Genomic DNA, 115,343 nt, shown 5'->3' on the forward strand with positions numbered 1-115,343 from the left:
GGCCGCGTCGTAAAGAATGTCGCCGGGTACGATGTGCCCAAACTGATGGTCGGTTCGCTCGGCACTTTGGCCATCATCACCGAGGTGACGTTCCGGCTATACGCTCTTCCCCGGCATCAACAGGACTTCCTTGTGACCGCAGAGAGTAGCGAGAAGCTTTCTCCTCTAATGCGGGCTATCCGTGAGAGCCACCTTGCAACTCAGGCGTTGCAGCTCCATGGAAATGTTAGTTTCCTCGAAACTGTCAATGGTTCCGCGCTTTACATCGAACTCAATGCCCATCCGGAAGCGCTACAGAACGAAATGCTCGACCAGATGTGTCTCCGTGAGGGACTGACACTCGGTTTTTTGGGATCTGCCATCCCATTTAACCGGGAAGCTCTGTTCCGTCCAGACGCTGTTGTTATTAGGGGAACAATGCTCCCTCAGTACGTCGCGGCCTTTGCGGACTACGTTCAGCGTGAAGGCGGCGCTTCCGTAATTCAATCCTTCGGAGTGATGTATGCGAACTTCCCATACCAGGAGAGAAATGGCGTCCCGGTCCTTCGCGTTGTAAAGGATCTGTGGATCGATCTCCAGGCTGCTGGCGGTTCACTTACTGTTCTCCACGTGCCTGACGCACTTGCTGCCGAATATGCAGCCTGGCCAGCCCGCATGGATACTTCCTCCTCTACACCCAAAACCGGGGAAGCAGTCTTGCTTGCAAACGCAATCAAACAGCAGTTCGATCCCAATCAGACACTCAACCCGCTGGCCAATGAGTCAGCCGCGCAACCGGTCCGCTAGCCATCATGTCCCATCTGCACCAGATCGAAGCTTCTCCCAAGCCCTCGGCCTTTGACCCGCATCATCCGCCATCAAAGGAACTGCTCTCCGACTGCGTTCACTGCGGCTTCTGCCTCCCCGCATGTCCCACCTATGTACTGTGGGGCGAAGAGATGGATTCACCTCGCGGGCGCATCTACATGATGGCGAAGGCCACGCAGGGTGAAGCCGGTCTGGACCAGACCTTCCGCACGCACATCGACAACTGCCTGGGCTGCATGGCCTGTATGACCGCCTGCCCCTCCGGCGTGCAGTACAACAAGCTCATCGAGGACACGCGCTCCCAGATCGAACGTCATATCCCGCGCTCGACGGATGACTCTCTCTTCCGCAAGCTGCTCTTCGCCACCTTCCCTCATCCAGCACGGCTGCGCCTGATGGCCTATCCCATGCTGGCCTATCAGCGGCTTGGACTGCAGAAGCTGGTCCGTGCCACCGGGCTTCTGAAACTGCTTCCCAAACGCCTGCAGGCGATGGAAGCCCTGCTGCCTCGCGTGCCTGACTCGCTCTTTCGGAGCCATATCACACTCGCCAATAAGGCCAGGACGAACGACCGTCCGCGCGTTGGGCTTCTGACCGGCTGTGTACAACAGGTCTTCTTCCAGCATGTGAACGAGGCTACCGCGCGAGTGCTGGAGGCCGAGGGCTGCCAGGTCGTCGTGCCTGAAAACCAGCAGTGCTGCGGCGCACTGATGGTGCACACCGGGGTCGAAGACGAAGCCCTGCGGATGGCCAAACAGACCATCGCCCAGTTCGAGGCAGCCAATGTCGACTACATCGCCATCAACGCTGCGGGATGCGGTTCCACGATGAAGGAGTATGGCTTTCTGCTCCGCGACGACCCGCAATGGGCCGAACGCGCTGCGGCTTTCAGCGCGAAGTGCCGCGATATCTCGGAGCTGCTGAGCGTCCTCGAACCTCGCAGCCCGCGCCATCCGCTGCCCTTGCGGGTCGCTTACCAGGATGCCTGCCACCTGCGCCATGCCCAGGGTATCTATGCCGAACCACGCACCCTGCTGAAGACCATTCCCGGCCTCGATCTCCGCGAGGTGCCCGAGGCCAATCTCTGCTGCGGTTCGGCGGGTATCTATAACCTGGTTCAGCCCGAACCGGCCGCCGAGCTTGGTGACCGTAAGGTCGACAACCTGCTCTCGACCGAGGCGGAGGCGCTGATCTCCGCCAATCCCGGCTGCCTGCTACAGCTCCAGGCCGGTCTGCGCCGGCGTGGCCATGCGGAGATCCCCACCTTCCACATGGTGGAGCTGCTGGACGCCAGCATCCGCAATCTGTCCGCAGAGGAGCTGCTGCATCGCCGCTCCTGATGTGGGACTCTGATCTCTCCCCAGGGCAAGTTTCGGGTCGCCGGGAAAACGGATAAGGCTACAATCCGTGTAGATATCAGCCGTCCCTTTCATCCGCATGAACCGATCGGTCTCCGGCACGCTGAGCATTCCCGCACTGCTGATGACGCTCGTCGCCACATTTCTGGCGGCGTGGCTGACTCTCGGCGTCTTTGGACGCAGCGATCAGCTGATTTATCTCTGGCCTCTGACAGGACTGCAGCTTGGCCTGCTGCTGCCCCTATGGCAGCGGGACTGGGCCTCGGTTCTGGCTCGCCAGGCAGCCGGGGCAGCCGGCCTCATTGCTGGCGCTACCGTCGCGGGTCTGCCGCCCGGCATCGCTGTCATGCTTGGCCTCATCAACGCCTGTGAAGTGTTCCTCTGTGGCTGGATCGTAAGTCCGGCAGTTGTGACCTTCGACGACCTTAAGGAACGCACGCATGTTCTACGCTTCGGTATCGCCGCCATCGTTGCTCCAGTCATAATGGGCAGCATCGCCGCCATCCCGGTAGCCCCTGTCACCCACCAGAGCTTCCTACACGTGGCCACGACCTCCGTCCTTTCGGATGCACTTGGCATCGTCATCATCATGCCGGTCGTTCTGTTTCTTACCAGCGGAGAATACAGGACCTTCAAGAAACTGCGGCCTTACCTTCTGCGAGCGATCCTCACCGGAATAGCCTTTGTCGTCACAGCGGTTTACGTATTCTGGCAGAATCAAAATCCGCTTCTTTATATCGTTTTCCCACCCATGGTGATCATGGTGCTGGCGATGGGCCTTGAAGGCGCCGTGTTCTCCGGCGTGGTGCTCACGATCGTGGGCGGCACCGCAACTAGTCTGCATCACGGCCCACTCTGGCTGGCGGTCAATGCCAGCGCCGAGCATCGCATGGTTCTATTACAGCTCTTCCTTATCGTGAGCGTGGTAACAGCGCTTCCGGTAGGCGCGCTGCTGGACGAGCGCCGCCGCGAAGCCCGGTCCGCAGATGAAGCGCGTTCCATCTACCAGACGCTGCTGCAGAACGCCGAGGACACCATCATCCTGTCCTCCTTCGATGGAACACGGCGATACATCTCTCCGGCGATCAAGACGCTCACCGGCTGGACCCCGGCCGAGTTTCTCGCGATGGATCGCATGCAGACCTTCCATCCGGACGACCGTGATATGGCCCGCCTGGTGATGGAGAGCATGGCCAGCGGAAAGCGTCAGCATGTCATCCGTTATCGCATCGCACAGAAAGAGGGGGGTTACCGATGGGTAGAGGCTGTCGCCCGCGCCTACTTCGATGAGACATCAGATACAGTTCTCGGATATGTCGGCACCATCCGCGATATCTCCTCTCTGAAACAGACCGAAGAGATCTGGCAGATGGAGCGCGAGACTCTGACGCGCGAAAAACTGGCCATGGCCAGACTGGCCAATACGGATGCTCTGACCGTTCTGCCCAATCGCCGGGCCTTCGACGATGCTCTGCTGCGTCAATTGAGCCGTGCGGCGGCTGTCTCCGTCATGATGATCGATGTGGATTTTTTCAAGGCCTACAACGATCTATACGGTCATCAGGCCGGCGATGACTGTCTGCGACAGATTGCACAGGCGCTGCAGAGCAAGGTTGGACGTGGAGGCGACGTCGTCGCCCGCCTGGGCGGCGAGGAGTTCGGCGTATTGCTTCCAGGCGCCGATGCAGACGGCGCTCGCCGCGTTGCGGAATCCATGCGGAACGCGATCTGGGAGCTGGATATCCCTCACCAGAGCTCTCCGCTCGGGCGCATCACCATCAGCATCGGCATCGCAAATTGGGCTGATATCCGCGAACATGACACGGCGCTTCTGATTCAACAGGCGGACCGCGCCCTCTATGTCAGCAAGCGCGCTGGTAAAAACCGAGTGACCATCGCCGGTGCCATGCCGGTTGCGGTTTAGGGGCGAATAGGGTGGGAGCTGTGGGCTTTCAGCCCACGGTTTTTCCGGCTCCGTAGATATTGGGCTTCAGCCCTGGGCCTTTGCTCTATCAAGAGCTGAAAAGCTCAGGGCTGAAAGCCCAATTCGCTGTAAGCTCAAGTCAGCGGGCTGAAGCCCGCTGCTCCCACCCTTTATTCCTCATGGCCTACGCAAACGTCTCTTCCCGCAGCACCTGCGTATACGCCGGCAGCGTGAGGAACTCCGGGAACTTCTCTGCCCGGACCAGGTCCCGCATCAGCACTGCAGCTTTGGCATAGGACTCGCTCCGCTCCGTATCCAGCGTCGGCTTCAGCTTCTCCAACTCCTCATCGATGGTCTGCTCGACGAGCTCCGCCGTCACGGCACGGTCGTCGGTCAGCTTTGCGTGATGGTGGATCCACTGCCAGAGCTGCGCGCGGGAGATCTCGGCAGTCGCCGCATCTTCCATCAGGTTGAAGAGCGGCACGCAGCCGATGCCGCGCAGCCAAGCTTCCACGTATCCCAGACCGACGGCTACGTTCTGGCGCAGACCCGCTTCTGTGATCTCTCCTGTCGGAATTTCGAGCAGATCGGCAGCGGTAGCGGTGTACTCCGGCAACTGCTTCGCAATCTGATTCGGCTGCGGCATGATCCGGTTGAAGACCTCAAGCGCAACCGGCACCAGGCCAGGATGCGCCACCCAGGTACCGTCGTGTCCGTCGGTCGCCTCGCGCTCCTTGTCGGCGCGCACCTGCGTCAGGGCCTTCTCGTTCGCGACTGGGTCTGACTTGATCGGAATATAGGCCGACATACCGCCCATGGCATGAATCTGGCGGCGGTGGCAGGTCTTGATGCATAGCTTCGAGTAGCTGCGCATGAAGTGCGTCGTCATCGTCACCTGACCGCGGTCCGGCAACACCACGCTGGTGTCGGCGGCGAGCTTCTTGATGAACGAGAAGATGTAGTCCCAGCGGCCGCAGTTCAGGCCGGCCGAGTGGTCGCGCAGCTCATAGAGAATCTCGTCCATCTCGAAGCTCGCGAGAATGGTCTCGATCAGAACCGTCGCACGGATGGTGCCCTGCGGGACTCCCAGCAGGTCCTGCGCCTTCACGAAGATCTCGTTCCAGAGCCGCGCCTCCAGATGCGACTCCATCTTCGGCAGGTAGAAGTACGGCCCGCTGCCGCGCGCAACCAGCTCCTTGGCATTGTGGAAGAAGTACAGACCGAAGTCGAAGATGGAGCCTGACATCGGCTCACCGTCCACGACGATATGCCGTTCCTCCATATGCCATCCACGCGCGCGGACGAACAGCACTGCTGTCTGCTCATTGAGCTTGTAGCTCTTGCCTGTCTTCGCATCCTCGAAGGTGATGGTACGGCGGATCGCGTCCCGCAGATTAGCCTGGCCATCGAGCAGGTTGTTCCACAGCGGTGTGGACGAGTCCTCAAAATCGGCCATGAAGACCTTCGCGCCGGAGTTCAGCGCGTTGATGATCATCTTCCGGTCAACCGGACCGGTGATCTCGACACGCCGGTCCTGGATATCGGCCGGGATCGGAGCGCAGCGCCAGTCTCCCACGCGAATATGCGCGGTCTCGTGCAGAAAGTCGGGCTTCTCTCCCGCGTCCAGACGAGCCTGGCGCGCAACACGTGCCGCCAGCAGCTCCTTACGGCGCGGATTGAAGGCGCGGTGCAGCTCAACCACGAAGGCAAGTGCCTCAGGAGTGAGGATTTCGGCGTGAGCGGCAGAGACGGGGGCGTTGATCGTGACACCGGCGATGTTCAGACTCATGACTTGGATATAGTACTGCCCCACGAAATATCATGCAGAGCGACGGTATGTGGTCCAACTTCCCGTCACTCAGAAGTTGGGCCACATGCCCAGGGAGACTCGATGGATCGGCGTGAGTTTGTGACAGGTGCAGGACTGGCTCTGGCAGCCGGTATGGCGCGCGGAGAGAAGACAGGAGCAGCCCAACCCACCACCGGAGTCCGGCAGGAGTGGATCGCGATGGTGGAAAAGACCGCCGGTCCCGTACTCACAGCCCTGAGCCAACGCCGCCTGAAACAGGTGATGCCGGTCGAATGCAAGCCGGGCCAGGAGGAGTCGCGCCGCCTTTGCACCTACCTTGAGGCGCTGGGACGCACGCTCTGCGGCATCAGCCCATGGCTCGAGAGCGGCACCTCCGGAAAGTATGCCGAGTTGGCGCGGGAAGCTATCGCTGCCGGCGCCAACTCCGCATCCCCCGACTACATGCCCTTCGGCTCCATCGCACAGACGCTGGTGGATGCCGCGTTCCTCGGCCTGGGCATTCTGCGCGCTCCAAAAGAGCTGAACCAGAAGCTCCCCGAGAAGACGAAGCAACTGCTGATCAAGGGATTGCAACAGACCCGCACCCAGAAAGCGGGCATGAGCAACTGGCTGCTCTTCGCAGCGACTGTTGAAGCCGCGATTGAGGCCTTGGGCGGCTCATGGGAGAAGGCACCGGTGGAGCTGGCGCTCGCAAAACACAAGGAGTGGTACCTCGGTGACGGCGTCTATGGCGACGGCCCCCACTTCCACGCCGACTACTACGACAGCTTCGTCATTCATCCCTTCATGCTGGCTGTCCTGGAAAGCCCTGTCGGCAAGGTCGGTGTCGGGCCAGAGCTCGTCGAGGTCGAGCCCAAGCGCGCCATCCGCTACGCCGCCATTCAGGAACGGATGATCGCCCGTGATGGCACCTGGCCGGTTGTGGGCCGGTCCATCGCGTATCGCTGCGGAGCCTTTCATCTTCTTGCCGACATGGCGCTGAGGCAGCAGCTCCCGGAGCATGTAGTTCCCGCCCAGGTGCGCGGCGCGCTCACGGCCGCCATGCAGGCCTCTCTGGGTGCTCGCGGCACTTACGACTCCAACGGCTGGCTCACGATCGGCCTGGCGGGGCATCAGCCATCACTGGGAGAGCCCTATATCTCCACCGGCAGCCTCTATCTATGCCTGGAGGCCTTTCTGCCGCTTGGCCTGCCCGCAGATGCGCCGTTCTGGAAGGACGCTCCCGCGGACTGGACGGCACGGAGAGTGTGGGCCGGGCAGGATCTGCCGAATGATCATGCGGTGGATATCTAAAGGAGACGATTGCAGGACTGTCTCCGGACATCCTTTACAGATCGTCTCCATACATCCTTTACAGATCGAAACAGGAAGACAATGCCAAGAGCCTCACGACTGTAAACCCCGCCGGTGCGGCGCATCCCGTTTCGCACCATAGGTGCGAACGTCTTGCTTAAGGGGACGGCTTCAGCCGTCCCGCATACAACGCCCAGAGGACAAACGGCTTTCAGCCGCTGAGGTTAGATTTGTCTATCATTTCGGCGCGCACTGGCAGGGCAAAACATAGCCCTCAGCGGCTGAAGCCGCTTTCTCATCAGGGCCGGTACGGGACGGCTTTCAGCCGTCCCCTTAAGCAGAGCATTCGCGCTTACAGCGCGAAATGGTTGTGCTACGCACAACGCTTGAGGTCAGCGTTGTACGAATCATCTTCTTGTCATCCTGAGCATAGCGAAGGACCTGCTTGCGCTTTTTGTCTCTACCTTGCAATCGGCTTCGACACAGCCTCTTCCGCCGCGGCGGGAAGCGGTTTATCCGCCTTGGAGAGCAGTAACGAAACCTGCCAGAGCTGAGTATCGTTCAATAGCTTCTGATAGGAGGGCATTCCCGTCAGCCTGATACCGTTCTTCACCCGCCAGTAGGTCATGCCCGGCTCGTCATCGCTGACGCCCACTACGCCGTTTTTGTGCTTCTGCCAAAGCTGCGGTGTCTGCGGATACATCGATGCCCCAAATGCCGATGGATGCCCCTTCATACCGTGGCACGAGGCGCACTGCTCGCGATAGATATTTGCTCCGGCTACCAGGTTCTCATCGCTTGCAGGAATTGGCGGCTGCTTAGGCATCTCTGCTTCGATACGAGCATGAAGCGGCACACGGACGACCTGCTTTTCGAAGGGAAAGGCGTCATCGGCAACCGCCACCGGAGGACGTCCGAAAACGAAGTATACGTAGGCGATTGCAGGCAGCACGAGAAGGCCGGCTGCGATTCCGAGAATGAAAACGATGGCGGAGCGCATATAGGAAGCTAGCTTGCGAAAGAAAGCTTAACTGATCCTGAACTCGTAAATCGAACCGCCGCCTCTGCTCCTGGCGTTGTGGGCGTATTTCCGGTCCATGATCCGGTCGTGATCCACTGCCCGGCACGGATGCCGCCGGTGCGCTTCGCTCCTTCATTCACCACCCACGAGAGCAGACGCATCAGGTCCGTGCCGCCAGGGTTCGATCCCGTACGCTCGACGCGGATCACCCCATCCACTACCAGTTCGACCGATTCCTGCGCCCAGTCGACGCTCTGCCAGTTCTCGATCGCCGGCCCGTGTACAAAGGCGCCGTGGAACTGCATGTCCGCAGAGACGGCCAGCCGGGGGTGCTTCCCAGGCTCGGTATACGCCGACTCCAGCACCTCGATGATGACGTGCGCGGACGAGATCGCCGCAGCAATCTCTTCGTTCGTGTAACGCTCCGCGCGCGCCGGAAGATCCTTGGCGAAGTGGAAGGCGATCTCGCCCTCGAGGATCCGCAGGCGATGCATCGGATTGATCAGGGTCGATCCGGACGCAGCCATCCAGATGAGCGGCATGGGAGCAAAGAACGGCTCGGCATCCGGGGAAGCCGCGCCTACCTTGTAGCCGCCTACATCACCGTAGGCCGCCATCATCTCGTCCTGCACAAAGTATGCCTCCTCCATGGAAGACGGGACAAGATGATCCGGCAGTGCATCGATCGTCTTGCCTGTGCGGCGGGCGTCCAGCAACAGGTCGGCCAGTGAACGAAGGTGCGACTCGCGCTCCGCGGTGAGGGTGTTCTGCGACATAGCGTCTCTTTCTCCTTAACTACTGCTTCGCGCTCCTTAACTACTGCTTCGCGCTCCTGAACTACTGTTTTTCGGGAGGCTTCAGCCCCAACTCCCGCATCACCATCTGCAAATCCTTCCAGGCCTCACCCTTCATCCGGGGATCGCGCAACAGAAAGGCTGGATGGTAGGTCACAGCCACCTTGGCTCCGCGCGCCTGGTGCCAGGTACCGCGCAGACCGGCAAGCGCCTGCTTCCGGCCCAGCAGATATGTTGCCGCTGTAGAGCCGAGAGCCACAATCACCTTAGGCTGTACGACATCGATCTGTTTGATCAGGAACTGCGAACAGGTGGTGGCTTCCACGTACTCCGGAGTACGGTTTGCCGGCGGACGGCACTTCACGATATTGGCGATGTAAACCTGCTCACGCTTTATACCCATCGCCGTGATCATGTTGTTGAGCAACTGCCCGGCCTTGCCCACAAAGGGCAGCCCCTGTGCATCTTCATCAGCTCCGGGACCTTCCCCGACAAACATGAGCGTGGCGTTCGGGTCACCGTCGGCAAAGACGATCTTGCGGCGTCCGCCATAGGCAAGTGGACAGCGGGTGCAGTCGCCGATCTCATCCTGGATCAGCTTCATCGCAGCCGGGCGATCGGCGGCGGGAACCGTCGTCGTCGGCAAAGGAACAAGTTCATCAAAGGAATACAGCTTAGGAATGGGAGGCTCTCTCAGCTCCGGCGGCAGCATCTGCGCCGGTTGTGGCTCGCGGTCATCGATCTCCGGCGCAGTCACAGCCGTCACCGGGACCGGTGTTGGTACGGGAGCGGGAGGCATAAGCTGCTCGATAACCGCAGAGGCATGTTGCGTCTGCGGAGCCGGCTCGCTCCAACGATAGAACTCGTGTACGCCAAGGTCGCGGAAGTACGCGACATAGGCCCGCAGCCGCGCGGCGGCCTCAGGCGTGTAAGTCATACAACGATCTTAGAGCGTTTTCCCTGTTGCTGGGTATCCCGTCAGGGGCATGCAGCGGCGTTTTCATTGCGGAAAACGCCATGGATGCGGAAGCCCTAGACCTACAGAGAAAATGCTCTAAAGCACAGACTCGATGTCGGGCTTCAACTCGGTTTTGGGAACGACAAACTTTACCTGCCCGGAGAGAATCTCGTCCTGGGCAACACGGCATGCCTTCATCGATTTAGACGCGATCAGAGGGGCTGCACCCGACTGCAGTTGACGCGCACGGCGCGCCGCTCCCTTAACCAGGCTGTACTTATTGACGAGCTTTGGATCCATTGCTTGCCTCCGTATGCAAGCAATGTACCCGCTCGCATCGGAGTCGCCAAGCATGAATTTACGCTGTGGATTTTCGAGGTCGAATTCGGGAATGAAAGTACGAGAGGCGAACTAATCCCTGGCAAAGCTGTGGAGCGAATGGCTCAGCCGCTCCGACATCGCCGAGGTGCGGCACGACTGTGCCAGCTCACGCAGATAGCGTCCTTCTTCCCCACGCTCGGTCATGACGACCGCCTTCAGCTCCGTCACCGCCTGGTCCAGCACGTCATTCACCACGGCGTATTTGTACTTCTCCAGAAACTGCAGTTCGTTCCGTGCCTCAGTCAGCCGCCGCTGAATCACCGTCTCGTCGCTCATGTTTTCGGCCAGCGACCGGTTACGCAGCCGCATCTCAAGCACCTGCGGGCTCGGCGGCAGGATGAAGATGGAGATTGCGTCCGGCATCTTCTGCATCACCTGCATCGCTCCCTGCACGTCGATATCAAGCAGCAGGTCGTGGTTGTGCTGCCGTGCCTGATCCAGCGCCGAACGCGCCGTGCCGTAGTAGTTGCCGAAGACCTCGGCCCACTCCAGGAATTCATCACGGGCGATCATCGCCTCAAAGTTTTCACGCGTGGTGAAGTGATACGCCTCGCCATCCACCTCAGAACCGCGCGGCGCGCGGGTGGTGTAGGAGACCGAAAATTCAAGCCCGGCCACAAGCGAGCGGACACCGGCCACAAGAGTCGACTTACCCGAGCCGGAAGGCGCGGAGATGATGAAGAGAATGCCTGCCATCAGAAGAAATGTTTCTTTTGGAAAGTGTACATAACACGGTGCCTTCTATGTTTCGCAAGGAAACGAGCTGGTAGAAAAGCAGATTTCTCCGTTCCCTGCGGTCGCTCCGAAATGACAAAAAGGGAGTACCGGCTATCCCAACTAGCAACTAGCAACCAGCAACCAGGAACTAGCAACTGGGCGGCACAGCCGCCCTTATTCCAGGTTCTGTACCTGTTCCCTTGCCTTTTCGATCACCGTCTTGAGCTCCAGGCCAAGCTCGGTGATCCTGAGGCCATTTGCCGTGTTGGCTCCGCTGGTCTTGGAGAGCAGCGTATTTGATTCCCGGTTCAGTTCCTGCAGCAGGAAGTCGAGTTTCTTCCCCAATTCTCCACCGGCGGCGAGCAGGCCACGGAAGTGGTCGACGTGGGTCTTCAGCCGGACGATCTCCTCTTCCACGTCACTGCGTTCGGCCATGATCGCGGCCTCGGAGAGCAGACGCTCTTCGCTGATACTGACGCCTTCGGTCAGCTCCGCAATCCGGGTCCGGATACGCTCGTAGTAGCTGGCGCGCACGTCGACCCGCAGCGTGTTCACTTCGTCTGCAACAGCCCCGATACGCACCATGCAGGTATCGAGCTCGGCCACGAGCGCCGCACCCTCCTGGGCCCGCATTGACCGCAGCGAGGCAATCAGCGGTTCCACCTCCTGCAGCACAGCCGCCTCAATCTGCTCCGGCCTCAGCTCAGAATCTTCGCCATCCGAGCTGAACACTCCGGGCATGCGCAGAATGCTGGAGAGGTCCGGTTCGCCGGACAGGCTATTCTCCTCCGCCGCCCGACGATACGCGTCGACATACGCGGCCACAGCGGTACGGTCATACTGCAGTGTGCGCTGCCGCTGGCGATCGAGCTGCAGTGTTACCTCGACATGGCCGCGGCGCAACTGCTCCTTGAGCAGCTTGCGAAGCTGCATCTCCAGCGCATCGCAACCGGCGGGAAGGCGCATATGCAGATCGAGGAAACGGTGGTTGACACTCTTCAGCGAGAGCGTAAATCCAACGCCCTCAGCCACACTGCCTTGAATACGGGCAAACCCCGTCATCGAATATGCAAGACTCATGCGGTCCCTTCCGCAACAGTTTCAACAGCCCGGTCATTGACGAACTGCAGGTCATACAGCCGCTTGTACGTGCCGGAGAGCTGTAGCAGCTCCTCGTGCGACCCAATCTCGGTAATCTGCCCTTGCTCGATCACTGCGATGCGGTCGGCGCGGCGAACCGTGCTCAACCGATGCGCAATCACAAATACTGTACGTCCCTGCATCAGGTTGGCCAGGGCGGCCTGCACCAGGGACTCGCTCTCCGTATCCAGCGCCGAGGTCGCCTCGTCCAGAATCAGGATCGGCGCATTCTTGAGCAGAGCTCGCGCAATCGCCAGACGCTGGCGTTCCCCACCGGAGAGACGCGCGCCCTTTTCGCCGATCATGGTGTCGTAACCGTTCGGCAACCGCTCAATGAAATCGTGCGCCAGAGCCGCCTTCGCAGCCTCCTGTACCCGGGCTAACGGCACATCGGGCTGGCCATACGCGATGTTGTTGCGCACCGTGTCATTGAACAGAACGATTTCCTGCGTCACCTTGCCGATCAGCTTGCGCAACGATGCGATGGTGACGTCGCGCAGATCGTGACCATCGACTGAGATCGCCCCTTCGGTCACATCGAAGAAGCGCGGGATCAGATTCACCAGTGTCGACTTGCCGGCGCCGCTGGGGCCGACAAAGGCGATCACCTCGCCACGCCTCACATCCAGATTGATGTCCCGCAGCACCTGCTTCTGCTCATGATCAACCTCATACGCAAAGCCGACGTGTTCAAACCGGATTTCGTTCTGGAAGCCCTGTAGGGGAAGTGCCTTCTTCTTCTCGATCACATCATCCTGAGCGTCCATGAATCGGAATATCTCATCACTGGCGCCGAGTGCCTGCTGAAAGCTGTTGTAGAACAGGGCAAACTTGCGCACCGGGTCATACAACGTGAATACGGCCACCAGAAACGAGATGAATGATCCGGCCGTCATCTCATGCCTCAGAATGCGATCACGCCCAAATAACAACAGCAGCGCAATAGCGACCGACCCAATGGCGTCCATTAGCGGGGAGCTAATCGCCTGCACGCTCACGCTCTTCAGATTGGCGCTGAAGAGACGGCGCGCCGCCTTGCGGAAGCGGTTCATCTCCCATAGCTCCATGCCGAAGGCCTTCACGATGCGGTTGCCGGTGATGGTCTCGTGCAGGATGTTCTGAATCTCGGCCAGCTTGTCCTGGCCCTTCCGAGTAGTGCTCCGAACACTGCGACCAATGCGCCGCGCCGACGAGATCACCACCGGCACAAACAACAGGAGCACCCAGCTCAGCCTGCCACCCATCAGAACCACGACCACCGCCGTCCACAATAATGTGAAGAACTGCTGCAGCAGTTCACTCAACACCGACGACATCGCAACCTGAACTTTTTCGATGTCGTTGATCAGCGTCGAAAGCAGCGTACCCGTCGTGTGCCGCTGAAAGAACGCGACCGAGCGGCGAAGGACGGCGTTATAGAGGTCGTTGCGCAGATCGGTGATCATGCCGAAGCCGGCGTAGTTCACCAGATAGGTCCCGAAGTAATCGCAGATGCTCTTCACGAGCGCCGAACACACCAGAGCATAGGCCACCACCGTCCAGGCATGGTGAAAGTGATTCGGTACAAACCATTGCAGATTGAGCGTCAGGTTCCAGAACGGAATGTGGAAGACCAGAACGTCCCGCGAGAGCGCATCCGGTCGCAACACATTGTCGAAGATCGGCTTGACCAGAAGAATGCGGAAGGCCGCCATTGCCCCGACGATCGCCATCAGCACGACCGAGGCCAGCGAGTAAAGCATGTATGGCCGCGCGTATAGCAGCAACCTCCAGATGCGCCTCAAATGCGCACCCCCAGACCGAAGTTGGTGATGGGAGACATCGGTCTTATTCTAATCAGCCCCAAAAGGACTTGCTCTTGGCCGGTCAACGCGGCATGTCCCTGTGTCCGGTCTTGACCCGATAGCCCGCAGCCTCCAGCCGCTTTTTCATCTCTTCGGCGATTGCGACCGACCGATGCTGGCCACCGGTACATCCAAAGGCGATGGTCAGGTAGCTCTTGCCTTCCTTGACGTAGAACGGCAGCAGAAACTTCATCAGATCGGTGGTCTTGTCCAGGAACTCCTTCGTCTGCGGGAAGCGCTTCACGTAGCGCGCCACCTTCGGGTTCAGCCCGGTTTCCTTGCGGAACTCGGGGATGAAGTGCGGATTCGGCAGGAAACGCACATCGAAGACGAGGTCAGCCTCCGGCGGTACACCATTCTTGAAGCCGAAGCTGATGGAGCTTACCAGCAGGTTCTGATCGGTATCTCCACGGTCGAACTGCTGGTTAATATGGGTTCGCAGCTCGTGGACATTGAACTTGGTGGTGTCCAGAATGACATCGGCCACATTCCGGATGGGATCGAGCCGCTTCCGCTCCCGCTGGATCGACTGCAACACCGTATCGTTCCGTCCCAGCGGATGCGGCCGGCGCGTCTCGCTGAACCGGCGCAACAGTACCTCGTCGGTCGCCTCCAGGAAGACAACTCTGGTATCCAGTACTTTGCGGACTTCTTTCAGGATTGCGGGAAATGCGTCGAGCTTCATGCCCTCGCGCACATCCACCACGAGAGCGGCACGATCGATCTCGTGCGACTGCCGCACCAGGTCGGCAAACCTGGGGACCAGTTCCAGCGGCAGGTTGTCGACCGAGTAGAACCCAAGGTCCTCAAATGCCTTCAGAGCACTGAGTTTGCCGGAACCGGACAAGCCCGTCAGAATGACGAGCCTGTCCTTTCCATCCGATTTCTTCTTTGGGGATGCCGCCCGCGTCGTACCCTTCTTTGGCATGCAGAGATGCTACTACGCCGGCGTCTCAATCAGCTCCATCTTGCCGTCACGCATACGATGCAGCACCAACAACTGCCCCGTCCGGTTACGGAAGATAAAGATGTCCTTATCGCGGTAGTGTGCTTCCTTCAGCGCCTCCTCCAGGGTCATAGGGCGCATCGCCACCGAATCCAGCGAGCGAATGATGTGTGGCTCCGGCAGGCTGGCCATCTGCGGGAAGCTATGCGCTATCACGGCCACCTTGCCGTTGGCGTGGCCGTTCAGCTTCGACTTTCGGGCGGCCGGCATTGCGGAGACCTTGTCCGTCGCGGCGCGGGCTTCGTCACCGCTCAGCCGGACGGTGCCCGCCGTCAGCTTATCTCCCTGGGGGTGGCGTTTCCGTGTCACGATAGTCTTCTTCTGCTTCAAGACCTGCTTCTCGATCTTGTCCAGAGCGTCGCGCAACGCGATCTCCGCTTCCGGTGAGATGCACAAGGCTGCGATGTCTTTCAGCTTGGTCTTCAAGGTGATTTCCACGCTGCAGCGGTACTTTTCGCAGTTTAAAAAGATGTGGACTTTGGCTGTATCGTCGACCAGCTTTTCAATCCGCTTCAAACCCTCTTCAGCCAGGGCCTTCAGCTTCTTGGTAACAACGACCTTTCGTGCGGTGTATTCCACGTGCATATTGGGCACCTCTTTCTAAGGTCTGGTTAGACGCGATTAGCGTACTCTGCGTTTATGGGTACTGGGAATCTGCATTTCTTCCCGGTACTTTGCAACGGTGCGACGAGTAATCTGAATTCCCTGGCGCTGCAGTTCGGCGGCCAGGTAGTCGTCCGTATAAGGTTGGCGCGGGTCCTCATCTTCAATCAGCTTCTTTACCTTCCGTTTGAGCAGTACGAGTGGAAGGTCGCCACCTTCAGGCCCATTCACTCCTTCCGAGAAAAAGAAACGAAGCTCGTATACGCCCTGCGGCGTATGGACATATTTATTCGACACCGCACGGCTGACCGTAGAGGGATGTACGCCGATCTCCTCGGCAACCTCCTTGATCATCATCGGCCGCAGACCGTCGATGCCCTTCTCAAGAAAATCATGCTGCCGGCGCACGATTGCCTCGCAGGTACGCACGATCGTATTCTTCCGCTGTTCGATATTCCGCAATAGCTGGATCGCCGAACGATACCGCTCCTTCACGTACTCCTTCAGGTCACGGTCGGCATCCTTCTGGTGCATCATGCGGCGATAGCCCGCATTCAACCGCAGCGCCGGCATATCCTCCTCATTCATCACCACCACGTACTCATCGCCGCGCTTTACGAAAGCGACATCGGGTTCAATCAGCCGCGTCTCCGCATTGTTGTAGCGCTGGCCTGGACGAGGATCGAGCGAGCGGATAACGTCCACCGCCTCCTGCACCGTCTCCGGCGACTGCGCGCACTCCTTCACCAGCTCGCGCATATCCTTCTTCTGCAGCAGAGCCAGATGTTGCTGCACGATCGCATCGGCGATCCGCATGACACAACTACGGTGCTCTGCCGCCAGCTTCTCGACATCCTCGACCCGACGATCGATCTCGACGGAGAAGTCGTCCTCATGCTCTTTCTGAGCCCGGTACGAGGCACGCCGCTCGGCAGCCGCCTCGGCCTCGCGTTCGCGCGCGGCGAGCTGCATCAGCAGGCATTCCTTAAGATCACGCGCTCCCACACCGGCTGGGTCAAGTGTCCCGATCACCTTGTGGGCTTCTTCCAGCGCCGCCTCTGGATGCTCAATCCCCTGCTCTCGTAAAGCCGTGGCGAGCTCTTCGTCGGTGGCGACTAAATACCCGTTCTCATCCAGATTGCCGATCATCAGCTCCGCGGCCGACCGCACCTCGTCTGGCAGATGGACGGAGCCGAGCTGCCACAGCAGATGGTCCGTCAGTGTGCTTGGCTTGGAAAGGAAGTTCTCGAAGGAAGGCTTGTCCAGCTCCTCACCGCCCAGATTGCCCGTTCGGAAACCAGGGTCCAGATACTCCTGGAAGTAGCTGCCGAAATCAATCTCTTCGAAGGGGTCCTTCTCCTCCTTGACGGCAGTTTCTTCGGCGGTCCGCTCGCGGTCGCCCTCGCGTCCGGCGAGCTCTTCGAAGGAGGGGTCGTTGCTCTCGATCTCCTCAAGAACAGGGTTCTCGACGATCTCAGTGTTGATCATCTCCCTGAGCTCAAGCTTGTTCAGCGCCAATACGCTGACCATCTGCATCAGGCCAGGCGTCAACACCTGGCGTTGGGAGATCTTTACGTTGAGCTTGGGTTGGAGGAGCACTCTTTGTTACTGGATCCCTTCTTTATCTCCGCGGCAGGGTCTCTCCGACCGTGTGCCGTAGTCTACACCCGCATGCAGGCTTGTAAAGTGGGGGTTGTACTACAACGAAAACCCCTCTCCCAAATAGATGCGCTTGACCTCCGGATCGCGTCCAAGTTCACCTGGAGTTCCCTCCCGGAAGATTTTGCCCTCATTAATGATGTAAGCGCGGTCGGTGACACTCAGCGTCTCCCGGACGTTATGGTCGGTGATCAAAACTCCGATCCCGCTGGTCTTCAGGTCAAAGATGATCTCCTGCAGATCCAGCACCGCGATCGGATCGATTCCCGAAAACGGCTCATCCAGAAGGATGAAAGCCGGCTGGATACACAGGCAGCGGGCGATCTCCACGCGGCGGCGCAGACCGCCGGAGAGCGCATACCCCTGGGTCTTACGGACTGGGCCCAGATTGAGCTGCTCGATCAGCTTTTCCTGACGCGTCCGCCGTGTCTCGGGCGAGAGCTGTTGCGCCTCCAGAACCGCCATGATGTTCTCTTCGACCGAGAGCTTGCGGAAGACCGAAGGTTCCTGTGGCAGATAGCTGATGCCGAACTTCCGGGCCCGCATATACATGGGAACCCGGCTGATATCGACGCCATCTGAGAGCACCCGGCCGATATCGGGCCGCACCAGGCCCACCATCATGTAGAAACTTGTCGTCTTGCCCGCCCCATTGGGGCCCAATAGGCCGACGACCTCGCCCTGGCTGACGTGCAGGCTGACCCCGCGTACTACTGGCCGGCCGCCATAGCTCTTTCCGATCTCATCTGTTGACAGCCTGCGCATTACTTCACCTGCGTTTCGGTACGCACACGCCGGTCGCTCGCGCCCGATACAACCACGCTACCATCCGCTGCGTGGAAGCTCAATTCCGTCCCGGTGATCGTCCCCTGTTGCGGATCCACCACTTTAGGAGATCCGGTAAGAACGGCCAGTCCATCGGCCGCCGTATAGACCAACTGGCCGCCCGTACCCCGGCGCTGTCCCTGGTCGATCACAACCTCTTCTTTGGCGACTACCCGCTCCACGTTGCCGCTGAAATCAGCCGTTTTTGCTTTGGAGGCAGAAAGAAAGACTGTCGCCTGCCGCGCGCTGACAGTGCCGTCGGCGCTCTCCATCCGAACAGGTCCGGCAAACTCCACCTGGTGTTGGGCTTCGCTGAAGCTCATCTGACGGGCTGTAATGCGATAGACCGCCGAGGGACGCTTCGGAGTAGCCGCCGAGACCAGTACCGCTCGCACCATGCCATTGCCTGCCGCGGCCAAAGCCGTATGCTTCCCACGGTCGAGCGTGATCGCGGGTGCCTCGACCTGGGAGTTCGACTGCCACAGACGGGCCGGGCGGGCTCCACCGGTGAAGATCGCCAGTTCGTCCTGAGGTCTCCACTCAGCGCGGTCCGCGATTACGTGCATGGGGTCGTTGCCGCGGGCATAGGTCGCTTTCACATTGCCAATGGCCCAGGATTGCTGCGTCTGACGCTGCATCTGGATCCGTTCCGCCTCTACACTTCCGTCTCCGTCACTGACACGGGGATGCCCTGTCAGCTCAACCAGGCCGTCCTGCTTCAACACCGCCTGATCGCCCGTCGCCCTGCTCTGACGAGGCTGTCCCTTCACCACGCTGGCCTGCGTCACGGTTACGCCGCCGGACATCGTGCCCGATTCCACCTCATTGGCGGCATTCAGTGCAACATCGATGCGATCGGAAGCACCGGTCTGGGTGACACCCTTCGCTGAGGCCGATTCCATGCGGGCATGCCCCTCACCATGGACCTGCGACGCACGAGGCCGCCGGTCGCCGACAAACTGCGCCGTCAGCAGATCCGCCTGGAAGTGGCTGCGCGCTCCATCGGCAACGCTCAACACATTGGCATCTCCCTCAGCCACCGCTGAGCGCAGCACGGGATTCTTCTCCACCTGCTCGAAGTGGAGGTCAACCTTGGCGGCACGCAGGTCCCGCGAGGTCCGCTTCCCCTCCGCATCTGTCAGGTGCACGCCTCCAGTCAGGTGGGCTACCTTTGCCACGCCACCTGCTCCGAACTCCACCAGAGCCTCGGACGCATCGCCGCGCGAAATCCGTTCGGCAGTGTTCTGCTCCGTGTGCACTGCCCCCTGAAGCCGAACCCGTTCCGGTTCACTGCGGGCACTCAGCCATGTCTCGCTGCGCTGCGCCGTCAGCAGGCGCCCATCGTCGGAGGTGACCTTTAGCCCTCCGGAGGTTTCAATCCGCTCGGCCGAACCATCCCGGCGAAGATGCACGGTTGCCTCAGCGGCTTCTCCGACGGAGCCGCCCTGCACCATCCGAGTCTGCTTCAGTTGCGCAACCTGTCCCTTGCGGTCAAGCTGAGCCCAACCGGCGAACATCTGGATCTGGCGGCCCTTCGCCTCGGTTGTAGCCTCCACGGCGGAGTGCAAGACCAACAGTCCGGTATCGGTGCTGTAGTCGGCGCCCGTGGCGTGACCGCTTACTCCCTTGGCGGCAAATTCGATTGGTTTCTCAGTGGCGGCAAGGCCCAGCTTCTGCAGAAAGACCAGACCGCTGGTCTTCACATGTACGGCCGCCTGCTCTTCCTTCCCTTCCGGAGTGTCCAGGTCGAGATGAACTTCGCCGTCTGCCTGGATGACGCCGTTGGTCTGGTCGTAGATGAACTCGTTGCTGCTGATGCGGTCGATCCGGGAGCCGTCATGCACGATAATTTTGACGTCGTGCAGCGTCACCTTGCCGTCGGTGCGCTGAATCATCTTCGACGCATGTACGGTAAAGAGTGTTCGGCCCTTGACGCTCTGGGAGTAGGTGAACCCATTCGTCGACTGCTTGATATCGACACCGAGCTTCGCCGGTAGCCTCTTCAAAAAACTTCCCGTCCGATACCGCGCATAGCCAATGAAGCCGGCCACCAGCAAGAGCAGCGCGCCCGCACCGATCAGCAGCCACATCCGCAATCGCTCAACCGTTATCCGCATTCCGTGCCACATCTATTCTCTCACCGGCCTACAATGAAGCCTGCATGAGCGATCAACTCTACCTTTCCCTCTGGTTTCCCAACTTCCGGCTGGAAGCGTTGCCCGCCGCTCTGATCAGCGTCTTGCAGCAGTTCGCCCGCATCTCCGGCGACAGCCGTGTCTCCGCGGCATCCGCTATTCCCATTGACTGGACCGAGGCACCCGTCTATCAGCGCATCTATGTCAATGACGAGGAGGCGCAGGAGAGCGATGACTCCAAGATCGAAAATGCCGTCCGAGAGGCCACCGAACAGCTCCACGACGACACCGCCTACGAGTTCGAGATGAAGTGGCAGCTCTGGCTGCCGGAGTCCGTCGAGGGGTTCGACACCACCTGGCGGCTACAGCCTCATACCGTCAAGGTCATCGGCCTCGGTCCGGAGTTCGACTCCGGCGCCTACGACCAGAACGGCCATATCCGCATCGACTTCGGCCTCGACACACCCTGGGTCCTCGAAGACGAGGAACTGGACAAGACCGCCGGGCAAAAGATCCAGCAGAACGTGGAGAAGCTTCTGGCCTTCACTCTGTCGGTTGAGAAACATAGCGGCATCTCCAGCCGCCTGCTCTGGACCGAATCCGGAGAGCCGCTGGCCGAAAAGCTGGTCGCCAGCCTGCAACGGCTGAACTAAGGCGTCCTCAGTTCCCCGGCTTTCCCTCCAAGCCCCATGGACATCAGGCGACCTGCTAAGTTAGTGCATAACAACGTCTCCGTACCGTAGTCACCCTTCCCTAAGGAGCGACATGGCTACCCCTCCGGCCAAATTGGCCAGTACGCCTGTTTCGCGGCGCACCACGGTCACCTACGTCACCGCCCTGCTACTCATTGCGGCTCTGTCGATCAGTTCCCACCTGCTGACCAACACCATCATCCAGCGCCAGTCTGCAACGGCCGGCACCGTGAATATGGCGGGAAGGCAACGCATGCTGGCTCAACGCATCTTCCGCATCTCCCTGCAGATGGCCGATGGATCGGAAGACTTTGTTCAAGCGCGGGTTGAGCTGATTAATGCCATTACCCAGATGGAACGGGAACGTGACAATCTGCTGCACGGATCCGTCTCTCCGCGAATTCTCCCTCCTGCCACTCCGCGGCTGCAGACCATCTACTTCGACGGGCAAGACTCTCTCGAACATCTCGGCGACCAGTTCCTCGACCACGCCAAGCATTTCGCTGCAACCAGGCATGAAGGAGTTAGCCTCGGCAACGAAGACCTTAACGCAATTGGTTTCCTGTTGCAGCAGAAACTTTTGCCCGCGCTGGAGATGGCGGTTACCGCCTATCAGGCGGACAGCGAAGAGGCCATCCAGCGGCTGAACCACACCATGCTGCTTCTGCTCTGCTTCATGTTGCTCTTGCTACTCACTGAGGCGCTTTTCATCTATCAGCCGCTCTTCCACCGGCTTAAAGTTTCCTACGATGCCCTTATCACCGCCGCACGCACTGACCCGCTGACTGGCTCGCTGAACCGTCGTGCCTTTCTGGAGGAGTGCGCCAAGATCTTTCAACGGTTCCGGCGCACCGGTTCTCCCATTGCCATGCTGGCGCTGGATCTTGACCACTTCAAATCCATCAACGACACCTGGGGCCATGCCACCGGAGACCGCGTCATCCTCGAATTCGTCGGAGCCACCCTGAGCTGCCTTCGTCCGCACGATCGTATGGGCCGACTCGGAGGAGAAGAGTTTTCCATTCTTCTTCCCAACACTCATCCCGAGACCGCCCTCGAACTCGCCGAGTCCATCCGCTCCACCGTAGCCTCTCTCCCGATCACCGCCGAGACTGGAGAAGAGCTTCATTTTTCCGTTTCTATCGGCATTGCAGCTTCCCTGCCGGGAGACGGCGACATCTTTGCCGTGCTCGCTCGCGCCGACCGTAACCTATACATAGCCAAGGAACAAGGCCGCAATCGCACTGCCATGGCATAGGTAAGGGCGGGGCACCAAGCACACCCGTTTTGCACAACTGCACTACAATCTCAAGAACATGATCGCTTCACCCGTACCTGAGGCACTTACCTTCGATGACGTCCTGCTTGTTCCTGCGTACTCCGACGTTGTCCCCACGCAGGTTTCCACGCAGACCCGGCTTACCGCCAACATCACGCTGAATATTCCGCTGATGTCGGCCGCAATGGACACCGTCACCGAGTCCCGTCTGGCCATTGCCATGGCCCAGCAGGGCGGCATGGGCGTTGTCCACCGCAATCTAACCATTGACGCCCAGGCAAGCGAGATCGATAAGGTCAAGCGCTCCGAGTCCGGCATGATCGTTGACCCGGTAACCATCGGACCCGATCAGCCGATTGCGGACGCCCTTGATGTGATGCGGCGTTACAAGATCTCCGGCGTTCCGGTCACGCGCAACCGCAAGCTGGTCGGCATCCTGACCAACCGCGACCTCCGCTTCGTCTCCCGTACCGATCTCCGCATCGACGAGGTGATGACCAAGAACAACCTCATCACCGTCCCGGTCGGCACTACCCTGGAGCAGGCTGAACAGATCCTCCATCAACATCGCGTGGAGAAGCTTCTGGTGGTCAACGACGCCTATGAGCTAAAAGGCCTGATCACCGTCAAAGACATCCAGAAGAAGTTGAAGTATCCCAACGCCTGCAAGGACGACCAGGGCCGTCTACGTGTCGCCGGAGCCATCGGCGCCACGGGTGACTTTCTGGAGCGTGCGGCTGAGCTGATCAAGGCCCGCGTCGACGCTCTCGCCATCGACTCTGCCCACGGCCACTCCAGCCGCGTTCTGGAAGCTGTCGCTGAGTGCAAGAAGCGCTTCCCCAACGTTGATCTCATCGCCGGCAACATTGCCACCTACGAAGGCTGCGCTGCTCTCATCGAAGCCGGCGCCGACGCCGTCAAAGTCGGCATTGGACCTGGCTCCATCTGCACCACCCGCATGGTAACCGGCGCAGGTATGCCCCAGATCACCGCAATCTCGGAGGCCTACCGCGCCGCCGATGAGCGCGGCATCTCCGTCATCGCTGACGGCGGCATCAAGTACTCCGGTGATATCACCAAGGCCATCGCCGCCGGCGCCTCCATCGTCATGATGGGTTCGCTCTTCGCCGGCGTGGACGAGTCCCCGGGTGAGACCATCCTTTACCAAGGCCGCAGCTTCAAGGCCTACCGCGGCATGGGCTCGCTCTCTGCGATGGCGCAGGGATCGGGCGAACGTTACTTCCAAGGCAAAGACGACATGAAGGACGGGTCGGCGGCAGAACGGCAGTCGATCACCGCTCCGGAGCCGACAAACTCTAACCGCCTGGCCAAGTTCGTTCCGGAAGGCATCGAAGGCCGCGTACCGCATCGCGGACCGCTGGAGAACATGGTTTACCAGCTCGTCGGCGGCCTGCGCTCGGGCATGGGCTACCTGGGCTGCGGCACGATTCCGGATCTGCAGAAGAACGGCCGCTTCATTCGCATCTCCGGCGCCGGTTTGCGCGAGTCGCACGTTCACGATGTCATCATCACGCGCGAAGCGCCCAACTATCACGTCGAATAAATGGGCGTCTTCCGCAAAAGACCTTCCAACCTGGAATCACGCACCGGTGTGCGCTGGCTCCTCTATGCCTGGCTTCCGGCCATCATCATGGTCGCTGCCATCATCACGGAGTCCACGCACACGTTCTCGGCCGCCAACACCGATGGCATGTTCAGGCCGGTCTGGGAAGCCATCTTCGGTAAAGTGGATAACCTCCGCTGGCAGGAGATTCACCACTACATCCGCAAGACCGGTCACTTTACCGGATATGGCCTGCTCTGCATCACCAGCCTGCGTGCCTGGCTGCTGACCTTTGCCCGCACTCTGCGGCACATGCCTATCGGCGCTTGGCGTGCGCGCTCCGCACTCATGGCGATCTGCACGACAGTCTTTGTCGCATCCAGCGATGAGTTACACCAGTACTTCATGCCAGATCGAACCGGAACTATCGTCGATGTCGGCCTCGACACGTTTGGCGGCCTGTGTTTCCTCGGCGTGATTGCGCTGTTGTTCTGGCGCAGGGGTTCTGCTCGCTCCAGCAACTAGGCTTATCATTTCTAAGGCAGGTTGGAGAACCCGTGGGAGCGGCGGGCTTCAGCCGGCCTCAGCCCGCCGATAAAAGGATAAAAGTCGATATACCGTAGGCTAAAAGCCCACGCCTTTACCCCAGCCAGCGAGCTGGCCAGGGCCCCCTATGTTCCCACCTCATTCGAGCTGCGCTCGAACATCCCACCCATCGCGATGCGATGGATGGGGCACCCAGAGTATGGGCTAGCCATTTTCCCTGTGGCTGGGTATCCCGGAAGAGGAGTGCACCGGCGTTTTCATTTCGGAAAACGCCCATAGATGCGGAAGCCCCACTCTACACCTACAGGGAAAATGGGCTAACGTTTGTGACAGTTCTACACGCCCTCTAGCGAAAGTAATCAACTTCACATCTTTGGACATAGGTCATTTGCCTGTGGCGCGGCCACTGCCGTAAAGCGCACACTCAGCGCAAAATTCAACGCACCAATATGCGTGCGGAAAGTACTTGATTTGTCTGTCACATACAGTCATTCCGGATCAAATCATCGGCTTGAGCACGTTGGCCAGATGGTTGTTGGAGGTGCAACGAAACTACCTGGCCTTTGAAAGCAATTTCTCCGAGGTCAAAGACGATGAAAAAACTAATCAAAACAGTTCAGCTTGCCTGTTCGATTTTGTTGTTTTCCTGCGGTGCCCTGCTAGCACAGACGATCACAGCCAGCGTAAATGGAACAGTAACCGATCCAACCGGAGCAGTCGTTGTCAATGCCACAGTAATGGCCGTCAACGTCGACACCGGTGTGACAACACCCACCACCACGAACCACGAAGGAATCTACGCCATTCGCTTTCTGCAGATTGGGAACTATCAGATAAAGGTCGAATCTGCCGGCTTCGCGACTACCACATTCGGTCCATTCGTCCTTGAAACCGGACAGAACGCCAAAGTTGATATGAAATTGCTGCTGGCCAGCCAGGCACAAAACGTCGAGGTCACCTCAGAGGTTGTGCCGCTGATTAATACGGAGACTCCCACGCTTGCTACAACTCTCGACACGCGAGCCATTGAGAATATCCCGCTGGTAAGCCGCAATCTTGTTGCTCTCACCATGTTTCTACCGGGCGCCGTCAGCACAAATCCAAATGGCTTCGTAAACCAGGCCGGAGTCTCCGGTCCTATCAGCTCGAACCAAAGCGTATCGGTGAATGGAAACCGGCAGCAGACGAATCAATATCTGCTGGATGGCATGAATATCAACCAGACGCTGGACGATATTCCCGGCTATAACCCGAGCGTCGACGCCATCGGCCAGGTGCAAGTGATCTCTGCCAACGCACCCGCCGAGTATGGCAATGTGCTTGGCGGCGACATCCTGTATCAAACCAAGAGCGGCACCAATCAATGGCATGGAAGCGCGTTCTACTACTTGTCGAACTTCAACCTGAACGCGAACACATGGGCCAACAAACACGGCACGACAATCATTCCCAAGACGTCCTTTACCCGCAATATCTTCGGTGGGACATTCGGCGGCCCAATCTTCCATGACAGGCTCTTCTTCTTCGCGGACTACCAGGGCGGACGGTACCACTCCGGCGGTATTGGAACGGCAACGGTCCTTACCACGAAGATGAGACAGGGTGACTTCTCCGAGCTTCTGGATCGCAGCCTTATGTGTTCCGGCGACACCGGCGGCGTGTGCACTTCCAACGCTCGTTTGATTCAGCTCTACGATGCGACCGCGAGCGGCTCCCCCGCATACGCGAACAACAAGGTCTCCATCCTGAACCCGGCTGCCGTCTATCTGTTCGCGCATCCGGAGGTATATCCGCTGCCTAATCGCACGCCGGATAGAAGCAATACGCCGGCACGCAATAACTATCAGGGCCCAACCAAGAACCGGAACTATGGCAATCAATTCGATATCAAAGTCGACTGGAAGGCCACGGAGAAAGACACTCTCTCCGTACGGTTCAGCAAAGCCGAGCAGGGACAGACCACAACCAATGTTCTGCCGGTCAGCTTCGCCAGCGCTCCGACCTTCCCAGTCCGCGGCGTTGCGATCAATGAGGTCCATACCCTCAATTCCTCGATGGTGAACGAGTTCCGCGCTGGTTATACCCGCATTCAAAACAACGGCGCTGTGCTGCTGGACCCGACCGGAGTCTTCGGACTCAATGGCGACAAGATCCTCAGCATCGGATCGAATAATGCCGTCTCTCAGGCGTTCGCCGGTTTCTCTGCGCTCGCTATGAGCGATTCGGCCAGCCCACAAGGCTTCCGGGCCTCCAACGGTACGGAGTACACCACTCTCGGTAACGCAAATCTCGGCACCAATTACACGCTGAACACGTTTCTCTATGGCGACAACTTCACCTTGCTCAAGAACCGCCACACCATCAAATTCGGTGTGCAGTTCCTTCGTCAGCAGCAGAACAACTTCTATCCGGGCAACGATGGTTCTCTGGGCGGATTTTACTATCTCGGCCCCGGTACAGCCAGTCCGAATGGCAACCCCAATGGATACAGCACCGGATATACAGCGGCTGATTTTGTGCTGAACCGCGCCGGCTTCATCAGCAAAGGCGGAGTCGCCGGCCCAGTCGGAATGCGCTCGTGGCGCGACGCCTATTTCGCTCAGGATGACTGGAAGGTCACTCCAAGGCTCACACTGAACCTGGGCGTACGGTACGAGTATGTTCAACCAATCTATGAAGTCCATCACAAGATGTCGACGATCGATCCGGGGAATCCAGCGGTCATTCTGATCGACGGCAGCGCACAGGCCAGGGCAGCAGGCTATGGCCGTGGACTTGTCGATCCTTACTACGGCAGCATCATGCCCCGCATCGGTTTTGCGTATTCAGCGACTCCGAAGCTCGTCCTCCGCGGTGGATATGGGTTGCAGAACTACATGGAAGGCACCGGTGCGAACCTGCGTATGACGACAAACCTTCCCTTCCAGGCGACCTATCAGGCCACCGGCGTACAGGCAAGCCCCAGTGGGACTGGCAGCTTCTTCCTTGTACAAAATGGATTCGGCAGCGGCACGGCCAGCTCCAACGTTTACAACGTCTGGAACAAGAAGATAAAGCCGGCATTCATTGGCATCTACAACCTGACCCTGGAGTATCAGCTCAACAACACGGCTTCGGTCCAGGTTGGCTATGTTGGTGAAGCCGGACAGCACCTGGTGACGGCCAATCAGCGGAACCAGCTTCACAATCCCTGCGTTATCAACGGAATTGTTCAAGCCGTGACCGCTACTCCATCGGCAACCTGCCTGGCGCAAGCGCCGGCTCCGTTCTATGCGACACCCGGTGTGGGCTACAACGGTGTGATCCGCTACACCGACTCCAACGCCATGATGAACTACAACGCCATGCAGACCAGCTTCCGCCAGCGTGAATGGCATGGCCTGCAATACACGGTCAACTACACCTGGAGCCATGGCAATACCAACAGCACCGGCTTCTATGGTGTTCCCAGCATCACCGCAGCCAGCGCGTATGCACAGAACGTCTACGATCTCCATTCGGAATACGGCCCCATCGGGCAGGACGTCCGCCATGCAGTCAACTGGAACATGGTCTACGATCTTCCCCTGGGACGTAAGCGCCTGTTCGGCGCCAACATGCCGTTGATCGTAGACGAACTGATCGGCGGCTGGAAGATCGGCATGACGGGTGTTACCTACAGCGGCTTTCCCGTCAACATAAATACCTCGAACAACACTTCCGGCGTGAACGGAAACTCGTTACGTGCAAATCACTATCGAGCGCTCAAGATCGTCAACCGCTCCATCAACAACTGGTTTGGCACCGATCCTTCCGCAAAGCCTTGTGGCACCAAGACGGACTCGGTAACAAAGATCGTTACCATCGACGACAACGGCTTATGCGCATATGGCCAGCCGGCGCCTGGCCTCTTCGGCACCGCTCGTCCCACCTCAGAACGCGCACCCGGCTTCCAGACTTACGGCGCTTCCGTCACTAAGGACTTCACGATCTGGCGTGAGCAACAGGTTAACTTCCGCGCCGATGCGGATAACGTCTTCAACAGCGCGTACCTCAGTAATCCCACCAGCAACGTGACATCTTCCACCTTCGGTCAGATCACCGCAGTACGTTCCGGCCCGAGACAACTGCAACTCTCCGTCAAGTACCACTTCTAGAACGCAGGCGACCTGCCTCATCCGAGGCAGGTCGCTTTCAACCAAAAACGATGCAAAGGGAGGATCTCTTTCAGTGATCGAGAATTTCGTGGAGACCAGCTCACGGCGCAGCTTCTTTGGAAAGCTGGCAGCGATGGCAACTATCCTCACGGGAGCGTCCAGGCTCCCAGCTCAACAATCTACCCCGGCACAGCAATCAGCTCCATCTGCCACCGCGCCTTCGTCCCCGGAAGGCAACAGGCCCCGCCCCACCGGCAACCACACCTATAACGGCATCTATTACTTTTCGGGAACCGGATCGAATGACGGGTATCCCAAAGAGGATCACGTTACCGTGACCGATCCCTTCGAGAAGCATGTCACCCGAACCATGGATGCTCTGAAGAAATCTCTTGATCGGAATGGTTGCAGCATGGACAGCATCCTCAATCTGCAAGTCTTTCTCTGCCTGCCGCTTGCGGACAGTAATCCCACGCCTACAGGAAAAGCCAGATTTGACGCCCACAAGGCGCAGTATGACGCGTTAAATAAGATCTATGCGACATACTTCACCCCGGGAAAAACCCCGTCCCGTGCCTGCATGGCGGTGGAATGGATTCCCGGCGATTCCCTCATTGAAATTGTCGGCAGCGCACGAGTGATTGCCTGACCGATTCATCCACGAACGAAGAAACACACAAAGAATCTGAAGGAGTAAAGAATGAATCTCGGATCCGGCTGGAATCGCCGTTCTTTTCTATCGATGCTTGCGGCGGCAACCGGCAATCTACTCAGCCCTTCCAGGCTTAATGCCGAAGGGATGTTTTCAAAAAAAGGCAAACAGACCATTCCCCCTGTCGATGGCCATCCCATTGTGCCGATTACAAGTGGCCTCGGTTCTACCGGCGATATCTATGCCGAGCTTGGGGTCACACCCCTCATCAATATCAATGGAACAGTAACAGTGATCGGCGGCTCGGTGATGAGACCCGAGGTCATGGAACTGATGCGCCAGGGCAACCAGCATTTTGTCCTGATTAATGAGCTGGAAGTCGCAGCCGGGAAGTTTATTGCGAAGCTATGCAAGTCGCCTGAAGGCTACACCGGCCTGGTGACGGCCGGCGCGGCCGCTGCCATGGTTGTCGGCTATGCGGGCATGATGACCGAAGACCTGGAACCTCGCATCACTTCCTGCCCTGACGTCAGCGGCTTTCCTCGGACGGAGGTCATCATTCAAAAGAGTCACCGTTATCCCTTCGACCATCAGATTCGCCAGACAGGCGCAAAGCTGGTCGAGGTGGAGACTCGCGAGGAGATGATCGCCGCCATCAACCCGAAGACGCTGGCGATCCACTTCACGAATATCCTGTCAGACCGTGGCAAGGTCAGCGGCCCTGAGACCGTTGCCATCGCCAAAGCCCACAACATCTATACCTTCAACGATGCCTCTGCCGATGTTCCTCCCAAAGAACGCCTGTGGGAGTATCCCGCGCTTGGCTTCGACATGGTGACCTTCAGCGGCGGCAAGGATATCTGCGGCCCCCAGGCCTCCGGTGTTCTTATCGGCAAGGAAGAGCTGATCCGCTGGTCGATGCTCAACATGAGTCCGCAGGAAGATCGTATCGGCCGCCCCTGCAAAGTCGGCAAAGAAACCATCTTCGCGCTGCTGAAAGCCCTGGAGCTGTTTGTGAACCAGGACTACGATTCAGTGCTGAAGATGTACGATGCCCGTGCGCAGGTGATTACCGATGCCATCAAGAAGTTCGGTGTAACGGCCCTTCCACGGGAGTTCAACCCTCAGGCTCTGGGCAATGTGACGCCGCACTATAGCTGGCATATCGATCCGGCAAAGCTGAAGATTACCGGACCGGAGGTCATGCAGAAGCTCGCCGATACAAAGCCTGTCGGTATTGGAAGCATGGGAGCGGGAGCAAGCGGACTTCGCGGACGCAATCCAGACGCTCCCGCAGGACCGCCCCCTGAACGCCGCCGTCGTCCCTCAGACCCGAGTGTCTTCGGCTTCGCTCTTTGGCAGATCAAAGATGGCGAGGACAAGATCATTGCGGACCGGCTCGTGCAGATCTTCAGCGAAGCACCGAAGGCTTGACCGCAACAGCGTTCTGTTTCTCGCTGGAGGTACAACCAGCTTGTTTCCTTCCGATATCCGGGCGCCGGCTACGTGCCGATGCGCCCGGGAATCGAAAGATCGAAGCAATTGCGGTCTATTTCATCTGATCTGCGATCTTCTGGTGAACTGCAGCAAGTTGGTCCGCCTCCGCAGCCCCATGCGCGAAGAAATCGGCAAACTGCTTACAGTGCTGCGCCGCTCCCGTCTTCGACGGCTCGTAAAGATCGCCTTTCGTATACACCGTTGCGAGGTCCTGATGCTCTTCGGCTTCTTTCCGCAGCCGGCTCGCCTCAGCACGATAGTAGTCGGCAAGCCTGAGGTGGTCTTCCCGGGTCTTCGCATTTGCGATGAGAGCTTTCAGTTCTTTATGCGAGAGTTTTCGATGTGCATTCGATGCGGGCGGTGAGCTTGATCCGGTCTGCCCGAACGCCGTTATGGAGATAACCATCCCCATCATCGAACTCATCAGGGTTCTACGGCTCCATGATCGCTGGAATGCATCCTTATCCATTTGTATTCTCCTCGCCGGCGAACGCGCTCCGCTTATTTTGATTTGGCTCCAGACATATCCATTCCATTCATCTCACCATGCATCCCCTTCATATCGCCCGTTCCTTGCATGGTCCCAACTTTGATTTCGGCAGCGATCAGTTGCTCTCCTTTTTTTGAAGCGTGTACTGCAACATGATCCCCGACCTTGATGTCTTTTTGCGCGATCGCAGATGTACCTTTGGAATACTTCGTCTGCGTATTCAGAACAACCGTCTGCGTTGTTCCATTTATAGCCTTGACCGTTATGCTGTCCGCGGTGACGGCCGTCACCGTACCCATCACATGCTGCATCCCTTCATGGGCATACGCCAGGCCGGCAAACAAAATAACGACAATGAATGCAATCAAACGTTTCATGAAATCTCCTATCTGTTAGCGGTGCGTTGTAGACGTCTCCGGTGACGCAGAAGCTCCGCCACCGTTCAAAAATTGCTGTTCCTCACGTTCTTCCTGAAGCTCTTCCGATGTCTTCGGGTTCAACTGCTCCATCTGCAGCTCTTCCTGCTCCGTCAGCTTTGGAAGATGGCGAATGAAAGCGACGAGCTTCCAACTGTCGATATCATCGTCTCCCGGCTCTCCGAAGGCGGGCATTCCGCTCAACCTCACGCCGTTTTTGATGGTGTAGTAGAGCTCCCCATCTGAGAGTTCCTGCGTCGGTGCGCGCCGCATGTCCGGAGGACGCGGATACATCGTTTTCCCATACATGGTCTCGCTGCTGCCATTATTCCCGTGACAGGACGCGCAGTGGTCTGCCCAGTGCGCCATGCCTTCACGAAGGACATCTGGCGTAGCCTGCATGGGGTTCTTCAACTCCATTTCGCCGGAAGGAATGGCCGCCTGGCGAAACGTTGTCGCCAGCATCGCTTCAATCTTGCCGGGTTGATTCCGTGTACTGAAACCGCGATGCACGAAACGCCATGTCAGAAAGCCGGCGCAAGCCAGCAGCAGAACAGTCAACGAAACGATGGACAGAACGAACCGGTACCGCATCGCGCTCACTCCTGCGCTCCAGTTGCGTTAGGAAGATTGATCGTGGTGCTCGGCGTATCGCTTGAGACCGGAGCCTGAAGACCTCCGCTCAAGGTGTAGTTCTGGAGAGCAATCGCGTTACGCCAGACTTCACGTAGCGCTTTCACATAGCTCACGCGCAGTTGAAAGAGTGTTCGTTGCGAGACGAGCACCTGCGGATAGGCCTGAGCCATGTTCTGATACTTATTCAGATAGAGCTGATAGGCGCGCTCGGCACGAGGAATGAGCTGGGTTTTATAGCGGTCTGCTTCGAATCGAGCCGACTCATAAGACTGTGCAAGCGGTGCTGAGTGCTGACGCAGCGATAACTGTTCGCGGCGAAGCGACTGTTCGGCGCGCTCGATATCCGCTTTGGCCGCCTGCACATTTCCCTGGTTCCTATTCCACAGCGGAATATTCACACCGGCGCTGGCAAAGCTCTGTGGACCGGTCGCCTTGTTGGGCGAGCCATCGATCCTCTCGAAGTTGTACTGCTCCCCTGCCTTCAACTGCAGGTCCGGTATCGCTTCCCGTTTGGCGTCTTTAAGGCGTGCCTGTGCAACAACGATCTCCTGCTGCGCCCGCTTCACCGTAGGACTTTCGGAGACAACACTCTCTGTCATCTGTTCTGCATTGAGATCAGGAGTCTTTTCCAACTCTCCCTGCAAGGGACTGACAGGAAGCTCTCCTTTGCCTGCGAGAGCAGAGAGGACACGAAAGGTTTCAAGGTAGTGCCTCTGCGCAACGGTGTAGTCCACCTTCGCCTGTTCCGACTCAACCTCCGTTTGCAGTATGTCTGGAGCATCTGCCTGGCCTACATTCGCAAGTTGATGCACGGTCTCAACCGCATCGAGCGCGATTCCCAGTAACTGTTGCCGCAGGCGAACCGTCTCCTGCGCTGTCAGTGCATCGAAGAATGCCTGCTGGATATCGGCATGGACGCGATATGTCTGCTCCTGCACGCCAATCTGCTCCGAGCGGCTCTCTTGCGCATGGATATCGCGCCGCAGCCCCAGCTTTCCTCCAAGGACTATGGTCTGCTGGACAAAGGCACCTTGTTCGCCGCCGCCATAAGAACCTCCGCGGATTTGTTCTCCCTGATAGCCGACCGTGGGATTGGGATACAAACCCGCCTGCCGTGCTTTTTCCTGGGATCTACGGACAAAGGCGCCTGCTTCCTTGATCGTGGGATTGTTCGCATCCGCCAGTTTTATGAAGTCATCCAAATTCATGGGAGGCCGTGCAGCAACCTCCTTCAACAGCTCCGGCGCAGGCAGACTCGACCCTGTCTTGTGTTCCGGGTTCTCGGGCTCCTGCAGCGTCATGGTGGCGTGTGAGCTCTGCCCACTTTGCGGAGAGGAGGTCTGCGCGGGGGGATGTTGATGCTGCATTCCCGGCATGCTGTGTTCCTGATGCTCTTCGTGTTGCGCGGCGCCTTGCGGTTGTTGCTTCGACTGCGTGTTGGATGGCGTTTTTGCCGGTGTGCAACCAGGCATATCCATACCTTCCATGCACGGCATTGCATTGTGTTCCTGGCCCTGCGCAATGGAGATGCTACCGAAGAGAGCGATCATCGCAAAGGGAATATAGAGTTTCATCGTCATGACAGGGCTCCTCATCTCAGGCGCGCTCCAGAATGGTTTTGTAGGGATCGTTGGGCCGGTTCGCCTGCTTCATACGCGAGATGACTTCGTCATATTTTTCCGGAGGCAACACTCGCACAAAGGTCATCATGCCCTGCATGAAGCCGCTCCATCCGGCATTGAGGCCGTAGTTCTCCGGCCGCTCCACCGCCTCATCCATCACCATCATTGGCCCTTCCATGTAGGCGTCCTGCGGGAAGTTGGGAACGTCGTTCGCATTCTGGGCCACATCGCTCGCCATATCCGCCATCTGCTTCTCACTCATGTTGTGCTGCATACCGGGCATGGCATCCATCGCCTTTTGCTGAGAGAGAGGACCGTTAGTGGATGGCGTCTCGTTCGCGTTGCCAACGCCACCGAGACCGCGGCCGAGAGCGGGGCCGTAGCCCTCTCCCATCGGAGCGCCAGGCTCACCCGTCAGCATGCCCATTCCGGTATTCATGGCGCCGCCTGCCGGCATTCCGGCGGCGCGCGTCATCTTTCCAGCAACGGAGGACATCTGGTTCATCATGTGATGTGGGAGGTGGCAATGAATCATCCAGTCGCCTGGATTATTCGCAACAAACTCCACCGTGCGGGCCTGAGCGACACCTACCAGCACCGTGTTGCCCGGCCACCAACCTGCCTCGGGGATACGTCCGCCTTCGGTTCCTGTGGTGTAGAACGTGTGGCCATGCAGATGCATCGGATGATGATCCATCCCAAGATTGACAAAGCGGATACGCACACGGTCGCCGAGCCGCACGATCAGCGGAGTCGATGCCGGAGCGGCCTTCCCGTTGAAGACCAGCCAGTTGAACTCCATGTTCATGGTGTTGGGGACGGTGTTATTCGGAAGGACGGCATACTCCTGCAGATGAATCAGGAAGTCCTTGTCGCAGTGGGGGCGATACGGCTCCTTCGGATGCATGATGAAGGCGCCAAGCATGCCGGCCATCTCCTGCATGGCCATGTGGGAGTGATAGAAGTACGTGCCCTCCTGGTGAATGTCGAACTCATAAACGAATCGTCCGCCAGGTTTCACCGGAGGCTGGCTGATCGCCGGCTGGCCGTCGTTCTGGATGGTGTCTTCAAATCCATGCCAGTGGATGGAGGTTGGCTCCGGCAGATGGTTATCGAAGATAACGCGGACGTGGTCGCCCTGATTCACCTGGATGCTAGGACCAGGTGCGCTGCCGTTGAATCCCCAGAGATCGAGCGTCTTATCCGGGTGAATCTGTCGCTTCACGACCTCAGCCACAAGGTGGAAGACCTTGGTATTGCCGTCCATCGTGTAGGCAAGATCGCCAACGTCCGTCGTAACGACCGGGACATTGAAGGCCGCACCGCGGTCGCGGGTACGCTTGCGCTTCAACTGTTCGGCGGCGGATTGAGGTGTGGACGCGCATAGCTTGTTCGCCGAAAGAAAAGCGGCTCCCAGGCCAAATGCGCTCTGCAGAAACGAGCGGCGGTTCGCCATAAAAACTCCATTGAATAAGGACAGAGAGTTGGAGTCACCGGCGCGGAACGCTGTACAGCTTCAAGAAGATAGAAGCAAAATGGCGCACTCCGGCCAGCGACAGAGGATATGTCGCTGGAAAAGAACTACGCCTAGACGCGCTGTATGGAGGTCAGTTCGAAAGCGGTAAGAGGGCCTGGCGGCGGCTCTTCCGTAGAAAGCGATGTATGAGAAGCCTGAAGAACAGGCTGCGCTGTGACGATCGCAACAACGACTGCAATGACAGTCCAGTTCGGCTGCCAGTCGCGCGTCGATTCGGCAATGGCAGCATCGTCATGTCCGCAGAGGTGATGCCCGGAGCTTACGATGTAGCATCCCGCATCGCTTTGGGACTCCGTCATATGCATAGCTCCGCAATCGGGCATGTCGCCCATCTCACTCGCTTGGGCTTTGGAGACGACCTGCGTTTGCGTGGATCTGTCTGAACCCGCTGTGCCGGAAGCTTTCACCTGTCCCAGATCGCAGAGCGCTTCACAACGAGCGGAGACGCAGGAAAAAACCAGGGCCAGGACGACCGCAACTGTTCCGACGATGGTTCGAACCCTGTGCATTTTCCTTTTTTGACCTTCTGCATTCTTTAACGCAGAAGATCGTTCTCCGTTTCAGTTGTACCACCTTCCGCTGGAGATTTCCTGCCGGCTACCCTTCAGCGGCTGGGAACAGTAGCAGCTGCAGTATCTGGAACCTTTGTGCTGAATGACCTTGCAAGGAATGCGAGTATGCGAGGTGCGGCATCCAGACCCGAATTTGCATTGCCGTCTGGAGTCCCACCAAGCTCTTCCGGCTGGCCGGAAACGGGATGCCGCAATGCCCCGGTCCAGGCCGGAGCAATCTCAGGAGCACCGGCGCGATGTCCGGCCTTTGGATAATCAAGCCGTTCCACCTCATACCTGAAATGTGCCTCTTTCAGGCGTGACTCAATCCTAGCGGTCATCTGCGACGAAGGCCACACTCCGTCATCCTTGCCTGAGATCATCAGGATCGGGCCGCGAGTATTCTCAACAGCAATCTCAGCGGGCAGGTCCGGAGACTTACCGTATCCCTGTACGCCGGCATATGCCAAAGGCCGTCCATGCCATGTCCAGGCGGCGCCACCGCCGCCGTCGCAACAAGCCGGCACACGCACATCTGCCGGAACGAACGCCACAACCGCGTGCAGAATTGGATAAAGTGAGCCCAACTCAAGCGCCAGTTCTCCACCTCGCGATGCTCCCACAACGCCTATCCGTTCTGGATCGACTTCGTGACGATCGGCGAGCCAGTGCAGGGCGCTGCCAAAATATTCGAGCGGGATATCTCGCAATTGATCCGGGAGTCCTGGCGCATGGAAGTAGGCAAGAGCGAGAGTTACATAACCATGGTTCGCCAGCCAGGCTGCCCGGCGCACCGGCGTGCCACCTTCTGATCCACCGACCACCAGAAGTGCAGGACGCTTCGCACTCGCGGACGTCCCGTCGGAAACCTCTCCGGCTGGCATTGGAATACTCTCCGACGGCAAAAACAATACGCCGTGAAGCAATCCATTTACCTGGACCATGTGCACTCCGTTATCCAGACTGCGCTGCTCCAGTTGTGCGGTCGCGTCTCCCGTCTTGCTATGCAGGGTGAAATGGATATTCTGCGACCCCAGATTGTGTGGAGCCTGATAGATATGCGCCTCGCCATTGGATCGCATCGCCCAAACCAGCCCCATCGCAGAGACTCCACGGTAACTACCCTTCAGCGCCGGCGACTTCGACAGATCCAGTGAGCCGGTTTCATCCGCAATAAACTGTGCGTCCGCCCGCCAGGTATGACCGGCGGCATCTTCCAGTTCCGAACGAATCGAAACCGCCTCTCCAGGCGTGAGCCCTCCTGCACGAATGACCACCGGGTGATCGACAAGAGTACTCGCGGGCTCGATGGTTAGAGTTTGCCCACGGCTATTCGTACCGCACAGCAGGACAGTGGCAAGCGCAAGCTGAAACCATACGCTGTGTCGGCCTACGCTGCCCGGAGATGCACGTACTGACAAGAAAGAGGACGTGCGCACAGTGCGGAACATTCACGAACCCGAAGTCGATTTCGACCTGCACAAGCAGTCTGAAGCACCGTAACGAAATACACAAGCTCGAAAGAGCCTGCCTGCACGGTTCCCGCTGAAGGCATAAGCGGTCAGATCTCATCTCGAAGTAACGTGATGTTAATCATGAGGAGACGCCATCTGCAGACGAGGGCCTACCCGGCTCGATCAGCAGCCACGCCGTAAGCGAACTCAACACCGCAAGTGCCGACGCGATCCAGATCACCGAACGGTAGCCGCTTAGAAACGATTCGGTGATCGCATACTGAACTGCGGGTGCTGGATTGTGCGCTGCCGCCAACTGCGGCCGGGCGGCGTCGACCTGCGCACGAACATCGGGACTCATGGTCAATTGGGAGAGATGTTGATCGAGAGCATGGTTGAACACCGTTGCTAAAACCGCGCCAAAGGCCGCCACAGCAAGCAGAGCGGCCAAACGCGAGACCGCATTATTGACTCCTGAGCCAAGTCCGGACTCGGAATCTGGAACGGCGTTCATGACCGTCGTCGTCAAAGGAGCGACGCTGATCACCATGCCCAGCCCCATAACTACGATGGGCGGGAAGAATGCGGCCCAGTAACTCCCATTCTGCGGAACGATCGCGAAGAGGGCGATGCCACCGGCTGCCACCAGAGGTCCAACTGTCAGCGGAAGTCGAGAGCCGTAGTGTGCTACCAGACCGCCAGCCCAGCGGGAAAGACCGAACATGATTGCCACAAAGGGAAGAAATGCTGCTCCTGCCTGCGTTGCTGTGTAGTGCTGGATCTGGATCAGGTCCATGGGGAAGAAGAACATCAGCCCGCCGAGGGCTGCATACAGGAATAGAGTCAGCAGATTCGCACCCGTGAAGTTTCGCGAGCGAAACAGCGTGAGCGAAACCATGGGAGCCCTAGAGTAATATTCAACCGCGACAAACGCCACCAGGAGAAGGACTCCCAGGATGATGGCCGCTGCAATCATCCTGGGGTTAGGGAGCGCCCGACTGGGCAACTCGATTAAGCCATAGGTAATGCCGCCAAGCCCCAGCGTGACCAGGAGAGCGCCTAACCAGTCGACACGACGCGAGATCTCAACGTTGCGGCTTTCCGGAACTCTGGCGGACAACAGAATCACTGCCAGCGCAAGTGGAAGATTCAGAAAGAAGACCCAGCGCCACGTGGAGTGCTCAATCAACCAGCCGCCGATGACAGGACCAATGGCGGAGGTGATCGCGGAAAATCCGGACCATGTACCAATAGCCTGCCCTCTCGTACTCGGCGGAAAAGAAGCTGTGATTAGCGCCAGACTTCCCGGCACCAACAGCGCCGCGCCAAAACCCTGCAGGGAACGTGCCCAGATCAGCATGTGGATGTCCTGGGCCAGGCCGCACCATGCAGAAGCGGCGGCGAACACAACAACTCCGCAGATATAGATCTTGCGACGGCCGAAAATGTCTCCCAGAGAACCGCCGACAAGAAGCAGCGCTGCCAGCAAAAGAGCGTACGCTTCTACGACCCACTGCACGTCTGCGAGCGATGCGTGGAAGGCATTCTGCAGCGCAGGAAGCGCAACATTGACCACCGTCCCGTCAAGAAACGCCATGCTCGACCCCAGGATGGTGGCCGCAAGGACGACGCGTCCGCTCGCCTGCGAATTGGCGCTATCGCTTCTCATGGATGGAATCTCGACGGTCCTCCCACCTGGATTATCCATCCTTACATGCATTGATTGATAAAGAGGCAATATCCCCGGAAGGCCGGCGATGGGTCTGGCCGGCCTGCCGCAGTTGGAAAGGTTCAGGCTGCTCTGCGAGCCTTACGGACCGGCTTCAGGAACTCGAGAAGGTCGGTATTGACCTGCTCTGCATTTGTAGCTGTAAGGCCATGCGGCAGGCCAGGATAGTAGATTTCCTTCGCACCTTTGATGAGCTTGGCTGACTTCCGCCCGGTATCGTTGATTGGCACGATCTGGTCGTCCTCGCCGTGAATAATCAGCGTCGGCACATCGAACTTCTTGAGGTCTTCGGTAAAGTCGGTCTCAGAGAATGCCTTGATGCAATCGTAGATATTCTTAAGACCGCCCTGCATGCTCCACAACCAGAACTGATCCAGCGTGCCCTGAGAGACGTTTGCTCCTGGCCGGTTGGCTCCATAGAACGGTAAAGCAAAGTCTTGGTAAAACTGCGAACGATCTTTCTTGAGGCTGCTGCGTAACTGGTCGAAGACCTCGATCGGAATGCCTTCGGGATTAGTAGCAGACTTCACCATGATCGGCGGCACAGCGGCGATCAGGACCGCGGCGGCAACCCTCTTTGTGCCGTGCCGGCCGATGTAGCGTGCAACTTCTCCTCCTCCCGTCGAGTGGCCGACCAGAGTGGCATCCTTCAGATCAAGTGCCTCAATCACAGCCGCCAGATCGTCGGCATATCCGTTCATGTCATTCCCAGACCATGCCTGGCTGGACCGCCCGTGACCGCGCCGGTCATGCGCCACCACGCGGAATCCATTCTCTGCGAGGAAGTACAGTTGCGCATCCCATGCATCGGAGTTCAGCGGCCATCCATGGGAAAACGTGACAACCGGGCCGCTGCCCCAGTCCTTGTAGTAAATGGTTGTGCCGTCTTTTACCTTGATCGTGCTCATGTGAATCTCCCTCCTTGAGGTCTGTGCAGCGAGCATGTGTCGTCTGCATTTTAGTTCACAGGTGTCAGTACCGGAGCGCCCTTCTCTTTCACGAGGAAGACCACGAACTTTGCCGGTTTGGTCTTGCTGGCGTTGCGGCCGACGGAGTGAATGTCATCCGGACCTTCATAGAAGGTCTGCCCAGGCGTCAGAGTTACTTCTTTGCCGCCCTTGACCTGCATGATGATCGAGCCTTCCAGCACATAGACAAACGCATGCGCATAGTGGCGGTGTGCAGGATCCGAACTTCCCGGCGGGTACACCACTGTGATCATCAGACCTTCTTTGTTAATGTCTTTCAGATCCCTCGACATCAGCTCCGAGACCTGGGCTTGCTGTGCCACCAGTAAGCCCGGTGTGAACCACGCCAGGCACAAGATCAGCTTTGCGAACGTCATACTTAACCTCCTCGCGTATTGCTTCCTGTTTTTGTTTCGGGCATGGAAGCCGGGTTCAAATCCGGCTTCCATTTCGACGGGACGCGACTACTGTTCTGTGCGAACTAAGCGGCTGCGTGCGCGGCCGGCTTCGCGGACTCTTTAAGCCAGGTATCGAAGCGAATTTCGCCAAGCCGGGCGTTGTTGGCGGGAACCAACGCGCGCTCATCGACTTCCACTCCGAAATAACCGGCGGCGGGATCGGCGACGACTGTGCGTGAATCGTTACGAGCGCTGAGACCCTGCCGGACAAACTCGTCGAGACGGAACTGTTGTGGGCCTCCGACTTCGACAATGCCGTTTATCGCGGGGCCAACGGCAACTCTGCCGACGGCACTTGCAACATCGTCGGCCGCCATGGGCTGAATGAGCACCGGCGCTACACGAACGGTCGTTCCGACGGTAGAAGCGTCGGCGATGCTCTTGACGAACTCAAAGAACTGGGTCGCGTGAACGATGGAATATGGAATCGAAGATTCGGCGATGAGCTTCTCCTGCATCAGCTTCGCACGGAAGTATCCGCGAATCGTCTTCTCCGCGTCGGACGGCTTTTTCTGAGCGATGCGATCGGTTCCGACAACTGACAACGCAACATGATGCCGAACGCCCGCGTCCTTCTCATACCGAATGAGGTTGTTGGTAGCAGTGGTAAAGAACTTCATCGCCTCCGCCTCCTCGAAGGAAGGAGAGTTCGATACATCAACGACCACCGAAGCGCCCTTCAGAACCTCAGCGAGCCCCTCGCCGGTGAGCGTGTTGACACCTGAATTGGGTGATGCTGGTACGGCCTCGTGCCCGTGCTCACGAAGCTTGCTGACAAGCTTGGATCCGATAAGGCCGGTTCCGCCAATCACTACGATTTTCATAATGGTTCCCCTTCGTTTCCCGAATAGCCATTTCAGTTTGGCCTTTTCGTGTCAGCTAAGACCGAACAGGACTGCATTTTGTGACAGGCGGCTTGCTATTAGCCGACAAGTAGTTCGATAAGCGTTTTTGAAGGCAGCCACTCCGGGAAGCTGCGGCGAAACGAGGTCTCGTCGGCATCGATGAGTCCAACCAATACTTCGGATACGATCAAGCCGCCGACTGGGCCCAGTCGATTTCCGCCAGTTCGGATATCGGCTTCGCGAAGTATGTAGTACCAGAGAGGTGTCTCGCCGCGCCAACCGGTAGAGGCGATGCCCGCGTCCTCCGGGGTAAGCGGAGTTAGTCCAAGATGCCGCGCAACGGCTTCGCCTGATGGCAACCCGACGCCTTGCCCTCGTTGCAGATCGCGGACAGCAAGAGAGTGATAGTCGTCGATTTCGACGTCTCCGGTAAGATCTACCGGCAACCTGATAAGAGATGAAACGAGCTTCCCATCGATCCTCTTGCAGCGCTGAGGGGATATCGCATCCGGTCCGTCGAAAAAAACTGTTCGTCCGCCCGGAAAGACGGAAGCTCCGGAAACATTCGGGCGTAGTTTGCAGGTGCAAGTGGCGCATCGATTGCCACGCGTGCTCGCGCAGGTGATAGGCAGTGGCTTGGAACGAATGCTGCGCTTTGACTCATACACACCTCTTCATACGGTGAGACGCTTTTCGATGCGCCGGTCCGGAATCAGCCAGATCAGAGCCGCAATCACAAAGATCGCCTGGGCAATCCATGAGGAATAGAGCGTTGTCAGAACGGCCAGCGGATACAGCAGTAGCGACAGCTTCCCTTTCCAATCACTCCCGATGGCCTGCCGTAAAAGTGAATCCTGCCCTTGCGAGCGAATGATTGCCTGCTGGAGAACGTAATAGGCGACCGCAGCCATAGATAGTACTCCGCCGTAGAGCGCTGTGGGCACGTTGGTGAAGTGGTTCTCGCCCATCCATCCGGTAGCAAACGGAAGCAAGGAGAGCCAGAACAGGAGGTGCAAGTTGGCCCAGAGGACACCACCTGTCACTGCCCTGCACAGGTGAAACAGATGATGATGGTTGTTCCAGTAAATGCCGACGTAGATAAAGCTCAGGACGTAGCTCAGAAACACAGGCAGCAGCGGCCTCAGATTCTCAAGACCGCCCCCATGCGGCACCTTCAACTCCAGCACCATGATCGTGATAATGATTGCGATGACTCCATCGCTGAATGCTTCCAGCCTTCCTGCGGTCATTTCTCCGTGCCCTTTCTCGCACTTGAGCATTTTCTCCTAAGGGGTGCATCAGAAGGATTGCTCTAAACAGCCTCCACCCGTCCGATCTCGCCTTCCACAACCACGACGCTATATGTCTTAAGTGCATCTACAGCAGGGCCGCGCAAGACTGCTCCGGAGCAGACATTGAACTGGGAACCATGCCACGGGCATGTCACGGTTGATCCATCGAAGCTGCCTTCGTTCAGAGGCCCCTGCTTGTGTGGGCATTTCGCCTGCGTCGCGCAGAAACTCCCTGCAGCGTTAAACACAACGGCATCGCCAACCAGCAGGGACGAACCCGCGGGCACGTCTTTGACATGGAACTGGTTCCCTTTCAGGGCTTCGGTTTGCGTGGAAGAGCTTGTGGTGTCCGCCAACTGCGATTTGATCTCCATGGCATGCCTTTCAGGATTTGAAGTATGGGTGACGCAGCGCAACCGCACCTTGTCGTCACCTATGACAAGACAGCTCCTGTAAATGTGACAGCGGTCTCTTCACGCCTGAATCGCAGCTGTGTCACAAATCAAAGCTTTATCCGGTCATTGCTGCGAGGTTGAGTACTGCCATGAAACCATCTGATTCAACATCCGCCACGGAGACAGCATCCAGCACTGGAGCCATCACAACCCTGGAGAGTCTTCGGGAACACCTGCAGTGGGCCCTTGAGCTGGAGCACTCGACCATTCCGCCGTATCTCTGCGCGCTGTATTCCATTAAGGCCGGACACAACACCGAAGCCATCGAGGTGCTAAACAGCATTCTTGTCGAGGAGATGCTGCACCTTACCCTTACGGCTAATCTTCTGAATGCGGTAGGTGGGCAGCCGAGGCTGGACACGCCGCAGATGCTGCAAAGCTATCCCCGACCATTGCCGCACAGCGCCGATTCCTTCGAGGTCTCTTTACTCCGTTTTGGCCCGGATGCGCTTGAGACATTCCTCAAGATTGAACAACCGTCGCCAGCGACCGGACCGGCCGAGGGTAACCACTACGAAACGATTGGCCAGTTCTATGAAGCAATCGAACAGGGATTTCACGACCTGTCGGCCAGCCTGGGCGAGAGGAATGTCTTCTGCGGTGATCCGGCTCGGCAGATCACGAACCATCCCTTTTATAGCGGTGGCGGCCACATTGTGGCGGTGAACGATCTTGCTTCCGCATTGGCGGCAATGGCAGAGATCGTTGAACAAGGCGAAGGTGCCAGCCACTCACAAATATGGGACGGAGACACTGACGTCTTCCATCCGGAACGTAATCAGGTCGCCCATTATTACCGGTTCCAGGAGCTGAAGCTCGGCAGACGATACCGCCGCGGCGACACGCCGCGATCAGGCCCTACGGGCGATCCGGTCGCGGTCGACTGGAGCGCTGTACACCGCATGCGTGCGAATCCGAGATCTACAGATCACTTTGCCGGCACTCCAGTTCGACTGGCTCAGGACGAGTTCAACCCTTCCTATTGCGCTCTCCTGCAGCTTCTCGAACAGGTATTCAATGGAGCGCCGCAGATGCTTGGAAGCGCGTTTGGAGGAATGTACACGTTGAAGAGTCAGGCCCAGAACCTGATGAAGATGGCCAACGAAGACGGAGATACGACGGCCGGTCCGGCTTTCGAATACGTTCCGCCGGAGCTACGAACAGTGGACCGCAATCATCCACAATAGGCGGTATCGACAACTTTACTCGGACCGCAAGAGTGGGACATTCGAGCGAAGCTCGAACCGCCCTTTTTGTCATTTCGTAGCGACCAACGGGAGCGAAGAAATCTGCTTCTCCACCGATGCAAACTGGAAAAGCCGATCCCTTCGGGATCGGCTCGATAACAGCTAGGAGCAGAGCAGCCGCGCTCACACGCCAATCGTCTCGGGAGTTCTCTAAAATCACGTGCGATATCGGTCGACAATTTACGTCTTGCTTCCCTCCACGGCAACGTGTTACATCTTTCATCAATCTATTTTTTGCGACGTTGACAAAGGGATTCATATGAGCGGTAACTTCCCGACTGTAAATTCTCGCCCCTTATTTCGGCCCGGCACCTTTCGTAAACGGCCGAACGGCACGCAGGGGCATCTTCTGAAAATAGCGCAGCTACCTCCTTATTTTCGCTACTGTTTAACGCTACTTGTCTTTGTGCTGGCAGCAGTAGCGATTCAGTTCGCTCTTTAGCGATCTTCTTACGCTCCTGGGGAGGGGCATTGCGATGAGACAGCGATTACCGCTGATCATGCAAGCGGAAACCAGTGAATGTGGCGTCGTATGCCTTGCGATGATCGCAGGCTTTTATGGACGCGCGACTACTCTCTCCTCATTGCGGCGAGAGTGCTCCACCTCTCTCAGAGGATTGACCTTAGAACACCTGATTACCGCCGCACAACGGCTGCATCTTGCCTCACGGCCTCTTCGAGTCGAACTCAGCGAACTACAAGAGGTATCTCTTCCATGCATCCTCCATTGGGAGATGTCTCATTTTGTGGTCTTGCGGTCAGTCTCGCGAAGCCACCTCACAATTCACGATCCTGCCATCGGCGTAAGACGCATTTCGCTTGAAAATGCCGATCAGTCTTTTACAGGAGTCGTGCTTGAACTGTGGCCAACCGAAGACTTTACCAGAAAGTCCGATTCAGTTCCTGTTACGATCACAGAACTCTTGGGAAGCGTTTCCGGCGTCCGCCGTCTAGGCGCTAAGACGCTGTTCTTGTCCGCTCTCACTGAACTTCTCGTTATTTGCACGCCGCTTCTTCTTCAGTTCACGGTCGATCGTGCTACTGCAGGCCAAGGCAACATTCTTTACATGGGCGTAGTTGCATTGACGGTGTGTTGCCTTTTGGAAGCGCTGGCAACGCTCAGCCGCGACTTGTCAATCATCAACCTCGGTAATCGAATCAGCCTTGCCTGGCAATCGAACCTGCTTTCTCATCTTTTGCAGTTGTCTTTACCATTTTTCGAAAAGCGCTCCACAGGCGACCTCCTCTCACGATTTGATGCGGCCGAAAGCGTTCGGCTCATGCTCGTGGGCTCGTATGCCAATATCCTGGTCAGCGGTCTGGTCACTGCCTTCACCTTAGTGGCGATGTTCTTTTACAGCCCTGTTCTCGCATCTATAGTGATTGCCGGTGCGATTGTATTCCTCGGAATCCGGCAAGGCACCCTGCGGAAGATTCGCGAAGCATCGGCGAGCCAGAACATGCACGAAGTAGCACTTCGGTCGCATCTCCTGGAGACCTTGCAAGGCATTCGGCCTATAAAACTTTTTAAGAAAACCGGCTGGCGGAATTCTCATTGGCTGAATGTCTTAGTGGATCTCATGAACGCGCGTTCCACTACTGAAACAACCCGAAGCTGGATCAACGGCAGCAACACAGCCATCCTCGGGGTGGAATTAGCCCTCGTGATTGGTATTGGTGGACATCTTCTCCTTCTGCATAAATTTAGCGTTGGGGCGTTCCTTGCGTTTCTTGTGTATCGAGATCACTTCAATGTACGTGCCTTTGCACTCATCAACGGTACTTATGACCTGAGTGCGATGTCGACGCAATTGAGTCGTGTCGGAGACATCGTCAGAGAATCCCCCGATAGCGCGGCTGCCGCCAAGTTGGAGGCTGAAAGCATGCCCCCCTCTCCTTACAGCATGGAAATTAACGACGTTTCGTTTCGGTATTCCGATCATGATCCGTGGATCATTCAGAATCTATGCCTCCGCATCCAGCAGGGCGAGTGCGTGTCGATTACGGGGCGTTCGGGTATTGGAAAGTCGACTTTGGTGAAGTTGATGTGCGGATTGTTGCGCCCAAATGAAGGTGAGATCTACGCCAACGGCAAACCGCTGAATGAAGAGCACTCACTGGGTGTCGTTCTCCAGGAGGACATGGTTTTCGCTGGGACGATTGCTGAGAACATCCATTTTTTTGCTGAAACGCCGGACGGTTCACTGATTGAACACTGTGCACGCCTCGCCGCTTTGGCCGAAGATATCGACGCGATGCCAATGCGGTATCAAACTCAGGTAGGCACAGGAGGGGCGGGATTGTCAGGAGGGCAGAAGCAACGGCTCCTCATAGCACGCGCACTCTATACCAAGCCATCCATCCTGATTTTTGACGAATCGACGAGTCATCTAGACCTGCTGACGGAGCGCACCATCTCACAATCGCTCTCCGCTCTTTCGATTACCAGGATTCTCATTGCACATCGCCCTGAAACTATCGCGATCGCTGATAGAGTAGTGGCCTTTAGAGATCGCAAGCTTATCGACATTACTGACAAGTTTCGGGCTTTGCCCCCGAAAACGAGTGGCCAAACCGCTCGGGACTATACGCAAAGGAGCAGTACGCACTATGTCTACAGCAATGAACAATGGTAAACGGGTTTTCGCGCGTGCGAATGCACGCATCCTAACTGCCGATGAGTTGAAGCTGGTCAGCGGAGGCGACGATGGCGACTCCACCTCGAATGGGACGACCAAAGGTGGGGCAGACAGCGTTGTCGTCGTAGACGACATCACCGTTCCGGGCGCTTAACCAAGTAAATCATGAGGCTCCATGCTGCTCACATAGGGCAATGGAGCCTCATCGGCAATAGGTGTTTGCGAAAGGGCAATGTGGCTATCATCATAATTTCGGATCTTGTGGACTATCATGCGGCCGCTGTGGCTTGGGCTCTTGCCGCCACAGGCGTTCCCTACGTCCAGTGGGAGGGCATTGGGTATGAAGAACCCCGGCAAGCGTCAATTGAACTCGGCTCGTATACACGAGTACGCTTAGGTGGCCATCTGGTGAGCAAAAACGACGTGATATGGTTTCGTCGACCTCGGCAGCTCTCTTACCATCCAGACATGGCCGTCCTTGATCGGCGGTTTGCGATGCTAGAGTCCTTGCGCTTTTCAGAATGCCTAGGAGCTGCTCTCGACGAGATCGGCTGTCGCTGTGTCAATTCTCCTACGGCTGTCTATGACATTAACCGTAAGGCAGCGCAGATTATCCTGGCGCACAAAGTTGGATTGTTAGTTCCCCATACGCTTATGGGGAATCAGCCTCCGGAGATCGAAGATTTTTTCCGGTCGGTCGAGAACGATGCTGTTTATAAGGCTTTCTTACCGCATCTCTGGTTCGATCCTGACACCGAATCGCAGGCAATATTGGAAACAAAAAATATCTCTTCATTAGCAAACGACGTGATTGAAGTTGCCACGTATACTCCGGGAATCTATCAAAAGCGCGTTCGCAAAGTTGCCGATATTCGTGTTCTCGTAATGGGCGAGCTAATGCGCGCGTTTGTTCTCCATTCAGAGGCTCTGGATTGGAGATATACGCAGGACTATGCAGATCTAAAAATTAAGGAAAGAGCGATACCTGCGCCCATTCGTAGCCTCATTGAGCAATTCATGTCCGCGGCAGGAATTGTCACCGGCTCATTGGACTTCGGGCTGGATGAACATGGTCAGTGGTGGTTCTTCGAGATCAACGAATCCGGTCAATTCTTATGGATCGATCACTCTATGGAGGGCGCCGGTGTATTCCAAGACTTTCTGGCATTTCTTAGCGGAAAGCCCCGAGAGCTCTTCCCCTGTCTAAAAGATTATCGGCATGATGACTCGATCCTCGACTCACGCCCGAAAGAGATGGCTCCAATAGTCACGGTGGAACATCTCGGAGTTTGTTAGCGGAAAGGATATGTTGACCGATGTGGAGTTTTAAGATGAACATCGTGGGCCCGATGCTGTTGAGCGGAGTGCTGCTAGTGACGGAGTTGGTCTGCGTTGCCAAAACTCCTCCTGTGGAGCAGCCGAAGCAACAACCGGGCACATGTTGTGCGCAAGGTTTTGATGTCGTTTCGATCAAGCAAACGAAGGAGAATTCGGACAATGTTCTGATGTTCTCAAGGGAGGATGGTTTCAATGCCCAGAATGTGCATGTCGCGGCACTTTTGAACTACGCTTTCGATGCGCATGAATATCAGATTATCGGTTTACCGGATTGGGCCCGGTCTACAACGTTCGACGTTGTTGGAAAATTTTCCGATCCGAATGAAGTGGCCCTAAAGAAAGCTACCCTGGAGGAGCGGGAAGAATGGGTGGCCAAAATCTTGGTAGAAAGATTCCATCTTGTGTCTCATAAAGAGAAGCGGGTCATGCCGGTCTATGATTTGACCGTGAGCAAGGATGGCTTTAAGGCCAAGCAATCTCAGCCCGCAACCGTCGATCAAGGCCACCTAGCCGATTCCGTCAATCCACAGCAGGGCATGCTGTATGCGACCAATCGAAGTATCTTTGGAAAGAGCGCGCCATTTTCAGATCTTGCACCACTTCTTTCCGGAATCGTTAACAGATCCGTTATAGACAAGACTGGTGTCACAGGAAGCTACGACATTAAATTGGTCTGGACCCCGGAACAGGCTATGCTATCGAATGCTCCACAAAGTAGCCAAGGCCCACCGGATATCTATACAGCTCTCCAGCAACAACTTGGCCTACGACTTAGCAGCAGCAAAGCGCCAGTCGATGTTCTTGTGATCGATTCCATCAGTTTTCCTATTGCGAACTGATGGAATTGAGACAAATTCTTAGGCTATCGGCTATACCAGAAAATATGTATTCGGTCTTCAAATACGCTTCGTTGAGATTCCTGACTGTGCTTGCCGGCCTCATGCTGGCCTCTACTATGCATTTGTATGCATCGGCACCCTGTCGCTCAATTCCCGGTGCAGCTCAGCTCTGGTCTGATTTTAAGACTCGCTGGGTTTGGATCGGCGAAACCCACGGAACCTCCGAGATTCCTGCGGCTTTCGGCGACTTGGTCTGTGACGCTCTTGCTCAAGGACGCGTCGTCACGGTGGTTCTTGAACGGCCTGCCACAGAGCAGACAGCAATTGACGGGCTCATTAGCTCCAGCGATCCTAGCTGGAGCGAAAACCAACTTCTCAACCAGCCCGATTGGCAGAATGTCTTCGATGGGAGAACTAGCAAGGCCATGCTAAAGCTTCTTCTCCGGCTTCGAGAGCTGAAGAAGGAATATCCGGCGATGCGTGTATCCGCAATCGTCAACTTCGCATCGGCCTCATCAGATAGTCAGATCAAGGATGATGACGTAGATAAAGCTATCGGCCGCGCTGTTTTGGCGCTAGAGAGGAAGGAACCCAGAAATATTGTGTTGGTTCTCACCGGAAACGTCCATGGTATGAAGAGTCCCGTACTGGGTTACAAGACTGCGGCGATGTACCTTCCGTCCGAAGGTCTTGTTTCACTGGAAGTGACGGGTCTAGGTGGAGATGCCTGGACAATGCATCGTGGCGCTTGTGGCCCTGGCCCCGCCGGAGTCCGCGACAAGGATACAAATCGCTCATTGGGAATCTATCTCCATGGCGATTTAGCACCAGTAGGGAAAGTAGATGGCATTTTAGCTTTAGGCGAACCGACTTCGGCGTCATCTCCTGCAAACTCAACGATGCTGGAAGGCGCTCCTTGTCGAGAAGTGTTTTCCTCTCGACAGAGGGAAGAATCGTCTCCCAACTGAAGAATTGATTTCCCGAAGTTGTTCTGCCTGTGAGAAGGGGGCGTTTCACTCCTTCCCGCTCCGGCCGCCTTGCGTCATGCGTCACCCACAACAGCGGGACATTCCTTTCCGCAACGCCCTTCCTCTAAGTCTTGTGCGCTAACACGCACGAATGCGGTTGACAGGCTTTGCTAAGGGGCTCCGCCAATCGCGCGGCGCTAGGCATCCTGAATCTCCGCACCTGGCTTGTGCAGACCTCCTGTACGTTCCGTCCTTTCCGCGCCAGCTTAGCCATCGATAAAGCCCCGCTTGATTGCAATAGTTACCGCATGCGTGCGGTCGTTCGCGCCAAGTTTGGAGAGGATACTTTTCATGTGCCCTTTGATGGTGGCTTCGGAGACGGACAACTGAGCTCCGATGATCTTGTTTGAGTTTCCGTCTGCGACACGCCGTAGTACTTCAATCTCGCGATCGCTGAGCGCATCCTCGGTCATATGCTCCGCGAGCTCAGCTGCTATTTCCGGCGGAATCCTTCTCTTGCCGGCGTTCACAGCGCGGATCGTCTCCAGCAAGTCTTTCCGCAGCATGCTTTTAAGAAGATATCCGGAGGCCCCTGCCTTCAAGGCACGAAACGCCTGCACGTCACCCTGGTAGGTCGTAAGCACAACGAATCGAGCATCTGGAAACTCCGACCGGATGGCAACGATCGTCTCGATACCGTTCATCCCCGGCATCTGCAGATCCATCAGGGTTACATCGGGTCGGTGGCGACGAAAGAGTTCAATCGCCTCCTGCCCATTCGCCGCTTCGGCGACAAGCTCGACGTCCTGCTCACCTTCCAGTACAGCGGCGATTCCTTCACGCAGCAGGGGGTGGTCGTCTACAGTGAGAACCTTGATGATCTTTGTCACGGCTTATACCTCCACTCTGCTTCAGAAAATCCTGACATCTAACGATACGCCGGGTGCGGCGCCGACTCATTCTCCCAACGGATAGCGAACGCCCCCTACTTTCGAGATTGCCTGGCAGCCCTGCCGTCTTTAGCCTTCGGATGTGCAGCGACTCTTCTCAATGTTTCCTACCGGACTGGTGGGGGTGGCGCTCCTGGTATTGCGAGTCTCGATAGCCACCTCCTTACTCATCCATGCAGCCGACCGCTGCTCTCAGCTGACCTCCTGCTGGATGACGATCGGATTCGCTCTGACGGCATTGCCTTTGTGCCTTGGCTTGTTCACGCCATATGTCGCTGTGTTTTCGGGAGTGTTGCAGTTCCTGGCGCTTATGTCTGATGGAGGCAATCGCCCTCAGCTCATTACATCAATCGTCGACAGCGGAGTACTCTCAGTTCTGGGCCCAGGCGCCTACTCGATCGATTCCCGGCTCTTCGGTCGAAAACTTCTCGAGCTTCCTCCTAAAAAGTAGTGCGCCAGTGACAGAACACTGCCAAAGCAGGTAGACGCGGTCCCCCTATGTTGCTTCGCGGTAGGACGAGTGGCGCTCTCCCAGTATCCGAAAGAGGTGAATTCGCCAGCACGAAAGGGGATGTTGGGTAAGCCGCGATGAGCCGGATACTCCAATCAAAAGCAGCCTAGAGAGGAGATCCCCCAATGACTCAGCTTGAGAAAGTCCAGTACACAGCAGACGGCTTTCTATCTCCGACCGATCCACATCTCAAATGGAATACACAAACCAGTGAATACGATGACGGTCTCTCGGCGTTTCTCGATTTGCGGCGCAACCTATTTGGCGTCGCCTATCGCATGCTGAGAAGCGCCGCCGAGGCAGAGGATATTCTTCAGGACGTCTGGCTGCGATGGCAGACCACGGATCGTAGCCTGGTGCTCGATCCTTCGGCATTCCTGATGACGATCACGACCCGTATGTGCATCAACTTGTGCAAGTCCGCCCGTTCGCGCCGCGAGACCTATGTCGGGACTTGGTTTTCAGAGCCGGTTGATCCAACCATCGATCCCTGCCTGGGAGCAGAACGCAAAGATGCATTGAAGACTGCTGTCCTGGTTCTCCTGGCGAAGCTCCGTCCGACAGAACGTGCCGTGTATGTCCTTCGCGAGGCCTTCGACTACTCCTATTGCCAGATCGCAGAGATCCTTCAGATGAAGGAAACCAACGTTCGCCAACTGCTTACCCGTGCTCGCAGACATATCGCGGCGCGGCAGCCTGCAGCGGTGAGTTCGGCGGAGCGGAGGCGTTTTCTGGCGGCCTTTACCGCTGCCGCCCAGAACGGAGATCTGGTTAAACTGGAGGGTCTCTTCTCCCCTGGCGCCGTTCCAGACGAGCGAGGAAATACCGCGACCGATCTGGAGCCTCCGCCTGTGGAACAAAATCTGACAGCCTGTCACAAAACGGCGGGGTACGCGGTCTTAACCAGCGCAACCATCCGCAGTGAGGCTGATCGGAATGAAGGTCTCAATCACATGGAAGTGGAGGCCAGCAGCATTGGTCTGCTGGCAACACATGGGATGGTTCGTACTGTAAGTTTCGTCTGCAAATAAAACGAATACTGCTTGTTTCGTAGAGCATTTTTGCTGTGAGTGTGATGCAGGGCTTCCGCATCTATGGGCGTTTTCCGCAATGAAAACGCCACTGCACGCCCCTTCCGGATACCCGGCAACAGGGAAAATGCTCGATGGCATGCGCACGCAGGGGAGCTGGGTTTTCGCGATTTCTCCAGCTTGTTCCCGGTGAAGGAGAATCGCAGGCAACCGGGGAACTCTGCGTGCTGCATTAAAAAATGATCAGTCAATTTTGCTCTTGTCTTAACTCTTGTCCGGGATGTGTATCTCGTGGTTCAATTACCGACCCAATACGCGGCGCACGCAAGAAGGAGGAATGACGGATGGATATCTACGTACGTACCGATGAAACCATTCTGATCCAGACGGATGCTTACTACGAGGAGCAGGCCAGCCAGGAAGAGGTATACCTCGAAGAGACGGAGGAAGGACTACGCATGATCCTATGCGCGGACGATCCGCCCTCACCTCAAAGCGAGTGTGTCAACAAGGAACAGGGTGAGGCGGTGGAAGAGCTTATCACCGGCGATGCCGATGATCCTCCCCTCAGTGAGGAGACGGTCAGGGAGATGCTTCACATATGCCCCGAGTAACAGGAGCTTACGGCTTACACAGCTCCTGTTCCGTCATCGCCTTCAACAGTGGCCTGGTCGGAAAACTCCAGCTCGTATCGCGATCCTTGAAGACCGTCATCGTGGTCGTCGATCCCATGAACTTTAGATAGAAGTCCACCGGTTCCATATTGCCGGAGTGCGCGCCCGGGCGGTTGTACAGGAACTGGTTGTTACGCACTTCCACCCACTCCCGCCGCATCGGCTTGTAAGCATCGAAGGTAAATGTCAGCCTGGTCAGCGGCAGAGGCGGTTCCGTGGCCTGCCGCTCATACGGCATCCAGAAGGCGGGCGTCTGCCCGACCTCAAAGAAGATATCCGCCTGCTTCACGCCCTCTACCGTCTTGATGCACTGCAATGTCAGCCAGGCATCTTCAGGTTCACCGCGTACGCTGATACGCGTCCATGCGGCCCGGCTGGTAGCGGCCACGCCGCTGGTCACAGAAAGATTGGGCGCCTGTGCCAAGGCGGCACAGGTGAACAGCATCCAGACAAAGCGGCGCATATGGCCACTTTAGAGCATCTTCCCCGTTGCTGGGTATCAGGAAGAGGTGTGCAGCGGCGTTTTCATCTCAGAAAACGCCCATAGATGCGGAAACCCTACACGGAAGGTGCTCTACCGCGAAGGCTCGCCGACATAGTAGCCGTCGCGCGTCTGCACGAAGAGTTTGTTGTCCTTTGTCGTCAGGTCGATCTGGTGGTAACCGTCGCTTCCTGTCGCCTGGTCCGGGGTGAACTCGATGCGGTACTGGCTGCGAAGCTCACGGGCAATTTCTTTATAGATTTCGTCGACCGGATGCTTCTTGCTGACCTCGAAGACCTGACCGCCGGTCTCCTGTGTCATACGCTCCAGCACCTTCTTACCGTCTCCATTGCGGTTTCCCGAGCCGGAGCCGCCACCCGGGCCAGGCCAGCTGCCCCGAGGTCCGCCGCCGAAGCCGCGCTGTCCGCCGCTCTCTTCGCCCTTGTAGTAGATCGCGTAAATGATGGTGTCGGAGCGCTGTGCGGCTTCCAGAGAGCGGGCCAGTGTTACCTTGCTGCCGCGGTCCTCACCGTCGGTCAGCAGGATCAGTGCCTTGCGGCCGGTTTGCTTCTTCATCAACTCATCGCTGCCCAGGAACACAGCGTCGTACAGCACCGTTCCGCCACCGCCGAAGCCACCACGCCCGCCGCCCTGGCCGCCTCCCTGCCCACCACGACGGCCGCTGCGGCCACCGCCACCGGGAAACTGAAAGAAGTTCTGCGATCCACGGCGATCGTCATCGGGCGGAGCTCCGCCATTCCGATCACCGCCACCACCGCTGCCAGGACGGTCCCCCTCGAGCTGCTTCAACCCTTCCTGCAGCTTGCCCCGTTCATGCGTCAGATCCGCCAGCAGGTCAGCCTTATGGCCGAACTGAATGACGAACGCCCGGTCATCGTTCGAGGTGAGCATATCGTCCAGAAACGCCGAACTTGCGCGCCGCTCATCATCCAAACGGCTGGAGACGCTACCGCTGACGTCCACCAGAAGCCCCAACGTCAACGGCAGATTGGCGTCACTGGTGAAATAACGAATCTCCTGGGGCTTGCCGTCGACTTTGAGGTTGAAATCTTCCTTTTTCAGGGTCAGGACAAGTGCGCCCTTCTTGTCATGTACGACTGTGGGTACATGGACAAGTTTTGCGCCGACACCCTGAATTGGCTTCGGCGCCTCCTGGGCGCTTAATACATGAGCAAACAATACACACGAAGAACCGAGGACGAAGGAAAGGAGCAGTCTGCGCTTCATGGCATCTTTCTTAGACGGCCCCGCGCAGAAGTGGACTACAGGCCATCTCTGCGCGGAGGCCTCCCTCGTCCTAAACTCTTACGAACCGGACGGCCATATAGGGCTTGCCGGTCAGCTTCACCCGGCTCTTCCCGCTAAACTCTCCGGCGACCGGCGTTAAGGTCATTGCCCAGGGATCGATCAACTCCGCGCGGTACTTGCCTTTGTCCGGCAGGGGAAAGTCGTAGTAAAGCGGCCCATGGAAGTCGAAGTAGAACAGGAATGATTCATCCTGATTCCGCTTCGCGCTCGGATAGTAAGGCGGCTCGATCTGGGTAAATCCGATCTGATTCCCACCCACGGCGGCGGTCTCCTCCACCATCTTTCGCAGAAAGCCGATGCGGGCGGGACTCGTGCCCTTCAGCGTGCCACCGTGCGACCACCACAGCACGGCCTTGTCGTTCTCGATATCGCTCTCGGTCACGTAGGTCTCGCCGTGCCCGGGGTAGACTCCCGCGACGATGCACAGCCAGAAACGCCGTGTCATCTCCTCGCCTGACAGGTTGCCCCACCGCGAATTGATATTGCCTTCATACATGCACTCGTCGAAGATGACCGGTTTACGCCACGACGAGCGCCAACTCGCCGCCTTGTCGAAGGCGTAGTCCTGCACGCCGGCGTGTGTGCACCAGACGCGGCTGTAGTCATACGGAGCCTTGCTGTAGTGGATCGACCGCAGATGTCCATACGGATCGCTCTCGGTGACAATCTCCGCATAGCGGTCCCAGTCGCCGGTGTTCTTCTTCTTCATCAGATCGAACTCGTTGGCCAGCGACCACCACACGTTGCGATACGCCGCAAAGCGCGCGATCACATACCGCAGATAACGATCGTCGACCTCCGCCGGCATCTCCTGGAAGCCCCAGTGATCGTAGGGATGAAAGAGGATCAGGTCCGCCTCGACGTTCATCGCTCGCAGGTCCAGAATGCGCTGCTCGATATGGCGGAAATACTCCGGATTGAAGCGGGAGTAATCATTCGTCTCACCCTGGCGCGGGAACGGGAAGCGCGGCGGAACTCCGTGGTTGTACTGGTACCACTTGGGGAAGATGCACATGCGCATCTTGTTGAATGGCCCTGTCTTCAAGGCTGCCAGCGTCTCACGCTCGCGCTCTTCCGTTTGGTGCACCCAGGCATAGCAGGTGGTGCCAAACGGAAAGTACGGTGTGCCGTCGGCGTAGCCGAAGTGGAAGGTGTCACGCACGCTTACAGGACCATGGTTGCCGCCGGCGGCAGGCGTCACCTCCACGGCTCCTGTCTTCCCTTTCAGCACCGGTGCGTTGCTGTCGGTGGTGTAGTTCCAGGCGCCGACCGAGTCCGGCATGAAGCGCACCTTATACACACCATCGCCGTCGTAGAAGCCGTCGATCGTCATCTCCCGGCCTCCTTTGCGGAAGATGGCTTTCACCCAGATGTCCAGGAACGGATTGCCTTCCTTCGGGCCATTCAGGGTGATTTCAAAGACATCCCAGCGTTCGACCTTCGTTGCCGGTTGTGCTGGTGCAGCCATACCGTTTGTCGATATCCCGGCAACCATGGCGGCGCCGCCGGCCTTCAGCATCTCTCTGCGATTCATGCCGACAAGTTTACTTGCATATGCATAAAGATGCATAGAGGTTGGGGAGTGAAAAATTCCCTCCTGAGAGATACCGGAAGAGAAGCGGATTTCTCCGCTCCCGTTGGTCGCTGCGAAATGACAAATAAAAGCGGTTCGAGCACAGCTCGAACCGCTCTCCGGCCCCTTCGTTCGTGGATCCCGAAGCCCCCGTCGCGAGGGTGGGTTAGCCGTTTATAGCCAGCCTTTGGAGCGCGCGAGTCGAGCTGCCTCGATACGGTTGGACACGCCGAGTTTTGCGATCGATTCCGAGAGGTAATTCCGCACCGTGCCTTCGCTCAGGCCCAATTCCCGCGCCACATCTGCTGTCGACATACCGTCGCCGGCTCGTTGCAGAATCTGCCGTTCGCGGTCGGTCAGCGGATCGGGATCGGCTGTCCACGCCTCGGCTGCCAAATCCGGATCTACCACACGCAGACCGCGATGCACCCGTCGGATTGCCTCGGCGAGCTCGGCCGCGGGACGGTCCTTTAGTAGATAGCCCTGGGCTCCGGAATCGAGCGCGCGGCGCAGGTAGCCGGGACGGGCAAATGTCGTCAGAATCACCACGCGTGTCTTTGGGAAGCGCTCTTTCACTACCGCCGCCAGCTCGAGGCCAGTCATCTGCGGCATCTCGATATCGGTGACCAGCACTTGCGGGGGCTTCTTCGTCATGAGATCTAACGCTGCGCGCCCGTTACTGGCTGTGCCTGCCACGGTAATATCGGGCTCTGTATTCAATAGCGCCGCCAGGGCGCCCAGAACCATGCCCTGGTCTTCGACCAACAGAACCTCAATCTTCGTCATACCGTGGCTGCACCCTGCGGCAGATCGATCGTCAGTTGAGTACCAACCTCAGACTGGATCGACAACCGCCCACCCAGTGCTTCCACGCGTTCACGCATACCGCGCAATCCTGACCCCTCTTCCTTGACCCCGCCTTTGCCATTATCCGCAACCGTAACGTGCAGCCTTCCATCGCGGAAGCGGAACTGCATCCAGACCTCGGTCGCCTCAGAATGGCGCATGATATTGGTCACACTCTCCCGCACCGCCAGGCATAGCACTGTCTCTTCTGCGATCGGCAATTCGTTCGGCAGGCCATCGCAGACCAGCTTGATGCCGGCCGTTGCGAGCGTTTTGCGTGCACGGTCTACCTCTGCGCTCAGGCCCTGTGAGCGGTATCCCAGAACAGCCTCACGGACCTCCGCCAGAGCCTTACGTGATGTCTGCTGGATCTCAGCTATCTCAGATGCAGCCGCATTGGGATCGCTGGCGATCAGCTTGCCTGCCAACTCGCTCTTCAGCGCAATGACTGTCAGCGTATGTCCCAGCAGGTCATGCAGGTCGCGTGCAATGCGCTCCCGCTCGGCAACCGTCGCCAGATGTTCGATCTCTTCGTTGGCAAGTTTCAGCTTCGCATTGGAGCGTTCCTGCTCCGCGTAGTACATGTTTGTCAGCGTGATTACCACCACGAAGAAGACACCAATGAAGACCGACCAGTGGTTCAACTGGAAGATCGCCATCTCGACGAACATACCGGAGACTTGCGCTCCCATCGCGATCAGCGCTTTTCGCGGATTCTTCAGGATGAACGGCAGCATGGCTACCGGATAGACAAATAGCCCGGATGCGCCGGCATTGAACGGCAGGTACGCATAGCCGACCGCAAACAGTACGGTGTATGCGACCCAACGGGTGCGCCCCCTGGTTTCGGCCGCTGCGATAAACGAGATCAGAAAGATGGGATATGCGATCGCCAGCGCGATCCACGCATCACGTTCGTGCCGGAGAATGGGCTCGATCAGGAAAAACACGGTGTAGGTCAGCGAGATATAGCGAAAGAAGCGCCTTGCCTTCCGTTCCGCCCACTTCTTTTCCCGAAGTACCCGCTCCAGTTTTTCGTTCTCGTTGTTTTCGTTGCAGTCGACCACCGCACCCTCTCCTGACATCACCTTAGCTCTTTGCCGCGTTCCGCCGGAAGAGCACCATCGCCAATCCCAACATCAATACGGTAAATCCTGCGAGTGCAGCTACGTGGCCGGCCACCGAACCCTGCCTATCAAACCCGATGCCTCCAAGCGCAATCTGCGCCAGATGGTACGTCGGCCATACCGGCGCCACCTTCTGCAGCCAGTGCGGCAGCACGGATAGCGGCATCCACAACCCGGAGCAGAAGCTCATCGGCAGATAGATCAGGTTCAGAATGCCCGGCGCAGCCTGCGGCGGCACCACCATCGCCAACATCAGTCCCATGGAGGCAAAGGGCAGCACCCCGCCAAGAATCGTGAGCGCCAGGTTTCGGATTTCCGCACCCGTAATCACCACATGCCCCATCGTCAGACCAAGGGTCAACAGCAGCCCGAAGATTATCGTCGCGAAGGCAAAGGCCGTCAGCAGCTTTGCCACCAGATATGCCCCAGCCGGCATGGGGCTGGCCTGCTTGACCTCCAGCCATCCCAGGTTGCGCTCATTCGACAGCGTCACGCTGATACCAAAGAGTGAACAGCCCACCAGGCCGAAGATCGAATAGGTCGCCATCAGGTACTTGCTCGCCGACAGCACCTCATGTCCCCTGCTGTTCACAACACCGAAAAGCAGATAGAACATCAGCGGGAAGCCGATCGTCGCCAGGGTAAAAGTGCGGGCGCGCAGAAGGCGCAGAAACTCGTACTTTGCCTCTTTGCGGTACAACGGGAAACGGGGTGCAATAGTCATCGTCGTCATCGCTACTCTCCTTTGGTCAATGCGAGGAAGGCATCTTCAAGTGCCGGGCTGCTGATCTCAAGGCTGTGCAGGCCGGTATCGAGCGCCAGCATCTGGCGCACGTTATCTTCGACCTCCGCGGAACGCACCACGGTGGTTCCGTGTTTTACCTCAACCGACGTAACGCCGGGCAGGCGGCGCAACAAATCTTCATCTAACGAGGTCACGCACTTGATCGTCCTTCCAGAGACCCTCGACTTGATCTGTGCCGGTGTGCCTTCGGCGATTACTGTTCCCTTGTTGATCACCACAATGCGGTTCGCCAGGCTATCCGCTTCTTCCAGATAGTGCGTCGTCAAGAGCACCGTCTTCCCCCGGCTGGCAAGGTCGCGCACCTGCTGCCACAGCCCATGGCGCGATTCGATATCCATACCAAGCGTGGGCTCATCCAGAAAGACAAGATCAGGATCCCCACAGATCGCCAGGGCAAACAGCAGACGCTGCTTCTGACCACCACTTAATTGGCTGAACAGGCGATCCTCAATCCCGGCCAGACCGGCAACGCGCACGACATGCTCTACGGGTAACGGAGTGGGGTAATAGCTGCGGAAGAGGTCGAGGTACTCCTTGACCTTCAGCGTCTCCGGAACGCGAGCCACCTGCAGCATGGCGCCGATTCGGGTCCGTGTCGCCGCATCGCGGGGATTCCCGCCGAAGACCCGGGCCTCACCGGCATCCGGTCCAAGTAGTCCCAGCAACAGTTTGATCGCGGTTGTCTTTCCTGCGCCGTTCGGCCCCAGCAGGGCAACCACCTCCCCGGCGCGCAGGGATAAAGAAACCTCATCCAGCGCGCGATGCGCTCCATAGTTCTTCGTAGCTCCGCGCAGATATGCCACCTCAACTGCCGCCGGTGTTGAGATTGCGCTTCTCTCTTCCACTGCCACCATCGCTGCACCTCCAGAAGATCGTCTTCAAACTCCTCAAGCATCGCGTTGATGCTCTGCCGGCAACAGTGCCGGATGTCATTCTTCGCGCATGACATTTGTCATGCTGACAAATGTCATGGCTTCGCCCTGACAACTCACACTGTTTTCCCCCTGCGCGCTCCGCGATGCTTGAGTTCGTCAAGGAGAAACCGCGATGCACTTCAAGCTCTCTGCTCTCTGCCTTCTGTTCGCCGGCACACTCGCCGCTCAGCAGTGCTCTCCCGTCACGGGCACTGTACGCGATACCACGGGAGCGGTGATTCCAGACGCGACGCTGACGGTGGACACCAACCCAGCGATCGTCTCCGACGCGCAGGGCCATTTCTCTCTAGGCTGCATCAGTGGAAAGCACACGCTTCTGGTCGAGGCCATCAGCTTCGCATCGCAGACGATCTCCCTGCCGGGCGCCGCAACGCTCAATATTACGTTGAAGCCGGAAACCGTCACGATGGCTGTCGATGCACAGATCGACGGCTCGGGCCTGGATACCAGCGCCGGTGACGCCGCCGGATCACGCACCCTGAACCGCCAGGACCTGGCACAGATGGCCGACGATCCCGACGACCTGCAGCGCCAGTTGCAGGCCCTCGCCGCTGTCTCCGGCGGTGCTCCAGGTGCAGCCACCATCACCGTAGACGGCTTCCAGAACGGCAGCCGTATGCCCCCCAAGTCGTCCATCGCCTTCGTCCGCGTGAATCCTGATCTCTTCTCTGCCGAATACGAACGGCCTCCTTATGAGGGCGGACGGATCGAGATCATAACCCGACCTGGTCAGGACAAATATCACGGCTCGCTCTTTCTCACCGACTCCGATACGCTGTTCAACGCACGCGATCCCTTCGCCACCAGCCGCGCCGCGATCGGCAAGCGCCGTTATGGCTTCGATCTCTCTGGCCCGCTGCTCTCCAAGAAACGCGACTTCACGCTCTCGCTCGAGAAACGTGATATCGACGACTTTGCAGTCGTCAATGCCGTGACACTCGACGCTACGGGCAACCAGCAGAGTGTCAATCAGAACGTCCCCACACCGCAGCGCCTGTGGATCGCGAACGCTCGCGTCGGCATGATGCTCTCACCGAAGAACAACTTCACGCTCAGCTACACCGCCAACGTGAACTCTCTGCAGAACCTCGCCGTAGGAGGCACGATACTCCCGGAGGCCGGCTATGACAGCCAGCAAGCCGAACATATTATCCGCGCCACCAACGTCACGACCATCTCTCCGCGCATTGTGCACGAAGCCCGTGCGAGCTTTATGTGGCGCAATCGAGATGACACGCCGCACTCCACCGCGGCGGCCCTGCAGGTTTCTGGCGCCTTCACCGCCGGTGGATACACCGGTGGGTACTTCGCCAGCCACGAAAAGGTCACCGAAGTGGATGACGACGTCCTGCTCAGCAGTAAAAAGCACGCACTCAAGCTTGGCCTGCAGATGATCGACAATCTTGAGCACCTCAACCAACCCGACACCTTCAATGGAAGCTATACCTTCAGCGGCGCAACCGTCGGAGGAACGACGATCGGTGGTCTTGAACAGTACCGTCGCGCCATGCTCCGCCTCGCGGGCGGCACAGCGACGACCTACACCGTCAACCAGGGCTCGCCGACCGTCGACTTCAACCAGCTTCGCCTTGTGCTCTTCGCGCAGGACCAGTGGAAGCTGACGCCGCACGTTCAGATTGCGCTCGGCATGCGCTATGCACTGCAGACCTCGCCTTCCACCTTCTCCAACCTTGGACCTCGTGCCGGAATCTCCTGGTCACCGGATAAGAAGCAGAAGCTGATCCTGCGTGCACGCGCCGGTCTCTTCTTCTCGCCCATCGATACCAACACTGCGGGAGTCACGCTCCGTCTGAACGGCATCACCCAGCAGCAGAGCATCATCTACTCCGCCAACTACGGCACGCCGCTCACTGGAGCCACGCCTATCCACACGCTCCGCAACTTCGCGGGTTCCGTCATGCAGACACCTTCGTTGCAGACTCACCTGGGTGCAGAGTATGAACTTCCCGCTCACTGGCACATCCAGAGCAACCTCTACATCGTGCGTGCCTGGGATACCATGCGCTCGCGAAATATCAATGCTCCGCTCAACAACCAACCCACCGGACCTCGCCCCACGGTAGCCAACACCAACATCCTCGAATACCAGCAGACCGGTCATCTGCACGGCAACGTCATGTTCGTCGGTGTGGATCAACACAGCCTGCGCCGCTTCCAGATCTTCCTGGGTTATGTACGCATGGATCTTCGCGGCGACGCCGACGGTCCCAACACCTTCCAGCAATCAAACCTCAGCAAAGCGGGCGAGCTTGCGCGTCCTACATGGACGAACACGCACCGCATCATCAGCATCAGCCAGGTCAATCTGCCGAAGAAGTTCACGGTCAGCAATGTCTTCAACGCGACTTCAGGTACGCCACTCAACCTCACCACCGGCCTCGACACCAACGGTGACGGCGTCTTCAATGAACGCCCGCAGTACGCCACTTCGACGGCAAATGCCTACCAGACTCCTTTCGGTCTGTTGACCGCTGTGGGTGGAACCGGCGCCTTTCCACGCAACGCCGCCACTCTTCCCTGGACGGTACAGCTCGATACCAACCTCAGCCGCAGCTTTGCTCTCTCGAAGAAGGACGCCGCTCGCACCATTACGTTCAACGCACGCGCAGCGAACCTGATGAACCACACGAACGTAACCGCGGTCGGCAGCGTGCTTGGCTCGCCGCTCTTCCTCAAGCCCTACGCCTCAGACGCCGGCCGGCGCATTGAGCTCGGCTTCCGGTACAACTTCTAAACGATCATTGCAAGGAGACCTCGCATGAACCGCATCGCATCTCTGATTACCTCCGCCGTCGTCGCTGCAACTTCCGCCGCTGGTTACGCACAGCAGGCCGCCATCGCTCCTCCAGTCTCCGGCCTGATGATCAGCTATCGTTACTGGCCCGAACAGTTCGTGCAGTGGACAGGGCCGGAGGTTCCCTACACTATGGTTGAGCTCGATTACGACGAGAACAACGGCAAACCCCTCTACGACTTCATCGTGACCAGCCGCGCCACTGGAAAGCGTGTCCACTTCGCCAATCAACCGCAGCTCGTGGCCATCGCCAAGGCGCAGGACGGTGAAGCATATCTTACCCAGATCGAGTTCACGAGGCCCGACAGCGAGGTGAACGGCGCGACCTTCGATCTTCGTCTTCGCCTCAATGACGGGACGCCTGTTGAGTGGCGATTTATTCAGGGCTCGGACGTCGTGCAGCAGGGTGGCGGCCTGACCGCTGTCGCTGAGGCCAAGGTTCCGGTCTTTCCCTATCGGGAAGAGTCCGCAGTCGCCGGCGAAGGCTCGGCCATCGTCGTGGGTGACAAGACCTCCATCGCTGAGATGTGGAAGGAGATCTCCAGGCCTCCTTACTTCGTCGCCTGGCACGGAGCGCTGACGCACTCGGCCACCACGGCCGTGCTCGCGGCCGGCAGTGAGAGCTTCAAGGTCACCTCCGCTCCAAGCGAGCTGAAACAGGGCGCTACCTGGCAGCTCACCCAGGAAAGCGGACGTTCGATCACTCTCAAGATCGAGAAGGCTGCCGCTCCGCATTACACCATCTCGGTCGAGAACAACCCAATGGTGAAGCAGACCATGGAAGCCACCTACGATGGCACAAACTGGGCCATCGAGAAGATCCGTTACGCTCCGGTCCGCGCCGAAGACCACGGTCTGACCCTGCAGTTCACACCTGCTTTTGGCCAGACCGAGACCTCGACCGTTGACCTCATCATCGGTAAGAAGACAAAGATTGCGACGGCTACCCTCAGCGGCACTCCGGTGAAGTACCAGCTCGCCATGAAGTCGCCTGAGTGGGCTAAAGGTAAGACGCTGACCGGCGCCAACAACATCACGCCGGAGAGTGTCACGCTTGCGGTTCATCCTTAACGTGACGCGCCTCACGACCGTACTTACGGTCGTGGGGCATGATCCTCGGATCCGTTTCAGAGATAGCCGAGCCGCTTCATCACAGTTCCGTGAGCCGTCTCGATGCGCACAAGCTGCTCCGGTGTAAGCCGTAGCTTCCCTTCTCCAGCTTTGCCCGAACGAAAGAATTTGTCCTTCGCATGCGGATTCTCGCGGAAGCCCTGCTGCTGCTCCTGCCTGGCCAACTGATCGAAATGGGTCGCCGCAACCGCGGCTTCAATATGCTCCGCCGGCATGCGCAGGAACTCCACAATCTTTCGAAGGCTAGCCGCCGGATCGTGCAGCAGGTCCTCATAGCGGACGAGCAGGAGTGGAAAATCCCCATCCAACCAGCTTGTGACGTGGGTGCTCCATCCCCCCAGAAGCTGAGGCAGCTGTCGCGCAGGACCGCCCGGACTATTGGCCAGAACATACCTCTCGGCCGCGAGGATATCGACTGCCGCATCGAGAGTTGTCCCGAAGAACGCCGCCGCGGAAACGGCGACATCTCGCGGGTCGCGGACGATATAGACGACACCACGTGTCCTGTCTTTGGGAAACACGGGCTCTCCTGCTTCGTTCCGCCAGAGCCGATCATGCACTTTATGGATCAATACGTCTCGGCGGCAGTCCAATGCAAGCCGGCGATAGAGCTCGGGCCGGACCATGGCGATCTCACTGAATGTAAGCTCCGTAGCCTCGACGCCAAACTGCTCCTGCAGATTGGTATAGGAGACAATCGGCACTTTCAACTCCAGATCGTTGATGTCAGGGACGGCTCCGCCCAGCGCCAGGCTATTCAACATCATCCTCACCCAGGTGTTCCCGGATTTCGGATAAGAGGCCAGCCAGATGTATTCGGTCTCTTTCACCAGTACGCCTCCACGTGTTGGAGCAACGACGAGGCGATCTCCCGCAACCGTTGCATCTGGTGGGGATGCCCCATACGGATTACGGGAACTTCAGCCGCCAATGCACTTAACGCGGTAAGCATGGGCTTCTGCCGTTGCAGCAGCCCGGCGAACCGGTGCTGATAGACCAACGAATGCGGTGGCATAACGCTATGCATTCCCCGTAGCCGCTCAAAATGAACTGAGCGGTGATGTGCATCTTCCACTCGCACCAGGAGGCCGGCTCGCACAGGCAACGCAGCCTGAGTTACAAGCGTGAACTTGCGCAAACCGGGCCGCAACGCGCAACGTGCCTCTTCCGGAAATCCAAGATAATCTCCGACATCGGGCCAGAGACGAATCCGTGACGGTCCTGCAGAGACCATTGCCCCTTCGCGACTCACATCGACAAGGCAAAGGTCGTCGCTTAGAAACTCCGCACCCTGCTCCATCAGTGCCGCCGCGAGTGCCGACTTACCCACCGTGGCCCAACCCGATAGCAGGATCGCCCTGCCTCGCACCACGACAGCACTCGCATGCAACACCAAACGGCTGTTCTGATGAAAGAGCAGGCCGGCAACGGTCCCCGTCAAAAAGCTCTGAAAGGGCTCGCTCTGCGGACTTTCGTAGGGAGATACAAGGATCTCCCGGCCATCTCGCAGCAGAAAACGGCCTGCGTGTTTCATGTTGAGCAGGACCTCACCCTCGCGGTCAATCTCAATAAATGGGCCTCGCTCAATAGAATCCGGAAGCGATTCTGGAACTTCCGTCTCCAGAAGGGTCACCTCACCCGAAGCGATCTCAGACCCCTGCCAGGGAGATAACCAGCTAAGATCCCATGGGCTCGATAGCCGGTAGCCGTAGAAGTTGAACTGCCGCATCTCCCGCATGGCTATCGCAAGGACTCCGCAATGGCCCTGAGGACACGCTGCGAGCTTTCTTCGATGCTCTCGCTGGCGGTCCTGCAATGAATCTCAGGCTCGACGGGAGCTTCGTACGGTGCATCGATCCCGGTGAACTGTGTAATCTCTCCGCGTCGTACCCGGCGATACAGTCCCTTCGGATCCCGCTCCTCACAGGTTTGAAGGGGAGCATCCACAAAGACCTCCAGATACGCGCGGCATATCGCCCGCACTTCCTGGCGCGTGCTGCGATACGGAGCGATAACGGCAACCAGCACGACCGCGCCCTCCTCCGCCCTGGTTTTTGCCAGAGCGCCGATCCGTCGGACATTCTCTTCCCGGTCCGTCTTCGAGAACCCGAGGGTGGGATGCATCTGCTTGCGCACCTCATCTCCGTCGAGGAATACCGCCGGTATGCCAAAAGACGTCAGGCTCTGCTGTACGGCTTGCGCAATGGTCGTCTTGCCGGCGCCGCTTAGTCCGGTCAGCCAGACGACAAGGCCGCCCTTTTCTCGAAGAGTATGTGGGGAAACAGAGATCAATCGATGGCTTTCAAAAGGAGGTCGTAAAGGCAGTGTAAGCGATTTCAATGTACCTGAAGATCGATCCTTCTGTCCCGCAACAGAGGGCAAGCGTCTTCATCACCAGGATCGCCATGTTCATCACCAGGATCGGCATGTTCATCACCAGGATCGGCATGTTCATCACCAGGATCGGCATGTTCATCACCAGGATCGGCATGTTCGCCTGCTGGGCTTCCCCTTGGCTGCCGGAGCGCATCGGAGTAGATTAACGTGCCAGGTTTCAGGCTTAGGGCTGATCGGTCACGTGTGACTGACGCGTGATTCGCCCGAACAGTTCCCTACCAGCAAACACCGATCCAGTCCGCCATCGACGCGTACCGCTCCTTTGCCCGTCACGAACCCGGGTTGGATCAAGGTCAAGCTGGTCCCTCGCTCGGCAAACGCCATGCCGCTTAGTCACTATCACTGAAACCCAAGGAGAATACCCATGAAGTTCTTTTCGGCAAATCTCTCCAACCTTCGCGAACTCTATATCAATCAACTTCAGATGTTGCTGTCTACGGAGCGGCAGATCATACACGCGATTCCGAAGATGATTGAAAAAGCAGGTGATCTTCAGATCAAACAGGCCCTTCAATCACACCTGCAGGAAACTGAAGTCCAGGTCCGCCGCCTCGAAGAGATTCTCCGGCAGACTACTGGTGAGGCGGAGATGGTCAAATGCAAAGCACTCGCGGCCTTAGTGGAGGAAGCAGAGAACATGATCCAAGATGCTTCCGACGAGTCTGTACGCGATGCCGCCATCATCGCCGCCATCCAACGAATCGAACACTATGAAATCGCCACCTACGGAGCTGTTCGTCACTTTGCCCAGATTTTAGGCGAAAGCACACCGGCACAGCTCCTCGACCAAACCATCAAAGAAGAAGGCCACGCCGATCACCTGCTGAGCAGCATTGCCGATCGCGTCAACCCTTATGCGCAAAAAGCCGCCTAGTCTTCTGCAGAAAACCGCCGGGCGCGCCTATCCAGCGGCCCGGCGTTCCTGTTGTGCAACAGATCTCACCTGTGTCGGAAGGAAAGTGACGACGACCGCCCGATCTTCGCCTTGATCGTGGCCTTAAGCTGCAACAACGCCGACCGATGTTCTTCCTTTGTCCGCGCCGAAGAACAGTCCGACGGTACGTACAACTCGTATCGACGCATATTGGCGTCGTGTGCGGTGCAGGTAATGCAGCTATTAGTTGTGAGTAAGAATCAGCGATCGCGTGCCAAGAAACCGGAGCAGCGTCTCGAGAGGTGTCTCGTAAAGCCCGAATGCATCGGCTTCAACACGAAATACTCAAACGGACTGATGATATCGATCAGCAGCAATGCAGATCTGGAGTACTTACGTTCTCTAGCTTTCGCGGAGGTGACCATGGAGTTGATTCGGAGGGACAACGGTCATTGACTCATCTGGCTTTCGTAACGTTGGTTGCATAACGCACAAAGCCGTCTGCCTTAAAGAAGGCATTTCTCGGCCGCAGGTTGCCCGCAGGCCGACAGTCCGTCATGTTGTGGACATTTGTTCACAGGAATCTTCAAAGAGGCTAGAATGTGAGGCATGAATTGACGGGATGCGGAAAGCTATTTCGCACTCGAACAATCGGAATCAATATTGTCCCTCTGCGGCTCCTCATCCTTGGAAAGCCCATTTGTAGCGGTTCTCTTATACCGCTGAACTTCTTTTCGCTGCTTCGTTGTCTTTGAGCAGCGCTCATCGAAAGAATCGGGGTGAAGCAGATGACGAATGAAAATCGTCCGCTTATCTTCGTTGTTGACGACGAAACACTTATCTCAAGGTCTCTTGCAACCATTCTCAAGCAACAGGGCTTTTCCGCCTGCGACTTCAACGATCCGCGTCGCGCGCTGGAGATGGCCCTCGTCACACCACCGGATCTGCTTCTCAGCGATGTGATGATGCCCTATCTCACGGGCATCGAGCTCGCCATCGCGATGAAAAAGATCACACCATGCAAGGTGCTGCTCTTCTCTGGTCAAGCCGGCACCGTGGACCTCCTGGAGTCAGCTCGAAACCGGGGCTACGACTTCGAGCTGTTGCACAAACCAATCCATCCCGCAGAACTGCTCCGGGAGATACGTCACTCGCTGCCATTAGAGCTTTGCAATTAACTCTATCGGCGATAGTGCCCCGTACCAATGGCGAAAGTGAAGATGCCCCGCACCTGACATCACAGATGCGGGGCATCTTGTATTTACAGGTGCGCTCTAAACTTCCGCCATCTCCTCTGGTTCGACAGCGATATGGTTACGCAGCAGAGGCTCAATCGCCAGCAACGTATTCTGCAGCGCGTCGCAGCCTTCATACGCACAGCTCATCGCCTGCGCTTTCTGGCGATAGCTGCTCTCCGCAAGAATGGAGCGTACCGCATCGCGAATCTGTTCGGCGGTGGGAGTTCCCGTCTTCAGGTCGATACCGCAGCCGCTCCACGCGACACGCGCCGAGACAAAGGGCTTATCCTCCGAAGCTCCGGCACTTATCAGCGGTACACCCGCACGCAATGCCATCTGAACACCGTTGTAACCTCCATTGGTCACAAAGACAGCGGTCTTCGGCAGAATGGCGGCATAGGAAAGATAGCCCTCCAGCCGCGCATTCGCAGGCACGCGTACACCGCTTGCATCACCGCCGCCGGCCGTCGCTACTACCTGCACCGGCTCAGCGGCGAGACCATCCAGCGCGGGCTGCAGCAACTGGTTGAAGTCGTAATTGGCAATCGTTCCCTGGGTTAAGAAGACCACAGGTTTTGCCGGATCGAGCGACTCGATCCATGACGGAGTTTCCACGTCATCGTGCTTCGGAATCATCGGTCCAACAAAGACGACGTTCCCCGGCAGCTCTTTCATCGGGAACTCGAAGGCGGAGGTGGTGAACTGCAGAAACAGATCCGGACGCACATACAACTCATCGAAGAGGAAGGTATCCAGACGCCGCCCACAGCAGGCTTCGATCTTGTCGCTTACATAATCGGTTGCAGGCTGCAATGCCGCGGCGATCTGCTCATTATGCTCCGCATTACGCAGCAGGCCTTCGGGAGAGTTGTCCGGCCCGGTGAACGGCGAGACCTCCGCATTACGGCACATGAACGGCACAATACCGCAGGAGACAACCGCCGGTCGCTCGGCACGCGGGGCCATCAGCAGGGGAAAGATTCCCATGAACAGCAGGTCCGCCATGATGACGTCGACGTCCTCGGCATCGACCAGACGTTTCAACGCAGCGTACTGTTCGGGAATGGCGTCACCAAAGACGCGCTGCATGTCATAGGTAATCTGCGGCATACCGGGTTCGATACTGCTGCGTTCAGGGAAGTAAACATCCTGGTGGCGCATGTCGTAGTTGGCGGCTCCGGCAAGGGGCACATAGGCAAGACCGGCAGCCTCGACGCGATCTCGATAGATCTCGCCGGTCAGTACGGTAATGCGATATTCATTGGCAGCCAGATGCTCGGCTACCGCCATCATCGGGTTGAAATGACCTGGGACGGGTGTAGCAGCAATCACAACGTGTTTCATCAAACAAAGAACTCCTCAGTAAAAGTAAGGACGCACGACAAGAGATAAGGATGCGCGGGCACACGGCAGTATGTGCGTTGACGATGTCACACACGCACACCTGCCCTTATAAGAGCACCCTGAAAACTGCAAACAAAAGAGGGATGTGAGATCTTCTCGCGGACTCGAAGAAGCAGCGCACAGGCTGTCTTCTGAAGGCGGAAGTACCTCCAGGATGAACATACGCGCGAAGTATCTGAGCGGTTCCCTGAAAATCGATCAAACTTTCAAGAAGAAGTCTCTTGCGGCTCCATCGCGTACCATGGTGGCGAAGCATGTCCTCGACCAGCCATCCCACACCGCGGCTCTATCAGCGTGTAGCCGAACAGATCTCCGCCTATATGCGCGAACACCGTCTTGAGCCTGGACAACGTCTTCCCTCGGAGAAAGACCTTGCCCGCAAACTCAACGTCTCCCGGCCGACGATCCGCGAGGCCATGATTGCATTGGAGATCGCTGGTCAGCTTGAGATCCGCGTCGGCTCCGGCGCCTATATTCGCCAGGCGCCCAATCAGGTTCCACTGCTTCTCGATGCGGGTCCGGGACCATTCGAGTTGTTGAGAGCACGTCTTTTGATCGAGGGAGAGATCGCCGCCGACGCCGCGCTCAACGCCTCTGCCGAACAGCTCAAACAGATTGAGGCGACCATCCAGGAGATGAAGGCGCTCGATGCGGCTGGGCAGAACGCGCAGATAACCGATCGCCACTTCCACGTCGCCATCGCCGAAGCAGCGCGCAACAACGTCCTCGCCAGCATTGTGGATAGCCTGTGGGCCGGCATCTTTTCGCCCATCTTCCACTCGCTCTCGCACCTTGCCGGACTACAGCATCATCAGCAGATGACGCTGCGCGACCACCAGGCGATCTTCACCGCCATCAAAGCGCGTGACCCGCAAGCAGCCCGCGCCGCCATGCGCAACCACCTGCGCCACGTGGAAGACATCCTCGCCGGTCAGCCGGAAAAGACGGCCCGCCCTAAAAAATCAGCCCGAAAATCCGCTATCCGGAAACCTGCCTGACCAATTCTTGAAATTGGTCAGACAACTATGACATCCTTAAAATCATTGAGGCGGGCGCACCGCCGCCCCACAGGAGACGAAACAACCCATGCCGTGGTTTTCCATTGAGGGTGACGCCCTCACCGAAGCGCAGATCCAATCCGCCGTTGACCGCCTTCTCACCGAAGCCCGCACGCGCATCAACAAGGACCTGAAGCGCGTTCTGCTGCTTCCCCCGGATCTCACCCGCGCCCACTCCGGCGCCGGCAAAATCACGGAGCTTCTCTATAAGGCGCTTCCCGACGCCCATGTGCTGGTGATTCCGACGCTCGGCCAGCATGTTCCTCATACCGAAGCCGAGAACAAGTGGATGTTCGGCGATATTCCGCATGAGCTCATTCTTCCCCATGACTGGCGCAACGGCGTCACCCACATCGGCACCATTCCGGCCTCGCTGGTGAAGGAGACCACACAGGGCGCCGCTGACTGGGAGATTCCCGTCGACCTCAACTCCGTGCTGATGGACCAGCAGTGGGACCTCATCATCAACGTGGGCCACGTGGTTCCGCACGAAGTGCTGGGCTTCGCCAACCACAATAAGAACTACTTCATCGGCCTTGGCGGCAAGGAGACCATCTGCGCCTCGCACATCGCCGCCGCCGTCTATGGCATTGAGAACAACCTGGGCTGCCTGATCACGCCGCTGCGCGCCACCTATAACTGGGCCGAAGAGAATCTGCTGAAGCATCTGCCGGATGTCTATCTGCAGATCGTGATGCAGCGTGACGCCAACAACAAGCTGGTCACCAGCGGTATCTTCGTCGGCGACGATCTCGACACCTATCTGCAGGCCGCCCGCAAGAGTCGCGAGCAGAACATCACTGTCTTCGACAAGCCGATCAAGAAGGTTGTCGCCGTGATGCAGGCCGATGAGTTCCGCGCGACCTGGGTCGCCAACAAGGCTGTCTACCGCACCCGCATGGCCATCGCCGACGGCGGTGAGCTGCTGATCATTGCCCCCGGCGTGGAGCGTTTCGGCGAGCAGCCCGAGGTCGATGCCCTGATCCGCAAGTATGGCTACAAGGGCACTCCACGTACGCTCTCGCTCTACAAGACCGAGGCCGACATGCAGGAGATTCCGCACGGCGTGGCTCACCTCATCCATGGCTCCAGCGAAGACCGCTTTACCATCACGTACGCTCCCGGCCATCTCAGCAAGGAAGAGATCGAGCAGGTCGGTTACAACTACGCCGACTGCGCCGAGATGCAGAAGCGCTACGACCCTGCCGTCATGAAGGAAGGCTGGAACACCATGCCTGACGGTGAGGAGGTCTTCTACATCAGTACGCCTTCGGCAGGCCTGTGGGCGACCGCGGAGAAACTGCATAACCCCAACCGGCTTGACTACGGCAAGAACCTGTAACGCAGCATCTGTCTATGGACACACTCGCAGCAAAACGCGAAACCCTGCGCCGGGAGCTGGCCACGAGCGAACATCTACTCGTGGCCTACTCCGGCGGCGTCGACTCGGCCTATCTTGCGTGGGAAGCCTACCAGGTACTTGGCGATCGCATGCAGGCCGTCATCGCGGACTCGCCCAGCCTGCCGCGCAAGCATCTCTCGGCAGCTATCGACTTCGCCCAACAGCATGGCATTCCTCTCCGCGTGATCAACACCCGCGAGATGGAGAAGCCGGACTATGTTCGCAACGACAGCCAGCGCTGCTTCCACTGCAAGGATGAGCTCTTCCATGCCATGGAAGCACTTAGCCAGGAGCTTGGCATCGCTACCATCGCCTACGGCCGCAACCTCGATGACAACGGTGACTTCCGACCAGGTCAGCGCGCCGCAACCCTGCACAACGCCACGGCTCCGCTGGCGGCTGCGCAGCTCGGCAAGCAGGAGATTCGCACTCTGGCTCGTAACGCGAACCTCGCAGTATGGGATAAGCCTGCATCGGCGTGCCTTTCTTCTCGCCTGGAGTACGGCCGCGAGGTGACGCCAGAAGCCTTGGCGCAGGTGGAAGCCGCCGAAGATGCCCTCAATGCCCTTGGCTTTCTGCAGGTGCGTGTACGTCATCACGGCACACTCGCCCGTATTGAGATCGCGCGCGAAGAACTTCCACGCGCCTTATCGATGGAAGCGCTCGACAGCATTACCGCCGCTGTCCGCGCCGCAGGCTTCCAATACGTGACCCTCGATACGCAGGGCTACCGAAGCGGCAGCATGAACGCCATTTTGCCCATTGAGACCCTGACGGCGAACTTGAACGGCAACCGATAACGAATGCGGTTGCCTCTGTGCGCCGCAAGTGTTGAAGGCATCCTGGAAACACACATGCATCGCGAATCTCTGCTGCAACTTTTCGAACAACTCCGCACCGGCGCCATCTCCACGGAACAGGCCGCTGATACGCTGACGCACCTTCCCTTCGAAGACACCGGCTTCGCCAAGATCGATCATCATCGCACCCTGCGCTCGGGCCTGCCCGAAGTGATCTATGCCGCCGGCAAGACACCGGAACAGACCGCCGCGATCTTTCAACGCATCGCTGCCTCGGGCGTGAACGTACTCGCGACCAAGGCAGACGCGGCACATTTCGCCGCCGTGCAGACACTTGTTCCCGGCGCCGAATATCACGCTCTTGCCCAGTGCATCACGTTGCGGCAGGCGCAGCAGCCACGGCACGAGGGCACCATCGCTGTTGTCTGCGCCGGCACCAGCGATCTTCCGGTTGCGGAAGAGGCTGCCATCACCGCGGATCTCTTCGGCGGCAATGTTCTACGCATTACCGATGTCGGCGTCGCCGGCATTCATCGCCTGCTCGCACAGCGCCCTCTGCTGCAGACAGCCGATGTCGTCATCGCCTGTGCCGGCATGGAAGGCGCATTGCCCAGCGTGCTGGGCGGTATGGTGGGTGTGCCGGTCATCGCCGTGCCAACCAGCGTTGGTTACGGTGTCGCCTTCCACGGCATCACGGCGCTGCTTTCCATGCTGAACTCCTGCTCGCCGAACACTACCGTCGTCAACATCGATAACGGCTTTGGAGCCGCGTATACCGCCACCCTCATCTGCCGCGGGCAGCAGAAGAAGTAATCCTTACGCACCCTTGGAATTGCTCTCATTGAAGTATTAACTATCAGACTCACCGAACGAGCGGGAGTTGGCCGGAGACCAACACTGCTGTCCCTTGTGCCTGCGTTCGACCTTTGACTGTCTCACGCTGGTCGAACGACCATTCCCATCTATAAGTGGTCCAGCAGCTCAGAAACGGAGATTTCAAAGCCGAGCGCTACGACTGCTATCAGCGAGAGCGTCATCGACTTGCGGCCTCTCTCCACGTCACTAATGTGGCTCCGGTCAATGCCTAAATGGGTGGCCATATATAGCTGCGTCCACTGGCGCTCTTTGCGCAGATCACGAACACGTGCGCCAAAGCGGGCATCGATGGGCACATATCTGTTTATGGAGGAGTATGCCTTCGTTGAAGTAGATTCGTTACCATGCTGCCTGGGTCTTTCATCTTTGACCATACGGCACCTCTGGGGTCACTTGTTACTCTGCTAAGCCATAGGATGAATCCACGAACATCTGCACTGCTGAATTCGCTGTTTTATGGACAGCCATTACGAATGTAATGCAACGAGCCTAAATCACTAAGGAACACCGCAACGTAAATTATTCTCGACACCGAGCGTAATTTCATGTGAAGGCGCATTGCGTAAGTCTCTGGCAATACAGCCTTCAAGGTTCTCGGCCAGGTGGTCAGTTGGTGCAAGTCGAAAAATTTTCGCGGACCACCGTTAAAGTCGCTCTAGCTCGTTGCGGCAAGAGCGCTGCGACGAACACCTCGGCGGGCAGAGCTTAAGACCAAAGGCTTACTCCAAGCACACTGCCGAAAGCGGCTGTCCAGGAAGGACCACTAGCCAGTGCAGCAACCCCCAAAGGACCAAAACACATGAGGGAGATCTATCAATGCTTGAGTCTTCTGCGTCCCATGATAGGCCGAATTTTTCGGACGCGCACAATTACTTCAGTCGCTCGGCTCAGCAAACTGATCATGAGAGCTTTCCGTGCGGCGATCCCATCCCCCCTCATCTTCGGAGGGCAAGGGACGATTAAGGTGAAATTTCAGCACGTGATGTAGGGACTTGACGCTGTGCTCTGGCATCTGATCGATGAAATTCTTAAGCTCGTCGCGAGTCGTCATCATGCGGGCATAGTACCGAAAGCCTACGCAATCTAAGTCGGCTAAAGCCGACACGTGGCTTAGCAACGCCCGGTTATCGATGACCGTCCAATACACCCGCATTGCGGAGGAGACGACGCACTTTTTTGGGGGATATGGAGAGGCGATCGGCCACTCGGGAGATTCTCTTATTTTCGCGCATCCACACTTTTGGGATAACCATCCCCGCGAACTCTTCGGTAATCTGCTGGAAGGTCTTGTCGCCCAACACGCCTTCCGACCATGCGCGGAGCGTGTCATTAATGCCACAGACTCGTAGGACCAGTGTCTTCAATGCGGAGAGTTCTTCGAACAGGTGATCTCGATCTTCTGATCCGAGCAGAGCGGAAGCGGCGACCGCACACTCATTAGCCACATCCCATTCCTGAAAGAAGTCGCTCGCGGCCGTCATGCCCCGCATAATGTAAGCGCCTGCCAGCAGCCGACGATTCTGTGTGTGTTGTGCAAGTGCTATCGCTTCATCGCAGTATTGCTTCGCAGTATCGGCATGAACCTCAATATCTTTATCCTCCCCAAGTCCCTCATCGACTCGTGCATTCTCGGTGGCAGCTTGCAGCATGCGAGCCCTGGCCATCAGTATCTGGTCATTTTTTTTCAATGCAAGAGTGTAGGCTTCAAGCGCTTCCTGAGCGCCACGTTCGATATCTCCACTGTCCACGTGCAAATGCCCGGCGTTCAAAAGCGCCGATCCGATGCCGCTGGAATACCCATGCGAAGTGTAGATCTCGATGCCACGTTCCAACTGCGCCAGTGCCTCCCGGCAAATCTCGTTATACCGGGCGTGAAGATTGCCGCGGCTCCGTTCGTTCCCAGCAGATTCGGCTCCACTCCGCAATCTGTCAGGCCGCCGGGCTCGTGCGTCAATTCGCTTCCGTAGTTGCAGTGCGAGGAGCCGTTTCGTATAAGCAGCATTCACCAATGTCCGGGCCAGGTTTCGATGGTCTGCATGCTGTGCCGAATAGATTGCGATAGCCCGGTCAAAATGTGCGAGCGCCTTTGTGTATTGCCCCGCTCTACGTACGATCCGGCCACGGGCGGACTCAATATTGGCCAGAGCCAAGTCATAATCAGTTGTTTTCAATACCGCCTCGGCGTGATCCAACAGCTGCAATGCCTCCTTGTGCAGCCCCTTCTGAAACAATAGCCAGCATTCCTGGATCTGGATGACCGCGGTGGACATGGTTTCCTCGGAAGTCTTCTGGGTCAGACTGCGAGCTTGCACTATGTGATGGAGTGCCATGTCATATTCACCCTTCTTGCGATGCGACCGTGCCTTCCAGAAGTGCGCAAGGGTCGTGAGTTTTTCATCCTCGAGCTCTCTCCCGGCCTTGAGGACAACCTCCAGAATCTCGATGGCCGTGTCGGCGTCCTCGGCGGACAGTGCGCGGAACGCTTCGACCATACGCAATCTGAAGTAATCCCCGAATGGCATCCTGCGGCGTAATTTGGGCGAGAATCGTTTCAGAAGTAGATCGATGAGCTCATAGTTCCTGTACCCAACATCGACCCACTGTGCGATGCAAAGCAGTAGTTCAGCCGAATGCGCGCTCCTGGGATCCAGTTTTATCCATGCCTGCTGCTCTTCAAGCATGTTTATCCCTTTGGCTATTTGTAGCCTCTTGAGCGCCGCGGTAAGCTTCGTCAGAAACTGTAGTCCAAGAGGCATCGGCCCCAATTCTAGGTCTCGAATCCGTTGCGGTCGAGAAATAGTTTGCTCGTTCTGCTCGAGCTGATAGCGCATCGAGATCTCAGATATAGATGCATTTGTCCATCCGTCCGAATCGGACGACTTCGCTTGATCACAACAACATTGTGGTTTTTACTCGCACAACAAGCAACATCGCACGTCAGCTATATCGGAGAAGAAGGACATGAGCCAGCAATACGCAACCAACAATTGGAATTCGCCCCGATGGGGAGGAATCATACGCACGTACTCGATGGAAGACGTGAATCGCCTGCGTGGGACGGTACGAGTCGAGTACTCGCTTGCCCGCGCGGGTGCGGAGAAGTTCTGGCGCCTTCTGCATCAGGAGGCTTACATCCCTGCGCTTGGCGCACTCACCGGAAACCAGGCGGTGGAGATGGCTCAGGCGGGTCTGAAGGCGATCTACCTGAGCGGTTGGCAGGTGGCAGCTGACGCCAATCTGGCCGGGCAGATGTATCCCGACCAGAGCCTGTACCCGGCGAATAGTGTTCCAAGCGTGGTGCGGGCTTTGAACAGCGCGCTGTTGCGTGCTGACCAGATTGCCCATAGTGAGGGCTCGAACTCAGTTGACTGGATGCTGCCGATCGTGGCGGACGCGGAGGCTGGATTTGGAGGCGTACTCAATGCCTTCGAATTGATGAAAAGCATGATCGAAGCAGGAGCAGCCGCCGTACACTTCGAAGATCAACTGTCTTCTGCGAAGAAGTGCGGCCATATGGGCGGCAAAGTCCTTGTGCCGACACGAGATGCTGTACAAAAGCTGGTTGCAGCGCGTCTGGCCGCGGATGTGCTCGATGTTCCGACCGTCTTGATTGCGCGAACGGATGCTGATGCTGCAAAGCTTATTACCAGCGACTGCGACCCAGTTGATCAGCCATTCCTGGCCGGGAAGCAGACGGTCGAGGGATTCTTTGCCTTCCGAGGTGGACTGGATGCCGCCATCTCACGTGGTTTGGCCTACGCGCCGTACGCTGACATAGTCTGGTGCGAAACTTCCCAGCCAAACATGCAAGAGGCGCGGCGGTTCGCTGAGGCCATTCATGAAGAATTTCCAGGGAAATTGCTGGCATACAACTGCTCGCCATCGTTTCACTGGAAATCCAAGTTAAGCGACCGAGAAATCGCACACTTCCAACAAGAACTAGGAGCTATGGGTTATCGCTTCCAGTTTGTTACGCTCGCCGGCTTCCACTCCCTGAATCTATCCATCTTCGAGCTGGCCCATGAATACGCACGTTCGGGGATGTCAGCTTACTCTCGCCTGCAGCAGCGCGAGTTTGAGCTGGCAGAGAAGTGCGGATATGGGGCGGTCAAGCATCAACGCTTTGTCGGGACAGGCTACTTTGACGAACTGGCTAACGTAATTGCATCCGGACAGACCTCGATCCGTGCACTACCGGGTTCAACCGAAGAAGAACAATTCGAAGTCCTGCCGTTTAAAGAGTCAATCAATTCGGCCACTTCTGCATCTGGAATGCCTGATTGATCTAACCGAGCTCGGTTTGCGGATCAATCCTCTTGATACGGTGAGCGGGAGGACGCTCACCGTCTTACTGTATTTTGGCGCGGCGCCGGCGCGTGGCTGGTTTCTTCGTGTGAGTGGTCTTCTTGGGACCAAGCTTCGAAACCAACTCTTCCAGTTCCGCCAGCCGTCGCTTCATTTCGTCCACTTCCTCGTTTTCGGGCTTCACCGCATGAGATGTCTGGGAGCCTCGCGCGGCATGGCCTGTCTCGGACGCGTGAGGTACATCCGTCGCTCCAGGGTTCGCTTCCGGTTGTGGTGGATAAAATCCAAAGGGATTTACGGCTGGGGAGATCAAGCGGAAGGTGTTCTGGTAAAGATCGAGCATTGCCTTCATGTATTTGAGGGTACTTTCCTGACCGACGCGCCCCGAGGCGATCACCAATTGACGGAGAACATCGAGCGGGAAATCGGAATTCGTTGTCTTGGCATCTTCTACGATGATTTGCGTCAATATCAGCCGCGTGATGTCTTCGCCAGTAGTCGCATCGACAACCTGTACGTCCTCGTCGCGCTGCAGCATTTGGGCTACCTCGTCGAGGTTGACATACCGGCTGTTGGTTGTATCGTAGAGGCGCCGGTTTTCATATTTCTTGATCAGGTTGATCTTCGAAGCCATATTTATTTTTTGATTTTATCCCTTGACAAGCATTCAAGGTGGAGTACATTGAGGTAAATGCTGCAGTGCAGCATAGATCGCAGCATATATGTCCTGAGGAGGACTCCATGAGCACTACGCAAGGTTTCACGTCTGCCGCTAAGCAGACAGAAATAGTGGAAAGCATTGCAACGCTGTACACGAAGGGTGTGGAGCGCCTTGCAGAGGCACAGAAAAAGATGCTCGACGTGGCACAGCAACACAACGTCGAAACGATTGACGCCTTGAAGAAAATGGGTCTGGGAACGCCGGGCGCACCGGGACTCTTCGTTCTGGATCTGGCTGCTGCGAGCTTTGGCCAATATGCGGATTTGCAAAAGGATGCAATCGATCTGGCCGTCGAACAGAGCCAAACATTGGCGGGCATTGCCAAGGAGCGCGTCAATTCGGTCTCGAAAACAACTGACGGCGTGACCGCACTGGCACAGGAGACCGTAGAACGCGCTACTGCACTGCAGAAGAAAGCGATTGAGTTTTCGGCGGCGCAGACCAAGACGGTTATTGACACATTTAAACAACAGTCGGGCGTTGCTGGAACTCCGGTCGAAGCAGCCGCTACTTCGTTTCAGAACGGAGTGGAGACCATCGCCGAAACCCAAAAGGAGTTGTTGAACATCGCCGGTAAGGCGTCGCAGACTAAGGCACGCGCGTAAACCGCTTATTTTCGTAATAGTCTTCAATACCGCTCGGAGTCGTGAACCGCTTTAGAGCTGCGGTTCACGATTGCCTCTCAGCGGCTGTCTTCAGGTGTAACCTTCAAAGGCCACCCGGGTTAAGGAGCAATGGATGAGTGAAGCTGAAGCGGGAAACACCAATCAGTCTGATCCCATGGAAACATTTCGTGAGATGCGGGATGCCTACCTTGATCTTTGGTCGAAGAACATGATCGAGCTCGTGAATAGCGACGGATATGCCCAGGCGTCAGGAGCGATGTTGGACAACTATTTGTCCGCCTCGGCCCCATTTCGGGAGATCTTCGAGAAGACGATGTCACAGACACTGCAGCAGTTCGGCCTGCCGACGAACGCAGATTTTGCCGGACTTGCGGGGAGATTGACGAACATCGAGATGCGGCTCGATGACATGGACGCGAAGCTCAACCACATTGAGAAGCTCATTGTGCCGCCACAGCAGTTCGACGACCTGAACGCGAAGCTGGACCGCCTTGAGAAGCTCATTGTGCCGTCGCAGCAGTTCAACGACCTCAACGCAAAGCTGGACCGCCTTGAGAAGCTCATTGTGCCGTCGCAGCAGTTCGACGACCTGAACACGAAGCTGGATCGCATTGAAAAGCTGGTTATGCGGTCTCAGTCTGTCCAGCACGCAGAACGAATAGAGCCGACAAAGCCGACGGTCCAGTCAGAACCTAGTCACCAGAAGACGGCTTCAGTAGCTCCTGAGGCTCCAAAGCAGACAGCAGCAGCAAAGCCACCTGTGCAGACAGCGCCGGTGAGGCAGCCTGGTAGCAGAACGCCGGACGCTGTGCAGAGAGCGATTGCGGTTAAACCGAAGCAACCAACTGCAAAAAGGGGAGCTAAGTAGAAATGGCACAAGCGCCGGTTGTAACCGACCAGTACGCTATTCTTGCGCAACGCCTACAGACTCTGACCCGGGTGATGACCACGAATGCACCGATCGCCCAGACGCCTAAGCAGTTGGTGTGGACGCTGAACAAGGCCAAACTTTACCGTTACGTTCCTGCCGCCTCGCACCAAGAGCGGCATCGAGTTCCCTTGCTCCTTATTTTCGCGCTCATGAATCGGCCTTCCATTCTCGATCTTCGTCCTGGGAACAGCTTTGTCGAGTTTCTTGTGGAGCGCGGCTATGACTTGTACCTGTTGGACTGGGGTATGCCGGGGCCAGAGGACAAGAACCTGAAGTTCGACGACTATACGCTGGATTACCTGCCGAGAGCGATCCGCAAGGTCAAGACGCTCTCCGGGGTAGAGGAAGTTAGCGTGCTTGGCTGGTGCATCGGTGCCATCCTGACGACTATTTACGCAGCTCTAAGACCAGACGATGGCTTGCGCAATCTGATCCTGCTGACCGCGCCCCTGGACTTTTCCAACAAGGAGAAGCTGACCTTCGGCCGTTGGACCGACGAAAAATACTTCGATGTCGACAAGGTCCTCGCTGCCTTCGGCAACATGCCAGGTGAAATGATTGACTACGGTGCGAAGGCCCTCAAGCCTGTAGAGAACTACATTAGCAACTATCTAAAACTCTACGACAATCTGGATAATCCTCAAATCGTTGAGGCCTGGCACGCCATGAACACCTGGATCAGGGACACGATCCCCGTGACCGGCGCGGCCTTCCGTCAACTCATTATTGACCTGTATCGCAACGATCGGCTCATGAAGGGGGAACTCTTGATTCGTGGAGAGCGAGTGGACCTGAGTCGGCTGCGAGCCAACCTGCTGACCGTGATTGCCGAGGGCGATCACATCACCCCACCCTGCCAATCGGAGTCGATCCTTGACAAGGTCAGCAGTTCCGACAAGGAGATCTTCCGCGTCAAGGGAGGCCATATTGGCATTATGGTTGGAAATGCAGCACACACACGCACCTGGCCATACATCGAACGCTGGCTCGGCGCCCGCTCCAAGTAGCGTTTGCTGGGGAGCTCCTTCTAGAGCACCAGCGGTCCTCTGGATCTCCTACATGTAGCAGCCGCCGTTGATGTTGATCTGTTGACCGGTTATGTAATCGCCATAGGTGACCAGAAACGACACGGCCGCGGCGATCTCTTCAGGCTGGGCAAAGCGTCCCAGCGGGATTCTCCCGCGAATCTTCTCTCGGATCTCCGAAGATACTCCGGCGAACATGTCGGTCTCGGTATAACCTGGCGCGATCGTATTGGCGGTGATGTTGTGCTTAGCGACTTCGAGAGCAAGCGATTTGGTAAATGCGATGATGGCACCTTTACTGGCTGCGTAGTTGGCCTGGCCGAAGGCGCCTGCCTGCCCCACCACCGAACTGATACTGACGATCCGTCCGAACTTTTGTTCTATCATCGCCGGCAACGCAGCGCTGGTGCAGTAGAAGTTGCTGTTGAGATTAGTGTTGATCACGTGATCCCATTCGTCACTCACCATTTTGACCATCGATTTGTCACGTGTGACACCGGCGTTGTTTATCAGGATGTCGAGGCGCTTGCGCGGAGAATCAAGCACATTCTTCACGACCCGGCGCGCGTCCTCCTGATCCGACACGTCGCCCTGGACCAGCAGGCAATCCAAATCGGCCTCTTGTAGTGCATCGTGGAGTGAGGCTGCACTCTCGCCACTCGTCCGGTAGTTAATGGCGACTGTGGCTCCCTGACTAGCGAGTGCAATTGCGATAGCACGTCCGATGCCGCGGCCGGCACCCGTGACAAGGGCAACCTTGCCCTTGAGAGACTTCGTTGTAGGAATGTTAAGTTGATCTACTGCAATATTGACGTGATCCACTACCGATGCTGTGCTCATGGCGCCCATCCTTTTTTAAGAGTTGACTGCCTCAAAAATTGCAGCGATGCCTTGACCGCCGCCGATACACATGGTGACCAGTGCGTAGCGACCACCGATCCGGCGCAACTCGTGCAGCGCTTTCACCGTCACAATCGCGCCCGTCGCGCCTAGTGGGTGCCCTAACGAGATACCGCTGCCGTTCGGGTTGGTTTTGTCAGAGGGGAGGCCGAGATCGGTGGCCACCGCGAGCGCCTGCGCAGCAAAAGCCTCGTTGACCTCGAATACATCAATCTGATCGATTGTCAGTCCGGTTCGCTGTAATAATCGTCTGACCGCCGAGACTGGTCCGATGCCCATGAACCCAGGCTCCACCCCGGTTACCGTGTAATCGACTAACTTTGCCAGGGGCGCCAACCCACGCTCTTCAGCGGCCCGACGCTCCATCAGCACCACCGCTGCCGCGCCATCGTTGATGCTGGATGAATTACCCGCTGTTACTGTGCCGGCTTTGTCAAACACAGGTTTCAGCTTCGTGAGGTTTTGAATGGTTGCATCGGTCCGCGGAGATTCGTCGGTGTCAAACTGGATCGTGCCGCCTTTGGTTTTGAGTTCGATAGGCACAATCTGGTCCGTAAACTTGCCGCTTGCGATTGCATCCAGAGCGCGGCGGTGGCTCTCAGCGGCCAGCGCATCCTGAGCTTCGCGGCTAATGTCCCACTTGCGAGCGATGTTCTCGGCTGTGACACCCATATGGATTTCCTCGAACGGGTCTGTCAATGCGCCCACCATGGCGTCAACCGCAGCAGTGTCGTTCAGCCGCGCTCCCCATCGCAAGCCGTTCATCCAGTACGGCGCCCGGCTCATCGATTCGGTGCCACCAGCCACCGCGGCCTCAGCGTCGCCGTGCACAATTGCCTGCGCAGAGGTGACGATAGCCTGCAGACCGCTGCCGCAAAGCCGATTGAGAGTGAGCGCCGATGTTTCGACCGGCAACCCCCCGCGCAACGCGGCGACGCGAGCAAGGTACATATCCTTGGCATCGGTGTGAATTACATTTCCGAAGACGACATGGGCAATCTCCGCAGGATCGAGGCCCGAGCGCTCTACGGATTCACGCGTGACCGTTGCGGCCAGTTCGCTGGGCGCCAGATCCTTCAGCGCACCTCCAAATTTACCAACCGCGGTGCGCACTGCACTCAAAACGACAACTTCCCTCATCCCTCTGACTCCTCTAAGTTTGCCAAGTTCTTCTTGCACTAACATAAGTGGCTATCTAAAATGAATAGATCCGCAGATGCATGGGCTGACGCGCGGTTGAATTCATCACGCGTGGTGACTATTGCCCAGCTTACTCAGAATCTAGACAAATCAATGCTGACTAAAGCCGACACATGGTTTGGCAATTAATGGTTGCCCGATCCCTTTTGCATTAGGCGAAGAAGGTTGGGCGTCAGACCGTCCTGCTTCGAAGAGTCTCTGCGATGACAACAGAGCAAAATGGATCGATGAGCTGAGGACAGGACATTTGCTATTTGCCGCTCCATGACATCGCTTCAGCATTGCTTCGCAGCACATTCACGGCGCGACATGCCTGATCACTGGGCGGAGCGGTAAGCGCTTCAACATGGAAGGTGGCGAGGTAAAACGCACGGCATTGAATGACTCTGATTACGAGAACACAAGGGTGAGGCCACGTTCCTCTAAACGAGGCGGCCCCGGCGTCTAAAAGATGGACGACGAGGCCTTCTATGCATTGCGGTTTCCTGGCGCAGTGGAATCAATTAGAAGTGGAACCCGCCTCCACAAATCAGGGTTTCACCCGTGACATAGTCCGAGAGCGGAGAGCAGAAAAACAGAACCGCACCGGCAGCTTCTTCGGGCGTACCTAGGCGTCCGAGGGGACAGGCTTTCTTCACGGATTCCAGCATGCTGGGTTGGACGCCAATACGAATCTGGTGACCATGCATTTCCATGTTTGCGTTGTCGCCGTTGAGCGGCTGCACAAGCCGTGTCTCAATTAAGCCAAAGCCAACAGCGTTTACGTTGACGTTGTACCGGCCCCACTCCTTAGCCAGCGTTTTGGTCAAACCGATTACACCGGCCTTCCCTGAGGAGTAGCCGGCCTGCCCAGGGTTGCCGTCCGTACCGGCGATGGATGTGATGTTGACTATCTTGCGCATCACCCGCTCGTTATTACTGGACTCGATTTTTGCGGCTTCGCGAATATGAGCTGAAGCTGCGCGCAGGATCCGGAACGGTGTCACCAGGTGAATTTCCAGCATGGCTTTGAACTGTTCGTCCGTCGTTTTCTGGATGACGCTGTCCCAGCTGTAGCCTGCGTTGTTAACAATGACATGAAGGGAGCCGAAAGTTCCGAGTACGGCCTCTACGACCGCTTCCGGCGTCGATGGATCAGTAAGGTCCCCGGTAAAGTGTCGCACTCGCCCTGGTTGACCGAATTCGGCTTCCGCTTCCAGGAGCAACTTTTCGTCCATATCGCTAAGCATCACATTTGCGCCCGCTGTAATCAGACGTTTTGCGATGGCTCTGCCAATACCCCGTCCAGCACCTGTAACAAGGGCTGTTCTACCTTCCAACGTAAAGGACATCTCTCACACTCTCTTCTGTCGATCCAATAAGCAGCGTGCTCCGTCACAGAGAGGATGGCTATCCCACCCCCCTCTATGTGGGCAAACGAAAGTTGTAGCGAGTCATACCTGGATTTGCAGCTCTGTGGAGCATTACCAGAGCTGTGACATCACAGAAGGACTCCTTGAGGTGCCTCATAAAAAAATGAAGCAATTCAAGGGCCGAATGGAAAAGCCAAACCTCCGCAAGAATCGACAGCCGAAGCCCGCAGCGCAACGAATTGCGCGTAAATTGCAAGACGTTTCCGGGGCTTCCAATGGGCGCACTTGGACAAAACTGAACGGAGCTATGCACGTTCGGCAGACTCTGCGTTGAAGGCCTCGGCGATCTTCTGTTTCCCGGCGTTATCGACTCTGCGGAGTCCGTCCGCGCTACACGTTTTGCATCAGCGACTTGATACAAAGGACGGCTTCGTGCAACTCAGACAACGGGACGCATTCTCGGCGGCTGTGCGCGGTCCGCATATCTCCAGGGCCAAAGACCACGACCTCGTTCGCAACAGATGCGAATACGCTAGCTTCAGAACCGAATGGAATTGATGTGGCCGATCTCTGAGTGAGCGCTTCAATGGCTCGGACGAGATGCGCGTCTTCGGCGGTCTCAAAACCAGCTTGTTGACGCAATCCCTTAATCTCAAACCGGAAAGTTGGGTCAGCATCTTTCATCTGTTCAGCAATGCTCGTGATCGATTGAAGAACAGAATTGGAAGACTCTCCTGGAAGAGGCCGCCATTCAACTTGAAACTTGCATTGCCCTGGAACGACATTCTTTGCCGTACCGCCCATGACCGTTCCAATATTGATCGTGGTATACCCAGGTGTGAAGAAATCATTCTGCTTTGTTGCGAATTGCGTGGAAAGTTCCTCAATTGCGGTGATCAATCGAGCTGCACCATAAATAGCCGACTTGCCCTGCTGAGGATGTGCACTGTGCGCTTCCTCTCCCACAATGGTGATCTCCGCTAGACAGTATCCCTTTCCTGCCCGCGCCGGGTGCAACGAAGTGGGCTCGCCAATAACGATGCGCCTTGGCTTGATGAGCTCGGCGGCAATCAAGCGTTTGGCACCCAGGCAGCCGATCTCCTCGTCCGCCGTCAAGACTAAACGCAATCCGCGCTGCAACTCGGCTGGGTTAACTTCGCTGATGGCCGTCAGGAGACAGGCAAGGAATCCCTTCACATCACAGGCCCCGCAGCCGTAAAGCAATCCATCAGTAACGAACGGTTCGAGAGCTCTCGTCCAGTCCGCCGCATACGGAACCGTGTCTGTATGGCACATGAAGACCAGATCAGCTTCAGGATCTTCGGGGTCTTGTCCGTCGGGAGCGGCGATCAGATTGACTTTTTCCAGGCCCGCCGCGTCTGCGTAGGTCATCAATCGAGTGTCCCAGTGAGCCCCCTGCAGGACCCGGGCCGCGTACTCCACGATCGGACGATTAGAAAGAGAGGAAACTGACGGAATACGAATCAGGTTTTCCAGGTGCTCAACGACTGTCTTCATCGGCCCGCACTTTCAGGAGCGTTGTTCTGCCACACCTTCCCATGAATCTCGTTATAACGAGCAACAATTTCGTTCTGCAGTGGATGCTGTTGATCGCGAACGATGAACCTGCCATTCACGATCACGTCCCGAATCGCTGACCGATTGAGAGAGAACACGGTCATGGGCAACAGGTCATCAGAGGAGTGCCCGGCTATCGATAGATCGTCGAGATCGACCGTAAAACAATCCGCGAATGAGCCCGATGTAAACTCACCCGTCGGGACAGAGAGCGCGCGAGCACCGTTCACCGTTGCACATGCGAAGAGACGCGAAGCGAGAGTCTCTTCTTCTATCTGATCCAGGATTGCGCGCTCCTGATCGCGGAGCCGTAGATGATAGTCAAGCTCACGTGCGTCCTCGAGCGGGTCGATCTGCGCCTGGCTATCCGATCCGAGCGCTACGCGAATGCCTGCTCTCATCACGAGGTCGGAAGCAATCACACCATCTCCGAGATTGCGTTCGGTCGTGGGACAGGAGCAGACGGTGGCTTCGGCTTGAGAGAGCATCTCAATCTCACTGGAGCTAATGTGAATCGAATGCACTGCGGTAAAGTCGGGACCGAGGATGCGGTTCCGGCTTAGGAGTTCCACCGGAGTGTAGCCGTATTCGCGGACACATGCCGTATTCTCCGCAATCTGTTCTGCCACATGCATATGCAGAGGAAGCTTTCTCGATCGGCTCCACGCTGCAATCTCCTCCAGATCTGGCAATGGCACAGCGCGAACGCTGTGAGGAGCAACACCAAAACGAACCTCCGCTGCGTTCGCCGGAAACCCTTCCACGAGAGCGTCCATGTTGAGCAGAAAGTCGTGGGTTGACTCAAAGAATCGCGCTTGGCCTGGATCACGAGGCAGCTCGTATCCCGACCTCAGATATGCGGTCCGAAGTAGAACGACTCGCAATCCTACTGATTGTGCCGCCGCGATTACCTGTTTACTGAGTAGATTGGGGTCGTCATACGGGCGGCCGTCTGCGCTGGTATGGAGGTAGTGAAACTCCCCAACTGTTGTAGTCCCGGCAAGCACCATCTCAAGAAAAGCCATCCTTGCCACATCGTAGATTTCCTGAGGGTTCAGTTGAGCTGCAGCGTGGTACATCGTCCCCCGCCAGCTCCAGAAATCCTTTCCACTCACTATCCTCGATTCGGACTTGCCTCGGATGAGGCGCTGAAAGGAGTGAGAGTGAGCATTGACGAAGCCTGGCATGAGCGCTTTACCGCGCAGCTCAATCACCTTGTCGACAGGGCTGTCCGCGTGTGCGGCCAGTTTTACGATCTGACCGGTTTCATTTACCAGAAGTCCTCTATTCGAGATGAATGTACCGCCGGAATAGAGCAACCGCGGAAGGTAAAGGGTATTCATCGAGCATCCTCGTCCAAATCGAAGTTGTTCTGAGTGCGGGCAGTCATGCCGGGAGCCTTTCTCCACGAATCCACACTTCACGCACAGGATTGGTCCCGAGGGTGTAGACCAGCTCCCGCCAGTCGCTTCCCTCCAACACCAGAAAGTCGGCCTGCAATCCCATCTCAAGCCGGCCGGCGTCCTCGAGTCCGAGAGCACAAGCAGCGTTTACTGTACCGGCAACCAGAGCCTCCTGTGCTGTCAGGCCATTTAAACGCGCCGCGAGGGCAAGAGCTGTTGCAGCAGAGAATAGCGGACTCGATCCAGGGTTCAGGTCAGTCCCAACCGCGACCGCCGCGCCTGCATCCACCAACTGCCTCCCTGGTGCCGCGGGTATCCCGAGATGTAGAGAGACCCCGGGAAGGATCGTCGCTATTGTAGAACTGGCTGCGAGCATAGCAAGCTGATCAGGACCGCACGCTTCAAGATGATCGACACTCAACGCGCCGATCCGCAGACCAAGCTCTAACCCTCCGATCCGCTGAAACTGCTCCGTGTGCAACTTTACCGCGAGGCCATGCTGCTTCGCACTTTGCAGGAGCAATGCAGCCTCGTCCACATGCCACGCTTCCCTTTCAACGAAGACGTCGACTGCTGTAGCCAGCTTCCGCCTTGCAACCTCAGGAATGAGCTCGGTGCACATCTCTGCGATATATCCGATACGGTCTGCAGTGTCTACAGGGGGAATGTGTATCAGTAAGGTAGGCAAAAGGCGAGCGGGTATTGATGCATCAAGTGCCTGAATCACTTCGAGCATTGCAATCTCGACAGCAGGCGTGAAGCCATAACCGGACTTCACCTCAATGGTGGTTGCGCCGGATCGCAGCAGCGCATGAATGCGTGGTTCCGCAATCGAGACCAATTCGTCCTTTGTAGCCGCAGCAGTGGCGCGGATTGTTCTTCGTATCCCACCACCCGCTGCCAGGATTGCTTCGTAGGTCTCGCCCGACGTGCGCGCATCGAAGTCATCCAGCCTGTCACCAGCCCATACTGCATGGGTATGCGGATCAATCAATCCAGGAACCACTGCACGATTTCCTACATCGACCGATGCTAAAGCCTCACCGTTCCAGTCGCGCTCCTTCCCTATCCAGACGATCCGGCCGTTGCAGATGGCGATTGCGGCGCGTTCCATCATATGCAAATCGCGCATTGCCAGACCATGCCTTGCACCGCTCCCTTTAGCCGTGACGAGTTGCGAGATTCCGGTAATCAGCAGGTCAGCGGTCATGGAATACTCGGCAGGTCCAGGCCACGTTGTTTTGCCGTGCTCAGGGCTTTTTCGTATCCAGCGTCGGCGTGGCGGATGACTCCCATTGCGGGGTCATTCTTCAGGCACAACCTTAGGCGCTCGTCAGCCTCATCGCTCCCGTCGGCAACTGCAACCAATCCCGCGTGTTGGCTGTATCCCATACCAACTCCCCCACCATGATGAAAGCTCATCCACGCCGCTCCACTTGCAATTCCGGTTGCGAAGTTGAGCAATGCCCAATCGGAGACTGCATCCGAACCATCCAGCATTCCTTCTGTCTCACGGAATGGACTGGCTACAGAGCCTGCATCAAGATGATCTCGCCCAATCACGATTGGCGCCTTCAAGCGTCCGTCACGCACCATCTGATTGAAGAGCAATCCAGCCCGATCGCGTTCGCAATAGCCGAGCCAGCAAATGCGTGCCGGTAGTCCTTGAAAGGCAATTTGAGTCGATGCGAAGCTCAGCCATTCGTTTAAACGCCTATCTTCCGGGAAGAGCTCCAGCAGCGCCTGATCCGTCTTTGCAATATCGGATGGATCACCGGATAGCGCTACCCAGCGGAAGGGTCCACGCCCCTCGCAAAAAGAATCGCGGATAAAGGCGGGGACAAATCCTGGATAGGAAAAAGCATCGCTTACACCTGCAAGTTTCGCTTGTGCACGTAAGTTATTTCCGTAGTCGAATGCAACGGCGCCCCGCCGCTGCATCTCCAGAATTGCCTGTACATGCTCTGCAATCGAGGATTGCACGCGCTCCAGGTACGCTTTCGGATCCTGTGTCCGCAGCGAGTTCAGATCCTCGTCCGCACGAGCAGATGGTAGATAGCCCCACATCGGATCGTGGGCGCTCGTCTGGTCCGTGACGAGGTCAGGAGTGAATCCAAGCTGAACCATCTTCGGCAGCAACTCCGCCGCATTGCCGATCAGACCGATGGATACCGCCTCGCGTCGCCGCTTGGCCAGCTGGGCCAACTGGATCGCTTCATTCAGAGAGTTAGTCGTCTTGTCGAGATAGCGCGTCTCCAGGCGACGCCGAATGCGGGCCGGATCGACTTCGATACAGATGCTGACACCGCCAGCGAGCTTGATAGCAAGGGGCTGCGCCCCTCCCATGCCGCCAAGGCCGGCGGTGACGGTGATAGTTCCTGCAAGCGTATCGTTGAAATGGCGTTGTGCCGCGCCTCGAAATGTCTCGTATGTCCCCTGCAGAATCCCTTGGGTGCCAATATAGATCCACGAGCCCGCGGTCATCTGGCCGTACATCATCAACCCGGCGGCATCCAACTTGTCGAACTCTTCCCACGTTGCCCAACGCGGCACCAGATTGGAGTTTGCAATCAAGATCCGCGGCGCTAGCCTGTGTGTCTCGAGCACAGCGACAGCTTTGCCGGACTGCACCAGCAGCGTCTGGTTGTTCTCGAGCCGGTCGAGTGTTTCAACGATCTTGTGATAGCACTCCCAGTTGCGCGCCGCCTTGCCTCGTCCGCCATAAACGATTAACTCTTCAGGCTTTTCAGCTACATCAGGATCAAGATTGTTCATCAGCATCCGTTTGGCTGCTTCTTGAATCCATCCACGGGCCGTTCTAGTGTTGCCGCGGGGAGCCCGGATTGGCGAATAGGCTTCTGTCACTACATTGCCTCCACGGACTCAACGCTTTCAACGTGATGCAGTGCATCATCCGCCAAAAAACTCGACGCTTCTTCCATCCGGACAGAGAGGACGCAGTCTTCACGCCACGCTGGAATACGCGCGCGGAAGCGAGCACGCGCTTCTTCGAGTGCCGGCGTCGAGGTATCCCCACGAAGGTCCAGCGCGCGAGTTGCTGCCAACAACTCTATCGCAACAACCATCCTGGCCAGCGTCACGGCCTGCTCCAGTTTGAGCGCGGAAGTCATGCCCATGCTGACAAAGTCCTCTTGATTACCGCTCGTAGGAATAGACCCCGTCGATGCGGGAGAGGCCAGGACTCTCAACTCTGCGACCAACGCCGCAGCGGTTACCTGGGCCATCATCAGTCCGGACTCGATCCCAGGGGTCGATGCGAGAAATGCGGGAAGCCCCTCGTTCAGACCAGGATTCAGCAGCCGCTCCGTCCGTCGTTCCGATATGCCGGCAAGCTGGCACAGGGCGATCGCCAGATAATCCAGGGCGAGCGCCAGCGGAGCGCCGTGAAAGTTTCCACCAGAGACAATCGCATCCTCGAATACCAGTGGATTGTCCGTGGCACTGTTCAGTTCAATCTCGAAGACCCTGCGAGCCTCCGCCAACGTATCCCAGACGGCGCCGTGTACCTGGGGGATGCAACGGAGACAATATGCGTCCTGAATGCGACTGCCCTGAATGCGACTGCCCTGGATGCGACTACCCTGGATGCGACTGCCCTCTCCATGCATCCTCGGGATCGAACTCCCCTTTAGCAGACGGGCAAGATGGGCCGCACTCAACATCTGCCCCGGATGAGGCCGCGCCGCATGCAAACGCGAGTCGAGTGCGGCTGCAATTCCACGAAGTGCTTCCATGGTCAATGCTGCGGTAGTCTGGGCAGAATAGAACAGGCTTTCAAGTTCACGTAGCTGCAAGCAGCCCATAGAAAGCATTGCCTGCGTACCATTCAAAAGCGATATACCCTCTTTGCCCATAAGGGTTACAGGCTTCAACCCGGCGCGCTCCAGGCAAACTCCACCAGGCAGCACTTCACCCTGATACTCCGCCTGGCCCTCGCCTAGCAGTACGAGTGCTATATGAGCAAGGGGAGCCAGATCTCCGCTCGCGCCCACGCTGCCTCGCGATGGGATCACCGGAGTGATCTTATGGTTGAGCAGATCGCAAATACGCTCACCAACGATGGGCCGTATACCGGAAAGCCCCTTCGCCAGAACGTTGGCCCGAATCAGCATCATGCCCCGCACGACGGGCACAGACAGAGGAGCACCCACGCCGCAACAGTGCGAACGAATCAGGTTGACCTGCATTGCTTCGATCTCGGACTCGGCGAGGCGAATATTTGCCAGCAGGCCCACACCCGTATTGAGTGCATACACAGGCTTCGACCCGCCTAATGCGTCCTCAACTCTCGCACGCGAAATGTTCATCCTTTCAATGGCAGCAGCAGAGACCCGCACCGGCTCTGCCCTTTCGGCTACCGCAATGACATCGTCAATCGTGAGGCCAGCACCATCCAGGTGAACCATGTCGCAGATGGTAAGGAAAATGACTCGCGAAGAGAATGGCCGTTCCCCTGTTCTTCAACACTTGTACGCTTGAATCAACGGTTATAGTCGTCTATATTCGCTGAAACCACTGTAAATAGCCCTTTACAGTGCAAGCTATGGGATAACGCCATCGCTACACGGAAAAATCGGAGCTGAGCCAATGCTTCCATCCAGCGGGATCGATCTCATCGACAAGAAAATACTCCAGGAACTCAACTCCGATGCACGCATCCCGTTCGCAGAGTTGGGCCGGCGAGTCGGTCTCTCTCCCTCTGCAGCTGCCGAACGCGTCCGCCAGCTTGAGAGCCTTGAACTCATCAGGGGCTACCGCGCAGAGATCAACCTTCAAGCGCTCGGATTCTCGATCACAGCATTTGTGCGGCTTACCTGCGACGGGAACCATTACAGACCCTTCCTCAAATTCCTGCCCACTCTCGACGCGGTACAGGAATGCCATCACCTGACCGGAGGCGATGCTTTCCTCCTGAAGATAGTCCTCTCTTCAGTCGAACAACTGGAAGACTTGATCGAGAAGCTGCTTCCGTATGGAAATCCGACGACCAGCATGGTGCTCTCCACGCCGCTGGAGCGGAAGCAGGATTCCCGACTTTTGAGCAACCTCTAGGGCATTTTTCCTGTTGCTGGGGTATCCCGGACAGGAAAAGGCTCTAGTCGACGATACCTTGGCTACAAGCAGCGGATTCGGTCGGTCCATGATCGCATCGGAATCGAACCAAATAGCCGAGTCGCCGGCGTTACGGGTCATTTGTAAGTACGTTGGCGCCCAATGACTGTTGACAGCAGCACCGGGGCCGGGTATAAGCAAGCCCCACCTCAAAGAGGCGGCGCGCCGCACCGTAACTTCGCGGCGACGACAGCTCGATCCAAGAGGGAGAGACAGCAATGAATCGGAAAATCACGGTTGCATTCCTGGCAGTGTGCTGCTTGGCGGTGGCCATCACAATGTTCGCGCAGGGCGGCGGCGACACGTCCGCCAACATCCAGCAACTCGAAAAAGACATCCGCCACGCGCAAATGAATAGCGATGCCGCATGGTATCGGCAGCACTTGGCTGAGGGCTATGTCGAAGGGCACAGCTGGGGCGACTGGGCGACCAAGGCCGAGGCCATCAAGCAAGCACAGGACAAGTCCATCAAGTTCACCAAAGGCGAGCTCAGCGATGTGAAGGTGACGACCTTCGGACCCAACACCGCGGTCGCACACTATAAGTTCACCTACGATGCCACCTTCAACGGCACGCGCCGTGCTCGCGCGGTGATTTGCAGCGACACATGGATCAACCAGTCCGGCGCCTGGAAGCTCGCTTCCAACCACTGCTCACACGTCGAGGGAACCTAGTGTCCTGAGTCTAAAGTTCTCGTCAAAAATGTTGTCATCCTGAACGTTCGGGGTCCCCGGCCAGCTGTGCTGGCTGGGGTGATTAGTAAAGGACCTGCTTTTTCAACGCTTCGGATGGCGGGGCTCTTCACGATTTATATTGCGAACTTTAGATTCACCACACTAGTTCTGGCATACCGCACCTCCTCCAACGACTGAGGACGGCTCTGTTCCCTGCCCCGACCACAGATGGAAAATGCTCTAACCATCCCGTGTGGTTTTACCGCCGTCGATAACCATCTGCGCTCCGGTCATATAGGGAAATTCGTCGGAAGCAAGCGCCAGGGCAAACGATGCGATCTCTTCGGCAGTCGCCATCCGTTTCATCGGAACATGGGACCTCGCCCACATGTCCGCAGCAGCTTTCCAGACTACATCTGGGACGTTCTCCATGTTGGCTACTCGCCGTACCAACGCGGTATCGGTGGTTCCAGGAATGAGGGCGTTGATACGGATACCCTTATCCACATAATCGAGCGCTGCGGACTGGACAAGACCAACGAGTCCGCGCTTGCTTGCGGTGTAGGCGGAACGCTTCGCCGTCGTCGCGATCGCATTGGAAGATGAGGTCACGACGATATTGCCTCCGCCGGCTGCAAGCATATGCGGAATCTCATACTTCATCGCGAGGAAGACACCACGCACATTCGTGTTCTGAATATCATCCCATTCGGCGGCGCTGTATTCGTGAAGCGGTTTCTCCAGCGTGATACCGGCATTATTGAACGCTACATCCAGACGTCCGTACCGCTGGACGGTCTGATCGACAAAAGATTGCACGCTGCTTTCATCGCGTACGTCTGCGCGAATGTAAACCGCCTCGCCGCCTTGAGATTTGATAGCACTTTCTACTTCCTGTCCGAGATGCTCGCGACGTCCGCAGAATGCAACCTTTGCCCCCTCGGCAGCAAAAGCGATCGCGGCGGCTCGCCCTATTCCGGATGTTGCTCCTGTAACAAGAACGACTTTCCTTGCAAACCTGCGGCGCGAGTTGACTTGTGCGGCACTCGTGTGAGCCGGCGACGCACCGCGGGCGCATCCAGCGACACCTGCCGTTATTGCGCCTGCGGTCATCGCCAGCATCGTACGCCGGTCGAGAGCTGCGTGCTTCTCTTCAGACATAAGTGAACTCCTTCGTAATCGGTTCGAGATGAATTAGTAGAGCAAGGAGATCTCGATCACCTTCTCAGGCTGGTCTAACTGAAACTTCGCTTCGGCAAACTTGGGAGGCCCCATAGATCTCTTCGGATTGTTTGAGGCGCCATATCCTTCCTTCGGAATGCCGAAGACGTTCTTATCCAGCTGGCCGTTCAGGTTCTCATCATGAAAGACCGACACGGCATAGACACCAGGGGGAAGGTCATTCAGCATTACCTGTGCGCTTAGGGTCTGCGGATCGATCTTGACCTGGAGCGTGCGAAACGCCTTCGACTTATCTGCGGGAAAGCCTGCTCCATCATGGAACAGGGCAATGGCGATCTGCCCTTTGCTGTTTCTCGCACCGGCAACCTGGACCGTGAGTTTTGAAGTCACCCCGTCTTGCGAGACAAGTCCCGAAGCGATGCCTGACGCGCCCCCAGGAGCTGATGCAAATAAGGCGATCGCAGCAATGCACAGGAACAATAGGTCCATGGCCGCACGATCCAGGATCGCCTCCGCCCTTTCTTGCCATCTACAACGGACTCCTGATTCTGATCGTCGGTGGGATAACTCTACTGCCGGGTGCGCTGAGAGGGTTCACCATTAACCTTACCGCGAGGGACCGCGGAGTACTCACTGGGTGCTCTGATTCACGAGGACGTCTCCTATCACCGATGCGACTGTACGGGCTTCTTTCCCCGAACCGCACATGCGTTTGCCTCCGTGCTGACGGCAAAGACAAGAAGCGGACGGACTGTATTCTCTGTTCCTTCCCTGGTATCTCCATACGCGGGTTCGTTTATGGCGGTGAATGCGTGGTATCCGAGCCGTTATGAACCTGCCGATGTGAAGGCGTTAGCGCAGGGAATGATCGGTTATCTCATCACATTTTGAAGTTGATGGTGGAGGAAAACTATGCAGCGCTATCTTTCCGCCGGCTTTGAACACAAACGACATGTTTCCTATCCGCAATGGATTCCCAACCGCGTCCTGTGCCGTGAGCAGATTCAGTCCTGGAATAGCAATGAGCTGTGCAGTGGCCCATGTTACTCTCCTGCAATTCTGGCAGGAACGGCAAAGAAAAGGAATAAGTGCCGGAAATGACCGAGGGTTCCGTTTCAGAACGCTGGGATAGATCGGAGCTGACCATCACCACAACCAATGCGCCGGTTCGTAGCCTGCGCGTGTGTCGTTACACTTGCGATCCAGACCAAGCAAGCGGCTATCTTCAAGTTGGAGATCATGTGTTCCTCCTTACGCATGCCTTGATCCGTAACGTTCGCCGTACCCTTGACCGCCCGAATCCCATTCCGGCGGCGCCGGCTTTGCCTGATCGATTCCCGCACCGATGGCCGAGCTGATCAATCCTGGTGGGCCAAAGGTGGAGTACAGGTAGTTTCGGAACTGTTGCTTGTGATCAGGAAAACGATAGGCGCTGCTGCTATCGTCTCCAGCGCTGGAACGCCTCCGTCAGCGCCTGCGAGAGTGCGGTTTCGAGTGACGTTTAATCTGATCGGCGAATTTATCGCTCCGCGGCGTTGACCAACGGATCAGATAGCGATCGCGTTGATGATCCTGGGCCTTCTTGTGTGTACAGCCGGTGCGGCCGCCAGTCTCTTCCTTCCTCCTCCCGGCGCCATGGCACACCTCGCCCAGATAGGAAGATTTCAAGGCGTAATTCTGCTTGTTATTGGCGTGTTCTTCTATTTCTCCCACTTTCGGGCTGCTGATCTCTTCGCAAAGATCGCGCTTCGCCTGATTCTGGGTGGGTTGCTGGCGCTCGGCGGAGCCCTTCTTTTGTTTGGACCAGTTGCTTCCGCAACTCGTAATATGCCCTTGCCGCTGGCAACCGAAACGCTGCTGGCAGTAGTAATTCTGGGCGGAGCCATCTTGCTCTACCTGCGATTGGGTCACTGGATTGACCTGCTCGTGGAACGCAGGGTCTTTGGGAAACGGGACCCTCGCCAGATGATCCAGGACTTTCGTCAGCAGATCGGATCTCAGAATTCCAGGGCGTCACTCATCGCATCGATCCAATCCGCAGCCATAGAGGCACTCGCAATGAGGCCGGAAGAGATTCAGGTTGAGCCGGGCCTGCCGGATCACACCGCACCACCGGCCGATCTCCTGATCCCAATTCTTCCATCAAGCAGCAAACCGATTCACCTTGCGGTCTCTCTGCAAGGGGATCGAAGAACGCTTCTCACGACAGAGATTGATCTACTGCATGAGATCGCCCTGTATACGGGGAAGCGGCTCAATGATCTTGAACGCGAGGAAGAGAGAATCGAACGGGTTCGCACGGAAGGGAACCTCAGCCGTCAATTGGTGGAAGCGGAGTTACGTGCACTTCGGTCACAGATCAATCCACACTTCCTTTTCAATTCACTGAATACGATCGCTTCCCTCATACCGTCGGAACCGGAGAAAGCAGAGAAGATGACAATCCGTCTGAGCAGCATCTTCCGGTATGTGCTGATCCAATCGGGACGGCCGTTCAGTTCTCTGCACGAAGAGATGGAATTTCTGCGAACCATCCTTGAGATCGAGCAGATCCGCTTCGGAGAGAGGTTGTCCGTGACATTCGAGATAGACTCGGCAGCCGAACACCTGATGATTCCGTCGCTGATCCTGCAACCCTTGGTTGAGAATGCGATCAAGCATGGCGTTACCCCGAAGATCGGCAAAAGTCATATCCTTGTCGGGGCTCAACTTCACGATGACACGATCCAGATCAGGATTGAAGACGACGGACATGGCCTGCGCACAGACAATGACCTTGACCGTCGGTTGCGAGCACACATGACGAATGGCACCGGCATTGGTTTACAGAACGTCCGGGAGCGTCTCAGCACTCTCTATGGTACGGCTGCAGCCCTGACTCTTACGGATCTCGAAAGTGCCGGATGCAGAGCAACCATGACGATTCCCCTCTATGGAGCGAAGAATGCAAATTCGAGCGTTGCTCGCGGACGATGAACCAGCGGCACGGGCACGGCTGCGCAGATTGCTTGACCGTGATTCGAGCATCCATATCGTTGGCGAAGCGGAAAACGGTGTGGAAGCTCTTCAAGGCATTGAGCAGCTTCGTCCCGACCTGCTCTTCCTCGATGTTGAAATGCCGGGGCTGAATGGCTTTGAGGTTCTAAAGAGCATTTCAGCGGACAAACCTCGTCCCTTCACGATCTTCATCACCGGCTTTCACGAATACGCAATGGAGGCCTTTCGAGAGCGCGCGATCGCTTACCTTCTGAAGCCGATCGAAGAAGAAGACCTGCGAGAGATGGTGGAGCGCGCTGCCGTTCTTATCCAGAATGCCTCGTCCCGGCGGGCCGAGGACGAGAAAGTGAATCGGCTGCTCGGCAATGCACCGCCGTCTATGCAGCAGATCGTCGCCAGGAAGGCCAACCGGATCTTCCTGATGAATCCCGCGGATGCAGTTTATTTCTTTATGGACAGTGGCATTCTGCGGATGCGAGTTGAGAACGATACCTACTGGGTGAACTATCAAATCGGTGAGTTGGAAGAAGCCCTGGAAGGACGTGGCTTTTTCCGCGCTCACCGAGCCTCGCTGGTCAACCTGGCTCGCATCAAAGAACTTCGGCTCGATCCTGGAAGCAGTATCGTGCTCGTCATGAATGATGCGAAGAACTCTGAGATCGAAGTCAGTGAGCGGCAGGCACGTGCTCTCCGCGCACGTATCCCAGGATTGTAGATGCCGCTGTGAGACGCTTACTTCTTCGATTCTTCAGCAAGGAAATAAGCGGAGCTGTGGCGCAACACTCGCGTCGTCAACAAGCGCTTCCCTGAGAAGCTTCGCGCCCGTATGACTACTACCTACAGCGACTTCGCCTTCGCGGCCTCTGATCAATATGCCGCTGTCTTTCAGCAGATGAAGAATGAGAGCCTTCCCCCTGCTCTATCACTGCTCCGCCGGTAAAGACCGCACTGGCGTTTTCAGCGCACTCCTGTTGCTAACGTTAGGTGTCCCGGAGAAGACCGTGCTTGAGGACTACGCGCTCACCAACAAGTATCTCCTCGAAAACCCGAACGACCAGACGATGCAGAAGCTCTCTAATACACCCGGGAACAGCCAGCTTGCACATCTGACGAAAGAACAACGCGCGATCCTGATGGCCGCCGACCCCGTGCAGTAAGAGGTTCATCCTTACAGCGTTACTTATGGTTCCGAGTTGTCGCACGAAACATGCGGCTACCCGGAACCTTTTTATGTCATCAACCTCTGTCCCAGAGCTCTGCGTCGCAGGAGCTATTAAGAGAGTCCGACCCTCCGTCCGAGGTTCGACGTGAAGACTCGGCTTGGATCGTACTTGGCCTTTGTTTCAAGCCAGGCATCCACCTCGGGGTACATAGTGCGGAAGGCCACTGCATCTGTGTAGGAATCCTTGCCCAGATAAATCCGTCCTCCTGCGTCAATCACCATTGCGTCCAGCCGCTTGAGCAACGCGGGAGTGTTCTGCCGTATGGGGAAGTCAATTGCGAATGTGTAACCCTCACGCGGAAAGGACAAGATGCCACCGCTTTCCTTGCCGAGTCTTTTCAGGACGTTGAGAAACGGCAGTTCACCCGAGGACAAAATGGCCGTAAGGATCTTCCGCATATTTTCCAAGCCGTTCTCGAAAGGGATGACGAACTGGTACTGCGTGAATCCACGGCGACCATATCCACGATTCCATTCTGCAACTTTGTCGAGTGGGTAAAAGAAAGCCTCATAGTGACCGAGCGGCGTTGCACTTGCCTGAATCCGCTGAATTGCAGCATTGACGATCCGCATACTGAGCGGGTTCAGCGTGACCTCGGGTAATTCGAACGGTACTGTGACCTTCGGTGCCCCTGACACTTTGAAGGGAGTCGCCGCAAGGCGGGGAGAGAGGTCGCTTAGCTTTGCGTGGTCGCCCACAGTTAGTACCCCTCGTCCGAGCCGGGCACCAGTGGCGAATACATCCAAGGTAGCCACGGAGTAAGGAAAGGAATGATCGTGCTCATCCAAAACGGCCATCATGCCTTCCAGGTCGTTCGCCTTGATCGACTTCTGATGAAAGTAGGTTGTCTCAATCTGCCGCAGCCGGATAGTGGCAGTGAGTATGAAGCCGAGCAGGCCCATGTCGCCGAACGTCGCCCAGAAGAGATCTTCGTTCTCGCTCCGGCTTGCGGTGACAACATCGCCATTCGCAAGCAAGACAGTCATCGAATCGACACAGTTGCTGAAGCAGCCTTGGGCATGGTGCGCCTTGCCATGGACATCGTTAGCAATGCAGCCGCCCACGGTGACGAACTTCGTTCCTGGAGTGATCATCGGAAACCAGCCTCTCGGAGCGAAAGTTTCGATAATGCTCTCAAGACTTGTTCCCGCTTCACAGGTAAGTATTCCAGTCAGGTCATCGAAACCAAGCAGGCGATTCATGGTCGTCGTTACAACCACTTGCCTGTCTGAGTTGATTGCGCAGTCCCCGTAGCTCCGCCCTAGTCCTCGGGCTACAGTTCCATTCCTATCGAGACAAGCCTCTACTTCCGAGCTGAACTGAGGCCTGGTAACAAAGCATTCAACTCTGCAGTTCGCTCCCCATCCTGCAAGCAAGGTCTTTTGGCCGGAAGTCTTCATTCGCCCTCACACCACTGTCAACCGGAAAGTTCTAAATCATTCTAAATTCCCGGTAGGGCTTAGCTCCGCCCCGCCCACCCTAGCGTTGCGAGGGTGGGGCACCCGGGCGGTATTGATCTCCACAGGGTGCGCTCTATGAACGATGGACGAAGGACCGAAACATCGTGAACACGGCTACGGGCATTACGCAGGATCTCGATGCGCTCGTCAAGCTCGTTACAAAATGGTTTCCAAATGGAGTTGGGGAAAAGCCTGTCGGGCACTGGCCGGTTGGGTAGAAACGGAAAGCCCCATTCTGCGGAATGGGGCTTTCCGTTCACTATGAACTATTACTACGTACTACGAACCTTGCTTCGGATTCATCTTGCGAGCGGTATTACGCAGGATCTCGATCTCTCTCTCACGGTAGGGATGACCGTCAGGGTAGAAAAGATCGTGGAACCAGACGGTAGGCTCACGCCCGACGTAAGGGACCTGCCAACTGTCCCACGGCAGATTGGTCTGCATCTTGCCCTGAACCAGGCCCCAGTTGATCATGCCAACGTGGTGTGCTGCCGCGATCGGCAGAATGGTGTCGATGGTGGAACCGGCACCGCGGGCCATGTACTCCGTGCAGAGAAGCGGCCGGTGCAGCTTCTCCAGGCCGGCCACTCGGCTCTCGAACTTTTCGGGCCAGGAATAATCATGGAACGAGATGATGTCGCTCTCTGTGAGCTGAATCTTCTCCGTAGCAGACCAGTTCGCCGAATCATCCCAGGAGTCGTGTGTCCACACACCGCTTGTCAGCGGTTGCTTGGGTCCCTGCGACCTTGCCCAGACAAAGACCTGCGGCAGAAGAGCGTTCATCAACTGCGTCTTGTCTTTGAGGTTGTTCGGGTATTTGCCTCCGCCCGAGTTGTCGGGCTCGTTCCAGACATCCCATGCAAGAATGCGATCGTCATTGGCAAAGGCGCCAACGATTCCCTTCACGTACGCTTCGAATCGGGGCTTATTCGCCGAATCAGCGAGAGCGATCCCAGGGCTCTGCACCCAGCCTGAGTTATGAATGCCGGGAATGGGGGGATGCTGCGGTCCCAGCTTCGGATCAGGATCCCAGCAGGAATCAAAAAGAACGAGTACCGGCTTGATGTGATGCCGGGCTGCGATGGTGAGAAGATTATCGAGCCGCTGCTTGAAGCCTGCTGCGTCCTGCTGCCAGAGAAGATCGTGCAGGAAGATCCGCATCGTGTTCATACCTGCGGATTCAGCCCAGCCGAACTCCTTGTCGATCTCGGCAGGGTTGTAGGTCTCGCGCTGGAACATCTCCAGCTCATTGATCGCGTCGACGGGAAGAAAATTACTTCCCACGGGCCAGGGGTTGGCACGCATGTAGGTCCACGCCTGCTCTTCTGTCCAGCGCTCGCGAGGGGAATTCGCATGCAGAGATGTGGAACCGAAACAGAGCGCGAGCACAGCGGCCGCAAGAGAGTTGCGAAGGATCACAATGATTTCCTTTCTCGTTATTGAGAAACGATCCTAGCTTGCAGCACACATCACCGGCAAACTGCACCTCGTATCCTCAGGATCTCCGCATCTATTTCCGAGCCTTGGGCTTGCTCTTGCTCTCCAGGTTGAGCGCCACCGCGGCAAGGATGAGCCGCTTCAGGGCAGCTTCATTGATCTTGTCCCCTTCGTGGATATCGATTGCTCGCCTGACATTTCCATCCAGGCTGGAGTTGAACAAACCGGAAGGATCATCGAGCGAAGCACCCTTGGCGAAGGTCATCTTGACCACGTTCTTATAGGTCTCGCCCGTGCAGACAATACCGCCATGCGACCAGACGGGAGTCCCTCTCCACTTCAACTCTTCCACGATCTCCGGATCTGTCTTGTGGACGATCTCTCGTACCTTCGCGAGTGTCTTTCCACGCCAGTCGCCTAGTTCCTTGATCTTCTCATCGATGAATGCAGCAGCAGATTCCACAGGACAACCCCTTTCCGACACCGGCTTCAATTTCACTGCATCCGGACAAAAGCTGCAACACGGCAGCATGCACTCCAAAAAAAATGGGGCTGGGCGCGATGCCCAACCCCGCCAGGAACTTATCTCGATCTATTCCGGCTCTGCCTCCACATGCGATTGACGGCGCGCCATCAATGGCATCAGGAACAGGATCGACATCAACGTCGTAATCATGCCGCCCACAACCACACGCGCCAGCGGCTGCTGGGCTTGTGCTCCGATAGCGTTCATCACTGCAGCCGGCAGCAAACCGAGACCGGCCGACATACATGCCATGACGACAGGCCGCAGCTCATCCAGGCTGCCGTGTTTCAGGCCATGCTGAGGATCCTTTTCCTGTGCGCGGCGCAAACCCGCCAGGAAGACAACAGCACCCAGCGTGGTGACACCGGTCAACGAGGTAAAGCCGACAGCCGCCGAGATACTGAAGGCCGTGTGCGTCAGCATCAACGCCAGAATGCCGCCGATGTAGCTGAACGGAAGCACCGCCAGCACAATCAGGGCATCCAGCCAGGTCTGGAACTGCAGGTAGAGCAGCACCAGAACGACCAGCAGGCTGACCGGCACAATCAGCACCAGACGGCTTTGCTCCTTCTTCAGAGAATCGAATTCACCGGCCCAGGTGTACTCGTAGCCCGGCGGCAGCGTGATCTTCTGCTTCAACTGCTGCTGCAGGTCCACAATCGTCGAGGCCAGGTCACGCTCACGCACACTGAACTTGATGGGGATGTATCGTCGCCCACCTTCGCGATAGATGGTGAAGCTTCCCTGCCGGATGCCGATATTCGCCACCTGCGCCAGCGGCACATGGCTTCCATCGGGAGTCGCCAGCATGATCTTCTCGACGGCATCGGGTGTCGAGCGGAACTCAGCGGGATAGCGCACCGTAAGGTCGAACCTGCGGTCGCCCTGGATTATCGTCGAAACCGGAGCACCGCCGACGGCAGCCTGCACGGCCGCGTTCACATCACCCGAGGCCAGGCCATAGCGAGCCGCCTTGGCGCGGTCCACTTCGATCACCAGGCTTGGAGCCCCGTTCACCTTGAAGATACCGACGTCCTGCACGCCACGAACGCCGCTCATCACGCCCTGCACCTTCTCAGCAATATCGGTCAGCGTCGCCAGGTCATCGCCGAAGATCTTCAGCGAGTTCTCACCCTTTACGCCGCTCATGGCCTCTTCGACGTTGTCCTGAATCGCCTGCGAGAAACCGAAGACCACACCGGGATACTTGCTGAGCTCGTGCTGCATCTGCTCGATCAGCTTGTCCTTCTCCCCGTGCACATCCTTCGGCCACTCGCTTGCCGGCTTCAGGCTGACGCCGAACTCCATATTGTTGAAGGTGGTCACGTCGGTGCCGTCATCCGGACGCCCTACCTGGCTGACGACCTGCGTCACCTCAGGGAACTTCCCCAGATCGGCACGCACCTGGTCTGAGAGCTTTGCTGCCTGCTCAAAGGAGATGTCCTGCGGCAACGTTCCACGAATCCAGAGATTGCCTTCTTCGAGCGGAGGCATGAATTCGCCGCCGACAAAGACCAGGAAGCAGACCACCGCTGCCGCCAATCCGGCAAAGGCAATCGCCCAGATCAGCTTTGCGTGCTCCAGCGCCCAATCGAAGGCAAGGCCGTAATACTTCTCCAGGAAGCGGTTCAGCCATGTGCCCTGGTGCACCAGCTCTTCTTCGTCGTGCTCTTCCACCGAGTCCTTAACCGGAGCCGTAACAAAGCTCAGCACCGGTGCAAAGACAAGAGCGAACAACAGCGCGCCTGTCAGCGCAAAGCCGTAAGTCACGCTCATCGGCGCGAAGATCTTGCCGGGAACGCCCTGCATGGTAAACAGGGGAATGAACGCCACCAGGATGATGAGCGTCGAGAAGAGTACCGGTCTGGCCGCATCCTTTACGCCCAAAACGATCATCTCCGCGCGCCCATGTCCGGGCTCGCGCCGCGAGAAGCGGCGATAGATGCTCTCCAGTACAACGATCGATGCATCCACAAGAATGCCGAAGTCGATGGCGCCGATCGAGATCAGGTTGGCCGCTCTTCCGGTAAGCGTCATCAGCGAGAACGCAAACAGCACAGCGAACGGAATCGTCGCCGCTGCAATCAGCGTGATGCGGAAGTCGCCCAGCATGAGCAGCAGCACCAATGTCACCAGGATCAGGCCAGTGATGATGACGTGCTTCACCGTCTCCGTCGTCAGACCGATGAGCCGCGTGCGGTCATAGATCGTCTTGACCTGCATGCCCGGCGGCAACAGGCCTCCGGTATTCAGCTCGGCCAGCTTCTTCTTCAGGCCTTCCAGTGCAGGCAGACTCTGGCCATCCTTCTGCAGCAGAACGATACCTTCGACGATATCGGTCTGGTCGTTGCGGCCGATCTTGCCCAGCCGTGGCTGATAGCCTTCCTTCACATTGGCGACATCCCGCACCAGCACCGGCGTGCCGTTCTTCTGCGCGATCACGACATTGCCAATGTCGGTCGTGTTCTTCAGCAGGCCCAGAGAACGCACATTCACATTCTGGTCACCAAGCGACAGATAGTTTCCACCGGCGTTGGCGTTGCTGTTCTGAACTGCAGCGATCAACTGCGAAAGCGTCACGCCGTAGCTAAGCAGCTTATTCGGGTCAGGCTCGATCTGGTACTGCCGTGTCGTTCCGCCGAAGGTGGTGATGTCGATGATACCCGGCACCTTCTTCAGCTCGCGGCGGACCAGCCAGTCCTGCGTAGCCTTCAACTCATTCAGGTCATAGCCGGGACCTGCGAGCTGATAGCGGTAGATTTCACCGATCGGCGACCACGGCGACAACTGCGGCTGCAGTCCATTCGGCAACTGGATGGTCTGCAGACGATTCAGAATCTCCTGCTTATCGCGGAAGTAGTCTGAATCGAAGCTGAAGTAGAGCTTCACGTCGCTCAGGCCGAAGATACTGATCGACCGGATCTGCTCCAGGTGCGGTGTACCGTTCAGCGCTGTCTCGATCGGCGCGGTCACCTGCTGCTCGATCTCTTCGGCTGACCACGCCGGGTTCTGCGTAATCACCTCCACCAGCGGCGGCGAAGGGTCCGGATATGCTTCGATATCCAATTGCAAAAAACCGAAGGTGCCCGCGACCAGCGCGGCCGCCAGCAGAATCAGCACGACTGCGCGGTAGCGCAGCAGCGTCTTCAGAAAGGCTTCCATTGCTAGTCTCCTACCGGCGTACGCAGGAACGCCGCTCCCTGGGTCACGACCATATCGCCGTCGTTCAGGCCGCCGGCAATCTCGACCTTGTCACCATGCGTCGCCCCCAGCTTCACTGTGCGCGCGTCATACTTCTCGCCGTTCTTCACATAGACGCTGGCAATATCACCGTCGTGAATGACGGACGCCATCGGCACCAGGATCATCTGCCGCTGTCCCATTCCAATGCGGATGGAACCGAACATCTGTGGCTTCAAACGGTGGCCGGGGTTGTTCATCACCACGCGCACCTTCAGCGCATGGGTCTGCGGATCGAAGACGTCGCCGATGTTGGCGACCGTTCCATGAAAAGTCTCCCCCGGATATGCCTGCAGCGTTACATCCGCCGAGGAGTGCGACTTCACAACTGACAGATCATGCTCGAAGACATCGCCGACGACCCACACGGAGTCGAGATTCGCCACCGTCGCAATGCCATTCGAGGTCTCCAGCGACCGCTGCATCTCGCCGGTCGCGGTTCCAATCTCCAGCACCGATCCACCTATCGGGGAAACTACCGCCGTAGTATCGGAGGTTCCCGTCTCGCTGAAGCCGAGTTCACGGATCCGCTGCCGCGCGCGCTCCTGCTCGCTGTGTGCCGCATCATCGGCAGCCTTCAACTCATCGAAGTCCGCCTGGCTCAACACCTCGTGCGCCAGCAACAGCTTGCCGCGATCCAGAGCGCGGTCGGCACGCATTGCTTCGATCTTTGCTTTTTCAAAGTCGCTGCGGGCCGCAGCCACATCGCCGCTCTGCAGCATGGCCACAGTCTGCCCCTTGCGCACTTCCTGGCCTGGCTGCACTTCCAGGCTCAACAGGCGACCGCTCAACGGAGCGTAGACATGCACCATCTTGCTTGGATCCACATCAACGTGAGCGGGAATCTCAAGCCCGTCACTCACCGTCTGCAGATGCACAACCTCGGTCTTGAGATTGACCTTCGGCTTCGCCTCTGACAAAGCCTTCTCATCACTCTTGCATCCGCTTAATACGCCAAGCGCTGCGCCCGTCATCACCAGCGTCATCACGCTTTTCTTCATGGCAGAATCTCCGTGTACGTCACATAACTCAGTTGATGGATCGCAAGCTGCAACTGCGCATTCGCTGTCAGGCTCTGCAGGTTCACCGAGCGGTAATCCTGCAATGCGCTCAGATAATCAAGCAGCGTTCCCTGTCCGTTGCGATAACTGAACTCCAGGTTGTCGCGTACGCGCCTGGCCTCATCGAGATACTTATCGCGATAGCGTGCCGCCTGCGCCTGGGCTGTTTGATAGGCCTCGTAGGACTGATCCACATCGGCAATGGCCTGGTTGCGGGTAGCGGTCAGCGCCAGTTTGCTGGATTCCAGTTCGTACTTGGCACGCTCTTTCTCGCCCTGGTTGCGATCGAAGACGCGGAGCGGAATCTGCAGGTTGAAGCCCGCCGTATTCGCATGTCCGCTATGCTCGTACTCGCCTTCCAGCGTCGGATCGGTCGTTCCATTCGCGTATGCCAGGCGAACACTCGCTTGATTGACAGCGACCTGCTGCGATGCAGCCTTTACGTCAGGACGCGTGTCCAGCGCCTTCTGACGCAGGTCGTCCAGCGTCAGCGCCGGAGCGGGCGTATCCAGCGCACCAGTCACATCGAAGTCCGCCTTCGGGCGCTCAATCCCCATCAGGCTTTGCAACTGTGTCGATGCCTGCTGCAAAGCCAGCCGGGCATTGTCGGTATCGCTTTCGAAACCGGCAAGCTGCAGCTCTATGCGAGCGAAGTCGTTCCGGCTCATCTGCCCCGCATCCAGGCGCACCTGCATCAGCTCAACCGTCCGGCGATATCCGGTGAGGTTGTCTTCACTGACGCGAAGGGCGTCCTTCGCGAACAACATCCGGGTAAACGCCTGCTTGATGGCGAAGTCCGTCTGCCGTTGCAGGTCGACTCTCTGCGAATCGGTCAACGAGGTTGTAGCGCGCGCCAGATCAAGGCGAACGCCGCGCTTGTTGCCGCGCTCGAATAACCGCTGCACACCGGCCGTATAGAAATCCGGTCCGTTCGGGTTATCGGGACCCAAGGTCACCATCTGTCCGCTGCCCGTGAGTACCGGATTCTGCCGCAGACCCGCCGTAATCTCACCGGCCTTTACCGCTTCTACATGCTGCGCTGCCGACAGCAACGACGGATTCTGCTTATGCGCAAAATCCAACGCCTGCGGCAACGTCATCGGCGGCGAAGCGCTCTGCTGCGCCCCGGCCCATGCTGCTTGCAGGAGAGGCAGCATCAGGCAATATGCCCAGCGCACCTTCATGGATGCACTCCTTCTTCGTTCTATTTTTGTGAACTTGTGGTGTATGAAAGCCGCACAGACCTACGGCTCGACGCAGCTACAGAACTGCAACTGGTGGCGGACGAACGCCCAGCAGAAGTGCAAAATCTTCATTCAGGAACCGGCGAATACGCGTATCCGGACGAGCCAGTACCTGCAAGCGGCGCAGCACAAACAGCAGCGCAATAACCAGGCAGAGCATTTCAAGACACAAAAGCTCGAACTCCGGCGTTATGGCTTCATGATGACGCCGCATCGTCAGATCCTCAGGCTCGGTCAGCTTGCGAAGCACCTGCATATCGTCCGAGATGGAGATCACCGGTAACAGCAGGAAGGCCACCATCACGGTCGCCGTCAGAGCACGCCCCATGGGTGCGGTCAGCTTACCGGTGAACACACCGATCCAGACGCCGCTAACCATTGCAAACGCAATGACGACCCATGCAAGGTTGAGGAAAGATTCCACTAAAGGCATTGTAGAGCAACTTCCGCAGGAAACGTGTCACTCACTGGAACACGCATCTTTTCCATAAGACGCGCTCAGACTCGTTTCAGTACCGGCAATGTTGCCAGTACATTCATTTTGACCGGAGGTGAGAACAGATATCCCTGTGCTTCAGAACATCCATGCCGATCCAGAAAGCGGCGCTGTTCTTCGCGCTCTACGCCTTCAGCCACCGTGGGAATACCGAGATGTTCGCTCATCGCCAGTACGGCGCGCGTCAGAGCACAATCTTTCTGACTCTCCGGAATATTCATCACGAAGCTGCGATCGATCTTCAGGCGATCCACAGGAAAGCGGCGCAGATATCCGATGCTGGAATATCCGGTGCCAAAGTCGTCAACCACAATCTTTATGCCCATCTCGCGCAAGGCATACATCTGCTGGATCGAGCGTGGATCCTCGCGCAACAGGGTGCTTTCGGTGATCTCGAGCTCAACCTCTTCGAGATTGACCCCCGTCTCCGCTACGGCTGCGTCCACCACATCTAACAGTTGAGGATCGGCCAGTTGCGATGCCGTTACATTGACGGCCAGACGCAGACGCTCATGTCCTTCCAGGGTCGTCCACTGCCGGCAGGCCTCGCGGAAGACCCACCCACCGATAGCGGTCATCATACCGGCATGCTCCGCCAGGGGCACAAATGTGCCAGGCATGATCAGTCCGCCGTCTTCGGTGCGCCAGCGTAACAGAGTCTCGGCCCCGGTCATGGCGCCGCTGTTTAAACGCACAATGGGCTGGAACTCGAGATACAGACCACCGGTGACCAGCACATTGCGCAGCTCGCGTTCCAGCTCCGCCTGACGCAGCTCCGCCTCTTCTGCCGCGGAGTCATACAGAAACAGCCGCTCTCCCGTAGACCGGCGGGCCATACCCAACGCCGCATCGGCGCGACGCATCAGGTGAGTCACCGTAGGGTTCGACTTCGGCAGCAGGCTCACGCCAATGCTCGCCGTCAGACGAAGATCACCGGTCATCCCTACCGATACCGGAATCTTGAAGGTTCGCAGCAGAGCCTCGCCAACCTGGTTCACCTCTTCCCGGCTGGTCCGGCTCAGCAAAATCACTATCTCATCCAAACGGATCCGGCCGGCAACATGATCCGGCGGGCAGACCTGACGCACCCGGCTCGCCAGCTCATGCAGGAAACTCTCCGCCTCACCTTCGGGAAGGGACGAACAGATTTCGTACAGACGATGAATGTCGATCAAAAACACGGCCACCTGCGCCCCGCTGGAGCGGCTTGTATCGATCGCCTCTTGCACACGTGCGCGAAAGAGCTCGCGATCGCTCAACAGCGACTGCGAAGGAATGTCACAGATTCCCATAGTGATGGCCTGAAAAAGATTGCCACTTTATAGCACAATGGCAAACCGCTCAAGTAATACCAAAATAACGCCTTAGGTAAGCGCCATAAATACAACTTTTGGTTACTTTAGTCGGGGGTTAGCGGGGTGTTTACCTGTTTTCCTGGGTGAGGTGCTGCCAGCCGCCTCGGCGAAGACGCCGCTCACGGCCTTTCTGAAGCAGCGAGACGTTCTTTCCCTCGGTCACGATTCCGATCTTCGTGATCTCTATTCCGTTGATCCTGCGCGGAACAGACCGTCTGCTGGTGAACAGCAACTCATAGTCCTCACCGCCGTTGAGCGCCTGATCCAGAGTGCTGTGTGGAGCTAACGGTATCACATCCGCATGAAGACTAGCCCCAACGCCGGAGGCCTCGCAAAGATGAAGCAGATCGGTAGACAAACCATCGCTCACATCCATACATGAAGAGGCAAGCTTCAGCAGCCGGTGTCCCACCGCAATCCGCGGCTGCGGGAAGAGATGAGGGTGCATCCCATCCGGCTTCACCTTGCGGAAGGCCTTCGGGTCAGTACGCAGCGCTTCGAACTCTGCGGCAGCACCGCCCAGTCGACCGGTGACATAGATGGCATCCCCCGGCCGGGCTCCACTCCTTAATAGGGCTTTCCCTCGAGGCACAGCGCCGACCACGATGATGTCCGCCACCGTGTGCTTTCCTGGAGCACCGGCAGTATCTCCGCCAGCCAGAACAACGCCAAACTGATCTGCGACCGCATGCAGGCCGCGCAGGAACTCCCTGGTTTTGGTCCGGTCCTGGGCCCACCTAGGGGAAAGAGCCAGGCTGAGGAATGCCGCCAGCGGGCGTCCACCCATCGCGGCGACGTCGCTGAGACCGCGTGCAAGGCAGCGATACCCGGCGGCAAACGGTGGGTGGAAATCAGCGAAATGGACATCTTCCAGAGAGAAGTCGGTCGTAACCACCAGATCCTCTCCTTTACGGGGGCGCAGAACAGCCGCATCGTCGCCGATCCCAAAGCGAATGAACTCACTGTTACGTAAGGACTTACGCCTGATTTCCCGTATGAGCTCAAGCTCCCCGTATGGCATATAAAAACCATACCCTGAAAGTTGCCATTGGACGGTCTGAGCAATAAAATGAAACAAATCGCCCTGGAGACATCGGCAGACCCAAATGCGAATTAGCAATCTCGATTCGCCAAATGGAAATGCCGGGCCTCTGTGCCGCAGACACGCATTCGCGGCCGAAGACTGGGCATAAAGGCTGCGGCAGTCCATTGAAAAAGCGCTTTTACATCGTCTTCGTTTCGCGCGATGAGCAGGGTAATCTCAATAAGGTTCCCGTCCCTCTGCACTACGCTTATATCTTTGTCGCCGCTGCGGTGGTTGGTCTGTTTACCATCGTCGGTCTGGCCGGCTCCTACTCCCGCATGCTGATCAAGACTGCGCGCTTCAACCAGATGAGGCAGGATCGCGAGTCGCTGCGGCAGGATTACGCCCGGCTGCAGAAGGCGAACCACGAGAAGGATGTCCAGGTTGCCTCACTGGGAGCCCTGGCTAATGAAGTCTCCGCTCTGTACGGCCTGACCGCTAGCAAGCTTGCGGCCGCCTCCTCGGCAAAGTTCCTCTCGTCCCCGTCCAAGACGACTGACCCCACCCTGGCTCCTGTGGCTGACAACAGCTACTTCAAGTCTCTGGACACGTTCTACGCTCTGCGCAACTCCGCCTCCTCCGGTCTTGCGGCCCGGGTGCTCGCGCCGTCGCTGCAGTCAGCCCGGCTCGGCAGCCTGAACAGCCTTTCGGACTGGCAGGCCATCGCTGACGCTCCGTCGCTCTGGCCGGTGATGGGACCCATCACCTCAAGCTTTGGCCAGCGGGAAGATCCTATCCTGGGGAACGGTGAAGGCGAGTTCCACAAGGGCGTCGACATCTCGGCTCCCTATGGCACTCCTATCCGCGCTACCGCCGACGGTGTTGTAGAGAATGCGGCCTTCGGCAACGGATATGGCCGTGAGGTCGTCATCGACCACGGTCACGGACTGCAGACCGTCTACGCACACATGTCCGGCTTTAACGTCACTGCCGGCCAGCAGGTCACCCGCGGACAGATCATCGGCTACGCCGGCCGTACCGGCCGCTCGACCGGATCGCACCTTCACTATGAGGTCCGCATCCGCAACACACCGGTCAATCCGCACAAGTATCTGCGCGAGAGCTTCGCCGGCATGGTCAAGACGGCGGGCGACAGCTAGCCTGACAATCGATTGCTTCCCACAAAGGCCCACGCACATGGCGTGGGCCTTTTGCATTGCGGCCAATCCAGCACCTCGATTAATCGCAGTACACTAACAGGCACAGCACCAAAAATTTGTTCCAGCAAGGATGTTTCGTGAAGACTCTCCGCCTGCTCGTGCCTGCTGTACTCGCTGTATCTGCGGTCGTTCCGTCTGTTGCCCAGACCTCTGGACAGAACGGACCGGTCGCGGAGAAATACAAGGCTGACGCCGACAAGATCATCGCCGCGGCGATGAAGGACACCGAAGGCTACGAGACGCTGGCCTATCTGACCGACCATATCGGCAAGCGCCTCTCGGGCTCCGACTCGCTGCTGAAGGCGCTGAGCTGGGGTGAGGAGACGATGAAGAAGGCGGGCTTCCAGAATGTCAGCATCCAGGAAGCCAAGGTGCCGCACTGGGTACGCGGACAGGAGGAAGCTTCGATCGTTGCTCCCTTCTCTAAGCCGCTGCACATGCTGGGCCTGGGTATGAGCGTCGGAACCCCGACTGAGGGCATTACCGCTCCTGTCATCTTTATCCCGGACCTGGCTGCGCTGGCGAACACCCCCGAGGACCAGATCAAGGGCAAGATCGTCGTCTTCAACCCCGGCTGGCATGGCTACGGCCTCGGTTCCATCCACCGCACCACTGGTCCATCGCGTGCGGCGGCCAAAGGTGCGGTCGCTGTTCTGGTGCGCTCGGCGACCGGACTTGCCATGCAGACTCCGCATACCGGCACGCTGACCTACCTGCCCGATATGCCGAAGGTTCCCGCCGCTGCCATCACGGTGGAAGATGCTCTGCTTCTCGAGCGCCTCGCCAAGGAAGGCCCGGTCCAGGTCCATCTGAAGATGGAAGCACACATGGAGGCGGACCAGAAGGCCGGCAATGTGGTGGGCGAGATCCCAGGAAGCGAGCATCCGGAACAGGTGGTCGTTCTGGGCGGACACATCGATAGCTGGGATGTGGGCCAGGGAGCCATGGACGACGGCGGTGGCATCATCTCCTGCTTCGAGGCCGTCAACCTGATCCACAAGCTCGGCCTGAAGCCCAAGCGGACCATCCGGGTCGTCTTCTGGGTGAATGAGGAGAACGGCGGCGCCGGCGGCCGTGCCTATCGCGATGCCCTTGGCGATAAGGTCAAGAACCACGTTGCGGCCATCGAGTCCGACGGTGGCGTCGAGCGTCCCGTCGGCATCGGCTATACCGTCATGGGCGGAGGCCCGGCTTCGGGATCTGCAGCCCGTCGCCAGGCTGGAGCAAGCGCCAACCCGGCAGCGGCCATGGCCGCGATGGCTGCCATGGGTGGCGGAGCTCAGCGCGCTCTGGATGAAAGCAAGCTGACGCCCGAGGAGAAGAAGTCCTGGGACACGATCAAGCAGATCGCCTCGCTGCTGCAGCCCATCGGGGCGGATTCGGCCTCACCGGCAGGCGGCGGATCGGACATCGGCCCCATTGTCGCTGCCGGGGTTCCATCGCTCTCGCCGCGTACGGTGGGCGAGCACTACTTCGACTGGCACCACACTGAAGCCGACACGCTGGACAAGGTGGATCCGGAAGACTTCCGCAAGAACATCGCCCTGCTGGGCGTACTCAGCTACGTGCTGGCCGATATGGACGGCCAGTTGGTCGGTCACACCTCGGCAGCCCCTGTGGAATAACGACCGTTACCTTCCGATTACGAAAGGCGCTCCTTCGGGAGCGCCTTTCTGTTGGGAGACAAACCTTTGTCCGAGATTAAATTCAGCCGGACGTTTGAGAAAGATAAAGGTTGCGCTATCAATTGATTAAATTTCTTGACATATCGCCGGGAGCCTCGCAATCTGGTACCGGCTTCCCAGAAAATCCAGCTTTGGTGCATGTGATTGAGCTCAATTTTTGTACACCAATATGTATACATTTTTCGGGGATGTCCGAAACGCAATGACGGCCGCCAGACGCGCGATGAAGAAACGAATGCATCGAACGCTGCGGCATACATAAACACATACGGCACGAGCCATGAAACTCGGCCGACTTTTTTTGTTTCGAGAGGTCCAATTGATGCGAAATACAGCCTCAACCCTCCGCCGCCTGGCGGCTGGGCTAGCTTTGCTTGTATTTGCGATAGTGGCCGTCCCTGCTGCCTTTGCGCAGGAGACCACTGGCGCGATTCAGGGCACCGTGACCGACCCGACCGGGGCGGTCGTCGCAGATGCTGTCGTGACGGCGACGAGCGATAAGCTAATCAAACCCGTCACGGTAAGAACAGACTCACATGGTTTTTACCGGCTGAGCGCACTTCCACCCGGGACTTATGCAATCGCGGTGGAGGGAAGCGGCATGAAGGCCAAAGCTACTAACCTCACGCTGAATGCTGGCGATCTTCCCAATCTGAACCTCAAGGTTGCTGTTGGCGCAGAAACCATTATCGACGTCACCGATTCGATTGCAATGGTGGATACAACGCAATCGAAGGTCGAAACAACCATCGACAGCCAAATTCTGTCGGAGATTCCGAAAGGGCGTTCGTTCCAATCCGTTATCCCATTCGCCCCCGGCGCTCGCCAGGAGCCATTGCAATCTGCTACCGGCAGCGTTCTCAACGGCAATCGCACTCAGGGCTACCAGATTGACGGAGCATCTGACGGTGAGAACGTCTACATGATGGAAGGTGTAAACGTCACTGGCATCGTCGGCGG

Annotated in this window: 102 protein-coding genes and 1 pseudogene (2 of these 103 cut by a window edge); 40 read left to right on the forward strand and 63 right to left on the reverse strand. The window is 57.5% G+C overall.

What is annotated here, in order from left to right; translation table 11 throughout:
- The 3 genes from FTW19_RS19770 to FTW19_RS19780 form a co-directional block, all read left to right on the forward strand.
- A protein-coding gene (locus FTW19_RS19770; protein WP_147649289.1) for an FAD-binding oxidoreductase crosses the window boundary here: on the forward strand, nucleotides 1-786 show its 3' portion. It extends 489 nt beyond the left edge of the window; the window shows 786 of its 1,275 coding nt (coding positions 490-1,275); its start codon lies beyond the left edge, outside the window; it ends in the stop codon at nucleotides 784-786.
- Between the two features lie 5 nt (nucleotides 787-791).
- On the forward strand, nucleotides 792-2,147 hold the full coding sequence (locus FTW19_RS19775; protein ID WP_147649290.1) for a (Fe-S)-binding protein: 1,356 nt from the start codon (nucleotides 792-794) through the stop codon (nucleotides 2,145-2,147).
- A gap of 97 nt (nucleotides 2,148-2,244) precedes the next feature.
- Nucleotides 2,245-4,089, forward strand: a complete 1,845-nt coding sequence (locus FTW19_RS19780) for a GGDEF domain-containing protein (protein WP_147649291.1) — start codon at nucleotides 2,245-2,247, stop codon at nucleotides 4,087-4,089.
- A gap of 184 nt (nucleotides 4,090-4,273) precedes the next feature.
- Here the strand turns inward: FTW19_RS19780 and aceB are convergent, their stop codons facing one another.
- Nucleotides 4,274-5,878 (reverse strand): malate synthase A, encoded by a 1,605-nt coding sequence (gene aceB / locus FTW19_RS19785; RefSeq protein ID WP_147649292.1) that lies wholly within the window; start codon nucleotides 5,876-5,878, stop codon nucleotides 4,274-4,276.
- Nucleotides 5,879-5,980: 102 nt separating this feature from the next.
- Between aceB and FTW19_RS19790 the strand changes: the two genes are divergently transcribed.
- A complete protein-coding gene (locus FTW19_RS19790) occupies nucleotides 5,981-7,192 on the forward strand; it encodes a DUF2264 domain-containing protein (protein ID WP_246153410.1) in 1,212 nt (403 codons plus the stop codon).
- A 460-nt stretch (nucleotides 7,193-7,652) separates the two neighbouring features.
- Here the strand turns inward: FTW19_RS19790 and FTW19_RS19795 are convergent, their stop codons facing one another.
- From FTW19_RS19795 to FTW19_RS19850, 12 genes are all read right to left on the reverse strand, one after another.
- A complete protein-coding gene (locus FTW19_RS19795) occupies nucleotides 7,653-8,192 on the reverse strand; it encodes a c-type cytochrome (RefSeq protein WP_147649293.1) in 540 nt (179 codons plus the stop codon).
- An 8-nt stretch (nucleotides 8,193-8,200) separates the two neighbouring features.
- A complete protein-coding gene (locus FTW19_RS19800) occupies nucleotides 8,201-8,989 on the reverse strand; it encodes a 2-keto-4-pentenoate hydratase (protein WP_147649294.1) in 789 nt (262 codons plus the stop codon).
- Between the two features lie 61 nt (nucleotides 8,990-9,050).
- The gene (locus FTW19_RS19805) at nucleotides 9,051-9,944 is read right to left on the reverse strand and encodes a uracil-DNA glycosylase (RefSeq protein WP_147649295.1); all 894 of its coding nucleotides are present in this window, start codon (nucleotides 9,942-9,944) and stop codon (nucleotides 9,051-9,053) included.
- Between the two features lie 117 nt (nucleotides 9,945-10,061).
- Entirely contained in the window at nucleotides 10,062-10,265 is a 204-nt protein-coding gene (gene rpoZ, locus FTW19_RS19810; protein ID WP_147649296.1) for a DNA-directed RNA polymerase subunit omega, read from the reverse strand.
- Nucleotides 10,266-10,376: 111 nt separating this feature from the next.
- A complete protein-coding gene (gmk, locus tag FTW19_RS19815) occupies nucleotides 10,377-11,042 on the reverse strand; it encodes a guanylate kinase (protein ID WP_147649297.1) in 666 nt (221 codons plus the stop codon).
- Nucleotides 11,043-11,237: 195 nt separating this feature from the next.
- Nucleotides 11,238-12,143: a YicC/YloC family endoribonuclease gene (locus FTW19_RS19820; RefSeq protein ID WP_147649298.1), complete on the reverse strand. Its 906-nt coding sequence runs from the start codon at nucleotides 12,141-12,143 to the stop codon at nucleotides 11,238-11,240.
- A complete protein-coding gene (locus FTW19_RS19825) occupies nucleotides 12,140-13,987 on the reverse strand; it encodes an ABC transporter ATP-binding protein (protein WP_147649299.1) in 1,848 nt (615 codons plus the stop codon). The genes FTW19_RS19820 and FTW19_RS19825 overlap by 4 nt, the downstream gene beginning before the upstream one ends.
- 82 nt (nucleotides 13,988-14,069) lie before the next feature.
- A complete protein-coding gene (gene rapZ, locus FTW19_RS19830; protein ID WP_147649300.1) occupies nucleotides 14,070-14,975 on the reverse strand; it encodes an RNase adapter RapZ in 906 nt (301 codons plus the stop codon).
- A gap of 12 nt (nucleotides 14,976-14,987) precedes the next feature.
- On the reverse strand, nucleotides 14,988-15,638 hold the full coding sequence (hpf, locus tag FTW19_RS19835; protein ID WP_147649301.1) for a ribosome hibernation-promoting factor, HPF/YfiA family: 651 nt from the start codon (nucleotides 15,636-15,638) through the stop codon (nucleotides 14,988-14,990).
- 36 nt (nucleotides 15,639-15,674) lie between these two features.
- Nucleotides 15,675-17,255, reverse strand: a complete 1,581-nt coding sequence (gene rpoN / locus FTW19_RS19840) for an RNA polymerase factor sigma-54 (protein ID WP_147649302.1) — start codon at nucleotides 17,253-17,255, stop codon at nucleotides 15,675-15,677.
- 99 nt (nucleotides 17,256-17,354) lie between these two features.
- The gene (gene lptB / locus FTW19_RS19845) at nucleotides 17,355-18,080 is read right to left on the reverse strand and encodes an LPS export ABC transporter ATP-binding protein (RefSeq protein WP_147649303.1); all 726 of its coding nucleotides are present in this window, start codon (nucleotides 18,078-18,080) and stop codon (nucleotides 17,355-17,357) included.
- Nucleotides 18,080-20,257, reverse strand: coding sequence for an LptA/OstA family protein (locus FTW19_RS19850; protein WP_187143067.1), 2,178 nt, complete (start codon nucleotides 20,255-20,257; stop codon nucleotides 18,080-18,082). The genes lptB and FTW19_RS19850 overlap by 1 nt, the downstream gene beginning before the upstream one ends.
- Before the next feature lie 44 nt (nucleotides 20,258-20,301).
- Here FTW19_RS19850 and FTW19_RS19855 point away from each other — a divergent pair, with 44 nt between their 5' ends.
- The 7 genes from FTW19_RS19855 (at nucleotide 20,302) to FTW19_RS19885 (ending at nucleotide 30,578) form a co-directional block, all read left to right on the forward strand.
- Entirely contained in the window at nucleotides 20,302-20,928 is a 627-nt protein-coding gene (locus tag FTW19_RS19855) for a hypothetical protein (RefSeq protein WP_147649305.1), read from the forward strand.
- A gap of 112 nt (nucleotides 20,929-21,040) precedes the next feature.
- Nucleotides 21,041-22,225 (forward strand): GGDEF domain-containing protein, encoded by a 1,185-nt coding sequence (locus FTW19_RS19860; RefSeq protein WP_147649306.1) that lies wholly within the window; start codon nucleotides 21,041-21,043, stop codon nucleotides 22,223-22,225.
- Nucleotides 22,226-22,283: 58 nt separating this feature from the next.
- The gene (gene guaB, locus FTW19_RS19865) at nucleotides 22,284-23,810 is read left to right on the forward strand and encodes an IMP dehydrogenase (protein ID WP_147649307.1); all 1,527 of its coding nucleotides are present in this window, start codon (nucleotides 22,284-22,286) and stop codon (nucleotides 23,808-23,810) included.
- The gene (locus tag FTW19_RS19870; protein ID WP_147649308.1) at nucleotides 23,811-24,335 is read left to right on the forward strand and encodes a VanZ family protein; all 525 of its coding nucleotides are present in this window, start codon (nucleotides 23,811-23,813) and stop codon (nucleotides 24,333-24,335) included.
- A 614-nt stretch (nucleotides 24,336-24,949) separates the two neighbouring features.
- Entirely contained in the window at nucleotides 24,950-28,492 is a 3,543-nt protein-coding gene (locus FTW19_RS19875; RefSeq protein WP_147649309.1) for a TonB-dependent receptor, read from the forward strand.
- A 73-nt stretch (nucleotides 28,493-28,565) separates the two neighbouring features.
- Nucleotides 28,566-29,141 carry a RidA family protein gene (locus tag FTW19_RS19880; protein ID WP_246153411.1) on the forward strand — a complete coding sequence of 192 codons (576 nt, stop codon included), beginning with the start codon at nucleotides 28,566-28,568 and terminating at the stop codon, nucleotides 29,139-29,141.
- 51 nt (nucleotides 29,142-29,192) lie between these two features.
- Entirely contained in the window at nucleotides 29,193-30,578 is a 1,386-nt protein-coding gene (locus tag FTW19_RS19885; RefSeq protein ID WP_147649310.1) for an aminotransferase class V-fold PLP-dependent enzyme, read from the forward strand.
- Nucleotides 30,579-30,693: 115 nt separating this feature from the next.
- Here the strand turns inward: FTW19_RS19885 and FTW19_RS19890 are convergent, their stop codons facing one another.
- The 14 genes from FTW19_RS19890 to FTW19_RS19955 all read right to left on the reverse strand — a co-directional run bounded on the left by FTW19_RS19890 (nucleotide 30,694) and on the right by FTW19_RS19955 (nucleotide 43,013).
- Entirely contained in the window at nucleotides 30,694-31,110 is a 417-nt protein-coding gene (locus tag FTW19_RS19890) for a hypothetical protein (RefSeq protein ID WP_147649311.1), read from the reverse strand.
- Nucleotides 31,111-31,142: 32 nt separating this feature from the next.
- Entirely contained in the window at nucleotides 31,143-31,508 is a 366-nt protein-coding gene (locus FTW19_RS19895; RefSeq protein WP_147649312.1) for a DUF5666 domain-containing protein, read from the reverse strand.
- A 15-nt stretch (nucleotides 31,509-31,523) separates the two neighbouring features.
- A complete protein-coding gene (locus FTW19_RS19900) occupies nucleotides 31,524-32,141 on the reverse strand; it encodes a c-type cytochrome (RefSeq protein WP_147649313.1) in 618 nt (205 codons plus the stop codon).
- Between the two features lie 5 nt (nucleotides 32,142-32,146).
- On the reverse strand, nucleotides 32,147-33,763 hold the full coding sequence (locus FTW19_RS19905; protein WP_187143068.1) for a TolC family protein: 1,617 nt from the start codon (nucleotides 33,761-33,763) through the stop codon (nucleotides 32,147-32,149).
- Nucleotides 33,764-33,779: 16 nt separating this feature from the next.
- Nucleotides 33,780-35,261 (reverse strand): multicopper oxidase family protein, encoded by a 1,482-nt coding sequence (locus FTW19_RS19910; protein WP_147649315.1) that lies wholly within the window; start codon nucleotides 35,259-35,261, stop codon nucleotides 33,780-33,782.
- Nucleotides 35,262-35,392: 131 nt separating this feature from the next.
- Entirely contained in the window at nucleotides 35,393-35,851 is a 459-nt protein-coding gene (locus tag FTW19_RS19915) for a hypothetical protein (protein WP_147649316.1), read from the reverse strand.
- Between the two features lie 95 nt (nucleotides 35,852-35,946).
- Nucleotides 35,947-37,332 (reverse strand): acyl-CoA thioesterase/bile acid-CoA:amino acid N-acyltransferase family protein, encoded by a 1,386-nt coding sequence (locus FTW19_RS19920; protein WP_187143069.1) that lies wholly within the window; start codon nucleotides 37,330-37,332, stop codon nucleotides 35,947-35,949.
- Between the two features lie 154 nt (nucleotides 37,333-37,486).
- A complete protein-coding gene (locus FTW19_RS19925; protein ID WP_222705479.1) occupies nucleotides 37,487-39,016 on the reverse strand; it encodes an MFS transporter in 1,530 nt (509 codons plus the stop codon).
- Nucleotides 39,017-39,138: 122 nt separating this feature from the next.
- Nucleotides 39,139-39,984, reverse strand: a complete 846-nt coding sequence (locus tag FTW19_RS19930; RefSeq protein ID WP_187143070.1) for an alpha/beta fold hydrolase — start codon at nucleotides 39,982-39,984, stop codon at nucleotides 39,139-39,141.
- A 50-nt stretch (nucleotides 39,985-40,034) separates the two neighbouring features.
- Complete coding sequence (locus tag FTW19_RS19935; protein WP_147649320.1) at nucleotides 40,035-40,421, reverse strand: cupin domain-containing protein; 387 nt, start codon at nucleotides 40,419-40,421, stop codon at nucleotides 40,035-40,037.
- Nucleotides 40,422-40,525: 104 nt separating this feature from the next.
- Nucleotides 40,526-41,326, reverse strand: a complete 801-nt coding sequence (locus FTW19_RS19940) for an SDR family oxidoreductase (RefSeq protein WP_147649321.1) — start codon at nucleotides 41,324-41,326, stop codon at nucleotides 40,526-40,528.
- A 98-nt stretch (nucleotides 41,327-41,424) separates the two neighbouring features.
- Nucleotides 41,425-41,793 (reverse strand): hypothetical protein, encoded by a 369-nt coding sequence (locus FTW19_RS19945; protein WP_147649322.1) that lies wholly within the window; start codon nucleotides 41,791-41,793, stop codon nucleotides 41,425-41,427.
- Between the two features lie 228 nt (nucleotides 41,794-42,021).
- The gene (locus FTW19_RS19950; RefSeq protein WP_147649323.1) at nucleotides 42,022-42,597 is read right to left on the reverse strand and encodes a TMEM175 family protein; all 576 of its coding nucleotides are present in this window, start codon (nucleotides 42,595-42,597) and stop codon (nucleotides 42,022-42,024) included.
- A gap of 62 nt (nucleotides 42,598-42,659) precedes the next feature.
- Nucleotides 42,660-43,013 carry a Rieske (2Fe-2S) protein gene (locus tag FTW19_RS19955; protein WP_147649324.1) on the reverse strand — a complete coding sequence of 118 codons (354 nt, stop codon included), beginning with the start codon at nucleotides 43,011-43,013 and terminating at the stop codon, nucleotides 42,660-42,662.
- A gap of 170 nt (nucleotides 43,014-43,183) precedes the next feature.
- Here FTW19_RS19955 and FTW19_RS19960 point away from each other — a divergent pair, with 170 nt between their 5' ends.
- The 6 genes from FTW19_RS19960 to FTW19_RS19985 all read left to right on the forward strand — a co-directional run bounded on the left by FTW19_RS19960 (nucleotide 43,184) and on the right by FTW19_RS19985 (nucleotide 50,125).
- Entirely contained in the window at nucleotides 43,184-44,281 is a 1,098-nt protein-coding gene (locus tag FTW19_RS19960; RefSeq protein ID WP_147649325.1) for a ferritin-like domain-containing protein, read from the forward strand.
- Between the two features lie 536 nt (nucleotides 44,282-44,817).
- Nucleotides 44,818-46,977: a peptidase domain-containing ABC transporter gene (locus FTW19_RS19965; protein WP_147649326.1), complete on the forward strand. Its 2,160-nt coding sequence runs from the start codon at nucleotides 44,818-44,820 to the stop codon at nucleotides 46,975-46,977.
- Nucleotides 46,952-47,134 (forward strand): hypothetical protein, encoded by a 183-nt coding sequence (locus FTW19_RS19970; RefSeq protein ID WP_147649327.1) that lies wholly within the window; start codon nucleotides 46,952-46,954, stop codon nucleotides 47,132-47,134. The genes FTW19_RS19965 and FTW19_RS19970 overlap by 26 nt, the downstream gene beginning before the upstream one ends.
- An 80-nt stretch (nucleotides 47,135-47,214) precedes the next feature.
- Complete coding sequence (locus FTW19_RS19975) at nucleotides 47,215-48,276, forward strand: ATP-grasp domain-containing protein (RefSeq protein ID WP_147649328.1); 1,062 nt, start codon at nucleotides 47,215-47,217, stop codon at nucleotides 48,274-48,276.
- A gap of 35 nt (nucleotides 48,277-48,311) precedes the next feature.
- On the forward strand, nucleotides 48,312-49,157 hold the full coding sequence (locus FTW19_RS19980; protein WP_187143071.1) for a TIGR03435 family protein: 846 nt from the start codon (nucleotides 48,312-48,314) through the stop codon (nucleotides 49,155-49,157).
- Nucleotides 49,157-50,125 (forward strand): hypothetical protein, encoded by a 969-nt coding sequence (locus FTW19_RS19985; protein WP_147649330.1) that lies wholly within the window; start codon nucleotides 49,157-49,159, stop codon nucleotides 50,123-50,125. Before FTW19_RS19980 ends, FTW19_RS19985 begins: the two co-directional genes overlap by 1 nt.
- Before the next feature lie 266 nt (nucleotides 50,126-50,391).
- Here the strand turns inward: FTW19_RS19985 and FTW19_RS19990 are convergent, their stop codons facing one another.
- Complete coding sequence (locus tag FTW19_RS19990; RefSeq protein WP_246153412.1) at nucleotides 50,392-51,015, reverse strand: response regulator; 624 nt, start codon at nucleotides 51,013-51,015, stop codon at nucleotides 50,392-50,394.
- Between the two features lie 160 nt (nucleotides 51,016-51,175).
- Between FTW19_RS19990 and FTW19_RS19995 the strand changes: the two genes are divergently transcribed.
- The 3 genes from FTW19_RS19995 to FTW19_RS20005 all read left to right on the forward strand — a co-directional run bounded on the left by FTW19_RS19995 (nucleotide 51,176) and on the right by FTW19_RS20005 (nucleotide 53,231).
- On the forward strand, nucleotides 51,176-51,526 hold the full coding sequence (locus tag FTW19_RS19995) for a hypothetical protein (RefSeq protein WP_147649331.1): 351 nt from the start codon (nucleotides 51,176-51,178) through the stop codon (nucleotides 51,524-51,526).
- A 185-nt stretch (nucleotides 51,527-51,711) separates the two neighbouring features.
- The gene (locus tag FTW19_RS20000) at nucleotides 51,712-52,617 is read left to right on the forward strand and encodes a sigma-70 family RNA polymerase sigma factor (protein WP_147649332.1); all 906 of its coding nucleotides are present in this window, start codon (nucleotides 51,712-51,714) and stop codon (nucleotides 52,615-52,617) included.
- Between the two features lie 344 nt (nucleotides 52,618-52,961).
- The gene (locus FTW19_RS20005) at nucleotides 52,962-53,231 is read left to right on the forward strand and encodes a hypothetical protein (RefSeq protein ID WP_147649333.1); all 270 of its coding nucleotides are present in this window, start codon (nucleotides 52,962-52,964) and stop codon (nucleotides 53,229-53,231) included.
- A gap of 7 nt (nucleotides 53,232-53,238) precedes the next feature.
- Here the strand turns inward: FTW19_RS20005 and FTW19_RS20010 are convergent, their stop codons facing one another.
- From FTW19_RS20010 to FTW19_RS20040, 7 genes are all read right to left on the reverse strand, one after another.
- Entirely contained in the window at nucleotides 53,239-53,754 is a 516-nt protein-coding gene (locus tag FTW19_RS20010) for a hypothetical protein (RefSeq protein WP_147649334.1), read from the reverse strand.
- A 111-nt stretch (nucleotides 53,755-53,865) separates the two neighbouring features.
- Nucleotides 53,866-55,020, reverse strand: a complete 1,155-nt coding sequence (locus FTW19_RS20015; RefSeq protein ID WP_147649335.1) for a VWA domain-containing protein — start codon at nucleotides 55,018-55,020, stop codon at nucleotides 53,866-53,868.
- A 70-nt stretch (nucleotides 55,021-55,090) separates the two neighbouring features.
- Nucleotides 55,091-56,635, reverse strand: a complete 1,545-nt coding sequence (locus tag FTW19_RS20020; RefSeq protein ID WP_246153413.1) for a DUF5060 domain-containing protein — start codon at nucleotides 56,633-56,635, stop codon at nucleotides 55,091-55,093.
- Nucleotides 56,636-56,848: 213 nt separating this feature from the next.
- Nucleotides 56,849-57,460 (reverse strand): response regulator transcription factor, encoded by a 612-nt coding sequence (locus FTW19_RS20025; protein ID WP_147649336.1) that lies wholly within the window; start codon nucleotides 57,458-57,460, stop codon nucleotides 56,849-56,851.
- The gene (locus tag FTW19_RS20030; RefSeq protein WP_147649337.1) at nucleotides 57,457-58,605 is read right to left on the reverse strand and encodes a sensor histidine kinase; all 1,149 of its coding nucleotides are present in this window, start codon (nucleotides 58,603-58,605) and stop codon (nucleotides 57,457-57,459) included. The genes FTW19_RS20025 and FTW19_RS20030 overlap by 4 nt, the downstream gene beginning before the upstream one ends.
- A gap of 4 nt (nucleotides 58,606-58,609) precedes the next feature.
- Nucleotides 58,610-59,380 (reverse strand): ABC transporter permease, encoded by a 771-nt coding sequence (locus tag FTW19_RS20035; RefSeq protein WP_147649338.1) that lies wholly within the window; start codon nucleotides 59,378-59,380, stop codon nucleotides 58,610-58,612.
- Nucleotides 59,381-59,382: 2 nt separating this feature from the next.
- Complete coding sequence (locus FTW19_RS20040) at nucleotides 59,383-60,306, reverse strand: ABC transporter ATP-binding protein (protein ID WP_147649339.1); 924 nt, start codon at nucleotides 60,304-60,306, stop codon at nucleotides 59,383-59,385.
- Nucleotides 60,307-60,499: 193 nt separating this feature from the next.
- Between FTW19_RS20040 and FTW19_RS20045 the strand changes: the two genes are divergently transcribed.
- Nucleotides 60,500-63,142, forward strand: a complete 2,643-nt coding sequence (locus FTW19_RS20045) for a TonB-dependent receptor (protein ID WP_147649340.1) — start codon at nucleotides 60,500-60,502, stop codon at nucleotides 63,140-63,142.
- A 24-nt stretch (nucleotides 63,143-63,166) separates the two neighbouring features.
- A complete protein-coding gene (locus FTW19_RS20050; protein ID WP_147649341.1) occupies nucleotides 63,167-64,273 on the forward strand; it encodes a hypothetical protein in 1,107 nt (368 codons plus the stop codon).
- Between the two features lie 56 nt (nucleotides 64,274-64,329).
- Here the strand turns inward: FTW19_RS20050 and FTW19_RS20055 are convergent, their stop codons facing one another.
- The 4 genes from FTW19_RS20055 to FTW19_RS20070 are packed head-to-tail and all read right to left on the reverse strand — an operon-like array spanning nucleotide 64,330 to nucleotide 66,824.
- Nucleotides 64,330-65,163 carry a sulfotransferase domain-containing protein gene (locus FTW19_RS20055; protein ID WP_147649342.1) on the reverse strand — a complete coding sequence of 278 codons (834 nt, stop codon included), beginning with the start codon at nucleotides 65,161-65,163 and terminating at the stop codon, nucleotides 64,330-64,332.
- A complete protein-coding gene (locus FTW19_RS20060) occupies nucleotides 65,160-66,071 on the reverse strand; it encodes a hypothetical protein (protein WP_147649343.1) in 912 nt (303 codons plus the stop codon). The genes FTW19_RS20055 and FTW19_RS20060 overlap by 4 nt, the downstream gene beginning before the upstream one ends.
- Before the next feature lie 2 nt (nucleotides 66,072-66,073).
- Nucleotides 66,074-66,625, reverse strand: coding sequence for an adenylyl-sulfate kinase (gene cysC, locus FTW19_RS20065; protein WP_246153414.1), 552 nt, complete (start codon nucleotides 66,623-66,625; stop codon nucleotides 66,074-66,076).
- Nucleotides 66,626-66,635: 10 nt separating this feature from the next.
- Entirely contained in the window at nucleotides 66,636-66,824 is a 189-nt protein-coding gene (locus tag FTW19_RS20070; protein ID WP_147649344.1) for a hypothetical protein, read from the reverse strand.
- Nucleotides 66,825-67,094: 270 nt separating this feature from the next.
- Here FTW19_RS20070 and FTW19_RS20075 point away from each other — a divergent pair, with 270 nt between their 5' ends.
- The gene (locus FTW19_RS20075) at nucleotides 67,095-67,604 is read left to right on the forward strand and encodes a ferritin-like domain-containing protein (RefSeq protein ID WP_147649345.1); all 510 of its coding nucleotides are present in this window, start codon (nucleotides 67,095-67,097) and stop codon (nucleotides 67,602-67,604) included.
- A 65-nt stretch (nucleotides 67,605-67,669) separates the two neighbouring features.
- Here FTW19_RS20075 and FTW19_RS26490 read toward each other — a convergent pair.
- A pseudogene (locus FTW19_RS26490) lies at nucleotides 67,670-67,843 on the reverse strand (isochorismatase family protein); the annotation flags it as partial.
- Nucleotides 67,844-68,392: 549 nt separating this feature from the next.
- On the opposite strand from FTW19_RS26490, the gene FTW19_RS20085 reads away from it, so the two are divergent.
- Nucleotides 68,393-68,782, forward strand: coding sequence for a response regulator (locus tag FTW19_RS20085; protein ID WP_147650762.1), 390 nt, complete (start codon nucleotides 68,393-68,395; stop codon nucleotides 68,780-68,782).
- Between the two features lie 96 nt (nucleotides 68,783-68,878).
- Here FTW19_RS20085 and FTW19_RS20090 read toward each other — a convergent pair whose 3' ends face one another.
- Nucleotides 68,879-70,186: a glycosyltransferase gene (locus tag FTW19_RS20090; protein ID WP_147649347.1), complete on the reverse strand. Its 1,308-nt coding sequence runs from the start codon at nucleotides 70,184-70,186 to the stop codon at nucleotides 68,879-68,881.
- Nucleotides 70,187-70,500: 314 nt separating this feature from the next.
- Here FTW19_RS20090 and FTW19_RS20095 point away from each other — a divergent pair, with 314 nt between their 5' ends.
- The 4 genes from FTW19_RS20095 to larB all read left to right on the forward strand — a co-directional run bounded on the left by FTW19_RS20095 (nucleotide 70,501) and on the right by larB (nucleotide 74,319).
- Complete coding sequence (locus FTW19_RS20095) at nucleotides 70,501-71,244, forward strand: FadR/GntR family transcriptional regulator (RefSeq protein WP_147649348.1); 744 nt, start codon at nucleotides 70,501-70,503, stop codon at nucleotides 71,242-71,244.
- Between the two features lie 88 nt (nucleotides 71,245-71,332).
- Complete coding sequence (locus FTW19_RS20100; protein ID WP_147649349.1) at nucleotides 71,333-72,646, forward strand: lactate racemase domain-containing protein; 1,314 nt, start codon at nucleotides 71,333-71,335, stop codon at nucleotides 72,644-72,646.
- A gap of 14 nt (nucleotides 72,647-72,660) precedes the next feature.
- Nucleotides 72,661-73,506 carry an ATP-dependent sacrificial sulfur transferase LarE gene (gene larE, locus FTW19_RS20105; RefSeq protein WP_147649350.1) on the forward strand — a complete coding sequence of 282 codons (846 nt, stop codon included), beginning with the start codon at nucleotides 72,661-72,663 and terminating at the stop codon, nucleotides 73,504-73,506.
- Nucleotides 73,507-73,560: 54 nt separating this feature from the next.
- Nucleotides 73,561-74,319: a nickel pincer cofactor biosynthesis protein LarB gene (larB, locus tag FTW19_RS20110; protein WP_147649351.1), complete on the forward strand. Its 759-nt coding sequence runs from the start codon at nucleotides 73,561-73,563 to the stop codon at nucleotides 74,317-74,319.
- A gap of 149 nt (nucleotides 74,320-74,468) precedes the next feature.
- Here larB and FTW19_RS20115 read toward each other — a convergent pair whose 3' ends face one another.
- Both FTW19_RS20115 and FTW19_RS20120 read right to left on the reverse strand, forming a co-directional pair.
- Complete coding sequence (locus FTW19_RS20115; RefSeq protein WP_147649352.1) at nucleotides 74,469-74,756, reverse strand: helix-turn-helix domain-containing protein; 288 nt, start codon at nucleotides 74,754-74,756, stop codon at nucleotides 74,469-74,471.
- A 750-nt stretch (nucleotides 74,757-75,506) separates the two neighbouring features.
- Nucleotides 75,507-77,213, reverse strand: coding sequence for a tetratricopeptide repeat protein (locus FTW19_RS20120; RefSeq protein WP_147649353.1), 1,707 nt, complete (start codon nucleotides 77,211-77,213; stop codon nucleotides 75,507-75,509).
- Between the two features lie 130 nt (nucleotides 77,214-77,343).
- On the opposite strand from FTW19_RS20120, the gene aceA reads away from it, so the two are divergent.
- Nucleotides 77,344-78,666 carry an isocitrate lyase gene (gene aceA / locus FTW19_RS20125; RefSeq protein WP_147649354.1) on the forward strand — a complete coding sequence of 441 codons (1,323 nt, stop codon included), beginning with the start codon at nucleotides 77,344-77,346 and terminating at the stop codon, nucleotides 78,664-78,666.
- Nucleotides 78,667-78,730: 64 nt separating this feature from the next.
- On the opposite strand, the gene FTW19_RS20130 is transcribed toward aceA, so the two are convergent.
- Nucleotides 78,731-79,321, reverse strand: a complete 591-nt coding sequence (locus FTW19_RS20130; RefSeq protein WP_147649355.1) for a polyhydroxyalkanoate synthesis regulator DNA-binding domain-containing protein — start codon at nucleotides 79,319-79,321, stop codon at nucleotides 78,731-78,733.
- A gap of 107 nt (nucleotides 79,322-79,428) precedes the next feature.
- Here FTW19_RS20130 and FTW19_RS20135 point away from each other — a divergent pair, with 107 nt between their 5' ends.
- The 3 genes from FTW19_RS20135 to FTW19_RS20145 all read left to right on the forward strand — a co-directional run bounded on the left by FTW19_RS20135 (nucleotide 79,429) and on the right by FTW19_RS20145 (nucleotide 81,972).
- The gene (locus FTW19_RS20135) at nucleotides 79,429-80,013 is read left to right on the forward strand and encodes a hypothetical protein (protein ID WP_147649356.1); all 585 of its coding nucleotides are present in this window, start codon (nucleotides 79,429-79,431) and stop codon (nucleotides 80,011-80,013) included.
- A gap of 133 nt (nucleotides 80,014-80,146) precedes the next feature.
- Entirely contained in the window at nucleotides 80,147-80,902 is a 756-nt protein-coding gene (locus FTW19_RS20140) for a hypothetical protein (RefSeq protein ID WP_147649357.1), read from the forward strand.
- 2 nt (nucleotides 80,903-80,904) lie between these two features.
- The gene (locus tag FTW19_RS20145; RefSeq protein WP_147649358.1) at nucleotides 80,905-81,972 is read left to right on the forward strand and encodes an alpha/beta fold hydrolase; all 1,068 of its coding nucleotides are present in this window, start codon (nucleotides 80,905-80,907) and stop codon (nucleotides 81,970-81,972) included.
- A gap of 48 nt (nucleotides 81,973-82,020) precedes the next feature.
- On the opposite strand, the gene FTW19_RS20150 is transcribed toward FTW19_RS20145, so the two are convergent.
- From FTW19_RS20150 to hutH, 8 genes are all read right to left on the reverse strand, one after another.
- Nucleotides 82,021-82,830 carry a 3-oxoacyl-ACP reductase family protein gene (locus FTW19_RS20150; RefSeq protein WP_147649359.1) on the reverse strand — a complete coding sequence of 270 codons (810 nt, stop codon included), beginning with the start codon at nucleotides 82,828-82,830 and terminating at the stop codon, nucleotides 82,021-82,023.
- 15 nt (nucleotides 82,831-82,845) lie between these two features.
- Nucleotides 82,846-84,030: a beta-ketothiolase BktB gene (gene bktB, locus FTW19_RS20155; protein ID WP_147649360.1), complete on the reverse strand. Its 1,185-nt coding sequence runs from the start codon at nucleotides 84,028-84,030 to the stop codon at nucleotides 82,846-82,848.
- Between the two features lie 563 nt (nucleotides 84,031-84,593).
- On the reverse strand, nucleotides 84,594-85,421 hold the full coding sequence (locus tag FTW19_RS20160) for an SDR family NAD(P)-dependent oxidoreductase (protein ID WP_147649361.1): 828 nt from the start codon (nucleotides 85,419-85,421) through the stop codon (nucleotides 84,594-84,596).
- 411 nt (nucleotides 85,422-85,832) lie between these two features.
- The gene (argE, locus tag FTW19_RS20165; RefSeq protein WP_147649362.1) at nucleotides 85,833-86,960 is read right to left on the reverse strand and encodes an acetylornithine deacetylase; all 1,128 of its coding nucleotides are present in this window, start codon (nucleotides 86,958-86,960) and stop codon (nucleotides 85,833-85,835) included.
- Complete coding sequence (locus FTW19_RS20170) at nucleotides 86,957-88,363, reverse strand: formimidoylglutamate deiminase (protein ID WP_147649363.1); 1,407 nt, start codon at nucleotides 88,361-88,363, stop codon at nucleotides 86,957-86,959. Before FTW19_RS20170 ends, argE begins: the two co-directional genes overlap by 4 nt.
- Before the next feature lie 43 nt (nucleotides 88,364-88,406).
- Nucleotides 88,407-89,633, reverse strand: coding sequence for an imidazolonepropionase (gene hutI / locus FTW19_RS20175; protein WP_147649364.1), 1,227 nt, complete (start codon nucleotides 89,631-89,633; stop codon nucleotides 88,407-88,409).
- Nucleotides 89,630-91,288, reverse strand: a complete 1,659-nt coding sequence (hutU, locus tag FTW19_RS20180) for a urocanate hydratase (RefSeq protein WP_147649365.1) — start codon at nucleotides 91,286-91,288, stop codon at nucleotides 89,630-89,632. Before hutU ends, hutI begins: the two co-directional genes overlap by 4 nt.
- Entirely contained in the window at nucleotides 91,288-92,850 is a 1,563-nt protein-coding gene (gene hutH / locus FTW19_RS20185) for a histidine ammonia-lyase (protein WP_147649366.1), read from the reverse strand. Before hutH ends, hutU begins: the two co-directional genes overlap by 1 nt.
- A 181-nt stretch (nucleotides 92,851-93,031) precedes the next feature.
- Between hutH and FTW19_RS20190 the strand changes: the two genes are divergently transcribed.
- Complete coding sequence (locus FTW19_RS20190; protein WP_147649367.1) at nucleotides 93,032-93,496, forward strand: Lrp/AsnC family transcriptional regulator; 465 nt, start codon at nucleotides 93,032-93,034, stop codon at nucleotides 93,494-93,496.
- 278 nt (nucleotides 93,497-93,774) lie between these two features.
- Entirely contained in the window at nucleotides 93,775-94,230 is a 456-nt protein-coding gene (locus tag FTW19_RS20195) for a nuclear transport factor 2 family protein (protein WP_147649368.1), read from the forward strand.
- Nucleotides 94,231-94,470: 240 nt separating this feature from the next.
- Here FTW19_RS20195 and FTW19_RS20200 read toward each other — a convergent pair whose 3' ends face one another.
- Entirely contained in the window at nucleotides 94,471-95,391 is a 921-nt protein-coding gene (locus FTW19_RS20200; protein WP_222705480.1) for an SDR family NAD(P)-dependent oxidoreductase, read from the reverse strand.
- Nucleotides 95,392-95,424: 33 nt separating this feature from the next.
- Nucleotides 95,425-95,901 carry a DUF2141 domain-containing protein gene (locus tag FTW19_RS20205; protein ID WP_147649369.1) on the reverse strand — a complete coding sequence of 159 codons (477 nt, stop codon included), beginning with the start codon at nucleotides 95,899-95,901 and terminating at the stop codon, nucleotides 95,425-95,427.
- A gap of 1,077 nt (nucleotides 95,902-96,978) precedes the next feature.
- Here FTW19_RS20205 and FTW19_RS20210 point away from each other — a divergent pair.
- The 3 genes from FTW19_RS20210 to FTW19_RS20220 all read left to right on the forward strand — a co-directional run bounded on the left by FTW19_RS20210 (nucleotide 96,979) and on the right by FTW19_RS20220 (nucleotide 99,566).
- Nucleotides 96,979-98,388, forward strand: coding sequence for a histidine kinase (locus tag FTW19_RS20210; protein ID WP_147649370.1), 1,410 nt, complete (start codon nucleotides 96,979-96,981; stop codon nucleotides 98,386-98,388).
- Nucleotides 98,357-99,124: a LytR/AlgR family response regulator transcription factor gene (locus FTW19_RS20215; protein WP_187143072.1), complete on the forward strand. Its 768-nt coding sequence runs from the start codon at nucleotides 98,357-98,359 to the stop codon at nucleotides 99,122-99,124. The genes FTW19_RS20210 and FTW19_RS20215 overlap by 32 nt, the downstream gene beginning before the upstream one ends.
- Nucleotides 99,125-99,308: 184 nt before the next feature.
- Nucleotides 99,309-99,566, forward strand: a complete 258-nt coding sequence (locus FTW19_RS20220) for a tyrosine-protein phosphatase (protein ID WP_147649372.1) — start codon at nucleotides 99,309-99,311, stop codon at nucleotides 99,564-99,566.
- Nucleotides 99,567-99,682: 116 nt separating this feature from the next.
- On the opposite strand, the gene FTW19_RS20225 is transcribed toward FTW19_RS20220, so the two are convergent.
- The 9 genes from FTW19_RS20225 to thiL form a co-directional block, all read right to left on the reverse strand.
- On the reverse strand, nucleotides 99,683-101,032 hold the full coding sequence (locus tag FTW19_RS20225) for an FAD-binding oxidoreductase (RefSeq protein ID WP_147649373.1): 1,350 nt from the start codon (nucleotides 101,030-101,032) through the stop codon (nucleotides 99,683-99,685).
- A gap of 339 nt (nucleotides 101,033-101,371) precedes the next feature.
- Nucleotides 101,372-102,514 carry a cellulase family glycosylhydrolase gene (locus FTW19_RS20230; RefSeq protein ID WP_246153415.1) on the reverse strand — a complete coding sequence of 381 codons (1,143 nt, stop codon included), beginning with the start codon at nucleotides 102,512-102,514 and terminating at the stop codon, nucleotides 101,372-101,374.
- A 91-nt stretch (nucleotides 102,515-102,605) separates the two neighbouring features.
- Nucleotides 102,606-102,995 carry a DUF1801 domain-containing protein gene (locus FTW19_RS20235; protein WP_246153416.1) on the reverse strand — a complete coding sequence of 130 codons (390 nt, stop codon included), beginning with the start codon at nucleotides 102,993-102,995 and terminating at the stop codon, nucleotides 102,606-102,608.
- 129 nt (nucleotides 102,996-103,124) lie between these two features.
- Nucleotides 103,125-106,220, reverse strand: a complete 3,096-nt coding sequence (locus FTW19_RS20240; protein WP_147649375.1) for an efflux RND transporter permease subunit — start codon at nucleotides 106,218-106,220, stop codon at nucleotides 103,125-103,127.
- Between the two features lie 2 nt (nucleotides 106,221-106,222).
- Nucleotides 106,223-107,299 carry an efflux RND transporter periplasmic adaptor subunit gene (locus FTW19_RS20245; RefSeq protein ID WP_147649376.1) on the reverse strand — a complete coding sequence of 359 codons (1,077 nt, stop codon included), beginning with the start codon at nucleotides 107,297-107,299 and terminating at the stop codon, nucleotides 106,223-106,225.
- Nucleotides 107,296-108,543: a TolC family protein gene (locus FTW19_RS20250; RefSeq protein WP_147649377.1), complete on the reverse strand. Its 1,248-nt coding sequence runs from the start codon at nucleotides 108,541-108,543 to the stop codon at nucleotides 107,296-107,298. The genes FTW19_RS20245 and FTW19_RS20250 overlap by 4 nt, the downstream gene beginning before the upstream one ends.
- Nucleotides 108,544-108,619: 76 nt before the next feature.
- Entirely contained in the window at nucleotides 108,620-109,036 is a 417-nt protein-coding gene (locus FTW19_RS20255; RefSeq protein ID WP_147649378.1) for a hypothetical protein, read from the reverse strand.
- Nucleotides 109,037-109,101: 65 nt separating this feature from the next.
- The gene (locus FTW19_RS20260) at nucleotides 109,102-110,391 is read right to left on the reverse strand and encodes a putative bifunctional diguanylate cyclase/phosphodiesterase (protein ID WP_147649379.1); all 1,290 of its coding nucleotides are present in this window, start codon (nucleotides 110,389-110,391) and stop codon (nucleotides 109,102-109,104) included.
- Between the two features lie 130 nt (nucleotides 110,392-110,521).
- On the reverse strand, nucleotides 110,522-111,475 hold the full coding sequence (thiL, locus tag FTW19_RS20265; protein ID WP_147649380.1) for a thiamine-phosphate kinase: 954 nt from the start codon (nucleotides 111,473-111,475) through the stop codon (nucleotides 110,522-110,524).
- 188 nt (nucleotides 111,476-111,663) lie between these two features.
- On the opposite strand from thiL, the gene FTW19_RS20270 reads away from it, so the two are divergent.
- The 3 genes from FTW19_RS20270 to FTW19_RS20280 form a co-directional block, all read left to right on the forward strand.
- Nucleotides 111,664-112,638 (forward strand): M23 family metallopeptidase, encoded by a 975-nt coding sequence (locus tag FTW19_RS20270; protein WP_147649381.1) that lies wholly within the window; start codon nucleotides 111,664-111,666, stop codon nucleotides 112,636-112,638.
- 137 nt (nucleotides 112,639-112,775) lie between these two features.
- Nucleotides 112,776-114,323: a M20/M25/M40 family metallo-hydrolase gene (locus FTW19_RS20275; RefSeq protein ID WP_246153417.1), complete on the forward strand. Its 1,548-nt coding sequence runs from the start codon at nucleotides 112,776-112,778 to the stop codon at nucleotides 114,321-114,323.
- 340 nt (nucleotides 114,324-114,663) lie between these two features.
- Nucleotides 114,664-115,343, forward strand: the start of a protein-coding gene (locus FTW19_RS20280) for a TonB-dependent receptor (protein ID WP_147649382.1). Its footprint extends 2,737 nt past the window's final position; only the first 680 of its 3,417 coding nucleotides appear in the window; it begins with the start codon at nucleotides 114,664-114,666; its stop codon lies off the right edge, out of view.

Origin of the sequence: Terriglobus albidus, assembly GCF_008000815.1 — a bacterium.
GTDB lineage: Bacteria > Acidobacteriota > Terriglobia > Terriglobales > Acidobacteriaceae > Terriglobus > Terriglobus albidus_A.

Coding starts and splice junctions, on each gene's coding strand:
- FTW19_RS19775 (WP_147649290.1), top strand. CDS start 792: ATGTCCCATCTGCACCAGATCGAAGCTTCTCCCAAGCCCTCGGCCTTT.
- FTW19_RS19780 (WP_147649291.1), top strand. CDS start 2,245: ATGAACCGATCGGTCTCCGGCACGCTGAGCATTCCCGCACTGCTGATG.
- aceB (WP_147649292.1), bottom strand. CDS start 5,878: ATGAGTCTGAACATCGCCGGTGTCACGATCAACGCCCCCGTCTCTGCC.
- FTW19_RS19790 (WP_246153410.1), top strand. CDS start 5,981: ATGGATCGGCGTGAGTTTGTGACAGGTGCAGGACTGGCTCTGGCAGCC.
- FTW19_RS19795 (WP_147649293.1), bottom strand. CDS start 8,192: ATGCGCTCCGCCATCGTTTTCATTCTCGGAATCGCAGCCGGCCTTCTC.
- FTW19_RS19800 (WP_147649294.1), bottom strand. CDS start 8,989: ATGTCGCAGAACACCCTCACCGCGGAGCGCGAGTCGCACCTTCGTTCA.
- FTW19_RS19805 (WP_147649295.1), bottom strand. CDS start 9,944: ATGACTTACACGCCTGAGGCCGCCGCGCGGCTGCGGGCCTATGTCGCG.
- rpoZ (WP_147649296.1), bottom strand. CDS start 10,265: ATGGATCCAAAGCTCGTCAATAAGTACAGCCTGGTTAAGGGAGCGGCG.
- gmk (WP_147649297.1), bottom strand. CDS start 11,042: ATGGCAGGCATTCTCTTCATCATCTCCGCGCCTTCCGGCTCGGGTAAG.
- FTW19_RS19820 (WP_147649298.1), bottom strand. CDS start 12,143: ATGAGTCTTGCATATTCGATGACGGGGTTTGCCCGTATTCAAGGCAGT.
- rapZ (WP_147649300.1), bottom strand. CDS start 14,975: ATGCCAAAGAAGGGTACGACGCGGGCGGCATCCCCAAAGAAGAAATCG.
- hpf (WP_147649301.1), bottom strand. CDS start 15,638: ATGCACGTGGAATACACCGCACGAAAGGTCGTTGTTACCAAGAAGCTG.
- lptB (WP_147649303.1), bottom strand. CDS start 18,080: ATGCGCAGGCTGTCAACAGATGAGATCGGAAAGAGCTATGGCGGCCGG.
- FTW19_RS19850 (WP_187143067.1), bottom strand. CDS start 20,257: ATGCGGATAACGGTTGAGCGATTGCGGATGTGGCTGCTGATCGGTGCG.
- FTW19_RS19855 (WP_147649305.1), top strand. CDS start 20,302: ATGAGCGATCAACTCTACCTTTCCCTCTGGTTTCCCAACTTCCGGCTG.
- FTW19_RS19860 (WP_147649306.1), top strand. CDS start 21,041: ATGGCTACCCCTCCGGCCAAATTGGCCAGTACGCCTGTTTCGCGGCGC.
- guaB (WP_147649307.1), top strand. CDS start 22,284: ATGATCGCTTCACCCGTACCTGAGGCACTTACCTTCGATGACGTCCTG.
- FTW19_RS19870 (WP_147649308.1), top strand. CDS start 23,811: ATGGGCGTCTTCCGCAAAAGACCTTCCAACCTGGAATCACGCACCGGT.
- FTW19_RS19875 (WP_147649309.1), top strand. CDS start 24,950: ATGAAAAAACTAATCAAAACAGTTCAGCTTGCCTGTTCGATTTTGTTG.
- FTW19_RS19885 (WP_147649310.1), top strand. CDS start 29,193: ATGAATCTCGGATCCGGCTGGAATCGCCGTTCTTTTCTATCGATGCTT.
- FTW19_RS19890 (WP_147649311.1), bottom strand. CDS start 31,110: ATGGATAAGGATGCATTCCAGCGATCATGGAGCCGTAGAACCCTGATG.
- FTW19_RS19895 (WP_147649312.1), bottom strand. CDS start 31,508: ATGAAACGTTTGATTGCATTCATTGTCGTTATTTTGTTTGCCGGCCTG.
- FTW19_RS19900 (WP_147649313.1), bottom strand. CDS start 32,141: ATGCGGTACCGGTTCGTTCTGTCCATCGTTTCGTTGACTGTTCTGCTG.
- FTW19_RS19905 (WP_187143068.1), bottom strand. CDS start 33,763: ATGACGATGAAACTCTATATTCCCTTTGCGATGATCGCTCTCTTCGGT.
- FTW19_RS19910 (WP_147649315.1), bottom strand. CDS start 35,261: ATGGCGAACCGCCGCTCGTTTCTGCAGAGCGCATTTGGCCTGGGAGCC.
- FTW19_RS19915 (WP_147649316.1), bottom strand. CDS start 35,851: ATGCACAGGGTTCGAACCATCGTCGGAACAGTTGCGGTCGTCCTGGCC.
- FTW19_RS19925 (WP_222705479.1), bottom strand. CDS start 39,016: ATGAGAAGCGATAGCGCCAATTCGCAGGCGAGCGGACGCGTCGTCCTT.
- FTW19_RS19930 (WP_187143070.1), bottom strand. CDS start 39,984: ATGAGCACGATCAAGGTAAAAGACGGCACAACCATTTACTACAAGGAC.
- FTW19_RS19935 (WP_147649320.1), bottom strand. CDS start 40,421: ATGACGTTCGCAAAGCTGATCTTGTGCCTGGCGTGGTTCACACCGGGC.
- FTW19_RS19940 (WP_147649321.1), bottom strand. CDS start 41,326: ATGAAAATCGTAGTGATTGGCGGAACCGGCCTTATCGGATCCAAGCTT.
- FTW19_RS19950 (WP_147649323.1), bottom strand. CDS start 42,597: ATGACCGCAGGAAGGCTGGAAGCATTCAGCGATGGAGTCATCGCAATC.
- FTW19_RS19955 (WP_147649324.1), bottom strand. CDS start 43,013: ATGGAGATCAAATCGCAGTTGGCGGACACCACAAGCTCTTCCACGCAA.
- FTW19_RS19960 (WP_147649325.1), top strand. CDS start 43,184: ATGAAACCATCTGATTCAACATCCGCCACGGAGACAGCATCCAGCACT.
- FTW19_RS19965 (WP_147649326.1), top strand. CDS start 44,818: ATGAGACAGCGATTACCGCTGATCATGCAAGCGGAAACCAGTGAATGT.
- FTW19_RS19970 (WP_147649327.1), top strand. CDS start 46,952: ATGTCTACAGCAATGAACAATGGTAAACGGGTTTTCGCGCGTGCGAAT.
- FTW19_RS19980 (WP_187143071.1), top strand. CDS start 48,312: ATGAACATCGTGGGCCCGATGCTGTTGAGCGGAGTGCTGCTAGTGACG.
- FTW19_RS19985 (WP_147649330.1), top strand. CDS start 49,157: ATGGAATTGAGACAAATTCTTAGGCTATCGGCTATACCAGAAAATATG.
- FTW19_RS19995 (WP_147649331.1), top strand. CDS start 51,176: ATGTTTCCTACCGGACTGGTGGGGGTGGCGCTCCTGGTATTGCGAGTC.
- FTW19_RS20000 (WP_147649332.1), top strand. CDS start 51,712: ATGACTCAGCTTGAGAAAGTCCAGTACACAGCAGACGGCTTTCTATCT.
- FTW19_RS20005 (WP_147649333.1), top strand. CDS start 52,962: ATGGATATCTACGTACGTACCGATGAAACCATTCTGATCCAGACGGAT.
- FTW19_RS20010 (WP_147649334.1), bottom strand. CDS start 53,754: ATGCGCCGCTTTGTCTGGATGCTGTTCACCTGTGCCGCCTTGGCACAG.
- FTW19_RS20015 (WP_147649335.1), bottom strand. CDS start 55,020: ATGAAGCGCAGACTGCTCCTTTCCTTCGTCCTCGGTTCTTCGTGTGTA.
- FTW19_RS20020 (WP_246153413.1), bottom strand. CDS start 56,635: ATGAATCGCAGAGAGATGCTGAAGGCCGGCGGCGCCGCCATGGTTGCC.
- FTW19_RS20025 (WP_147649336.1), bottom strand. CDS start 57,460: ATGACGAAGATTGAGGTTCTGTTGGTCGAAGACCAGGGCATGGTTCTG.
- FTW19_RS20030 (WP_147649337.1), bottom strand. CDS start 58,605: ATGTCAGGAGAGGGTGCGGTGGTCGACTGCAACGAAAACAACGAGAAC.
- FTW19_RS20035 (WP_147649338.1), bottom strand. CDS start 59,380: ATGACGACGATGACTATTGCACCCCGTTTCCCGTTGTACCGCAAAGAG.
- FTW19_RS20040 (WP_147649339.1), bottom strand. CDS start 60,306: ATGGTGGCAGTGGAAGAGAGAAGCGCAATCTCAACACCGGCGGCAGTT.
- FTW19_RS20045 (WP_147649340.1), top strand. CDS start 60,500: ATGCACTTCAAGCTCTCTGCTCTCTGCCTTCTGTTCGCCGGCACACTC.
- FTW19_RS20050 (WP_147649341.1), top strand. CDS start 63,167: ATGAACCGCATCGCATCTCTGATTACCTCCGCCGTCGTCGCTGCAACT.
- FTW19_RS20060 (WP_147649343.1), bottom strand. CDS start 66,071: ATGCGGGAGATGCGGCAGTTCAACTTCTACGGCTACCGGCTATCGAGC.
- FTW19_RS20070 (WP_147649344.1), bottom strand. CDS start 66,824: ATGCCGATCCTGGTGATGAACATGCCGATCCTGGTGATGAACATGCCG.
- FTW19_RS20075 (WP_147649345.1), top strand. CDS start 67,095: ATGAAGTTCTTTTCGGCAAATCTCTCCAACCTTCGCGAACTCTATATC.
- FTW19_RS20085 (WP_147650762.1), top strand. CDS start 68,393: ATGACGAATGAAAATCGTCCGCTTATCTTCGTTGTTGACGACGAAACA.
- FTW19_RS20090 (WP_147649347.1), bottom strand. CDS start 70,186: ATGAAACACGTTGTGATTGCTGCTACACCCGTCCCAGGTCATTTCAAC.
- FTW19_RS20095 (WP_147649348.1), top strand. CDS start 70,501: ATGTCCTCGACCAGCCATCCCACACCGCGGCTCTATCAGCGTGTAGCC.
- FTW19_RS20100 (WP_147649349.1), top strand. CDS start 71,333: ATGCCGTGGTTTTCCATTGAGGGTGACGCCCTCACCGAAGCGCAGATC.
- larE (WP_147649350.1), top strand. CDS start 72,661: ATGGACACACTCGCAGCAAAACGCGAAACCCTGCGCCGGGAGCTGGCC.
- larB (WP_147649351.1), top strand. CDS start 73,561: ATGCATCGCGAATCTCTGCTGCAACTTTTCGAACAACTCCGCACCGGC.
- FTW19_RS20115 (WP_147649352.1), bottom strand. CDS start 74,756: ATGGTCAAAGATGAAAGACCCAGGCAGCATGGTAACGAATCTACTTCA.
- FTW19_RS20120 (WP_147649353.1), bottom strand. CDS start 77,213: ATGCGCTATCAGCTCGAGCAGAACGAGCAAACTATTTCTCGACCGCAA.
- aceA (WP_147649354.1), top strand. CDS start 77,344: ATGAGCCAGCAATACGCAACCAACAATTGGAATTCGCCCCGATGGGGA.
- FTW19_RS20130 (WP_147649355.1), bottom strand. CDS start 79,321: ATGGCTTCGAAGATCAACCTGATCAAGAAATATGAAAACCGGCGCCTC.
- FTW19_RS20135 (WP_147649356.1), top strand. CDS start 79,429: ATGAGCACTACGCAAGGTTTCACGTCTGCCGCTAAGCAGACAGAAATA.
- FTW19_RS20140 (WP_147649357.1), top strand. CDS start 80,147: ATGAGTGAAGCTGAAGCGGGAAACACCAATCAGTCTGATCCCATGGAA.
- FTW19_RS20145 (WP_147649358.1), top strand. CDS start 80,905: ATGGCACAAGCGCCGGTTGTAACCGACCAGTACGCTATTCTTGCGCAA.
- FTW19_RS20150 (WP_147649359.1), bottom strand. CDS start 82,830: ATGAGCACAGCATCGGTAGTGGATCACGTCAATATTGCAGTAGATCAA.
- bktB (WP_147649360.1), bottom strand. CDS start 84,030: ATGAGGGAAGTTGTCGTTTTGAGTGCAGTGCGCACCGCGGTTGGTAAA.
- FTW19_RS20160 (WP_147649361.1), bottom strand. CDS start 85,421: ATGTCCTTTACGTTGGAAGGTAGAACAGCCCTTGTTACAGGTGCTGGA.
- argE (WP_147649362.1), bottom strand. CDS start 86,960: ATGAAGACAGTCGTTGAGCACCTGGAAAACCTGATTCGTATTCCGTCA.
- FTW19_RS20170 (WP_147649363.1), bottom strand. CDS start 88,363: ATGAATACCCTTTACCTTCCGCGGTTGCTCTATTCCGGCGGTACATTC.
- hutI (WP_147649364.1), bottom strand. CDS start 89,633: ATGACCGCTGACCTGCTGATTACCGGAATCTCGCAACTCGTCACGGCT.
- hutH (WP_147649366.1), bottom strand. CDS start 92,850: ATGGTTCACCTGGATGGTGCTGGCCTCACGATTGACGATGTCATTGCG.
- FTW19_RS20190 (WP_147649367.1), top strand. CDS start 93,032: ATGCTTCCATCCAGCGGGATCGATCTCATCGACAAGAAAATACTCCAG.
- FTW19_RS20195 (WP_147649368.1), top strand. CDS start 93,775: ATGAATCGGAAAATCACGGTTGCATTCCTGGCAGTGTGCTGCTTGGCG.
- FTW19_RS20200 (WP_222705480.1), bottom strand. CDS start 95,391: ATGTCTGAAGAGAAGCACGCAGCTCTCGACCGGCGTACGATGCTGGCG.
- FTW19_RS20205 (WP_147649369.1), bottom strand. CDS start 95,901: ATGGACCTATTGTTCCTGTGCATTGCTGCGATCGCCTTATTTGCATCA.
- FTW19_RS20210 (WP_147649370.1), top strand. CDS start 96,979: ATGATCCTGGGCCTTCTTGTGTGTACAGCCGGTGCGGCCGCCAGTCTC.
- FTW19_RS20215 (WP_187143072.1), top strand. CDS start 98,357: ATGCAAATTCGAGCGTTGCTCGCGGACGATGAACCAGCGGCACGGGCA.
- FTW19_RS20220 (WP_147649372.1), top strand. CDS start 99,309: ATGAGAGCCTTCCCCCTGCTCTATCACTGCTCCGCCGGTAAAGACCGC.
- FTW19_RS20225 (WP_147649373.1), bottom strand. CDS start 101,032: ATGAAGACTTCCGGCCAAAAGACCTTGCTTGCAGGATGGGGAGCGAAC.
- FTW19_RS20240 (WP_147649375.1), bottom strand. CDS start 106,220: ATGGAAGCCTTTCTGAAGACGCTGCTGCGCTACCGCGCAGTCGTGCTG.
- FTW19_RS20245 (WP_147649376.1), bottom strand. CDS start 107,299: ATGAAGAAAAGCGTGATGACGCTGGTGATGACGGGCGCAGCGCTTGGC.
- FTW19_RS20250 (WP_147649377.1), bottom strand. CDS start 108,543: ATGAAGGTGCGCTGGGCATATTGCCTGATGCTGCCTCTCCTGCAAGCA.
- FTW19_RS20255 (WP_147649378.1), bottom strand. CDS start 109,036: ATGCCTTTAGTGGAATCTTTCCTCAACCTTGCATGGGTCGTCATTGCG.
- FTW19_RS20260 (WP_147649379.1), bottom strand. CDS start 110,391: ATGGGAATCTGTGACATTCCTTCGCAGTCGCTGTTGAGCGATCGCGAG.
- thiL (WP_147649380.1), bottom strand. CDS start 111,475: ATGCCATACGGGGAGCTTGAGCTCATACGGGAAATCAGGCGTAAGTCC.